Source organism: Acidovorax sp. GW101-3H11 (genome assembly GCF_001633105.1).
GTDB lineage: Bacteria > Pseudomonadota > Gammaproteobacteria > Burkholderiales > Burkholderiaceae_C > Acidovorax.
Map to the genome: position 1 here is coordinate 56574 of NZ_LUKZ01000001.1, position 111715 is coordinate 168288.

The following is a 111715-nucleotide window of genomic DNA, read 5'->3' on the forward strand; positions in this document are numbered from 1 at the left end:
AGGCCGTGAAGCGGGGCAGCTTTCCGGACAACGCCCAGCACGCCTGGTAAGCGCCGCTCCGATCCTTCACCGAATTTCTTTCCTCGACCCTTCTCACCCCATGCTGATTGCCCGCTCCGTTGCCGACCTGCGCCAGGCCCTGGCCCCCTACCGCCGCCCCGCCTTTGTGCCCACCATGGGCAACCTGCATGAGGGGCACATTGCCCTGGTGCGCCAGGCCAAACCCCTGGGCGATGTGACCGTGGCCAGCATCTTTGTGAACCGCCTGCAGTTCTTGCCGCACGAGGACTTCGACAGCTACCCCCGCACCTGGGAGGCCGACTGTGCGCAGCTGCAGGCCGCCGGTTGTGATGTGCTGTTTGCACCGCGCGAGGCCGACCTGTACCCCGAGCCCCAGACCTTCAAGGTGCACCCCGACCCGCAGCTGGCCAACATGCTCGAAGGCCATTTCCGCCCCGGCTTTTTTGTGGGCGTGAGCACGGTGGTGATGAAGCTGTTTGCCTGCGTGCTGGGCGCCACGGGCGGCACGGCCGTGTTTGGCAAGAAGGACTACCAGCAGCTCATGGTGATCCGCCACATGGTGCGGCAGTTTGCGCTGCCCATTGAGGTCGTCGCGGGCGAGACCTGCCGCGCGGCCGACGGGCTGGCGCTGAGTTCGCGCAACGGCTACCTGGGCCTGGAAGAACGGCAGGAGGCCGTGGCCCTGTCGCAAGCATTGCAGCGGCTGGCGCAGCAGTGGCTGGGCACCGCCCCCAGCGACCGCAGCCTGCTGGAGGCACTGGCCCTGGACGCCCTGCGCGCACGCGGCTGGGCGCCCGACTACCTCACCGTGCGCCGCCGCGCCGACCTGTTGCCCGCCACGGCCAGCGATGCGGCGGGCACGCTGGTGGCACTGGGCGCCGCGCGGCTGGGCAGCACGCGGCTGATTGACAACCTGGAGTTTTGATTAGCTATTAATTTCATAGCAATCAGCGCATACCCATCGCGCGGTAGCGGCCAAAAAAGCTTCAAACCTAGGATCAAATCCACCCGTTGCGGCCCAGCCACTGCACCAGCAAGCCGGTCACCACCTCGGGCTGCTCCATGGTCAGCATGTGGCCGCTGCCCGGCAGCAGGTGGTGTTCGGCGCCGGGCACCAGCGCCGCGATCTCTGCCGAGCATTCCGGCGGCGTGAGCTTGTCGGCCGCGCCACACACCACCACCACGGGGCAGGCCACCTGCGGCAGATGCACCCGCGCATCGGGCCGCTGGATCACGGCGCGGTTCTGGCGCACCAGGTGGTCAGCGCCCGCATCCAGCACAAAGTCCAGATAGGCATGCACGAGGTCCGCCTTGGCGGCGTTGACGGGGTGAAAGGCCAGGGCCACGTTGGGCTCGATGACCTCGCGCACCCGGCCCTGTTCAAACAGCTCAATCGCGCCCTCGCGCAGGGCGCGCATGTCAGGCGTTTCGGGCCGCGCGGTGGTGCCCAGCAGCGCGAGCCCTGCAACCCGCTGCGGCGCCTGGCGCGCGGCCTCCATGGCGACCATGCCGCCCATCGACGCGCCCGCCAGCACCAGCGGCCCCGCGTGTTGTGCCAGCAGCCGTGCGGCAAAGTCTTCGATGCGGTGCAGGTTCACATCCTGGTGGGCGGTGGCGACCTCGGGGCGCAGCGCGGCGGGCAGCAGCGGCAGCACGCCGCGCCACATGCGTTCATCGGCGGCCAGGCCGGGCAGGAGCAGTAGTTGGGGAGAGATCGACATAGGCAAACAATGGGTTGTCACCAAGTTGGTGCTTGCTGTGAAAAGGCGCCGGGGCACCGCGCCACGGATTGTGAACAAGCCGTGAACCACAGGGCTGCGCGTCGGGAATTGTGCCCACGATGGCTCGGGACTTGCTAGCATGGCCTGCATATGCCCATCCACGCCGCGCTCCACCACGTCACGCATTACCAATACGACCGGCTGGTCGGCCTCGGGCCGCAGACGATCCGATTGCGGCCTGCGCCCCATTGCCGCAGCAATGTGATTTCGTACTCGCTCAAGGTCGAGCCCGCGCAGCACTTCATCAACTGGCAGCAGGACCCGTTTGCCAACTACCAGGCGCGGCTGGTCTTCCCCGAGAAGACGCGCGAGTTCAAGGTCACGGTGGACCTGGTGGTCGAGATGGCGGTCTACAACCCCTTCGACTTCTTCCTGGAGCCCGAGGCCGAAAACATCCCGTTCAACTACAGCAGCGATGTGCAGCAGGAGCTGGCCCCTTACCTGGCCACCGACCCGATGACGCCGCTGGTGCAAAAGTACCTGGACAAGATCGACCGCAGCAAGCAGCGCACCATCGATTTCCTGGTCCAGCTCAACCAGCAGGTGTCGCAGGACATCCGCTACCTGATCCGCCTGGAGCCCGGCGTGCAGACGGCCGAGGAGACGCTGCAAAAAGCCAGCGGCTCGTGCCGCGACTCGGGTTGGCTGCTGGTGCAGCTACTGCGCCACCTGGGGCTGGCGGCGCGGTTTGTGTCGGGCTACCTGATCCAGCTCACCCCCGACGTGAAGGCGCTCGATGGCCCCAGCGGCACCGACCACGACTTCACCGACCTGCACGCCTGGTGCGAGGTGTACCTGCCCGGCGCGGGCTGGATTGGCCTGGATGCCACCAGCGGCCTGATGGCGGGCGAAGGCCACATCCCCTTGGCCTGCACACCCCAACCCTCGGGGGCTGCGCCCATTGAAGGCGGCGTGGACAAAGCCGAGGTGGAGTTCAACCACGAGATGCGCGTGACGCGCATCTACGAATCGCCCCGCGTGACCAAGCCCTACACCGAAGACCAGTGGCAGGCCGTGCTGGCCCTGGGCGAGCAGGTGGACGCCGACCTGGTAGCGGGCGACGTGCGCCTGACCATGGGCGGCGAGCCCACCTTTGTGGCCGTGGGCGACCGCGACGCGCCCGAGTGGAACACCGACGCATTGGGCCCCACCAAACGCGGCTTTGCCACCGAACTCACACACAAGCTGCGCGCCGAATATGGACAGGGCGGCTTTCTGCATTTTGGCCAGGGCAAGTGGTACCCGGGCGAACAGCTGCCGCGCTGGGCGCTATCCATCTGCTGGCGCGCCGACGGCCAGCCCGCGTGGCAGAACCCCGCGCTGTTCGCCGACGAACGCAACCCCTCGCACTACACCAGCGCCGACGCCGAGCGTTTTGTGCGACACCTCACGCGCAAGCTGGGCGTGACGGACCGCTACATCCAGCCCGGTTATGAGGACACCTTCTACTACCTGTGGCGCGAACGGCGCCTGCCCGTCAACGTGGACCCGTTTGACGCGCGCCTGGACGACGAGCTGGAGCGCGCACGCCTGCGCCGCGTGTTCGAGCAAAAGCTCGACAGCGTGGTGGGCTATGTGCTGCCGCTGCAGGCAGGCGAAGGCGCGGGCACGCTGGCGGGCAGCGTGTGGAGTACCGGGCCGTGGTTCTTCCGCGATGACCGCATGCTGCTCATCCCCGGCGATTCGCCCATGGGCTACCGCCTGCCGCTGGACGCCCTGCCCTGGGTGAAGGCATCGGACACCGAGCACCTGATCCCGCAAGACCCGACCGCGCCGCAGGGCCCGCTGCCCGCTGCAACCACGCTGCGCGCGCGGTATTCCGTTCCATCCGGCCCAGTCACCGGCGACCGTGACCTGCCCTACCTGGCGGGTGCCACCGCGCCGGGCGAGGCACGGCGCGTAACGCAGGGCACCGCGGGTGGTGACCACGCGCGCCTGGCTGGGCAACCCGACCCGCATGCAACTGCGCTGCCCCCAGGCAAGTTCCAGTCGGCCGCAGGCCTGTCGCGCACCGCCCTGTGCGTGGAGGTGCGCGACCCGCGCCGCGCCAGCGGCCCCAAGGCCGAGAAGGTGGGCGAGAAATACGGCGTGCTGTATGTCTTCATGCCCCCTCTGTCGCGCCTGGACGACTATTTGGACCTGCTGGCCGCCATCGAGGCCACGGCCGAAGAGCTGGGCCTGAAGATCGTGCTGGAAGGCTACCCGCCCCCGCGCGACGCACGCCTGAAGGTGCTGGCGGTCACGCCCGACCCCGGTGTGATCGAGGTGAACATCCACCCCGCCAGCCACTGGAAAGAGCTGGTGCAGCACACCGAGTTTCTGTACCAGGCCGCGTGGGAGACGCGCCTGTCGGCCGAGAAGTTCATGACCGATGGCCGCCACACCGGCACCGGCGGCGGCAACCACTTTGTGATGGGCGGCGCCACCCCGGCCGACTCGCCGTTTTTGCGCAAGCCCGAGCTGCTGGCCAGCCTGCTGCTGTACTGGCACAACCACCCGAGCCTGAGCTACTTGTTCAGCGGCCTGTTCATCGGCCCCACCAGCCAGTCGCCGCGCGTGGACGAGGCGCGCAACGACCAGCTGTATGAGCTGGAGATCGCGCTGCGCGAGATCGAAACCAACCGCAACACCTACGGGCAGGACATGCCGCCCTGGGTGGTAGACCGCACGCTGCGCAACATCCTGGTGGATGTGACGGGCAACACGCACCGCAGCGAATTCAGCATCGACAAGATGTTCTCGCCCGACAGCAGCACCGGCCGCCTGGGCCTGCTGGAGCTGCGCGCATTCGAGATGCCGCCCCATGCCCACATGAGCGTGGTGCAGCAGCTGCTGCTGCGCGCCCTGATCGCCCGCTTCTGGAAGGCGCCCTACCGCGCCCCCGCCGCCCGCTGGGGCACCGAGCTGCACGACCGTTGGATGCTGCCCACCTTCATCCAGCAGGACATGCACGACGTGGTGGCCGAGATGAACGCCGCAGGCTACGCGTTCGACCCCGCCTGGTTTGCGCCACAGTTCGAGTTCCGCTTCCCCATGGTCGGCACGGTGAAATCGATGGGCGTGGAGCTGACCCTGCGCAACGCACTGGAGCCCTGGCATGTGATGGGCGAGGAAGGCTCCGCCGGTGGCACGGTGCGCTACGTGGATTCGTCGCTGGAGCGCATCGAGGTGCGCGTGACGGGCATGAACGAAAGCCGCCATGTGGTCACCGTCAACGGCCAGCCGCTGCCGCTGCAAAGCACGGGCACGACCGGTGAATTTGTGGCGGGCGTGCGCTACAAGGCCTGGAACCCACCCTCGGCCCTGCACCCGACCATTGGCGCCCACGCGCCGCTCACGTTCGACATCGTGGACACCTGGATGAACCGCTCGCTGGGCGGCTGCCAGTACCACGTGGCGCACCCGGGTGGGCGCAACTACGACACCTTCCCGGTCAACGCGTATGAGGCCGAAAGCCGCCGCCTGGCGCGCTTCTCGCGCATGGGGCACACGCCGGGGCGGCTGGCGGTGCCGCCCGCAACCATCGAACTGCCGGGCAGCCGGGAGTTTCCGTTCACGCTGGATCTGCGTCGCAAGATGCGGCCGTAGCCCCCGGCTTGCCCATCGCCACTAACAGACACCAAACCGTTCACGCTGAGCCTGTCGAAGCGCCGCGCAAGGCGCAGGCAGGCTCAGCCCGAACGGGCTTGAATGAAGGAGCATCCATGCGTGGAGACCACCTATGGCACCCGCAGGGGCAGCATACCGTTGCGGTGGGTGGCTCTTGTTCCGCATCTCTGGCCTGGGCCGCGCCGGTTTCGACGGGGGTGGGTAACCCGCAGAGTGCCGGAGACCAAATGCCCGAAAATCGAGTGCAGTGACAAACCCCAACGACCGCCTCTTGCCCACCGACCTCCCCGAAAGCGCCGCCCAGCTGGCTGCTGCGCTGGCGCCCACCGCTGCGGCCGGGCATTTTGACGAGCTGCGGGGCGTTGCGGCCCCCGCGCGCACGGCCCCCACCGACCGCATGGCGGGCGCCGCCTCCGCTCCTGTTTCAATAGCTAACAACCAAGACCTGTCGCGCCCATGGGCCGATTTTTTTGAACAACTGGGGCCCGAAGGCTTCCCCGACCTGGACCGGCGCATGGCGAGCCTGCAGCGCCAGGTGCGCGACAACGGCGTCACCTACAACGTCTATGCCGATGCCGACGGCCCGCAGCGGCCCTGGTCGGTGGACCTGTTCCCGCTGATCCTGTCGCAGGGCGACTGGGCGCACATCGAGCGCGGCGTGTTGCAGCGCGCGCGCCTGCTTGACCGCGTGATGGCCGATGTGTATGGCCCACAGGAGCTGCTGCGCACGGGGCTGCTGCCCAGCGCGCTGGTGCAGGGCCACCCCGGCTACCTGCGCCCCATGCACGGCGTGCAGCCGGTGGGCGGCACGCACCTGCCGATTGCCGCGTTCGACATGGCGCGCGACGCGCAAGGCGGCTGGTGGGTGGTCACGCAGCGCACGCAGGCGCCATCGGGGCTAGGGTATTTGCTGGAGAACCGGCTGCTCATCTCGCGCCTGTTCCCCGAGGCCTTCAGCCAGATGCATGTGCAGCGCCTGGCCGCCACCTACCGCGCGCTGCTCGACGGGCTGCGGCAGATGAGCCCGGCGGGGCAGGATGCGCGCATCGTGCTGCTCACGCCCGGCCCGTACAACGAGACCTACTTCGAGCACGCCTACCTGGCGCGCTACCTGGGCCTCACGCTGGTGGAGGGCAACGACCTCACCGTGCGCGATGCGCGCCTGTACCTCAAGACGCTGCACGGCCTGCAGCCAGTGCACGGCATCCTCAAGCGCCTGGACGACGAGTTCCTGGACCCGCTGGAGCTGCGCAGCGACTCGCGCCTGGGCGTGCCCGGCCTGCTGCAGGCCATCCGCGCGGGCAACGTGCTGGTGGCCAATGCACCGGGCTCGGCCTTCCTGGAGTCTTCGGCCATGCTGGGCTTCATGCCCGCGCTGTCGCGCCACCTGCTGGGCGAGGAGCTGGCCCTGCCCTCGCTGCCCACCTGGTGGTGCGGCGAGCAGGCGGCCCAGCAGGCCGTGCTGCCCCAGCTGCCGCACAGCGTGATCCGGCCCACCTGGCCCAGCCTGCAGCGCCCGCCCGTGCTGGGCGGCAGCTTGTCGCCGCAAGACCTGGCCCGGTGGACGGAACGCATCCAGGGCCAGGGCGACGAGTACACCGTGCAGGCCTATCTGCCGCTGTCGCAGATGCCCACCTGGCGCACGGAAGCTGGCAATGACAGCAATGGCGACAGCGGTAGCCATATCGCCCCGCGTTCAGTGATGCTGCGCGTGTTTGCTGTGTGCGACGGCCCCGGCTCGTGGCGCGTGCTGCCTGGCGGGCTGGCGCGCATCGCCACGGACGAGCGCGAGATCGCCTCGATGCAGCGCGGCGGCAGCAGCGCCGATGTGTGGGTGCAGACCGATGGCCCGGTGGACACCACCACGCTGCTCGCGCACAACCAGAGCGCCCCCGCCGTGGTGCACCGCAGCCGCCAGGTGACCAGCCGTGCGGCCGAAAACCTGTTCTGGCTGGGCCGCTACACCGAGCGCACCGAAAACGTCACGCGCCTGGCGCGCATTGCGCTGCAGTGCCTCAATGGCGAAGACCAGTCGTCCCAGCCGCTGCTGGCCTGGCTCAGCGCCCTGGCCGTGGGCCAGGGCCTGGTGCTGCCGTCGGTGCCGCCCGCCACGCAGGCCCGGCGGGTGTTCGAGCGCTCGCTCATCGCCGGGCTCACCCAGCCCGCGCTGGTGACCAGCGTGGGCTACAACCTGCGCGGCATCCTGGGCGCAGCATCGGCCGTGCGCGACCGCCTGTCGCAGGAGCACTGGCACCTGAGCGTGAGCACCGAAGCCGAGTTTTTTGCGCAGCGGGCGAATGGAGCTGGCGGCACCGACGACGGCGACTATTCACCGCTGGAGGCCCTGCGCCAGCTCGAAACCCTGAGCGGCCGCACCGCCGCCATGACGGGCCAGCAGACCGACCGCATGACACGCGACGACGGCTGGCGGCTGCTGTCCATCGGCCGCCACCTGGAGCGCCTGGGTTTTCTGGCGGCTGCGCTGGAGGGCGGACTGCAGACCGGCGCAGTGTTCGATGAAAGTGGCTTCGAGGCGATGACGGGGCTGTTTGACAGCACCATCACCTTCCACGCGCAGTACCAGCAGCGGCGCGACATGCCCGCGCTGCTGGACTTGCTGGTGATCGACCGGGACAACCCCCGGTCGCTGGCCTGGGTGGCGCAAACGCTGCGCGGGCGCATCGCCAAGATCGAGGCGGCCGCAGGCACGCCGGGCGAGTCGGCCGCCACAGGCATTCCCGAAGCGTCCGAGCTGTCACTGGCGGCCTTGTGCGCCCAGGACGCCGAGGGCCGGTACGCTGCGCTGGAACAGTACCTGGGGGCTTGTGTGCGGGGCGTGATGGGCCTGTCGGATCTGCTGGCCACGCGCTATTTCACCCATTCGGTGGATGCACTCCGTCACAGCGTAGGAGCCTGACCATGAAATTGCGCGTCATCCACGAAACGGTGTACCAGTACACGCCCGCAGTGCAGAACGCCCAGCACATGGCCCATTTGCGGCCACGCACCGGTGTGGTGCAGCGCGTGCTCACCCACGCGCTGCAGATCGACCCCGCCCCGGCCCAGTGCGAAGCCACGCAGGACGTGTTTGGCAACACCCGCGCGTTTTTCAGCCTGCCTTTCACCCACGAGCGGCTGCTTGTGCGTGCCGAGACCTTGCTGGAGACCACCCCGCCGCCCCCCGCCCCACCCGGCGAGCCCTGGGAGGCGGTGCGCGAGCGGCTGGCCTACCGGCGGGGCATGCCTTACCACCCGGCCACCGAATTCAGCTTTGCCTCGCCCTACATCCCCCGGCACGCCGACTTTGTGGCCTATGCCCAGGCGAGTTTTGCGCCGGGGCGCCCGCTGATGGAGGCAGCACGCGATCTGATGGCGCGCATCCACGCCGACTTTGCCTACACCGCCAATGCCACCGACGCGGGCACGCCCGCGCTGGAGTCGCTGCGGCTGCGCCGGGGCGTGTGCCAGGACTTTGCCCACGTGATGGTCGGCTGCCTGCGCAGCCTGGGCCTGGCAGCCCGGTATGTGAGCGGCTACCTGCTGACCGCACCCCCGCCGGGCCAGCCCCGGCTGGTGGGCGCCGACGCCTCGCACGCCTGGGTGTCGGTGTGGTCGCCAGCGGCCGGGCAGGACGGGAACACGCCAGACAGCGCGGCGTGGTGGGACCTGGACCCGACCAACGACCGCGCCGCAGGCGAGGACTATGTGACGCTGGCCATCGGGCGCGACTACGCCGATGTGTCGCCGCTGCGCGGCGTGATCCATGGCGGCGACCACCATGTGCTGCAGGTGGGGGTGACGGTGGAGCCCGTGGCCGCCACGGCCCCGGTGGCGCAGTCGCTAGCCCCCGCCCTCACGCCGCCGACGGCACCAGAAAATCCCGGCTGATCCGCGCGCCTAGGTCGTTCACCCGCTCCAGGAACTGCGTGAGGTAGGCATGCAGGCCGTTGGTGAAGATTTCGTCGATGCGCGCAAACTTGAGGTGCGCCAGCAACCGCCCCGCATGCCGCTGTGTCTCGCCCGACTGGCTGCTGCCCAGCATGTCGAGATTGCCCAGCACCTCCTTCATGCAGGCATGCAATGAGCGGGGCATGTCGGCCCGCAGGATCAGCAGCTCGGCCACGCGCTCGGGTGTGATCACGTCGCGGTAGACCTTGCGGTAGGTCTCGAAGCCCGAGACGCTCAGCAGGACGGCGCTCCAGTGGTAGAAGTCATGGTCCTGGTCTTGCGCGCTGGCCGCGCCCATGAAGTCGCTCTGCACCGCGTGGAACTTCACATCCAGCAGGCGCGCCGTGTTGTCGGCCCGCTCCAGAAACGTGCCCAGGCGCATGAAGTGCAGGGCTTCGTCCTGCAGCATCGTGCCCACCGTGACCCCCCGCGACAGGTGCGAGCGGAACTTCACCCATTCAAAAAAATGCGCCGGGTCGCTCTCCAGCGCGCCACTGGCGATCAGCCGGTTCACCTCCAGCCAGGTCTGGTTCTGGATCTCCCAGGCCTCGGTGTTGAGCGCTCCGCGCACGGCCCGCGCGTTCTCGCGCGCAGCCTGCAGGCAGGCCACGATGGACGAGGGATTGGCCGGGTCCTTGACCATGAAGTCGAGCACCTTGGCGGGTGTCACCTCGCCATGCTGGGCGGTGTAGGCAGGCAAAAGTTCGCTGATGGACAGCAGGCCCTGCCAGCCCTGCAGGGCCACCTCGGCGGACTGGGGCAGCAGCGCGCTCTGGTGGTTCACATCCAGCATGCGGGCGGTGTTCTCTGCCCTCTCGGTGTAGCGCGCCATCCAGAACAGGTGGTCGGCAGTGCGACTCAACATACAGCCTCCTTGTTCAACGGGGGCAGAGAACCCCGGGCGTGCTGGGCACGCTGGCGGTGTTGTATCGAAAGCCCTGCTGCGCAGGACTTTTCTGCCCTCTCGGTGTAGCGCGCCATCCAGAACAGGTGGTCGGCAGTGCGACTCAACATACAGCCTCCTTGTTCAACGGGGGCAGAGAACCCCGGGCGTGCTGCGCACGCTCGCGGTGTTGTGTCGAAAGCCCTGCTACGCAGGTCTTTTCTGCCCTCTCGGTGTAGCGCGCCATTCGGAACAGGCGGTCGGCAGTGCGGCTCAACATGGGGATGTCCTTCCTGGGGTCTGTGTCTCTGCTCGCACCAAGCAAATTCCAGGCCCCAACCACCCATACTGAGCAAAAACAGGCGCTACCGCCTGTCCCTATTCACTTTTTTGCTATCTTTTTAATAACAGATGAAGCCACAGGTGCAGGTGCCTGCAGCGGGGTGGCTGCCGCTGCTGCGGGAGCCGCCGGGCGCTGGCCTGCGGCGCGCACCACGTCGTGCACAAAACGGAGCTTGGCGAGTGCCTGCTCGGCCAGGGCAAAAGGGTAGGCATCCAGTTGCCCGAGGCTGCGCGTGAGGCTGTTGAGCAGCAGCGTGAGGGGCACGAGGTGGCGCAGCATGGTGTCGAAGTCGGGCGCCGGGGTGCCAAAGGGATCGACGGCGCGGCTGTGCTGCGCGCCGTAGATGCCGGGCACGGTGACCTCGGTGGCGTAGCTGGCCGATGTCTCCAGCAGGTCGATCATGTGCAGGTAATGGGCCCAGGTCTCGGCCCAGTCCTCCCAGGGGTGGGCGGCGGCATAGGCGCTGACGTGGTTCTTGGCCCAGTCGCCGCCGTCGTAGCCTTGGGCGTAGTGGGCCTCCAGCGCTGCGGCATAGTCCTGGCGCTCATCGCCAAACCGCTGGCGAAAGTTGTCCAGCCACCCGCCGTCCCGCACCAACTGGTCCCAGTAGAAGTGGCCGGACTCGTGGCGCAGGTGCCCGATGAGCGTGCGGTAGGGTTCGCCCAGCGCGATACGGCGGCGCGCACGCTCGTCATCGTCTGCCTCGGCCACGTTGAGCGTGATGGTGCCGTTGTGGTGGCCCGTGAGCACCGGCGGCCCACCTGGCACCTCGGCCAGCAGGTCGAACACGGGGCCACTGCGCCCGGGCGCGGGGCCTGCACGCCCCGGTGCGGGCGCGAGGCCCAGGCGCGCCAGGCTGTAGTACAGCCGCCGCTTGGCGCTCTCGATCTGCATCCAGCGGCCCATGTGGGCGGGTTCTGCCACATCGGGCATCAACCGGGTCTGGCGGCAGGAGGGGCACAGCGCCTGCGCATCGCCAGTGGGCACGGCAAAGTTGCAGGCCTGGTGCGCGGTGTGGTTCTGGCACATGCGGTAGAGCGCGCCGCCCCCGCCTGGCCCCACCCGCTGCCACAGCCCGGGGCCTTGCTGCGGCGCAGGCGCCAGGGCTGCCATGACCAGGGCATCGGACAAGAACGCCAGCGCATTGCCGCAGTGCAGGCACTGCACGCTGTCGAAAAACACCAGATGACCACAGTGGTCGCAATTAAATACCCGCATGGATTGAGCTTAACCTCAGACGCCATGTGACAGTGGGCTCAACAGAGGGTCTTCCATGCCAATGGAACTCCAGGCCATGCCGCAATGGCAAAGCCGGGCCCGCTGATTCGTCTTGTCCTTTGCAATGGGCACGGCCAATGCCAGTGCCCCCGCGCAAGGGCCGCCCCGCCGCGCTGGGGGCGTCCCCCTCCCAGATTGCGAAGCAATATGAGAGAGGGGTGAAGGCGCGCTGCGCCTCAGGGGGTGTCCTCGCTTACGGCCGCACAACAATGCTGTTGCGCACTTCGCGCACATGCTTGGTGTTGCGGGCGATGTTTTCGGCCTGGTTCTTCTCGGCCTGCGACTTGGCAAAGCCCGACAGCTGCACCGTGCCGTTGAGTGTCTCCACACTGATGGAGCTGGCCGATACGCTCTTGTCTTCGACCATCTTGGCCTTGACGGCGGTGGTGATGCCCGCGTCATCCACATAGGAGCCCACGGTCTGCTGTTCGCGGGCCACCGAGCAGCCCGTGGCCGTGACGATGGTGATGCCGGCAACAGCGGCGAAAGCGAGGGCACGTGCGTATTTCATGGTGTTTTCCTTGTTCAAGAAGGGTTGGGAACGCGGGTGCAGGAACATGTGCAGTCTACCGGTCTGTGGCACCCTCCGTCACCGGTGGACTGTGGAGAAAAGCCGGGCCTTCGCCCGATGGCGCCGTGCTCAGTAGGCGCGGCGGCGGCGGGACAACCACAGCGCCAGGGTGGCCACGGCGGCGCCCGATGCTGCGGCAATCACCAGTGACTTGCCGGGCTGTTCTGCCACATAGCGCCCGGTGGCATCGGCGGCGTGCTGGATCTGGCGGCGCGCACGGGCGCTGGTGTCGGCGCAATAGTCAATGCTGCGGGCCGCCAAGTCCTGGGCACGGGCGGCCAGGTCGTCGATGGCGGGGTCGGCCCGACGGCGCAGGGCGCGCACTGTGTCTTCGGCCTGGTCTAGCGATTGGTCTGCTGCGGCTTGGGTGGCCAGCACGGCTTCTTGCGCGCTTTGCAAAACGTCATCGGCCAGGTTGCGGGCGTTGTCGGTCAGGTTGTAGGTTGCGTTAGAAAGGCTCATCAAAAGCTCCTTGGAATCATGTGTTGGGGGTGATGGGGGTGATGGCCGCCGCTGCGGCCGGCAGGGATGGATGCAGGGACCTACCCCTTCTTGAGCAGCCCCAGGACAAAGGTCACCACGGCCATGATCACAAACACGAAGAACAGGATCTTGGCGATGCCCACGGCACCGGCGGCAATGCCGCCAAAGCCAAAGAGCGCGGCAACCAGGGCGATCACCAGAAAGACGACTGCGTAGTGCAACATTTTTTCCATCTCCTTGTGGGTGGCCGGAACACCGGCGTTGGGATGGCGCGAGAACCTCAGCGCCTGCACTCCACTGTAGGCAACAGGCCGTACCGCAGCTGCCGGTGCCCGGCGCACACCACTGTCGGCGCCGCTGCGGCGGCGATGTAGGACGGAACGCCACAGCCAGCGAGTACAGGCGCGCGATGGCGCAGCGGGCCTGGCAGGCTGCGCTGGGGCCCCTGTGGGCCCCATGGCCGTGGCGGGTTGGTGGAGCCTGAGAGGCGGAGGGTCTTCAGTCGCCCAGGGCAGCGATGGCCTGCACGGCCGCAGGCGCGCGCTGCAGCGGCAGCACTGCCGACAGCAAGGTGCCATTGCCGGGGCGCGAGGTGAGTGCCAGCCGCCCCCCTGCCGCTTCGACGCGGTGGCGCATGCCCGCCAGCCCATGCGAGGTGGGGCGCACGGTGGCGGGGTCGAAGCCCACCCCGTCGTCCCGCACCTGCACCGCCACATGGGTGGGGTGGGCATGCACCGACACCAGCACTTTCTTGGCCTTGGCGTACTTGCCGATGTTGGTCAGCGCCTCCTGCACCATGCGGTACACCGTGAGCTGGGTGGCATCGGGCAGCTGCACGGCCTCCAGGCTGGTTTCGACCTCGATGCCCGCACGTTCGGCATATTCGCGCGTCAGTATCTCCAACGCAGCGGTGAGCCCCAGGTTGGACAGGGACGAAGGGCGCAGGTCTTCGATGATGCGGCGCTTGAGCGCGATGCCGCTGTTGAGGGTGTCCGTGAGGTGTTTGAGGCGCTCTGCAACATCCGGCGCCGTGGCGTTGATCTTGGACTTGAGGCGTGCCACATCGAGCTTGGCAGCGGTCAGCAAGGCGCCCAGTTCGTCGTGCAGCTCGCGCGCCAGGTGCCCCCGCTCTTCTTCACGCACCTGCTGCAGGTGGTTGGCCAGCTCCGACAACGTGGCGGTGCGCTCGCGCACCAGGCCCTCCAGGCGGTCCCGCTCGCGCTCCAGCAGCGCCTGCTCGCGCAGGTTCACGGCCTGCACGGCCTGCGTCTGGCGCAGGTACATGTAGAAGGCCAGCAGGCCGATCACCGTGACGGTGGCAATGCCGATGCGCGACAGCGTGAGCGACTGCTCGATCTGCTGCTGGCCTTGCGACAGGCGCAGGTCGCTGCGCGCGATCAGCTCCTGCGCATGGGTGCGGATCGCCTCCATGTGCTCCTTGCCCACGTCGGTGTTCAGGATGAACTTCCAGGCGTCTTCATTGCCCTTGCGCCGCAGGCGCAGGCTCAGTTCCATCTCGGCGAGCTTGCGCGAGATCTGCCGTGACAGCAGCGCGAACTCCTGCATGTCGTCCGGCGAATTCATGAACTGGTTGCGCAGCCGGTCCAGATTGGTCTGCACGGTGGCCACGGCCTTGTCGTAGGGCTCCAGGTAGGTCTCGTTGCCGGTCAGCAGGTAGCCCCGCTGGCCAGTCTCCGCATCCAGCATGCTCTGCAGCAGCTTGTTCACATCGCCCCGGGTGGCCATGCTCTGGTCCATCTGCTCCAGCGCATCCTGCGACCGCATGTGTCCTGTTTCATTGATGCCCACCAGCACCATGGCGGCCAGCAAGGCCATGGGCAGGCTCAGCGCCATCTTGCGAACCTTGGGCAGCCAGCGCTGGGTGTTTTCCTGGAGATTCATAGGCTTATTCTGGATAATGGACCATCACCTGACCATGGTTCCGTCTGTGCTTGCACATGCCGGACCGCCGCACACCCACACGCACTGGCAGCACAGCAGCTGCCCCACGAAAGAAACACCAATGATCAAGATCGGCATTGTGGATGACCATGCAATTGTTCGCTCCGGCCTGCGCCAGTTTCTGTCGGAGCATGTAGACCTGCGGGTCGAAGGCGAAGCCGCCAACGGCCGCGAAGCCATCGACCTGGTGCGCAACAAGGAAATCGACGTGCTGCTGATGGACTTGTCGATGCCCGGCCAGAGCGGGCTCGATGCACTGGCCATGCTGCGTGCCAAGGCCCCCGACATGGGCATCCTGATCCTGAGCGGCTACCCCGAAGAACACTATGCGATCAACCTGATCCGCCAGGGCGCGAGCGGCTATCTGAACAAGGAGTGCGAGCCTGCGGAGATCGTGGAAGCCATCCGCACCATCGCGCTGGGCCGCCGCTACCTGACCCCCACGGTGGCCGAGTTGCTGGCGCAGCAGCTCAACCGCAAGGATGATGCACCGCCCCACGAACAACTGTCGGAGCGCGAGTTCCAGGTGTTCCTCAAGCTCGCCAAGGGGGAGACGGCAGGCGACATCGCCAAGGCCCTGTCGCTGAGCGTGAAGACCGTGAGCACCTACCGCACCCGGCTGATGGAAAAAATGAGCCTGTCGTCCAACAGCGACCTGACCTACTACGCGCTCAAGAACCGCCTGATTGATTGACATGGGAAGGGCTTCGCCTGGGGCCTGGGCAGCTACCGGCCCAGGCGAGGTTTGCTGAGGCTGGCAAGGTGAAGGGGCACGGGCTCCAGCAGGTGTGCTGCGTCTCACCCATGCGCCCGCAGCACGGGCGTCACGCGCCCGAAGACGGGCTCAAAGAACCGCTCGCGTCTGCGCCGGGCGGGTGGCTGCTGTGCAGCACACAGTAGTCCACCAGCGCATCGATTTCGTTGGACTTGTCGAACACGGCATCCACCCCCAGCTGCGCACAGCGCATGCGCACATCGGGGGTCGCATAGTTGCTCAGCACCACCATCTTCTGCCCCGGGCGGCGGGTGCGGCATGCGGCCAGCACCCCCAGCCCGCTGCCTTGGCGCAAGAACAGATCGACGATGGCCAGGTCCCACTGCTCGCTGTGGGTAGAGAGCCACTGCGTGCCCTCGTCCTCGGTTTCTGCCACACCCACGGCTTCCACAGACGCCAACTCTTCCAGAGTCCCGATCAGGTTCTCACGGATGGTTGCGTTGTCTTCAACAATGTAGGTGCGCAGCTTCACAGACGGGTCCATGTTGGCGATCAGCGCAGGGGCACGCTGCTCTCACCCCGAATTTAAGCGTTGGGGTGTCCGGATTCTGCCAGCGGCCACAGGCTGGGGTTGTAGGAGCAGTCCTACCGCGCCACACACACCGGGCAATGCGGAGCACGCTGCACACGCATGGTGTTCCACTCCATCGAGCGCCCGTCCAGCATCAGCAGCCGCCCCGCCAGCGAGGGCCCGATGCCTGCCAGCAGCTTGAGCGCCTCAGCCGCCTGCATCGCCCCCACCACGCCCACCAGGGGGGCGAACACGCCCATGGTGGAGCAGCGCGCCTCTTCAAATTCCGCGTCGGGCGCAAAGATGCAGGCATAACAAGGCGACTGTGCATCGCGGGGGTCCACCACGGTGATCTGGCCATCAAACTGGATCACCGCGCCCGCCACCAAAGGCTTGCCGTGGCGCACACAGGCGGCGTTGACCGCGTGGCGCGTGGTGTAGTTGTCGCAGCAGTCGAGCACCACCGTGGCGTCCTGCACCAGGCGCTCCAGGGCCGCCGCGTCCACGCGGGTCTGCAGCCGGGTCACCCGCACCTCGGGGTTGATGGCCGCAATGGCCTCGGCGGCCGAATCCACTTTAGGAAGCCCAACCCGCGCTGTGGTGTGTGCAATCTGGCGCTGCAGGTTGGTCAGGTCCACCACATCGTCATCCACCAACGTGATGTGCCCCACGCCGGCCGATGCCAGGTAGAGCGCGGCAGGCGACCCCAGCCCGCCCGCACCGATGATGAGGGCGTGCGCCGCCAGCACCCGCTCCTGCCCCTCGATGCCCATTTCATCGAGCAGGATGTGGCGGGAATAGCGCAGGAGCTGGTCGTCGGTCATGGGGAGTTGGGCGCCAAAAGGTGGCAGTGCGAAAACACGGAGAGGAAAGGAAAAAGGCTGAATTTCTCGCGAAATCCAGCCCGCAGAGCAGAGCGCGAAAGGCTCAATTCTCTTTCTTTTCTTCCTTGCGTTCCGTCAGGGTCTTGCTGACCAGCACCGGGCGGCCCTTGAGCTGGTTGAGAGCCTGCACCAGCTGGAAGTCCTTGTCGGTGCCGAACTCTGGGATCTTGCGGTCAGCGGCAGGCTTCTTGGCTTCCTCTTCCAGGCGCTTGCGGGCGTCCTCGCGGGCCTTTTCACGCGCCTCGTCCTTCTTCTCTTCGCCCTGGCCGCTGCCCAGGTGCTTTTCGAGATCGGCCTCGCGCATGCGCAGGGCGGCAAAGGGACTGCCCTCTTCCGACTCATCGATCATCACGTCGGGCACGATGCCCTTGGCCTGGATCGACTTGCCGCTCGGGGTGTAGTAACGCGCCGTGGTCAGCTTGATGCCGGTGTCCGGCCCCAGGGGGCGCACGGTCTGTACCGAGCCCTTGCCAAAGGTCTGGCTGCCCATGACGGTGGCGCGCTTGTGGTCTTGCAGTGCGCCCGCCACGATTTCGCTGGCCGAGGCCGAGCCTTCATTCACCAGCACCACCAGCGGCACGGACTTGAGCGCGGTAGGCAAGCGCTTGAGCGGGTCACCACCGCCCCGGCGCTGGTAGTAGTCGGGCGAGGCCTTGTAGGTGGCCTTGCTGTCGGCCAGCTGGCCGTTGGTGGAGACCACCGTCACGTTTTCGGGCAGGAAGGCTGCCGAGATCGCCACGGCGGCATCCAGCAGGCCGCCCGGGTCATTGCGCAGGTCCAGCACCAGGCCCTTGAGGTTGGGCTCCTGCTTGTAGACCTCTTCCACCTTGCGCACGAAGTCGTCCACCGTGCGTTCCTGGAACTGCGACAGGCGGATCCAACCGTAGCCGGGCTCCACCACTTTGCCCTTGACAGATTGGGTCTTGATTTCTTCGCGGGTGATGGTGACAGGGAAGGTGCGGCTTTCTTCCTTGCGGAAGATGGTGAGCGTGACCTTGGTGTTGGGCTCGCCGCGCATGCGCTTGACGGCGTCATTGAGCGCCAGGCCCTTGACGGCGGTGTCGTCAATCTTGGTGATGAGGTCGTTAGTCTTGAGGCCTGCACGGAAGGCGGGCGAGCCCTCAATGGGGGAAACCACCTTGATCAGGCCGTCTTCCTGCGTGATCTCGATGCCCACGCCCACAAAACGGCCGGAGGTGCCTTCGCGGAATTCCTTGAAGGACTTCTTGTCGAAATACTGGGAGTGCGGATCCAGACTGGACACCATGCCAGAGATGGCATCGGTGATGAGCTTTTTGTCGTCCACCGGCTCCACATAGTCGGTCTTGACCAAGCCGAAGACGGCGGACAGCTGCTGGATTTCTTCCAGCGGAAGCGGCGTCATGGCGCCACGCGCCACGGTTTGCAGTGACACCGTGGTGAGCGCACCGGCCACCACGCCTACCGACACCCATCCTGCAATCTTGAGTTTTTGGCCCATACAACACCTTTACCGCTTCAAAACCAATATACACCTTGGAAGGGCCAAACCCGCCGCAGTTCCGCATGGATGCTCACTTTGGCGGCGATCAGCGGGGTTTTTCCCCGCCTTTACCAACGATTTACGCCTTGCCCTGCGAAGCCACGGCGGCGGCGGCCTTGGCAGCTGCCTCGGCGTCACCCAGATAGTAGTGACGGATGGGCTTGAGGTCGGCGTCCAGTTCGTATACCAGTGGAATCCCGTTGGGAATGTTCAGGCCCACGATGTCGGACTCGGAAATGTTGTCCAGGTACTTCACCAGCGCACGGATGGAGTTGCCGTGCGCAGCCACCACGACGCGTTTGCCCGAGCGGATGGCGGGCGCCATGGCCTCGTTCCAGAACGGCAGCACGCGGGCCACGGTGTCTTTCAGGCATTCGGTCAGGGGCACGTTCTCGGCCGCCACATTCGCGTAACGGCGGTCCCCGCGCTCGCTGCGGGGGTCGGTGGCTTCCAGCGCGGGCGGCGGGGTGTCATAGCTGCGGCGCCACACCAGCACCTGTTCGTCGCCGTACTGCTTGGCCATGTCGGCCTTGTTCAGGCCCTGCAGGGCGCCGTAGTGGCGCTCGTTCAGGCGCCAGTCCTTCACCACGGGCAGCCAGGTGCTGTCCATCTCGTCGAGCGTGTACCACAGGGTGTGGATGGCGCGCTTGAGCACGCTGGTGAAGGCCAGGTCGAACTCGTAGCCCTCGGCCTTGAGCAGCTTGCCGGCCGACATGGCCTGGGACACGCCGGTGGGCGTCAGATCCACATCGGTCCAGCCGGTGAAGCGGTTTTCAAGGTTCCAGGTGGATTCGCCGTGGCGGATCAAAACGAGCTTGTACATGGTTTCCCCAGGAAAGGCGGGTCAAAGAAAAGCGGGCCAAAACCCAGCATTCTAGAATTACGCCGTTCGCCAACCCAAGGAAACTTCGTGAAATTCATTATCGACAACTGGTATCTGATCTTTGTTGCACTGGCTTCGGGCAGCATGCTGCTGTGGCCGGTCCTCAAGAACGCCAGTGGCGGCTCGCTGACACCCGCACGCGCCGTGCAGCTCATCAACCGCGAAAAAGCCGTGGTCATCGACGTCTGCGAGACCGAGGAATTCGCCGCTGGCCACGTGGGCAGCGCCAAGAACGTGCCTCTGGGCCAGCTCGAAGAGCGCCTGCCCACCGTGGTCAAGAACAAGGCCCTGCCCGTGGTGCTGGTCTGCGCCAGCGGCGCCCGCGCCAACCGCGCGGTGGCCATTGCCAAGAAGCTGGGCTACGACAACGCCCAGGCCATGGCCGGTGGCCTCAAGGCTTGGCGCGAAGCCAGCCTGCCTGTGGAAAAAGCCTGATCAATCCCCAGTTATTCGGTCAGCGCTACGCTTGCCGCTGGTTTTTCAGCCCCACAGGAAGAAAGAGGAAGGTTTGCCATGCAACCCGTGAAGATGTACACCACCGCCGTCTGCCCCTACTGCATTCGGGCCAAGCAGATCCTCAAGTCCAAGGGCGTGGAGCAGATCGAGGAGATCCGCATCGACACCGACCCCGCCGCGCGCAGCCACATGATGGAGATCACCGGCCGCCGCACGGTGCCGCAGATCTACATCGGCGACACCCACGTGGGCGGCCACGATGACCTGGTGGCGCTGGACAGCCGTGGCGAGCTGATGCCCCTGCTGGGCGCCGCCTGACCCCACCCCTGGGCGCTGCATAATGCAGCCCCATGTGCCCGCTGCGGGAGCTGCTCCCCGGCGGGTTTTGTTTTGCCAAAACCCCCTCGCAGAGAGACTTGTCAACCATGGCCGACCAAGAAAACCCCGTGTTCCAGATCCAGCGCGTCTACCTCAAGGACATGTCGCTGGAGCAACCCAACTCCCCCGCCATCCTGATCGAGCAAGAGCAGCCCAGCGTGGACATCCAGCTCGGCGTGGAAGCCACCCCCGTGGCCGAAGGCATCTTTGAAGTGTCCGTGACGGCCACGGTGCAGACCAAGATCAAGGACAAGACCGTGTTCCTGGTCGAAGCCAAGCAGGCCGGCATCTTCGAAATCCGCAATGTGCCCGAAGACCAGATGGGCCCCATCATGGGCATCGCCTGCCCCCAGATCGTGTACCCCTACCTGCGCGGCAACGTGGCCGACGTGATCAACCGCGCTGGCTTCCCGCCCGTGCACCTGGCCGAAATCAACTTCCAGGCCATGTACGAACAGCAGCAAGCTCAGGCCGCCGGCCAAGCCTCGCCCATCATCACGCAGTGATGTAAACACCCCCTGAGTCGCTTCGCGCCTTCCCCCTCTCTCTGCGCGCTGCGCGCTACGGGAGGGGGACGCAGCCAGCGGCCTGGCAAAGCCAGTTCCGCGGCTACCGCGCCTGGGCCGCGCCGGTTCCACGGACGGCCGACGAAGCACAGCGCAGTGGGTCCTTGAAATCAATGCCATTTTTGGCCTCTACCGCCTGATACATAAGCGCAAGCAGCTATGAAAATCATAGTACTAGGCGCTGGCGCCTGGGGCACGGCCGTCGCGATGAGCGCGGCCCAGCACCCCGCCGGGCATGCGGTCACCCTCTGGGCCCGCGATGCGGCCCAGGCGCAGAGCATGCGCACAGAGGCGCAGAACACCCGCTACCTGCCGGGCATCGCCTTTCCCCCTTCTCTTTCCGTGGCCGATGGCGACCTCGGCCCGCTGCTGCCCGGCGCCGATCTGGTCATCGTGGCCACGCCCATGGCGGCGCTGCGCGGCATGCTGCAGGCGCTGCGCGGCTGCACCGCGCCCGTGGCCTGGCTGTGCAAGGGTTTTGAAGCCGTGCCTGCGGGCGCCGATTCGGCCTCTTTTGGGCTGCTGGCGCACGAGGTACAAGCGCTGATGGCTCCTGATTTGATAGCAGGCGTGTTCAGCGGACCCAGCTTTGCGCAAGAGGTTGCACTGGGCCAGCCCACCGCCCTGGTGGCCGCCAGCCCCCATGCGCAGGTGCGCGATGCGCTGGTCAACGCCTTCCACAGCCCCAGCGTGCGCGTGTATGCCAACGAGGACATCGTGGGCGTGGAAGTGGGCGGCGCCGTGAAAAACGTGCTGGCCATTGCCACCGGCCTGTGCGACGGGCTGGCGCTGGGCCTCAACGCCCGCGCCGCGCTCATCACGCGCGGCCTGGCCGAGATGACCCGCCTCGGGCTGGCGCTGGGCGCGCGGCCCGACACCTTCATGGGCCTGTCGGGCCTGGGCGACCTGGTGCTAACCGCCACCGGCGACCTCTCGCGCAACCGGCGCGTGGGCATGCTGCTGGCACAGGGCCAGACCCTGGCGCAGGCGGTCGAGTCCCTGGGCCATGTGGCCGAAGGCGTCTACAGCGCCCGCACCGTGGTGCAGCGTGCGCAGACCCTGAGTGTGGACATGCCCATCGCCGAGGCCGCCGTGGCCCTGCTCGACGGCCACCTGCGCCCTGCCGAGGCCGTGGCCCAGCTCATGGGGCGCGGCCCCCGGGGCGAACTCTGACCCCAGGCGCTGGGAGCCTTGGGGTTCACCCCACCGACAGGCGCCGCAGCAGCCCCTCTTCATCGTCGGGGTGGAAAAAATACGGGTAAAAGCTGCGCTCCTCGGTCGATAGCTGCGGCTGGCCGCCAAACTGGTTGATCAGGCTGCGCCCCTTTTCCGCGCTGATGTGCAGCAGCACGGCCGGTGCGCCCACCCGCTCGCACAGGCGCTCCGGCCCCAGCAGGTCAAAACGCAGCATGCGCCGGTAGAACGGGGCGTGGCGCGGGTTCACCTCGATGACCAGGTCGGTGGCGCGCCGGGCGCGGAAGGCCGTGATCCACGCGATGTGAAAAATCGCGCCCAGCACATGCTTGGAGCGCACGCCCGGGTCCATAGCGAGCTTGCCCATTTCGCAGATGCGCGCACCCCGCTGCCGCAGCGCGGCGATGTATTCGGGGTAATGCTCTTCTGCCGCCAGGTAGCCATCGTCCATGCGGACCGAGATCGTGCCCTGGGCCTGCCCGTCGATTTGCACCACCAGGCTGCTCAAGTCGCAGTCGTGCGACAAGGTCGCCTGCATGTTGTAGCCCCGGCTGGCATACATGCGCGCCAGCAGGCCCTGGCCCTTGCGCGAGAGGCGGATCTTGCAGGTCTTGGTTTCCGCCTGGCCCAGGCGGCTCAGGTATTCGCCGGGGTAGGCCAGCTCGACAATGGTCTGCTCTTCTGCGGGCATGACAGGCTCCGTGGACGGGGACTGGCGCCCCGGCAGACGACCAGCCGGGAGCGCAGCAAGCGGCCAGCGTAGCCGCATCCCGCACCACCGGCACCAGCACCCGGGGCAGCTCCTGACCAACGGTGGCGCCGCATTCGCCAATGGCAAGGCGGAGCCGCCCCGGCGGCCGTCAGCCGCGCATCACAGACCGATTTCGAGCGCCAGCAGCTCGTCCACCGTCTGGCGGCGGCGGATCAGGCGGGCCTGGCCGCCGTCCACCAGCACTTCGGCGATCAGCGGGCGCGTGTTGTAGTTGGAGGACATGCTGGCGCCATAGGCCCCGGTGTCATGGATCACCAGCAGGTCCCCCACCTGCGCGGCGGGCAGATCGCGCGGCAGCACCACGCCGCCGTCGCCCTGGGTGAACACGTCGCCCGATTCGCACAGCGGGCCCGCCACCACGCTGGGTTGCTCGGCCGCCTGGGTGCCATCGCGGCGCAGCACGCTCATGGCGTGGTAGCTGCCGTACATGGACGGGCGCATGAGTTCGTTGAAGCCGGTATCGACCAGCACAAAGTGGTTGTTGCCCGCATCCTTGGTGGCGCGCACCTGGCCCAGCAGCACGCCCGATTCAGCCACCAGGAAGCGGCCGGGCTCGATCTCCAGCCCCAGCTTGTGGCCCACGATGGCCTCGGCCTGCTGGCGTGCAGCGTCCCACAGGCCGTGGTAGTGCTGCGTATCGACCACGGGGTCGCCACTGCGGTAGGGGATGGACAGGCCACCACCGGCCGAGATGGCATGCAGGTCATGCCCGGCCGCGTGCGCCGTGCGCACCAGGTTGACCATGGCGCCACACACTTCCTGCAGGTGGCTGTAATCGACGCCCGAGCCGATGTGCATGTGCAGGCCCACCAGCTTCAGACCATGTTGCTTGATCGCGGCCAGCGCCGCAGGCAGGTCGGTGTGCCAGATGCCGTGCTTGCTGTGCTCGCCGCCGGTGTTGGTCTTGTTGCTGTGGCCGTGGCCAAAGCCGGGGTTGATGCGCAGCCACACCGCGTGGCCCGGCGAACGCGCGCCCAGCTGGTGCAGCATGTCGATGGAGCCTGCGTTGACGGGCACGCCGTGCTCCACCACGCAATCGAGCGTGGCGGCGTCGAACAGGTCAGCGGTGAAGACAATCTCCGACGGCTCGCCCCCCGCCACGTAGCCTGCAGCCAGCGCGCGCAGGATTTCGCCGCGCGACACGGCATCCACCTTCACGCCCTGCTCGCGCATGAGCTTCAGGATGTGGATGTTGGAGCAGGCCTTCTGCGCAAAGCGGATGGTCTCGAAATTGGACACCTGGGCAATGCGCTGGCGGATGGTGGCCGCGTCGTACACCCACAGCGGGGTGCCAAACTGGTCGGCCAGGGCCCAGAGCTGGGCGGGGGAGAAGGGGTTGGACATGGAAAGGCTCCAAAGGCACAAAGCGTGAACGATGCGCGGATGATGTCCTCATTCATGTATTCAGTCGAATGCTTTGATTTACGCCATCCATTCAATATGGATATGCTCCACCCATGACTGGCATGTCCGACCCCACCCTCACCCACCGCATCACCCACCGCCACATCGAAGTCTTCCGCGCCGTGATGACCGCAGGCAGCGCCACGGGTGCGGCCGACCTGCTGCACAGCTCACAGCCCACCGTGAGCCGCGAACTGGCGCGGCTCGAATCGCTGCTGGGCTATGCGCTGTTCGAGCGCGTGCAGGGCCGCCTGCGTGCCAACGCCCGGGCGCTGGCGCTGTGGGACGAGGTGCAGCGCTCCTGGCAGGGGCTGGAGCGCGTGGTGGACCGGGCCGTGGCGCTGGGCCGGCCCGACGCCGTGCAGCTCTCGGTGCTGTGCCTGCCTGCACTCGCGCACGCCTTGCTGCCCGGCGCAGCGGCGCGGCTGATGCAGCACCACCCGCAGGCGCGCCTGTCGGTCACGCCGCAAGAATCACCGCTGCTCGAAGAATGGATGAGCGCCCAGCGTTTTGACCTGGGCCTGTGCGAGCAGGCCAGCGCCCCGCCGGGCACGCGTGCCGAGGTGCTGCTCACGCTAGACGAGGTGGCCGTGCTGCCCGCCCGCCACCCGCTGGCCCGGCAGCGCAGGCTGCGGCTGGACGACTTTGCGGGCGAGTATTTTGTGAGCCTCTCGGCCGACGACCCCTACCGCCGCCTGATCGACGCGCGTTTTGCCGAGGCCGGGGTGGCCCGCACCCTGCGCATGGAAACCCACAGCGCCGCCGCCGTGTGCGCCATGGTGCAGCAGGGCCTGGGCGTGGCCATCGTCAACCCGGTGACGGCACTGGCCGCCACCAACGACCAGCTGGTGCTGCGGCCCCTGGCGTTTTCGATCCCGTTCAGCGTGACGGCGCTGCTGCCGCTGTACCGCCCGCCCCTGCCCGAGGTGGCGCCCATGCTGGAGGCCCTGCGGGCCGAAGCCGCCGCGATTGCGCAGCGCCTGGCACAACAGGATGAATAGCTATTATTTATATAGCTACAAACCCTTTGCCGTCGCACGGAAACGGCCATTTTCTTGCATAGAACGGGCCACCGCCCACAGAGCCGGTCAGCCCGGCACCGTCAGGCTGCGCACCTTGACCGCCAGCCGCTCCTCGACCGAGGGCGACACGAACTTGGTCACCTCGCCGCCCAGCACCGCGATCTCGCGCACAAAGGTGCTGCTGATGAACTGGTACTTGTCGCTGGGGGTGAGGAACACGGTTTCCACCTGCGGCATCAGGCTGCGGTTCATGCCCGCGAGCTGAAACTCGTAGTCAAAGTCGGTCACGGCACGCAGGCCGCGCACCATGGCCTTGCCGCCGCGCTCCACCACAAAGTCGCGCAGCAGGCCCGAAAAGGGCTCGACCTGCACCTGGGGATACATCTTCACTGCCTCGCGGACCATCTCGATGCGCTCTTCCAGCGAGAACATGGCCTTCTTGTGGTGGCCCGCAGCCACGGCCACGATCACGCGTTCGAACAACTGGGTGGCCCTGCGCACCACATCTTCATGCCCCAGGGTGATGGGGTCAAAGGTTCCGGGGTACACGGCGAGCACGTTCTGGGCCATGGCTGGTTGTCTCCTGTCTGGCGAATGACGTTGGCCCCCGGCCCCCGGGGCATTCCCCCGCAGGGCCCGCCGGGCCGCGTGGGCGCATTATGCAGTGCAGTGCAACATAAGCCCGGATGCCGCCCCGCCCGGCCGCCGCATCCTCCACCTGAACGATGCCAGGCGCGGGCTCGCGGCCTACCATCCGCAGCCCGTTTTGCTGCACGGTATGCCCCGCCTGTGACCTCTGCACCCACCACCCCCGCCCCGATCTACGACGCCCTGTTCGACACCTCGGCCTGCCTCAACTGCGGCGCAACCCTGACCGGGCCGTTTTGCGCGCACTGCGGGCAGAAGAAGGCGGCGCGCATGGGCACCCGCATGGTGCGCAAGGAGGCCTGGGAGCGGTTCCGGTGGTTTGAGTGGAGCACCATCCGCAACGCGCTGCGGGTGCTGCCGCAGCCGGGCACCATGGCGCGCGAGTATGTGCTGGGGCAGCGCAAGGACCACCCGCACCCGCTCACGCTGCTGTTCCTGTCCATCGGCTTTTTGCTCATCGTGCTGGGCCACACCGACTACCTGCGGCCCGAGCTGCCCAGCGAGGCGGCGCAGCGCATGTATGCACTGGTCACCGGGTATTCGAAGTGGTCGTTTTCGCTGGGGGCGGTGGCGGCGTTGGCCAGCACCTGGCTGGTGTTCCGGCGGCGCGGCTACAACCTGGCCGAGTTGCTGACGCTGGCGCTGTACTGCCAGGCGGTGTTCATTGCGCTGCAGATGGTGAACCAGCTGCCGCTGGTGCTGGCGCCTTCGCCGGAGCTGCTCAAGTGGCACAAGCAGTGGTCGCCCTGGTACATGACGGCGCTGCAGACGCTGATGTTCATGCTGGCGCTGCGGCAGTTCTTTGTGCTCAGCCTGCGCCAGGGCGCGGGCTGGCTGCTGCTGGCCGGTGCGCTGTTTGCCGGGCTCAAGTGGCAGGCCACGCAGCTGTATGCCCGGGGCGTGGTGGAGCTGGTGCTCTGGCAGATGGGCGGCTGAGCCACCCGGCGCCCCCGGAAAAATGTGAACCAATTCACGTTTGTGTGTCGGAGTGCCACCACATCCTTCACCTGAATGATGTTGCCCCGATGGCAACGCACCTACGATCCGCCGCAGTTCAACCCATTCAGCGAAAAGGAGGCCGCCTTGGCCGGTCAGGAGCGGGATATGCAGCATCTGGGGCAGCACCTTGGAATCCCTGGTTTTGAGGCCTTGATGGCCGAAAGCCTGGAGGCCCTGGGCGAGCCCGGCATGGTGGAGCGCCTGCTGCGCCGCCTGGGCGAGACGCTGGGCAGCCACAAGGTGGTGCTGTTCTGCCCCCTGCCCGGCTCGGACGACCCGCTGGCCGCCTACCAGTGGGGCATGCCCGACGACTTTCTGGCGCGCTACGCCAACCTCATCCAGGGCTGCGACGCCTGGAGCGAGGCGCTGGAGCGCCAGCAGGGCGCGGCGCTGGCGCGTGGCGGCTCGCTGAGCCAGCAGCTGGTCAGTACCCCGGCGCTGCGCCGGGGCGCGTTTTATGCCGACTACCTGCGGCCCCTGGGCATCGACGCCATGGTCAACAGCGTCGTCGAGGCCTCGTCCGAGGTGGGCATGCATGTGCTGGCGATGTACAACGACCTGGGCCAGAGCGAGTTCACGCCCGAACAATTCGCCCGCCTGCGCGCCGCCACGCCCTGGGTGCGCAGCCTCATGCGCGCCCAGCGCCGCTTGCAGCAGGCCCAGCGCCACACCAGCGCGCTGGAGCGCACGCTGGACCAGCTGCCCCTGGGCGTGATGCATGTGAACCGCCGGGGCGAGCTGCGCTACCTGAACGAACACGCCCGCGCCTGGCTGGGCATTGAAGACGCCTGCCGCATCCTGCTGCACAGCGCCACGGGCTGGCAGGCACGCCAGCCGCTGCAGCTGGCGCAGATCCACCCCGCGCTGGTGCCGCTGCTGGGCACCAGCCTGAGCACGCAGACACCCGTCTCCGCCCGCCTGCAGCCCCAGCACCCCGGCGCCCCCGCCACGCTGGTGGCCCTGGCGGCGCCCCTGCGCGGCGGTACGGCCCCTGCCACCGGCGAGGCGCTGGCCCAGTTCATCCTGGTGCCCGAGACACCGCCGCATGCGGGCGCCACCGTGTCGGTGTGCAGCGCGCTCTACGGCCTCACCCCCGCCGAAGCGGCCCTGCTGCCCCTGCTGCTGCAGGGCATGACACCGCGCGAAATGGCCGACAACCGCCAAGTGAAGATGCCCACGGTGCGATCGCAGCTGGCCAGCCTGTATGCCAAGACCGGCACCCGGGGCCAGGCGGAACTGGCCCAGCGCGTGTTGCGCGTTGCCGCGCTGGTGGCTTGACGTTCGTTTCCCTATTTTTTTGTCTCTGTTCATTTTTTGCGCGGCGCTGAACGCTGCATGAAAGGCCCCTGCCCATGACCTTGTCCCGCCACTCCCTGCCCCAGCTTCGCCAACTGCGCCCGGTCGCCCTGGCCTGCTGCGCCCTCGTCGGCCTGGCCGTAGGCGGCCTTGCCATGGCCCAAAAGAACGCCGCCGTGGCCAAGCCCAGCAAGGCGCAGCTGGTGGCTGACCTGGCTGCCACACTGCAGGCCTGCTCGTACGACGGCAGCCCGCTGGCGTTTTCGCCACCCGACCTGTCCAAGGGCGGCGGCACCGGCAAGCAGGTGGTGGCCGAGATCATGAAATACACCGGTCTGCCCGCCAACTTTGTGGTGGTGGAGGGCAAGGTGCCCAACGCGGCCGCCGTGATCATGCAAGGCCCCGACCAGGTGCCGCGCCGCGTGATTGCCTACAACCCGGCCTTCATGGGCCAGGTGATTGAGGCCACCAAGTCCAACAACTGGGCGCCCGTGAGCATCATGGCGCACGAGATCGGGCACCACCTCTCGGGCCACACCATCGTGCCCGGCGGCAGCCAGCCGCCCATCGAGCTGGAGTCCGACAAGTTCAGCGGCTTTGTGCTCTACAAGATGGGCGCGCCGCTGGCCGACGCCCAGCGCGCCATCGCCACGCTGATCCCCGAGAAGGACGGCGAAACCCACCCCGGCCGCAGAAAGCGCCTGGCCGCCATCGAGGCGGGCTGGAAGGAAGCCTGCGAGCTGCAGGGCGGCGGGCCACAATGCTCCGGCGGGCTGCCGGTGCGCACGGCAGCGGCGGCGCCTGCCGCGCCATCACCAGTGCAGGCGCCCGCTACCCCAGTGGCCAAGGCCCCAGCACCCACTGCTGCGCCCACCCCCACGCCAGCCACCCCTGCGGCCAAGGCGCCGGCCTCGGCCCTGGCAGCTGCCGCCGCCGAAACCCTGCCCAAGGTCGACGTGGCCGCAATCCCGTCCAAGGGCACGCAGTTCATCTACGACGAGTTCGGCATCCTGGACCCGGCCATCCGCGCCCAGTTTGAAAAGCAGATGTACGAGCATGCGCAGAAGACGGGCGTGGAGATCGTCACCCTGCTGGTGAAGGACCTGGGCGGCAAGAGCGCCGAGGACTACGCGCACGCCATGATGCGCCAGCTGCGCGTGGGCAAGCTCGACGTGGGCAACGGTGCCGTGCTGGTGGTGGCGCCTGAGCAGAACCAGGCCGCCGCCGTGATGGGCGCGGGCGTGGCGCTGGAGATGGGCAGCCACGACAAGGCCGAGCAGCTCAAGCGCTGGATGAACACAGCATGGGCGCTGTGCAAGAAGAAGAACGCCTGCGGCGGCTGGACGGAGAACCTGATGCTCGCGGCCGACCACATCCGCCGCGACACCCGCCATGCCGACTGGACCATTGCCTACAACACGCTGGGCGACCTGCACAAGGCCGACGCGGCAGAAAGCGGCAAGTCCGTCAAGCCACAGGACAGCAAGACCTGGCAGAAGATCACCCGCCTGTCGGGCACTGTGGAAAATCTGAACCCGCCCACGGGCGTCAAGAGCGCGTATGTGGTCGAGTCCAAGTTGAAGGACGGCAAGAAGGCCGTGCTGATGCGCAGCGCCGAGGGCCTGACCACCATGCTCTACATCGACCCGCGCACTGAGGCCATGATGCCCGGCGGCAAGCTGGTGCAGGGCAAGACCTACACCGTCATCGCACGCTCGGACTTCCTGTCGTGGAACCCCAAGGACACGCAGTCGCTGGACGTGCTGAGCTACAGCGTGACGGAGTAAGGCGCAGGTCCACCGCATGTCAACCACCACCCTCACCATGCTCCTGGCGGGCGGCGCCAACCTGCTGCCCGCGCTGTTCTTCATGTTCACCGCACTGGTGGGCAGCAACGGCATGAACTCCGCCCAGGGCGGACAGCTGCTGGGCACCCTGGCCGTGCTGCTGGTGCTGGGCTGGCTCGGCGCGCTGTGGCTGGCCCGCCACCTGGCGCACTGGTGCGAGGCGCGCGGCTGGTCCATCGTGGCCAGCGTGGCGGCGGCCACCGGCGGTGCGGTGGCCGCCTTCACCGTGCTCGCACTGCTGTCCACCTTGGTGGCGCTGCTGTGGGTGGGTGCATGAGCGGGCTGCGCCGCATCTGAGAGACCACCTATTGATCCGGCCTCTTTGAAACTGAAATATCCGTTCGGGTTGAACCCTTCGACAGGCTCAGGACAGGCTTATCGAAACCTTGCGCGGCGCTTCGACGAGCTCAGCGTGAACGGTTCAAGCAGGTTGGTGCCGGATCAATAAATCACGCCAGCAAAAAAGACACAGAAGGACACACCACCATGCACCACCGCCTCCTCCCACCCCGGCACCGCGCGGCCCTCGCGCTGCTGACCGCGTTCACGCTGCTGGCCGCTGGCGCGCAGGCCGTACATGCCGCCGAACACTTCTGCGGCCAGCGCACCGCCCACCCCATCGACAAGGCCCTGGGCGCCGCCTCCGAGCGCAGCGGCGGCGTGACGGTGGACCTGATCGACGCCCAGAACGCCGCCTATGCCGCGTGGGACAAAGAGCTGAATCGCATCTACGCCCAGGTGCTGAAAGCTGCTGGCCCCGGCAGGCGTGACACCCTGCGCGCAGCCCAGCGCGCCTGGCTGGCGTTTGACACCGCCCAGGGCCAGTGGGACAGCGCCGTGTTCGCCGACCAAGGCAGTTCGGCCGCGCTCAACATCGGAGGCGCGGCGCTGGAGCGCCGACGCGCCCGCGTGTGCAAGCTGAGTGAAGACCTGGACAGCCTGAAGGATTCGCCATGATGCGCCGCACCTGCCTGCAGCGCCTGCCCCTGTGGGCAGCCGCGTTGGCGCCACTGCTGTGCCCCACTGGGTCTCATGCGCAGGGCAGCGCCCAAGTGTGGCTGCGCGTGCGCAACAGCAGCCAGGAGGCCTTCACCCATGTCTGGCAAGGCCTGCCGCAGCAGGGCACGGATGTGGACCTGGGCCCGCTGCTGCCCGGCGACACCAGCCGCTGGCACGCGCTGCCCGCCACGCTGGCGCATTACCGCAAGACCCGCATCCAGATCGGCCAGCGCCAGTTCACCCATGTGACTGACCAGTCCTTCCCCGGTGGCCGCGCCACGCTGGCGCCGGGCCACTACACCTTCACCTACACGCTCGAAGGCGGCGCGCTGCGCCTGACCGTGGTGGCGGAGCCCAACACCTCCGGCCCCGGCGGGTCACATCAGAAACAATAGCAACAAGCGCTTACCAGACGCGCGCAAAGGCCGAATTTCATTCAAGAAAGCCGCCCATGAACCCTCTCAGCACCCTGCACCCGGCCCGCATGGCGCGGCTCTCGGCCCTGGCGGCCACCCTGCTGGCGTCGGCCTGCGGCGGCAGCGACACGAACACGGCCGAGGCGCCTGCGCCTGCGCCGGCGCCCATCCCGGGCAACGCCACCACGCCGGCACCCGCGCCGCAGCCAGGCAACCCGCCGGTGGCGCCTTCGCCCACATCGCCTTCGGCACCGGCGCCCTTTCCAACACCGGCGCCGTCACCGTCGCCAACGCCCGCACCCAGCCCTGCGCCTGCGCCCGCCAGCCCGGGCTGGACCGTGGTGTCGGTCAACACCACACTCGCGCCCCTGCCCATTGCCAGCGACCTCACGCCCAACCCCGGCCGGGGCTACCACCGCTGGCGCGCCAATCCGGCCGCCGTGCCGCTGGGCGATTCGGCGCCGCCGCTGGCCGCCTTCCAGCGCTACCGCTGGAACGAGCTGGAAGGCGCCACGCCGGGCCAGTACACCCTCAGCAGCCTGGTGGCCGCACGCGATGCCGCGCGGGTGGCGGGGCAGCAGTTTGCGTTCCGCCTGCAGGCCATGCGCGGCTATGGCACCGACACGCTGGATGTGCCCAGCTACCTCCACGGCGCAGGCACGGCGCGCCCCGAATGCTCCGCCCCCAACCCGGCCTGCGTGTGGTCTGCCCCCATGCCCGCCACCGTGCCCCCCACCCCGCCGACCCCGCCCACGCAGGTCCCCAACTGGAACCACCCCTACGTGCTGGCCCGCATGCAGGCCCTGCTGCAGGCCGTGGCAGCCGCGCTGGGCGACACCTCGGACCTGGCGTGGATCGACGTGGGCCTGTATGGCCAGTACGGCGAATGGGCGCAGAGCAGCACCAACGTGGTCTACACCCCGGCCGTGCAGGCGCAGGGCATCGAGGCGGCCACCAACGCCACCAAACGCAGCATTGCGCAGATGCACTTCGACGTGTTCCCGCATGCGCAGCACGCGATGTTCATCCCCTACTCCAACCTCGATGCGCTGCAGTACGGGCTCTTCCAGCAGACCACCACCACGCTGCCCGTGGGCCTGCGCTGGGACTGCCTGGCCCAGGCGGGCTACATGAACCAGTGGACCAATCGCCCGGCCGACTGGGCGCTGATTGCCGACCGCTGGAAAACCGCGCCCTGGGTGGCCGAGTTCTGCCCCTTTGGCCCCGGCGGCGCGCAGACCAACGCCGCCACGGCGCTACAGCAGGTGCGCGACTTCCATGTGTCCACCGTGGGCAATGGCAACCTGAATACGCCCTGGGCCAGCTTCTCGGCCAGCGAACAGGCCGACTTGGCCGCCGTGGGGCGCGAGGCGGGTTACCGCTTTGCGCTGGGGCCCGTCAGCGTCACCCCTGTGTCGGCCACCACGGTGCAGCTGCAGCTGCGCGTGGACAACACCGGCAATGCGCCGCTGTATGCGCCCTGGCAGCTGCAGGCCCAGCTGCGCAACGCCACGGGCCAGGTGGTGGACCAGCAGGTGCTGCTGAGCGCAGCCCAGGCGCGCGGCGTGCTGCCAGGCCAGCCCGCGCAGATCAGCACCGCCTGGACCCCGCCCAGCCTGCCCGCAGGCGACTACACGGTGCACCTGGCCTGGGTGCGCCAGCCCGCGCTGGCGGCGCTGCCGCAGACGCTGCGCTGGAACATGCAGGGCATTGAAGCCGATGGCAGCGCGCGGCTGGTGACGCTGAGAAGGTAGCGGGCGGACGGCAGTCGAGCCGCCGTCGGTCAGCCGCGCTTGAGCAGGTGTGCGTGCACCGCACCCGCCTTGAGGTGCCGGTACAGCACCAGGCCACTCGGGGCCAGCTCTTCGTCGGTCCAGGCGCGGGGCGCTTCGAGGTAGATGAAACCCTCGGCGGCCACGGCCTTGGCGGCGGCCTGCAGGGCGGGGGCAAACAGGTCGCCGTCAAACGGCGGGTCGAGCAGCACCAGGTCCACACTGGCGGGCGCGGCCTGCTTCAGCGCGGCCACGCCGTCGCCGCGCTGCACGCGCACGGCGCTGGCCTGCAGCTTGGCCTGCAGCACCTGCAGCTGGGCCACCAGCGCGGCGTCACTCTCCACCAGCTGCACCGATGCGGCACCGCGCGATGCGGCTTCGAGCCCCAGCGCACCCGTGCCCGCAAACGCGTCCAGGCAGCGCCAGCCGTTCAGGTCCTGGCCCAGCCAGTTGAACAGGGTTTCGCGCACGCGGTCGGGCGTGGGGCGCAGGCCGGGGCGCTGGGCCACGGGCAGGCGGGTGCGCTTCCACTGCCCGCCGATGATGCGGATTTCGCCCGCACCCTTGGGGGCGGCAGCGGCGGCGGGTTTGTCCTTGGCGCCTTTTTTGGGGGCCACGGGGGGCGCCGCAGCGGCGGCCTGGGCCTTGCGGATTTCGGCGGTGATGGCGCTGCCGCGCAGGGTCGATCGGCTCATGGCTGTTTACCTCCTACCACCACGGTGACCATGCGCTCGGGCTGCAGCTTTTTGGCCATGGCGGTGCGCACGTCGGCCACCGTCAGGGCTTCGACCTTCTTTGCCCACTGATCGAGGTAGTCGAGCGGCAGGTCGTTCCAGGCGATGTTGGCCACGTTGCCCAGCAGCTTCTTGTTGCTGTCGATGCGCAGCGCAAAGCCGCCGATGAGGTTGTCCTTGGCGGCGCGCAGCTCCGCCTCGGTGGGGCCTTCGGCCACAAAACGGGCGATCACGTCGCGCGAGACCTGCACGGCCTGCGCCGCCTGGTCGGGCCGCGTCTGCAGGCCCACGGTGAAGGCGCCCGCATGCAGGCCGGAGGCGAAGTAGCTGTAGACGCTGTACGAGAGCCCGCGTTTTTCGCGCACCTCGTTGGTCAGGCGCGAGACAAAACCGCCCCCGCCCAGGATGTGGTTGCCCACCAGCAGCGGCACAAAGTCCGGGTCCCGGCGCTGAAAACCGGGCTGGCCGATGAGCACATGGGCCTGGGCCGAGGTGAAGGGAATGTTCTGCTCGGCCGGGGCCGCGAGCGCGGCGATCTCAGCCACAGGCGGCAGCGGCGCACAGCCGGTGCTGGCGGGCAAGCGCGACAGCAGCGTGGCCACCAGCGTTTGCGCCTGGGCACGCGTCACGGCGCCCACGATGCTGACCTTGGCGCGGCAGGCGGCGATGTGCTGGCTGTGGAAGGCCTGCATGTCGGCCACGCTGATGCGCGCCAGGGTCTGCTCGGTGGTGCGCACGCCATAGGGGTGGCTGCCGTAGACCGCCGTGCCGAACGCGTGGGCCGCCACGGTGGAGGGGCGGGTGAGCGATTCCTTGATGCTGGCGCTCCAGCGCGCGCGGTCGCGCGGCCACAGATCGGCGGGCCAGCTGGGCTCGCCGATCTGGCGCGCAGCCAGGCGGGCGGCCTGGTCGAGCAGGGGTGGATCGGTGAGCGAGCGCAGCGTGTAGTGCAGCGCGTCGTTGTCAGCCGCCGCCTCGAAGTTGGCGCCCAGGTCGGCCCAGGCTTCGCCCAGGCCGTTTTCGTCCAGCGCGGGGGCGTTGCCCTGCGCCTTCACGCCCTTGCTGGCCATCATGGCCACGGCGCTGGCCAGGCCCGACTGGCCCGCCGGGTCGCGGCGCGTGCCGGCGTCAAAGTCGATCTGCACGTCCACCATGGGGATGACGGGGCTTTCGACCAGGTACACCTTGGCGCCGTTCCCCTCCGTCCAGTGCTGGATGGGCAGCAGCGCCCAGGCAGAATGTGAATAAAAAACGGCCCCTGCGCCCGCTAGTAAAGCGCGAGCAGCTATCTTTTTAATAGTAATCATGGATGAATGCGCAAATCGGTTTCAGTGGCGGGCCGCACCSGGCGCGGGCAACGCGCGGGGGCGGGGGGCGTCCAGCGGCTGGGGCAGCAGCGTGGCCACGGTGAGCTGGTCGTCACCAAAATATTTGGCGGCCACGGCCTGCACCTGGGCGGGTGTCACGGTGCGCAGCAGCGCCAGCAGGCGCTCGTTGGCGTCGAGCGGGAAGCCCTGCACCCAGTTGCCGCCCAGCTCCTGCGCCTGGCTCATCACCGAGTCGCGTTCGTACACGGTGGAGGCGATCCACTGCGTTTTCACGCGGGTCAGCTCGGCCTCGCTCACACCCCCCTGCGCCACGCGGGCCACCTCGGCGCGCAGCGCGTCTTCGACTTGCTGGGCGGTCTTGCCTGCGGCGGGCACGCCGCTGAGCATGAACAGGCTGGGGCCGCGCCCCGTCACCATCGCGCTGCTGCTGGCGCTGTCGGCCACGCGGTTGTCGCCCTGGGTCAGGGCGCGGTCCAGCCGCGCGCCGTCGTAGCCGTTGAACACGGCCGACAGCACCATGAGCGCGAGCGCATCGCGGTCGGCATCGGTGAGGTTGTCCACCCGGCGCAGGCTGGGCGCACGAAAGGCCAGCGCCACATAGGCCTGCTCGGCGGGGGCCTTGACGGCAATGCGGCGCAGGCCCTTTTGCTCGGGCTCGGCGCGCGGCTTGCGCGCGGGCAGCGCATGGGTGGGCAGGCTGCCGTAGTACTTCTCGGCCAGCGCACGCACCTGGGCCACGTCCACATCGCCCGCCACCACCACGGCAGCGTTGGTGGGCGTGTACCACTGCCGGTAGAAGGCGCGTACGTCGTCGGGCGTCATCGCGTCCAGGTCGCTCATCCAGCCCACGATGGGGCGGCGGTAGGGCGCGGCGATGAAGGTGGTGGCAAACAGCTGCTCGGCCAGCATGGCGCGGGGCTGGTCTTCGGTGCGCAGGCGGCGCTCCTCCTTCACCACTTCGATCTCTTTCTTGAACTCCTCGTCGGGCCACTGGTTGTTGGCAAACCGGTCCGATTCAAGCTTCATCACGTCTTCGAGCCGGTTGGACGGGATCTGCTGGTAATAGCCCGTGTAGTCGCGGCTGGTGAAGGCGTTTTCACGCCCGCCCAGGGCCGCCACGCGGCGCGAGAACTCGCCCGGCTGCAGCGTCTTGGTGCCCTTGAAGAGCATGTGCTCCAGCACATGGGCCACGCCAGTCACGCCGTCCACCTCGTCCATGGAGCCGACACGCAGCCAGACCATGTGCACCGCCGTGGGCGCGCGCCGGTCGGGCTGCACGATGAGCTGCATGCCGTTTTTCAGCGTGAACTGCTGCGCGCCAGATGCCGTGGCGGGTGCCGTCGCAGGCGCGGCTGAAGGTGCCGCAGCAGGCGCTGCAGCGGGGGTGGTAGGCACCGGTGGCGTTGCCGCAAAGGCAGCCCCGCACGAGAGGCAGGCCATGAGGCCCAGGAGGTTGAAAGCGCGTTTCATAGAATGGAGTGATTCTAAGAACCCTCCAATGTTCAGTTTCTTCAAGAAAAAACCCGCCCCCACCCCGGCCGATGCACCCGCCCCCGCCGAGGTGCCCGCCCCGGCCTCGCCGGTAGACGCCCAGGCACCCGCTGGCCCCGCACCGGCCCCCACGCCAGCCCCCGCAGCGCCCCCGCTGACCGCCGCGCCCCCTGCCGCACAGCCCACACCGCCGGTGGCCGCACCCGCCCCCTCGGGCTTTGGCTGGCTGCGCAACCCCTTTGCGGCCAAAACGCCCGAGGCCGAGGCCCCACCGCCCGTGGTGGCACCTGCCGCTGCGCCGGTGGTGGCACCGGTTCCGGCGCCTGTTCAGGCCCCCGTTGCCACGCCCGTTGTAGTGCCCGTGGCGGCCCCCACTGTCGCCGTGCCAGTAGCAACCCCCGTGGCGGCGCCCACCGCCGCACCCGCCATCGCCCCGGTAGCCCCGGCTGCGCCAGCCCCTGCGCCCATCGCGCCCCCGGCCCCCCTGCCCCCTGTGGCACCGCCGCCCGCCCCTCTCGTGCCCGCACCAGCAGCCCCGGTGCCCGCACCGGCCCCCGTGGCGGCCGAGCGCAAGGGCTGGCTCGACCGCCTCAAGGCCGGGCTGCGCAAAACCGGCAGCAGCATTGCCACCGTGTTCACCGGCACGCAGATCGACGATGCGCTGTATGAAGAGCTGGAAGAGGCCCTGCTCATGGCCGACACCGGTGTCAAGGCCACGGCCCACCTGCTGGCCGACCTCAAGCGCCGCGTGAAGGAGGCCAAGGCCACCGACCCCGCCGCCGTCAAGGGCCTGCTGGCCGACGCGCTGGCCGACCTGCTGCGCCCGCTCGAAAAAGCGCTGGTGATTGGCGAGCACACCCCCACCGTGATCATGGTGGCGGGCGTGAACGGCGCGGGCAAGACCACGTCGATTGGCAAACTCACCAAACACCTGGCAGACGAAGGCGCCGCCGTGCTGCTGGCCGCTGCCGACACCTTCCGCGCTGCGGCGCGCGAGCAGCTCGGGGTGTGGGCCGACCGCAACACCGTCGAGATCGTGAGCCAGGAAGGTGGCGACCCGGCTGCCGTGAGCTTTGATGCCGTCACCGCTGGCAAGGCGCGCGGCAAGGACGTGGTGCTGGTGGACACCGCCGGCCGCCTGCCCACGCAACTGCACCTGATGGAAGAGCTGAAAAAGATCCGCCGCGTGGTGACCAAGGCCGACGCCACCGCCCCGCACGAGGTGCTGCTGGTGATCGACGGCAACACCGGCCAGAACGCGCTGGCCCAGGTGCGCGCGTTCGACGATGCGCTGCAGCTCACCGGCCTCGTCGTGACCAAGCTCGACGGCACGGCCAAGGGCGGCGTGCTGGCCGCGATTGCGCAGGAGCGCCCCATCCCGGTGTATTTCATCGGCGTGGGCGAAAAACTCGAAGACCTGGAAACCTTCAGCGCCCGCGAGTTTGCCCAGGCTTTGCTGGCCTGAACCCGCCTTCAACCGCACCCGGACCGCAGCCCTGCAGGGCCTGGTTTGACATCAAATGGCCCCATCTGGGGCCATTTTCACGTTTACGGATCGCAACAATTCCCCCATGATGGGCCTTCCCCAGAAAAAGCACGGAGGCCCATGTTCATTGAGCTGGTCAAAGGCGTTGCCTTGCTGTTGGCGCTGTGTTTTCTGCACGGCTTCAACATCCGCCTGTGGCGCCATCGCCCGCTGGTGGGCCAGTTTTTTTCGGGGCTGATCTTTGGCGGCATCTGCGTGGTGGGCATGCTCACCCCGGTGGTGCTGATGCCCGGCGTGATCTTTGACGCGCGCTCGGTCGTGCTCAGCATGGCGGGGCTTTTTGGCGGGCCCCTGGTGGCCTGCATCGCAGCGGCCATGGCCGCCACGGGGCGCCTGTGGCTGGGTGGCGCAGGCGCCGAGGTGGGCCTGATGGTGATTGCGCTGTGCACCGTGATGGGCCTGCTCTACCGCGAAGCACGCGCACGCGCCAAGGTGGGTGTACGGCCGGTGCCGCTGGCCGTGTTCGGGCTGCTGCTGCACCTGGCGGTCATCACAGTGTTCCAGCTGCTGCCGCACGAGGTGGTGCAGCGCGTGAACCAGACCCTGGCCCTGCCCTTTTTGCTCACCTTCACACCAGCCACCGTGGTGCTGGGCCTGCTGCTGCGCGATGTGGAAGACCGCATGGCCACCGAACACACGCTGGCGGGCACGGCCGCCCGCCTGAACGCCATCGCCCAGGCCATCCCCGATGTGCTGCTGGTGCTGGACGCGCAGGGGCGCTACGTGGAGGTGCTTTCGCCCGACGACACGGCGCTGGCTGCCAGCGCGCCTGCGCTCATCGGCAAACGCCTGCACGAGGTGCTGCCCGCAGAGCAGGCCGATCGCTTCATGGCGCTGGTCCGCGACACCCTGCAATCGGGCCAGACCCACACCATCGAGTACGAGATGCAGACGCAGGCGGAGCGGCGCGAGTTCGAGGGGCGCGCACAGCCCCTGGGCGTGAAGGTGGGCGACCAGGCCGCCGTGGTGTTCCTGGCCCGCGACATCACCAAGCGCAAGCAGGCCGAAAGCGCGCTGCGCGAGTCGGAGCTGCGCTTTCGTTCGCTGCTGCGCAACATCCCGTCGATATCGGTGCAGGGCTACCTGGAAGACGGCACCACCAGCTACTGGAACCAGGCCTCCGAGCACCTCTACGGCTACACCGCCGATGAAGCACTGGGCGCCAACCTGCTCGACCTCATCATCCCGCCCCCCATGCGCGAGGCCGTGCGCAGCCATGTGGCGCACATGTTCAAGACAGGCGAGGTCATCCCGGCGGGCGAGCTGCAACTCAAGCGCAAGGACGGCTCGCCGGTGGATGTGTTCTCCAGCCACGCCTACATCCAGGTGCCCGGCCACCCGCCCGAGATGTTCTGCATCGACATCGACATCTCCGGCCGCAAGGCCGCCGAAGATGAAGCGCGCTACCTGGCGTTTTACGACGCGCTCACCCAACTGCCCAACCGCCGCCTGCTGGTGGACCGGCTGCAGCAGGTGCTGGTCAACGGCGCGCGTTCGGGCATGACCACGGCCGTGCTGTTTGTGGACCTGGACAACTTCAAGACCCTGAACGACACCCGGGGCCACGAGGTGGGCGACCTGCTGCTCAAGGAAGTGGCCCAGCGCCTGCGCGGCTGCGTGCGCGAGCAGGACACCGTGGCCCGCCTGGGCGGCGACGAGTTTGTGGTGGTGCTGCAGAACCTGAGCAGCGACGCCACCGAGGCCGCTGCCCAGACCCGCACCCTGGGCGAGCTGATCCTGGCCCAGCTGCGCCAGCCGTATGACCTGGCCGGGCACGAGCACCATTTTTCGGCCAGCATCGGCGCCACCTTGCTGCGCCACCACCGCGACTCGGTGGACGAAGTGCTCAAGCAGGCCGACATGGCCATGTACCGCGCCAAGGACGCGGGGCGCAACACGCTGCGCTTTTTTGACCCCGACATGCAGCAGGCCGTGAACCGCCGCGCGCTGCTGGAGACCGAGCTGCACAACGGCCTGCGCCAGGCGCAGTTTCTGCTGCTGTACCAGCCGCAGGTGGACAGCCAGGGCCACATCACCGGCGCCGAGGCCCTGGTGCGCTGGCGCCACCCGGTGCACGGCATGGTGTCGCCCGCCGAATTCATCCCGCTGGCTGAAGAATCGGGCCTGATCCTGCCGCTGGGCCACTGGGTCATGGAAACCGCCCTGCGCCAGCAGGCCCGCTGGCGGCACGAGCCACACTTCGCCCGCCTCAGCCTGGCCATCAACGTGAGTGCGCGCCAGTTTCTGCAGGAAGACTTTGTGGCCCAGGTGCTGGCACTGCTGCAGAGCACAGGGGCCGACCCCGCGCAGATCAAGCTGGAGCTGACCGAAAGCCTGCTGCTGGACAACGTGGACAACGTCATCGCCACCATGCGCGCGCTCAAGGCCCATGGGCTTGGCTTTTCGCTGGACGACTTTGGCACCGGCTACTCGTCGCTCAGCTACCTCAAGCGCCTGCCGCTGGACCAGATCAAGATCGACCAGGGTTTTGTGCGCGATGTGCTGCTGGACCCGAGCGACGCGGCCATTGCGCGATCCATCATCGGGCTGGCGGGCAGCCTGGGCCTGGACGTGATCGCCGAGGGCGTGGAAACCACCGAGCACCATCAGTTTCTGCTGTCGCACGGCTGCCGGGCGTTCCAGGGCTACCTGTTCGGCCGCCCGCTGGCGCTGGAAGACTTCGAGCGCCAGGTGCGGCAAGCCGCTTAGCCCCCGAGTCTTCGCGCGCCCCACAGCCCTGCCCGCACCAGGGTCAATCAAGTTCTTGCGCCCGCTGGCCGATATCTCCTTGTGGCAACCGCGGAGGTGTCCCATGAAGATCGAATCATCCGCCCTGCAGATGCAGGCCCAGCACGTCGCGACGCGCGTGCACACCCAAAGCAGCCGCTTTGAAGCCTGGGTGGGCGACCGCCGCCCCGCCAACGCACCCAGCCCCGCCCGAGCGGCCCCGGCGGTCCAGATCTCCAGCGCCGCCCGCCTGGCCCAGGCCGCGCAGGCCCGCCAGGCCACCACCACGGCCACCGAGGCCACGGAGGCAGCCCGTGACACTGACGCCGACGAAGGCCTGACACCCCAGCTCGCCCTGATGCGCGACCTCATCGCACTCATGACCGGCGTGCGGGTGCGCGTGTACACCGGCCCAGAAGCCTCGGCCGAAGCTCCCACCCCGCCGCAACGCCCCGCGCAAGCCCAGGCAGACTCCGCCCCCGGACGCCAACGCGCCGGTTTTGGCCTGGTCTATGAACAACGCGAGGTCATCGAAGAAACCGAGCGCACCCAGTTCAGCGCCCAGGGCGTGGTGCGCACCGCCGACGGACGCGAGATACGCTTCACCCTGCAGCTGGACATGCAGCGCAGCTACCGCCAGGAATCCTCGTTCAGCCTGCGCCTGGGCGACGCCACCGCCATCGACCCGCTGGTGATCAACTTCGACGGCACCGCCGCCCAGCTGCAAGACCAGCGTTTTGCCTTCGACCTGAACGGCGACGGTGAAACCGAAAACGTGCCCCTGCTCGCAGGCAACCGGGGCTATCTGGCGCTGGACACCAACCAGAACGCGCTCATCGACAACGGCCTGGAACTCTTCGGCCCCGGCACCGGCAACGGCTTTGCCGAACTGGCCCGGCACGACAGCGACGGCAACGGCTGGATCGACGAAGCCGACCCCGTCTACCAGCAACTGAGGGTGTGGACCCCGAGCGCCGACGGCACCGGCCGCCTGCAAACCCTGGCCGAACTCGGCGTGGGCGCTGTGCAGACCGCTGCATCAGCCACCACCCCGTTTGCCCTGCGCACCGCCGACAACACCCCCCTGGGCGCCGTGCGCTCCACGAGCGTGTACCTGCGCGAGGACGGAGGGGTGGGGACGGTGCAGCAGATTGATTTGAGTGTGTAAATCAACCGAAGGGGTGGCGGGCTCACACCGGCAACCCGGGACCCGGACAACCGGGTGGTGCCCAACCCGCCGTCAGGCCGACACCACGGCGTGGGCCACTTGCGCGTCCACCCAGTCGGCATACTCCGCCGAGCCCTGCAGCGTCTGCACCACCAGCTGCGGAAGCACATAAGGATGGTGCGCCCGCACAAGGGCCAACAGCGGATGAAGGGCCCGGGGTGCGGTTTTGTACACCAGCCGAAATTCGCGCTCCTCCTGCAGCGCGCCCTGCCAGGGGAAATAGGCGGTGATCGGCTCCACCTGCACACAGGCAGCTAGCCGCGCCTGCAAAACCCGCTGCGCCAGCTGCCGTGCTTCCGCTTCGGTGGCCACGGTGGTGGTGACAACTGTGATGTCGCAAAGGGCGGTCGGCTCGGTCATGCGCGTCTCCCGAAGGCGTTGGGCGCTGCAGTCTGCCATGGCGGAAGGGGCAATGCCAGCGCCGCAACCAGCCACACCCAAAGCGCGAAAAGACCGTTCCGTTTGTCGCAACAATCGACAAAACATGGCGCGCCAGTGCACGGAACCATGGGCTTTCTGCTTGCTCTGATACCAGGCGAACATCTGAAGTTGGATGGCATCATTGATAAAAACCCTTTTCAATCAATGGCTTACACAGCAACCCGGCGTTTTCATGCCCGTCACCCGAGACGAACACTCCGGCCATGGCGGACAGGCAACCTTGCGCACCCGCAGGGGAACTATGGATTTAGCACTCAATCACATGGAGTGCTAATATCTTGGCTTAGAGGAAAGGATTCCTGGAATGAACATTCAGTCTGGAACCGCGACGATGACCCTGGCTCCCGCCAACCCCTGGGCGTTGGTGCCTGCGCTGGGCAACCTCGACGCCTACATTTCGGCCGTCAACCGCCTGCCCCTGCTCACACACGAAGAAGAGCAGACCTATGCGCGCCAGCTCAAGGACAACAACGATGTGGACGCCGCTGGTCGGCTGGTGATGTCGCACCTGCGCCTGGTGGTCTCGATTTCGCGCCAGTACCTGGGCTACGGCCTGCCCCACGGCGACCTGATTCAGGAAGGCAATGTGGGCCTGATGAAGGCCGTCAAGCGCTTTGACCCGGACCAGGGCGTGCGCCTCGTGAGCTACGCCATGCACTGGATCAAGGCCGAGATCCACGAATACATCCTGAAGAACTGGCGCATGGTGAAGGTGGCCACCACCAAGGCCCAGCGCAAGCTGTTCTTCAACCTGCGCTCGATGAAGCAGGGCTTCAAGGCCGATGCTGCTGCAGCAGACGCTGCCACGCACCGCGACACGCTCTCTGACAGCGAGATCAGCGCCGTGGCTGCGCAGCTCAACGTCAAGCGCGAGGAAGTCATCGAGATGGAAACCCGCATGTCGGGGGGTGATGTGCTGCTGGACCCAGCCCCGTCGGACGATGGCGAGCAGGCCTTTGGCCCCATTGCCTACCTGGCCGATGGCTCGCACGAGCCCACGGCGATGATCGAGTCGCGCCAGCGTGACGCGCTGGCCACCGATGGCATTGCCACGGCCCTGGCCAGCCTGGACGACCGCAGCCGCCGCATCGTGGAAGAGCGCTGGCTCAAGGTCAACGACGACGGCACGGGCGGCATGACGCTGCACGAGCTGGCGGCGGTGTACGGCGTGAGCGCCGAGCGCATCCGCCAGATCGAGGTGGCCGCGATGAAGAAGATGAAAAAGGCGCTGGCCGAGTACGCCTGAGCCTGCGGGCGGCGGGGTTAATATCCCCGGCTGCAGAAGTTGCCTCACGGGGCCCCAGTTCTGGGGCCCCGTGTCGTTTTGGCCCCTGAATATTCTGGTTGAGGAGACCCCTTCCCATGTTGTCGTCACGCCCTGTTGTGTCCCGCCGTGCTTCTACGCTGCTGATTGCGCTGGCAGCAGCCTCCCCCTGGGCCCTGGCCCAGAACACGGCCAAGCCCGGCGCCGCCGCAGCCGCCGCCCCCCTGGCCTGGCCCACCAAGCCGCTCAAGATCATCGTGGGCTTCCCCGCCGGGTCTTCGCCCGACCTCACGGCGCGCACGTTCACCGAGCCGCTGTCCAAGGCCCTGGGCCAGCCCGTGATTGTGGAAAACAAGGTGGGCGCAGGCGGCAACATTGCTGCCGATGCCGTGGCCAAGGCACGCGACGACCACACCATCGGCCTGATGATCAATGGCAACATGACCATTGCCAAGCTGCTGAACCCGGCCGTGCCGTACGACCCGATCAAGGACCTGGCACCGCTGAGCCTGATCGGCACCTCCCCCCTGATCCTGACGGCGCCCGTGAGCCAGCCCGGCGTGCCTGCCAACAGCAGCGCCCGCGACTTCTTTGTGGCGGCCCGCAATGGAGGCGACAAGTGGAGCTATGGAACGCCTGGCGTGGGCACGGTGGGCCACATCGGCACCGAGCTGCTCAAGTCGCGGAGCAACATCAACCCGGTGCATGTGCCCTACCCGGGCTACCCGCAGGTGGCCACCGCCATGCTGGGCGGGCAGTTGCAGATGGCGCTGCTGCCCCCAGCCCTGGCGCAGGCCCAGGTGCGTGCGGGCAAGCTGCGCGCGATTGGTGTGACGTCTTCCGGACGCAGCCCGCTGGCGCCCGATGTGCCCAGCCTGGCCGAAGCAGGCATCGGCAACTTCAACCTGGAAATCTGGAATGCCTTTGCAGCGCCTTCCACCCTGCCCAAGCCCATCCAGGCCAAGCTGGCGGCGCTGATCAGCGAGATTGCCCGCAGCGAAGACGTGCGCGGCAAGCTGTTCCAGCAAGGCTGGCAGACGGTGGGCTCGTCGCCCGAGGGGCTGGCCAACCGCGTGAAGGCCGACACTAACCTGCTGGGTGGCGTGATCGCGATGCGCGGCATCAAGGCGGAGTAAACCCGAGCGGCGGAAACGCCGCACGCCCTTGCTACCAACAAACATCAACCCGGGTCTGGCCGATGCGCCTGCCCGGGTTTTTTGTTGCGGGTGCTGTCACACCAGCAGGGGGACTGGCGGGCACGGGCCCGCAGAAATCTCAGCCCGCTTCGGCGAGCAGGGTCTTGACGTCGGCGGCCAGGGCCTGGGCGCCGCTGCCGTAGCGGTTGTACACGCGCAAGCGCCCGGCGGGGTCATACACATAGCTGCCCGCAGAGTGGTCCATGGTGTAGCTGGTGGGCGTCTTGCCATCGACCTTCTTGTAGTAGATCTTGAAGTCCTTGGCGACGGCCGCGAGCTGCTCGGGCGAGCCACGCAGGGCCAGAAAGCTCGGGTCGAAGTTGGCCATGTAGGCCTTGAGCACCTCGGGCGTGTCGCGGTCCGGGTCCACCGTCACGAAGATGCCTTGCAGGCGGTCGCCGTCCTTGCCCAGGATCTGCTTGACCTCGGCCAGCTCCTGCATCGATGTCGGGCACACGTCGGGGCACTGCGTGAAGCCGAAGAACACCACCACCACCTTGCCCGCAAAGTCCTGGATGTGGCGTGCCTGGCCATTGTGGTCGGTCAGCGGGAGGTCACGGGCGTAGTCGGCACCGGTGATGTCCACGCCGCGAAACTCGGCCTTCTTTTTCTCAGAACACGCACCAAAAAGGCCTGCTGCGCCCATGGATAAAGCGCTAATAGCTATCGTTTTGAGAGCATTTCGTTTGAGCATGGAATTCACAGCACGTAGTGGTCCACCAGCAGGGCGGCAAACAGCACGCTCAGGTGGATGAGGGAAAAACGGAAGGTCTTGCGCGCCAGCGCGTCGGAGTAGTTGCGCCACAGGGCAAAACCGTAGCCACAGAAGCCCACCGACAGCAGCACGGCCACCACCAGGTAGATCCACGAACTCATGCCATACACAAACGGCATGAGGCAGCCCGCAAACAGGATCAGGGTGTAGAGGAACACCTGCAGCCGGGTGAACTCATTGCCATGGGTCACGGGTAACATGGGCAGGCCGGACTTGCGGTAGTCCTCCACGCGGTACAGCGCCAGCGCCCAGAAGTGCGGGGGCGTCCACAGGAAGATGATGAGAAACAGGATCAGCGCCTCGGGACCCACATCGCCCGTCATGGCGGCCCAGCCCAGCACCGGGGGCATGGCACCAGATGCGCCGCCGATCACGATGTTCTGCGGTGTAAGGGGCTTCAGGATCACGGTGTAGACCACCGCATAGCCGACGAAGGTGGCGAAGGTGAGCCACATGGTCAGCGGGTTGACCCAGAAGTACAGCAGCGCCGAGCCCGCAGCACACAGCACGGCCGAGAACAGCAGGGTCTGCGCGTTGGACAGCTCGCCCTTGGCCGTGGGGCGCCAGGCGGTGCGCTTCATCTTGGCGTCGATGCCCTGCTCGACGATGCAGTTGAAGGCAGCAGCAGCGCCCGCCACCAGCCACACCCCGGCGCTGGCCAGCGCCATGTGGCCCAGCTGCGCGGCGGTGGGCAGGCCGGGAACGGCCAGCACCATGCCGATCAGGGCGCAGAAAACGATGAGCTGCACCACGCGGGGCTTGGTCAGCGCATAGAACTGCTGAATGCGCGAGGGCAAGGCAACAACGTGGGGGGGGGCGACACTCATGCGGACACTCTCGATGCGCCAGGCGGCGCGGAAAACTCTCGGGAAACAGGCACGGTTGCACGGCTGGACACCAGGGCCCAGGTCAGCACCACCACCAGGGCCGCCGCGCCGCCGGTGTGCAGCACGGCGGCCACCAGCGGCCAGTCCAGGATCACGTTGGACAGGCCCGTGGCCAGCTGCAGCACCGACAGGCCCGCCAGCCACCGCGTTTGTGCGCGCAGCACGCCACGGCGGTGCAGGCGCCAGGCCAGCCATGCAAGTGCCGCCAGCACCACATAGGCCATGAGGCGGTGCACGTAGTGAATGGCGGTAAGGCCCGCAAAGCTGATGTGGCTGCCGTCCTGCAGCATGCCCAGCTTGCGCCAGACCTGAAAACCCTGGGCAAAGTCCATGGCGGGCCACCAGCTGCCCTGGCAGGTGGGGAAGGTGGTGCAGGCAAGAACGGCGTAGTTGGTGCTGACCCAGCCGCCCAGCACCACCTGCAGCGCCAGCAGCAACCCGGCCCAGGCCAGGCCCCGGCGCAGCGCGGGCGAGATCACAGCGGGCAGGCGGCCTTGTGCCGCGTGGGTATGGCGCACGGCCTGCACACACAGCAGCGCCAGCAGCACCAGCCCACCGATGAGGTGCAGCGTGACGATGGCGGGAAAGAGCTTCATCGTCACGGTGAGTGCGCCAAAGGCCCCTTGCAGGCACACCCACACCAAGGTGACCGTGGGCCACCAGGGGCTGAGCGGCGGCGCCTCGGCCGCGCCCCGCAGGGCACGGCGCTGCTGCACCCAGGACGACACCGTGAGCACGATGATGAGCACGCCCACGCCGGTGGCCAGGTAGCGGTGGATCATCTCCACCCAGGCCTTGCCATGCGTGACGGGGCCGGTGGGCATGGCTTCTTGTGCGGCCGCAATTTCTGCGCGCGCGCCCACCGGGCTGGCACTGCCGTAGCAGCCGGGCCAGTCAGGGCAGCCCAGGCCCGAATCGGTGAGCCGCGTGAAGGCGCCAAACAGCACCAGATCAAAGGTCAAAAACAAGGTCAGCACCGTGAGCGCCTGCAGGCGCCGCATGGGCGAGCTGCGGCGGTTGCGCACCCACACCCAGGCCAGCGGCCCCAACGCAATCAGCAGGCCCAGGAGCATCAGCTCCAGCACGGGCGCCAGGTCGTAGAGCGGCTGGGTGTCGCTCATGGCTGGCCCGGCCGCCCGGCGTCGTCCCACGACGAGGAGGCGCGCAGCAGGCGCTCCAGGTCACGCTTGGCCTTGGCGGCGCCGCTGGCATCCATGGCAGCAGGGAAGCGCATCATCCAATTGCCCATGGGGTCCACCACATACAGGTGGTCGGCCTGCTGCTGGCCCGCCGCCGGTGCGAGCCAGGCATTGAGTGCTGCGCCGTCCACCCGCAGCACCGTGGCCTTTTGCAGGGCCGGTGCCAGCGCGTCGGGGATGGCAGCGTTGTCGTTGACGAGCCAGACCCAGTCCAGGCGGTCTTTTTCCTTGCCCAGGCTTTCGCGCAGTTGCCGCTGCAGATACAGGTGGTTCTGGCACGGCGCATCACAGGCGCCACCAGCCACGCTGACCAGCAGCCACTGCCCCTTGAGCGAGGCCAGGGGCACCGGAGTGCCATCTGGTGTGGCAACGGTGAGCGCGGGCAGCGTGCGCTGGGGATCGATCAGCTCCCCATAGTTGCGGCGGCCTTCGGGGCGGATCACGTAGTAGGTGAAATACGAGGCGATCACCGGTGCCGCACAGATCGCCAGCACGCCCAGCATCTTCCAGCGGCCATGGCGGGTGCGCTGCGCGCTGACCACGGCATCTCCGGCCTCTGGCAGGGTGTGCACGGTCAGCCCCAGCGGGTGCTCGGCGTGGACTTCAGGGGGCAGGCTGGCTGCGCGGGCGAATGAACCGTCGGACGATTTGGAACCAGACATAAAGAAGTGCCATCAGGCCGCTGAGCCCGAACCATTGAAATGCGTAACCGTAGTGTTTATCGACGCCTGCGCCCACCACGGGCCAGTCGCGTTGCAGGCCGTCGCCCGCACCCACCGCCTCGCCCGTCTGCACCACGGTGAGCGGGGCGAGCGCCAGACCGGTTTCGGTGCGAAACGCGGCCAGGTCGAGATTTTGCCGGATGCGGGAAGACCCCTCGGCGCCATGGCCGCCAGCACTGCTTTCACCGCCGCCAAACTCATACAGCCGCGAGGGCGCGGCAGCCACGCGCCCCGCCACGCGCACCACCACATCCTGCGGGGTTGGCACCTGGGGCAGCTGGGTGCGATCCTGAAAATTGCGCGGCACCCAGCCCCGCTGCACCAACACCACCCCCGAAGGCGTGCCCACCAACTGCAGGGGCGTGAGCACAAAAAAGCCAGGGCGGCCATTCATCTGGCGGTTGTCGAGGTACACGGTGTGCTCGGGCACCCAGCGCCCCTCCAGCACCACCGCGCGGTGCACCAGGGTTTCGGCCTCTGTGGTTGCCATGGCGGGTTGCGACAGCAGCACACGGCCATCCATCGCGGGCATGCGGCCACGCGCGTCCAGCATGGCCTGCAGGGCCTCTTTCTGCGCCGCGCGTGACAGTTGCCAGCGCCCCAGCGACGCGGTGACCAGCATGCCCGCCACCGTGGCCAGCGTGATGAGCCAGAAACGCAGACCCAGGGGGCGGCGAATAGTGGTCACGGGATAATGTGCTCCATGAAATACCTTGTAGTGCTGGCGTTCATCGCCATATTGACCAGCCTCGCTTCGGCCTTGTTCTTCATGATGCGCAACGGCCAGGGCAGCCAGGACGACAAGCGCAGAGGCAACCACATGGCCAAGGCGCTGGCAGTGCGGGTGGGGTTGTCCATTGTGCTGTTTGTGTGCATTCTGATTGCCTGGCAGCTGGGCTACATCCAGCCTACCGGCCTGCCAGCAACCCGCTGACCGGGCCTGTTCCAGCGGGCGACCTCGCCCGCCACAGGCGGCGAACATCCAGCCTTCTGGCGGCTCGCACCTCCAACAAAAAAAGCGCCGCGAGGCGCTTTTTTTTGGGTGCCGTGGGGTGCTTACATCCAGTACACCAACACGTACAGGCCGAGCCACACCACGTCCACAAAGTGCCAGTACCAGGCGGCACCTTCAAAGCCGAAGTGCTTATCAGCGGTGAAGTGGCCCTTTTGCAGGCGCAGCGTGATCACCAGCAGCATCAGCATGCCCAGGAACACGTGAAAGCCGTGGAAGCCGGTCAGCATGAAGAAGGTGGAGCCGAACACGCCCGAGTTGAGCTTGAGGTTCAGGTCGGTGTACAGGTGGTAGTACTCGTAGCCTTGCACCAGCAGGAAGACAAAACCCAGCAGAACCGTGGCCCACATGAAACCAATCGTCTTGCCACGATGGTTTTCGCGCAGTGCGTGATGGGCAATGGTCAGCGTCACGCCCGAGGTCAGCAGCAGCGCAGTGTTGATGGTGGGCAGCCAGAAGGGGCCGACCGTCTGGAAGGGCTCGACGATGCCAGCAGGCGACGCCGTCACACCTGCTGCCACGCTGGGCCACACCGCCTTGAAATCAGGCCAGAGCAGCGCGTTGTCGAGGCTACCCAGTGCAGGCACCGAGTGCGAACGCGCCCACCACAGTGCCGTGAAGAACGCGCCGAAGAACATCACTTCCGAGAAGATGAACCAGCTCATGCTCCAGCGGTACGACAGGTCGATCTTGTGGCCGTACAGGCCACCTTCGCTTTCGCGCACGGCATCACCGAACCACTGGTACAGCGTGAACAGCCACCACACCAGGCCCAGGGCCAGGGAATACTTGCCCCAGTCATGGCCGTTGATCCACTGGCCTGCGCCGAGGATGACAAAGAACAGGCCTGCAGCCGCCATCACCGGGTGGCGTGACTCGGCAGGCACATAGTAGTACGGGGTTCCGCCGTGGGTTGATGCACTCATTTCAGCTCCTGAATCTCAAATCTTTGTTTTCAGTCTTGTCGTCGATACGGGTCCAACAACCCGTTCACACTACCCAATTCACCAAGGCCATCAGCCCCATCACCAGCAAAAAAACCGCGACCAGCCCCACCGCAATGATGTGCAGCGGGTTGAGTTTTTCGACATCCTGCTGGTACTCGCTGCCCTTGCGCAGGCCAATGAGCGACCAGGCCACCGCGCGCACCGTGCGCAGCAGCGAGCCCTTGCGCTCCAGCGGCTTCACCGCAGACGGATCGAGGGGCGCATTCATGAGCCAACCCCCGTCGCCAACACGCTGGGGGCGGACACTGCGTCGCCCACCGCAGCAGTGGACTCTGGTGCGGCTGGCGTCTTGCCACCCACTTCGAAAAACGTGTAGGACAGCGTGATGGTGGTCACATCCTTGGACAGGCGCGGATCAATCACGAAGGCCACGGGCCATTCCTTCTTTTCACCAGGCTCCAGCACATACTGGTTGAAGCAGAAGCACTCCAGCTTGTTGAAATGGGCTGCCGCCTGGCGCGGGGCATAACTCGGAATGGCCTGTGCGGCCATGCGGCGGTTCTGCACATTCTGGAATTCGTACATCACCGTGGTCAGCTCGCCGGGGTGCACCTGCACCGAGCGCTGGGCGGGCTTGAAGTCCCAGGGGCCACGCGCATTGGCATCGAACTCGACGGTGATGGTGCGGCTCTTGTCTACCTGCGTGTTCGCTGGCAGCTTCACGTCCTTGCCTGCCACGCCGTTGCCCGGCACCTGGCGCTCGGACAGCGACAGGATGTTGATGCCCGTCATCTCGCAGATGTGCTTGTAGATCGGGATCAGCACGTAGCCGAAGGCGAACATGCCAGCCGCAATCACGACCAGCTTGCCGACCATCTTGGCGTTTTCGCGGCGCAGGCTCATGGCAGGTGGGGCCTCAGCTCAACGGGAGAGGAAGAACACCTTGGCCATGAACCCGACGAAGAACACCACTGCAATCGACGCCAGGATCAGCGCCATCCGCAGGTTGCTCTTTTTCTGCTCGGGTGTCATGGGCGCGGTCCTCAGCCGATCACACGGGTGGCCGTGGCGTCCAGCTTGGGTGGGTTCTCAAAGGTGTGGAAAGGCGCAGGGGATGGGACTTCCCACTCCAGGCCCTCGGCACCGTCCCAAGGCTTGGCGGCGGCCTTTTCACCCTTGCCACGCATGGCGGGCACGATGACGGCCAGGAAGAAGTACACCTGCATCAGACCGAAGCCGAATGCGCCCACCGAAGCAATCGCATTGAAATCAGCGAACTGCATGGGGTAGTCGGCATAGCGGCGGGGCATGCCAGCCAGCCCCAGGAAGTGCATCGGGAAGAACGTGATGTTGAAGGTGATCAGCGAACCCCAGAAGTGGATCTGGCCACGGGTTTCGGAATACATCACGCCCGTCCACTTGGGCAGCCAGTAGTACACGCCAGCGAACATGGAGAACAGCGAACCGGCCACCAGCACGTAGTGGAAGTGGGCCACCACGTAGTACGTGTCTTGCAGCTGGATGTCAATGGGGGCCATGGCCAGAATCAGGCCGGTGAAACCACCCATGGTGAACACGAAGATGAAGCCCACAGCAAACAGCATGGGGGTTTCAAACGTCATGGAGCCGCGCCACATGGTGGCGATCCAGTTGAAGATCTTCACGGCCGTGGGCACGGAGATCAGCATGGTGGCGTACATGAAGAACAGCTGGCCGGTCACGGGCATGCCGGTCGTGAACATGTGGTGGGCCCACACGATGAACGACAGGATGGCGATGGACGACGTGGCGTACACCATGGAGGCGTAGCCGAACAGCTTCTTGCGGGCAAAAGCGGGCACGATCTGGCTGATGATGCCGAAGGCCGGCAAGATCATGATGTACACCTCGGGGTGGCCGAAGAACCAGAAGATGTGCTGGTACATCACCGGGTCACCGCCACCGGCGGGGTTGAAGAAGCTGGTGCCGAAGTGGCGGTCCGTCAGCGTCATGGTGATGGCGCCAGCCAGCACGGGCATCACGGCGATCAGCAGGTAGGCAGTGATAAGCCAGGTCCAGGCGAACATGGGCATCTTCATCAGCGTCATGCCGGGGGCGCGCATGTTGAGGATGGTCACGATGATGTTGATCGAGCCCATGATGGACGAGGCACCCAGGATGTGCATTGCGAAGATGCCAGCGTCCATGGAAGGGCCCATTTGCAGCGTCAGCGGTGCATACAGCGTCCAGCCCGCAGCAGGAGCGCCACCGGGCATGAAGAACGACGCCACGAGCATGATGGCCGCAGGGATCATCAGCCAGAAGCTGAAGTTGTTCATGCGGGCAAAGGCCATGTCGGATGCGCCGATCTGCAGCGGGATCATCCAGTTCGCAAAGCCCACGAAGGCCGGCATGATGGCGCCGAACACCATGATCAGTCCGTGCATGGTGGTGAGCTGGTTGAACAGCTCGGGGTTCACCAGTTGCAGCCCCGGCTGGAACAGCTCGGCGCGGATCAGCAGCGCCAGAACGCCACCTACCATGAGCATGGTGAAGGCGAACAGCAGGTACAGCGTGCCAATGTCTTTGTGGTTGGTGGCATACACCCAGCGGCGCCAGCCGGTGGGGCCATGGTGGCCATGGTCGTCGTGTGCGTGGTCGCCCGCGTGACCGTGGTTGTCGAGAACTGCGCTCATGTTGGATTCCTCAATACGTTGGGCGATGATTACTTGCCGCGCTGGGCCACGATTTCAGCAGGCTGCACCAGCTGTCCGGTCTTGTTGGACCAGGAGTTTTTCGTGTAGGTCACCACAGAGGCAATATCGGTATCGCTGAGCTGTGCCCAGGCAGGCATGGCCCCATTGGCAGCACCCTTGAGCAGGATCTGGATCTGCTTGGCGTGGTCGGCGTCCAACACCACAGCCGAGGCGTCCAGCGGCTTGATGGGGCCAGCGCCCTTGCCGTTGGCCTGGTGGCAGGCGGCGCAGTTCGAGGCATACACCTTCTCGCCACGTTTCATGATGTCGTCCAGCGTCCAGACCTTGGTCGGGTCGTCCAACTTGGCGGCAGCCTTCTTCTTCTGGTCGGCCACCCAGGCGGTGTAGTCTTCGGCAGACACGACCTTCACGTGGATGGGCATGTAGGCGTGTTCCTTGCCGCACAACTCGGCGCACTGGCCGTAGTAGTCGCCAATCTTTTCAGCACGGAACCAGGTGTCGCGCACAAAACCGGGGATCGCATCCTGCTTGATACCGAAAGCAGGCACCATGAAGGCGTGGATCACGTCATTGGCGGTGGTGATGATGCGGATCTTCTTGCCCACGGGCACCACCATCGGGTTGTCCACCTTGAGCAGGTAATCGGCGGGCGCGTCGGCCACTTTGCCGGTGTCGGACATCACGCGGTGGCTGCTGTCCAGCGTGGAGATGAAGGCCAGGCCTTCGCCTTCGCCGGTGATGTAGTCATAACCCCACTTCCACTGGTAACCCGTGGTCTTGATGGTGAGGTCGGCGTTGGTGGTGTCCTTCTGCGCCACCAGCACCTTGGTGGCGGGCAGGGCCATCAGGATCACGATGATGAAGGGGATAATAGTCCAGATCACTTCGACGGTGACGGACTCATGGAAGTTGGCAGACTTGGCGCCCTTGGAGCGGCGGTGCTTCCAGATCGAGTAGAACATCACGGAGAACACTGCAACAAAGATCACCGTGCAGATGATCAGCATCATCCAGTGCAGAAAATGCTGCTCTTCAGCAATTTTGGTGACTGGGGGATGCAGGTTCAGCTGGTTGACTGCAGGGCCGCCAGGCAGGTCCTGGACGGCATGGGCTGCGGAGCCCACCCATGCACCGGCAATCAGCAGCAGAGAAGCCAGCTTGTTGGAAATGCTCTTCATAGTTCTCACTTACTTCTAAGCCTCAATTTAACCAATCCCTTGTGCATGCCTGCGTGGGGTCAGGCGGCGCGCAAGGCCATGCGGATCTCCGATGCCAGGGCCGGTCGAAGTTCGGGGCGCACAAAGCGCCCCACTTCAACAGACCGACCCTGCGCAGACAGCATGATGAGCGAGTGATCTCCGGTCTTGGGTTCTACACGAACCCGGCTCCGGTCAAACTCTGCGCGCTCCAGCCGGCCTGCTGTCTCCCGTTCCACCACAAGGCGCGAGCCTTGCAGTGAAATCCTCTCGCCATCCGCCGCATGGCGACCGTACATGGCGAATGCAATTCCTACAGCCAAGATTTCGAGCCACGCAAAGGGCATCACCAGGTAGGCGCCGAGCATCCAGAAGCACGTTGCGATCCCCAGGGACACCAGGCACAAGGACAGATACATCCATCCCAACTGTGCCGGCGTGACCGAGCAATTCCGGGCCAAGCGCCAGTCAATGCGCTGCCCCGACACCGTGGCAAAACGTAAAACCAAGCCCGTCACAGGTCGTGCCCACAAGGCTGCTGGCGCACCGTTTGTGGGGCCTCAGGCACCACAGGCGCAGCCCGCAAATTTGCGCGGGAAGATGCCCGAAATCTCAATAACCCTGAATTGTAGCGTGCCTTGTTCCAAGTCATTGACACGGAGTTACAGGTTAGTTTTCTTTGCCGCCCTTGCGCAACATCAAACGCATGTCCTGCAGCGAAACCGTGCTGCTGGAGTCCATGCGCACCCTTGGCGCGGGCTTGAAAGCGTGGCCATAAATGATTTCAAAAGTCAGCGCCAACTGACCTCCCTGCTGCGGATCAGCAAGCCGCTCAGTCAGCACGGTATAGAGCTTGTCGCGCCAGCGCCGTCCGCGCAATGAGGGAAAGCGATCAGGGTGCAGATTGCAGCCCAGCTCGCGCAGCTCCTGCACCAGCCGCTCGGGCGTGGCAAAGGTGAGCGTGATGCGCTCCATGTCCATCACCGGCTCGGCAAAACCGGCGTGCACCAGCATGTCGCCCCAGTCGTGCATGTCGGTAAACGCATGGCCCGCCGGAGGCCAGCCCAGGGCCGCATACACCCCGTGCAACTCCCGCAGCGTGTCGGGCCCCAGGCACGAGAACATGAGGTAGCCGTCCACCGCCAGCGCGCGGTGCCACTGGGCGATCAGGGCCTGCGGGTCTGCGGCCGTATGCAACGCCATGTTGGCCCAGAGCATCTGCACGCTGGCATCGGCGGGCAGGCCCCACCGGGGACTCGCGGCGCTCCAGCGCGAAAGGCTCCACCAGGGCTTGGCCAACGCCTGCCGCACCACCGGCTCGCAGTGCGCGGCCGATTCAAACACCTGGCAACGGGCTTCGGGATAGCGGGCACTCACCAGCGCATGGGCCCGCAGCCCGCCACGCAAGGCATCCCAATGGCACCAGGACGCCGGGGCCTGGCGAATCCACTGCAGGCGGTCCTCCATGCGGCGGGCCACCTCTTCATGGAGCCAGGGGGACAAGGCAGGTGCAGCGGCCTGCCAGCGGGCAGCGGCAATGGGATCGATGGTGGGGGGACGCTCGGAGGACATGGCAGCTCACAGGGACGCGCGAGTATATTGATTCATGCTTTTTCACGGATTGCCAGGGCTTTCGCGCCACCTGCGGGGCTTGCGGGGCCTGACCGACCGCGTGCCCAGCCAATGCGCTGCCTGCCATGCCTGGCCGTCGCAGCGCATCTGCAACGCCTGTGTGGCCCGGTTCGCCCAGCCCGCCAGCCGCTGCCAGCGCTGCGCATTGCGCGTGCCCACGGGGGTGACCGTGTGTGGCGCCTGTCTGCAGCACCCGCCAGCCTTTGATGCATGCCTGGCCGCCGTGGACTACGCCTACCCCTGGTCTGCCGCGCTGGCGGACTTCAAGTTCCGGGCCGACCCCGGCTGGGCCCGCACGCTGGCCACCCTGCTGCGCAGCACGCCCTGGGTGGAGCCCGCAGTCGAGGCGGCAGACCGGGTGCTGCCCGTGCCGCTGTCTGCCGAACGCCTGCGCGAACGCGGCTTCAACCAGTCGGCCCTGCTGGCGCAGCACCTGGCGGGCGCCAAGGCCGATGTGCACAGCCTGCTGCGCCTGCATGCCACCGAGGCCCAAAGCGGCCTGCCACGCGCCCAGCGGCTGCGCAACCTGCAAGGTGCATTTGCCGTGGAACCCGCCCGCGCCGCCGCCCTGCAGGGGCAGCGCGTGGTGCTGCTGGACGACGTGATGACCACGGGCGCCACCGTGCATGCCGCCACGCTGGCCCTGCGCGAGGCCGGGGTGGCGCATGTGGCGGTGGTGGTGCTGGCACGCACGGCGCTGGACTAGGGCGTGTCATCAATCAATACCCCCACGCGAAAGCCAGCCAGGCCGTGCAGTGCTAGGCGCCCTGAGTGCCGTGTAGCGCAGCTACACAAGCGAAGGACAACGACGCAATGCGCGGCCTGGATGGCTTTCCCTCCGGGCTGTCCCCGCAATGCGGCGTCTGCTTTGTCGCGTGGCTTGACCATAGATGACTATGGGCTGCGCCCCGCTTCGCGCATCCATCCGCATTGCGGGGTCAGCGCGTGGGGGTATTGATTGATGACACGCCCTAAGCCCGCTGCGGCAGGCACTGCGCCCCACCCACGCCCGCCAGGCGGGATACTTTTGATTACGAGCGGTTGCTCAACTCACATCCGGGGCGAAGACAATAGCGGGCATGTTCCACATCGTCCTCGTCGAGCCCGAAATCCCGCCCAACACCGGCAACATCATTCGCCTGGCGGCCAACACGGGTTGCACGCTGCACCTGATCGAGCCCCTGGGGTTCTCGATGGAGGACCGGCTGATGCGCCGCGCGGGGCTGGATTACCACGAATACACCAGGGTGCTGCGCCACAGCGGCTGGACGGCCTTTTTGCGCGACGCGCAACCCGACCCCACACGCATGTTCGCCATGACCACACACGCCTCGCAGCCGGTGTTTTCCACCTGCTTCCTGCCGGGCGACTGGCTGGTGTTTGGTGCCGAAACCCGGGGGCTGCCCGCCGAGCTGCGCGAGAGCTTCCCGCCCGCCCAGCGCCTGCGCCTGCCCATGGTGGAGGGCCAGCGCAGCCTGAACCTGTCGAACGCTGTGGCGGTGACGGTGTTCGAGGCCTGGCGCCAGAACAGCTTTGCCATGCCCGACGGCCAGATCACCATCGAGCCCGAAGGCACCATCATCAGCGGCTTCGCGCAGCTCAGCTGAGCGAGCCGCGTACCCGAGCTACCCGCGCTTTTCCGCCATCGCCAGCGGCACCTGTTCCGTCAAGAAGTCCAAAAACACCCGCGTGCGCGCAGGCAGCATGCGGCCCGAGGGCAGCGCCGCATAGATCGTGTAGCGCGAAAAAATCCAGTCCGGCAGGATGTGCACCAGCTCACCCCGGGCCAGGTGCTCCTCGGCCAGCAGGCGCGAGGTGACGGTCACGCCCGCCCCGTCCACTGCGGCGCGCATCAGCAGCTCGGTGCTCACCGACTGCAGCACGGCAGGCGCTTCCACCTCTTCGTCGGGCACATCGGCCCGCAGCGACTGCAGACGCAGCTTGCGGCCCGGGCCCATCTGCGCACGCACGGGCGCGCTGGAGTCCCGCAGGTAGTCGTGGTTCACCAGGTCCTGCGGCTCGCGCGGTATGCCCCGGCGCTTCAGGTAGTCGGGTGATGCCACCACGATGGCCTCGCCCTGCACCAGCGAGCGCGCGACGATGTTGGCGTCAAAGTCCTCCCCCATCACCATGATGGTCACATCGAACTCGTCCACGCGGCTGGAGGCATACGCGTCCATGCTGATGTCCAGCATGAGCTTGGGGTGGTTGGCATGCCACAGCGCCACCATGGGCGCGAGGAAGTTGGTGGCCAGCACCGGCGCCGCCACAATGCGGATGGTGCCGCGCAGGTCGCGCGTGCTGGCGGCAGCCGCCGCCTCGGCATCGTCGATCTCGTGCAGGATGGCGCGCACCCGCTGCAGATAGGCCTCGCCCGCATCGGTCAGGGCCAGCTTGCGGGTGGTGCGCTGCAGCAGGCGCGTGCCCAGGTGCTGCTCCAGCTCGGCCACCATGCGGGTGACCACGGGGGGCGACATGTCCATGGCGCGGGCGGCAGCGGCAAAGCCGCCCTCTTCCACCACGCGCTCGAAAATTTTCATGGCTTGCAGGCGGTCCATCGTCAGCCCTCCCGTCCGGCCGCAACCACCGAAGGCCGCACGCAGCTCCCCTCGCCCCTTGCGGGAGAGGGGCCGGGGGAGAGGGGGTTGCAGCCCGGGCGCTGTGCCTGTGCAACCCCTCTCCCCCACCCTCTCCCACAAGGGGAGAGGGAGTCTGCGGGGCCCGTTACGCCGGGGCGCCGAAATTGCGTGCCAGCGATTCGGCCACGCACACCGGCTTGTCGCTGCCCTCGCGCTCCACCGTGACCAGCCAGGTCATCTGCATGCCATCGGGCGCCACCGGCTCGGCAGCCTGCAAGGTGAGGCGCGCGCGCAAACGGCTGCCCACCGGCACGGGCGCCGTGAAGCGCACCTTGTTCAGCCCGTAGTTCACGCCCATGCGTGCACCCTCGATGGTCAGGCCCGTTTCGAAAAACTGCGGGATCAGCGACAGCGTGAGAAACCCGTGCGCAATTGGCGCGCCAAACGGCCCGGCTTTGGCCCGCTCGGGGTCCACATGGATCCACTGGTGGTCGCCCGTGGCCTGGGCAAACAGGTTGACCTGTTCCTGCGTGATGGTGATCCAGTCGGTCACGGCGACCTCCTGGCCCACGCAGGCGCTGACTTCGGAATAAGAGCGGAAGATTTTCATCGTTGCAATGTAGCCCTGCGCTCCGGCGCGCCTTGTCTGCCGGGTGACAGGTGTTTTCCCGGGGGAATGGTGGTACGTCGTGCTTCACGCTGTCCTTCAAGAATTGAGCCATGCGCAGATACCCGGCCACTGCTCCAGGTCGCGCGCCACGCGGCCGGGCGACACGTCAAACAGCGTGAGGCCGTGGGCCGCCAGGTGCACATAGTTCTGCGTGTCGCGCAGGTAGCCCAGCACCGGGAAGCCCAGGCTGTCCACAAAGTGGTGCAACTGCTCAGCCGCCTTGGTGCGGGCATCCACGCGCATGCCGACGATGCCGATCTGCACGCCATCGGCCCGGCGGTGCTCGGCCAGCTGGTCCAGAAAGCTGCGCGTGGCAAAGATATCGAACACGCTGGGCTGCAGCGGCACGATGATCTTGTCGGCCAGCTTGAGCACATCGTTCAGGCGCCAGCCGTGCAGCCCGGCGGGCGTGTCGAGCACCGCATGCGTCGTGCCCTTGGGCGGGCGGCTGATCACGTCCGAGCTGGTGTCCCAGCCGCCAATCGCGCGCGCGGCCGGGGGGCGCAGGCCCAGCCACAGCCGGGCGGATTCCTGCCGGTCGGTGTCGCCCAGGATCACGGGATGCCCCTGGCTGGCAAAGTAGCCCGCGATGTTGGTGGACAGCGTGGACTTGCCCACGCCGCCCTTCGGGTTGGCGACAACAACTACTGGCATGACAAGCTCCTTGGAATCTGCAGGTCCATGAAAAATACAAGCCAAATCAGCCCTCTGCGCCTGATGGATAAGCGCTTCAAGCTATCAAATCAAGAGCATAAAGACACCGCCACACGCAAGCAACACGCCCTCAGGCGTGCTGGCCACCGCGCTTGACGAAGAACAACCCCGCCCCCACCGCCATCAGCAAGCCGCCAAACACGCGGTTCTGCGCGCGCACGGCGCGGGCGCTGCGCATCAGGCGGCGCAGCGCGCTGGCCCCAAAAGCGTAGCCGTGCATCACCACCACGTCCACCGTGACGGTGGTGGCGGCCATCACCAGCAGTTGCGTCCACAGCGGGCGTGTGTCGGTCATGAACTGGGGCAGCACGGCCACCATGAAGATGATGCCCTTGGGGTTGGTGGCGTTGGTCAAGAAGCCGGTAAGGCAGCGCTTTTGCCAGGTGCCCGCAGCCTCGTGATCATCGCCCTGCGCCATGGGCGCATCGCCCGCACGCCACTGGTTGAAACCCACATAGATCAGGTAGCACGCGCCCAGCACCTTGACCACACTGAACGCCACCTCGGACGCCAGCAGCAGCGAACCCACGCCCGCCCCGGCAATCAGCAGGATCAGCAGCAGGCCCAGTTGCAGGCCCAGGATGGTGGCGCCCGTCTTGCGCACGCCGAACGACAGGCCATGGCTCATCGACAACACTGCGCCCGAACCCGGCGACACCGCAATCAGGCACGATGCCGCAAAAAAAGCCAGCCAAGTCTGAAAGTCCATGAATCACCAAGCCCGTGTGCGAAGAAGGGCGAGCATCTTAACAACGCCCCCGTGTCGCTGCCATGATCTGGATAAAAATGCCTGCTAGCGCTTGACCATAAAGCGCTACCAGCTATCAAAATAGAAGCATTTCAATGGCATGCCACGCGCACCCCCGCATCGCTACGGCAATGCCAGAATCCTGACACGCCCACGCCCGCCCGTCCGCACCCCTGCGACGCCCCTCCCAACGCCACCACTATTGCCGCGCCTCCATGGAACACGCCCCCACCTGGCTCACCTACGGTTTCCTGTACCTCACCGCCGCCGTGCTGGCCGTGCCCATCGCCAAGGCGCTGGGCCTGGGCGCCATCATTGGCTACCTGGCGGCCGGCATCGCCATCGGGCCCTGGGGCCTGGGGCTGGTGAGCAATGTGCAGGACATCCTGCACTTTGCCGAGTTTGGCGTGGTGCTCATGCTGTTCCTGGTGGGGCTGGAGCTGCAGCCCAGCCGCCTGTGGGCGCTGCGCCGCCCCATCTTTGGCACCGGCACCGCCCAGGTGCTGGGCTGCGCGGCCGTGCTGTTTGCGCTGGGCGCGCTGGCGGGCCTGCCCTGGCGCGTGAGCCTGGTGGGCGCTTTAGGCCTGGCGCTGTCGTCCACGGCGATTGCGCTGCAGGTGCTGGCCGAGCGCAACCTGATGCGCACCAGCAGCGGCCAGGCAGGTTTTTCGATCCTGCTGTTCCAGGACGTGGCGGCCATCCCCATCCTGGCGCTGCTGCCAGTGCTGGGCGCTGCCGCAGGCGACGGCGCGGGCCACACGCCGGGCGACATGCTGCTGGAGGTGCTCAAGATCGTTGGCGTGATCGCCGCCATCATCCTTGGCGGACGCCTGCTGCTGCGCCCCGTGCTGCGCTGGATCGCCAAGAGCAACACCCCCGAAATCTTCACCGCCGCCGCGCTGCTGCTGGTGGTGGGTATTGCGTACCTGATGGTGCTGGTGGGCCTGTCGATGGCGCTGGGCGCCTTCCTCGCCGGCGTGCTGCTGGCCGACAGCGAATACCGGCGCGAGCTGGAGGCTGACATCGAACCCTTCAAGGGCCTGCTGCTCGGGCTGTTCTTCATCGCTGTGGGCATGAGCATCGACTTTGGCGTGATCCTGCGCTCGCCCGGGCTCATGGCCGCCATCCTGGTCGGCTTCCTCGCGGCCAAGGCCGTGGTGATCTACACGCTGGCCAAGATCGTCGGCATCCCCTACCAGGAGCGGCCGGTGTTCACCCTGCTGCTGGCCCAGGGCGGTGAGTTTGCGTTTGTAGTGTTCCAGGCCGCTGCGGGCGCCAGCGTGTTCCCGGCCGAGACCGCCTCGCTGCTGATCGGCGCTGTGGCGCTGTCGATGCTGATCAGCCCGCTGCTGCTGGTGCTGCTGGACCGTGTGCTGCTGCGCCGCTACGCCAAACTCAAAACCGCCACGCCCCAGGCCGAAGAAATCTCCGAGCCGCAAGAGGCGCCCATCATCATCGCGGGCTTCGGCCGCTATGGGCAGATCGTCTCGCGCGTGCTGCTGGCCCAGGGCATCCCCACCACCGTGCTGGACCACAGCGTGGACATGCTCGAAGTGGCGCGCACCTTCGGCTACCGCGTGTTCTACGGCGACGCCACGCGGCTCGACCTGCTGCGCATCGCCGGGGCCGAACACGCGCGCATCCTCGTGGTGGCCGTGGACGATGCCGAGCAGTCCCTGCAAATCGCCAAGCTCGCGCGCGAACACTTCCCGCACCTGCAGATCGTGGCCCGCGCGCGCGACGTGACGCACTGGAACAAACTGCGCGACCTGGGCGTGACGCTGGTGCAGCGCGAGTTGTTCGAGTCCAGCCTGCAAAGCGCCCACACGGTGCTGGAGCTGATGGGCCTGCCCCCCGCGCAAGCAACCGCCATCACCCAGCGCTTTCGCACCCACAACATCGCGCTGGCCGACCGCATGTATCCCCACCACAAGGACCGCGCCAAGTTCATCGCCGTGGCCCGCGAGGGCCGCAACCAGTTTGCGGAGCAGATGGCGCGGGAGCGGCAGGAGGGTGCGGCGATGAGTGCGGCGGGAGGGGCGTACCCAGGGTATGGCGGGGCGGAGGGTGCGGAGGATGGGGAAGAGGCTGCTTTCATCCAGAAATTGGATAAAAAATAGGCTATCCCGCGCGACCACCATGCCTTTTTAGCTATTTATTTGATAGCAATAGTCCTCAAACCGTGGGGGAACGGCTTCAGAAAATGGCGCGCAAACCTTTTTCGCGCCATTTTATTTGGCGCGTAAAATATTTTCGCGCCACTTTATTTGGCGCGATTCCGATTCGCGCCACCTGGAGCCTCGTTCATGCCACGCCTCACGCCGTCTCAAGAGCTGGACAAGCTCGCCGAATGGATCAACGCCTCACCGACCGAGGTGAGCATTGACACCCTCCTTGAGCAGCCAGGCGACAACGCCCCCCGCCGCACGCTGCAGCGCCGTCTGGCCTTGCTGGTGGAGCAACAACGCATAGGAGTGCGCGGTGTGGGCCGGGCCACCCGCTACCACCGCATCCCGCAGCCCAGCGCATCTGCGCAGACATCCACCGCTGCGGCATCAGCGGCGGTGGCCATCAGCACCGCAGACTACGTCCCCACCTCGGCAGAAGGCGCAGACATCCGCGCCGCCGTCTCCCTGCCCCGCCACCTGCGCAAGCCGGTGGGCTACCAACTGGACTTTTTGTCGAGCTACGAGCCCAACCACACGGCCTACCTGCCACACGACCTGCGCGAGCAACTGCATGGGCTGGGGCGATCCCCCGCCGACCAAACCCCCGCAGGCACCTTCGCCAAAGACATCCTCAACCGCCTGCTCATCGACCTGTCCTGGGCCTCGTCCCACCTCGAAGGCAACACCTACAGCCGCCTCGACACCGAACGCCTGATCGAGTTCGGCCAAGCCGCCGAAGGCAAAAATGCGCTGGAAACCCAGATGATCCTGAACCACAAACAGGCCATCGAATACCTAGTGCTCCAGCCTGAAAACGCACAGGTTCGTACTGACACGTTGATAGCGCTGCATGCATTCCTGTCTGACGGCCTGATGGCCGACCCCGCCGCCGTGGGCCGCATCCGCCGCCGCGCGGTGGAGATTGGCGGCAGCGTCTACCTGCCCATCGCCCTGCCCCAGCGGCTCGAAGAACTGTTCGGCATCGTCACGCAGATGGCCGCCGAGATCACCGACCCGTTCGAGCAAGCCTTCTTTTTGATGGTGCACCTGCCCTACCTGCAGCCATTCGAGGACGTGAACAAGCGCGTCTCGCGCCTGGCCGCCAACATCCCCTTCATCCGCCACAACCTGTGCCCGCTGTCGTTCATCGACGTGCCGCAGCAAGCGTACGTGGACGGCATGCTGGGCGTGTACGAACTCAACCGCGTGGACCTGCTGCGCGATGTGTTTGTGTGGGCATATGAGCGGTCTTGCCAGCAGTACGTGGCAGTGAAGCAGAACCTGGTGCCGCCGGATATTTTTCGGCTGCGGCATCGGCAGGCGCTGGCGGAGGTGATTGGGGCCATCGTTCGGCAGGGAGAGGCCGCTACGGAGGAGGCGGTGAAAGACAGGATGCCTGCGTCTGTACTCCCTGCTGACCAGGAGCATTTTGTGCAATTGGCGCTGTCCGAGTTTGGCGCGCTGCATGCCGGGAACGCAGTGCGGTTTGGGATTCGGCCGTTGGAGTTTGGGGAATGGGAGCGACGTTATCGGGATGGCGCGACGGATAAGAATGCCTGAGCCGAATTTCRAAAACGCCACCCGCCACTGAGCACGATGCATTGCTGCTGCGAAATCGAAATCTTGCCTTCCATTGGGCTACTTTAGGAGAAGCACTTGAAAACACAAAAATTCAGCGCCAAAGTAGGCCTCTACTTCGCAATTTCACTCTTAGGTTTTTTGGCCTTTTTTATCTTTGAGCGCCTCGGAGCAGACGCTCCGGCTTGGGCTCAACTGCCCATCGTCGGCGGCTTGGTCGGGGCGCTATTCCAGCTAGTCCGCGATGACGCAGCAGCAGATAGAGCAAAGCAACTGGAGCAGTACAAACAGAAATTTGTGTTCGGCGCACAGTCCCACATGGCTCAAACCATTTGGAACAAGCAAGTTGAGTTCTGCGAGGCTTACGCTTCTGAGCTTGATAAGTGCGTTGCGGTTCTGTACGCAGACGGGCCAGCAAAGAGCGCCGGAAACTGTGCAACTGCGCTATTTGCTATCCGCCGACGATACGCCGTGTGGGTTCCCGCAGACCTGGAAACCAAGCTCGATCCATTCGAAAAAGCATTACGAGATATCGGGAACAGCGCCCATGTTGCAGACAGAGCCCCAGGCGGCGGCAATCCTGAGTTGCGTCAGCAGCACATTGATCGTATGTATCGGGAGTTCGCCAAAGCTATGGGAGAAAGTGAGTGGCTAGGAGAACAACTGGCGGGGGAGGCAGGGCATGCAGTTGTCCTGAATTCATTGAAATCCATGCTCGGCATCGACGACATGAGTGCACTTTTGGCTACGCTGAAAAAGGATGCCGTTTCCGGCTTAGCGGGTGACAAACCTGCAGTGAACGCAGCCAGAAACCCATAGGGTCAAACGAGATCAGGCCCAATTTCCCAATAAACAAACAAGAATTATTCGCATTACAATTCACAACATCCCGCCAGCCAACGTCCCCCTGCAACGTGAGCCAGCGCCCCCAGCGTTTGTTGTCCGCTCACCTTCATCGGGACCCCCATGCCTTCTCAGCCCCTGCGCTCCGCGCACGCCGCGCGCTTGCCATCCATCCGCGCGGCCCGCTTCTTCACCCTGACCCCGCTGGCCCTGTGCCTCGCCCAGGCCGCCCTGGCGCAGCAGGCCAGCGCACCTACTGCGGACCCGGCAGTGACAGCCCCCCAGCTGCAGGAAGTCCGCATCAACGCCAGCACCGAAAAAGACATGGGCTTTGCGCCCGTGGAGGCGCAGACGGCCAGCAAGGCGCCCATGCGGCGGCTGGAAACCCCGCAGTCCGTCAGCGTGGTCACGCGCGAGCAGATGGAGTCGCGGCAGATCACCAATGTGCAGCAGGCGCTGCAGACCGTGGCGGGCGTGAGCCCGGTCAACTTTGGCCGCCGGGGGTTTGACGACCTGAACATCCGGGGCTTTCGCTCCACCGAATCGATCCTGGTCGATGGCCTGGTGCAGAGCCCGGGAATGTGGGCCAAGCTGCAGCCCTACGGCTACGAGCGCTTTGAGGTGCTCAAGGGCTCGGCGTCGGTGCTGTATGGCCAGGTGCAGCCGGGCGGCATCGTCAACGCGGTGAGCAAGCGGCCCAAGAAGGAAGCGATCAACGAAGTGGGCGTGGAGGTGGGCAGCTTTGGCCAGCGCACGCTGCAGGCCGATGTGAACCGGCCGCTGTCCGAGTCAGGCAAGACGGCGCTGCGCATCAATGCGCAGGTGTCGGATGCGGACGACCCAACGCAGTTCGTCTACCGCAAGGACCGGTGGTTTGCGCCGTCGCTGTCCATCGACCTGGGCGCGCAGACCGACCTGGTGCTGTTTGCCACCTACAGCAAGAGCGAGTGGATGCGCCAGCAGGGCATCACCCCGTACGGCACGCTGCTGCCCAACCGCAACGGCACCCTGTCACGCACCATGTTCACGGGCGACCCGAGCTTCGGCGTGTACGACGTGGAGAGCACCACGGTGGGCTATGCGCTGGAGCACAAGGTGTCCGACGCCATGACTTTCCGCCAGAACGTGCGCTACGAGACCGAGAAGGGCACGGGCAACTTTGTCTCCAACCAGGCGCTGCAGGCCAACCAGCGGCTGCAGAACCGCCAGGCCTCGCGCCAGTACATGGACTACGACCTGCTGGCCACCGACACCTCGCTGCTGTCGCGCTTTGAAGCGCTGGGCGTGCGCCACCAGCTCGTCACCGGCCTTGACGTGCGCAGCGGCCACAGCCTGCTGGCCAGCCGCACCTGCCGCATTGGCGCGCTGGATTTGTTTGCGCCCGTATACGGCATGCAGGCCACCTGCCCCGAGGCGCTGACCAGCGATGCACCCGCCAAGCTCACTGTGGCCGGGCTGTATGCGCAAGACCAGATCAAGTTTGGCCAAGGCTGGACAGCCCTGGTGGGCCTGCGCCGCGACTGGTCCACCAACGACACCAACAACCGCGTGGCCAACACACAAACGCGCCAGAAGGACAGCGCCACCACGCTGTCGGCAGGCCTGGTCTATGAATTCAAACCCGGCTGGGCGGCGTACGGCAGCTACGGCGAGTCCTTCCTGCCCACCTCGGGCCTGGCCTTCAACGGTACGCCCTTCGTACCCGAAACCGGCAAGCAGTGGGAAGCGGGCGTGAAATACGAGTCGCCCAATGGCCAGATCACCGGCGCCCTCGCCGTTTTTGACCTGGTGCGCGAAAACGTGACCACCGCCGACCCGGTGAACACCGGCTTCAGCGTGCAGACCGGCCAGCAGCGCGCACGCGGGCTGGAGCTGGAACTGGGCGCGGACCTGAAGAACGGCTGGAAGCTGACCAGCGCCTACACCTACACACAGACCAAGGTCACACGCGACAACAACGCCGCCATCGTGGGCCTGCCGCTCAACCTCACGCCGCGCCACACGCTCACGGCCTGGGCTACGTACAAGCTGCCGCAGTACCAGCGCGTGACGCTGGGCGTGGGCGGGCGGTATGTGAGCGAGCAGATCGGTTCCTACCCGTTCACCCTGCCTTCATACTTTGTGGCCGATGCGTCCATCAGCTACGTGGGCGAGAACTACCGCGTGACGGCGGGCGTGAAAAACATGTTCAACAAGGCGTACTACGACGGCGCGATCAATGCCAACGTGGTGTCGCCCTCGCTGCCACGCAACTTCAGCCTGGGCGTGACGTACTTCTTCTGACGCAGCGCGCCAACTCTGCCGCCCGCACGCCATGACCAGCCAGCGCACGCTCAACCGTCTCTTTACCCTGCACTCCTGGGCGGGCATCGTCACGGGGCTGCTGATGTTCATCGTGTGCTTCTCGGGCGCGGTGGTGGTGTTCAAGAACGAGATCGACCTGTGGGCCAATCCGTCGCTGGCCCAGCTGCCCCGGTCGGAGCACCCGGCGTCGCTGGATGCGGTGATGGTGCAGCTGCAAACGCGCTACCCAGGCGCCACGGTGGAAACCATCGCGCTGCCCGACGCGGTGAACCCGAGCTACTTCGCCTTCATCCGCGAGCGTGGGGCCCCGGCCAGCACGCGCACCAAGGTCGCCCTGCGCTCCGACACGGGCACCGTGGTGGGCCCGGTGGACAGCCAGCTCGGCCAGTACCTGCGCATGCTGCATGTGTTTTTGTTCTTCGGGCCACGCTGGATCGTGGGGTTCCTCGGCGCGGCCATGCTGGTGCTGATTGCCACGGGCATCGTCATCCACCGCAAGATCCTGGCCGAGCTGTTCACCCAGCGCTGGGGCCGCAGCTTTCGCGTGGTGATGTCGGACCTGCACAAGTCCGCAGGCATCTGGGGGCTTGGCTTTCACATCCTGATCGCGGCCACAGGCGCATGGATGGGGCTGGCGCCGCTGTTTGAGCAGGGCTACAAGTACCTCACCACCCCCGCCACGTTGACAGCCACCAAGCCCGCACGCAAAGCAGAGGCCAGCGAGCCCGTGCCCATGCAGTCGCTGGACGCTCTGTACGCCACCGCGCAGCAGGCCGTGCCGGGGCTGGAAGCGCGTTATGTGTCGCTGCGCCGCTGGGGCAGCAGCACGGCCGAGGTCGGCTTTACCGGCAACCTGCGCGATCACCTGGCCAGCACCGCGCGGGTGGACACCAACGCCGCCACCGGCGTGGCGAAAAAGGTGCACGACCCGCGCACGGCGGGCTTCTGGTCGCTGGTCAACAGCCTGATGGAGCCGCTGCACTTTGGCGACTTTGGCGGGCTGGCGCTGAAATGGCTGTATTTCTTTCTGGGCATGACGCCCGCGCTCCTGTCCATCTCGGGCACGCTGATCTGGCTGGACGCGCGCCAGCAGCGCAGGCGTGAGGCCGAGGCGGCGCTGGGCGCTGCGGGCAGCGTCGCGGCAGCAGGCTGACACCCACACCCAGCATCTCTCTCACAGCGTCATCGCGTCACAGCTTCGCCCTCCATGCAACGTTTCTTTCTGGCCCTGCACGCCACCACGCCCGCCGCGCTGATCGTGGCGGTGTTTGTGCACCTGTGGGGGCCTGCGGGCCTGCCCTCGCTGGCGCAGCGGCCCGTGTGGGCGGTGTGGGCCCTCATCGGCGTGTGGCTGCTGCTGTCGGCCCTGGCCGCAGGGGCGCTGCGCACGCTGGCACTGTGGCGCGTGGCACTGGGCGGCGCGGGCGGCCTGCTGGCCCTGGCGGGCATCACGGGCCTGGTGCTGGGCAGCGTGCTGGCGCCCGCCATGTTCGCCAGCCTGGTTGCCTTGGGCCTGGCCTGCGCAGGCATCGCTGCCTTTATCGGCCCCCAGCGGGTGCAAGCGCCCCGGCGCAAGGCAGCGCGCCATGCAGCGGCCACTGCAGGCACCAGAACACATCCCGCCACGGCCCGCCGCCGTTGGCACCCGCGCGGCTGGGGCCGTGGTGTGGTGCTGGCCCACGGGCCGTTCTGGCTGAGTGGTGTGCTGGCGGTGGAGTCGTTCCGCCTGGCGCACATCGTCGCGACCGAGCCCGCGCGCTCGTCGGGCATGCTGGGCCTGCTGCTCGCGATGTTGGTAGCCCTGCCCGCCGCCACCCTGCGCCACTGGGCACCCCGCACCACAGCCGCGCTGTGGCTGCTGGCCGCGCTGGCCTATGGCGGCCTGGCGGCCAAGGCGGGCCTGTGGCAGTGGGCGGCCGCAGCGGCCCTGTGCACGGCAGCCGCTGGTGCGCCCCTGCTGCAGCGGCAACACCTGCTGCGGGCGCTGCGGCGGCAGGCAGCACCGCCTGCCAAGCACCACACCTCGGGGGCAGCATGACTGCTGAACTCATTGGCACCACCGCCGCGCTGGCCTCGCTGATCGGCCTGACCCGCTGGGCACAGGCCGTGCCCACACGCGCCTGGGGCGACGGCAGCACAGGCCGCGCCCAGGCCTGGGCCGTTGCGCTGGGCGCACTGGCGCTGCAGACCGTGGCCGCCATCGCAGCGGCCGGGCCCACAGCAGGCGTGGCCCTGGTCATCGCCGCCTGGATGGCCCTGGGCTGGCTGCTCGTGCTGGCCATGAACCTGTGGCCGCAGGCCGCGCTGCGCTGGGCGCGGCGCCTGGGGGCGTTGGGGGGCACGGGTTGTGTGGTGGCGCTGGGGTGGCTGCTGGTGCGGGGGTGAGGTGGTGGGCGCATCTTTGCGGGTGCACCCAACCTGAGATATGAGCAAAAACAGGCTTTTGCGCCTGACCATCATGCCTTTATAGCTATATTTTTTATAGCAAATGCACGCACAACGACTCGCCTGGCTGCGCCGCCGCTGCACGGCACAATCGCCCCCATGGACCAGTTGCTCGACGCCCCCTGGGTGCACACCTTGCGCTTTCTTCTGGAGGTGGCTGCCACCATGGCCTTTGCGCTGTCGGGCGTGATCGCCGCCGCGCGCAAGCGGCTCGACGTGGTGGGCGTGTGTGTGGTGGCTTTTGTGGCGGCGTTCGGCGGCGGCACGCTGCGCGACCTGCTGCTGGACCAGCGGCCCTTCTTCTGGGTGCGCCACACGGGTTTTGTCTGGGGCATCCTGGCCCTGTGCGTGGGCGCCATGCTGTTCATGCGCCAGCGCCACTTCAAGCCCACCGAACGCGCCATGCTGCTGCCCGACGCCATCGGCCTGGGCCTGTTTGCCGCCGTGGGCGTGGACATTGCCACCGCCATCGGCATGCCCCCCATCATCAGCGTGATGATGGGCGTGACCACCGGCGTGTTCGGCGGCGTGCTGCGCGACGTGCTGTGCAACGAGGTGCCCCAGGCCTTCAGCGACCACCGGCCGTATGCCCTGTGTGCCTTTGCCGGTGGCTGGGCCGACGTGGCCCTGCGCCACCTGCAAGCGCCCGACTGGGCACCGCTGGTGGTCTGCGTGCTGCTCACGGCCGGGCTGCGCGGGCTGGCGCTGTGGCGCAACTGGGAGCTGCCTGCGTGGCGGGTGTGACAGGGGCATCGGGCCCCTGCCGCGCAGGGCTGGCGCGCCTGTGACAGCATCGGGTGCCCCGGGGCCCGCACACTGGCCTCCGTCCGACTTCAGGAGACACACCACAATGACCACCGCCCCCACGCCCGCCCACCTGCGTGCCACGGCCCTCATCGACAGCGACGCACCTTCCATCCAGGCCTTTGCCACCCAACACGCGCGCGGCGCCACCGACCGCGAACGCGCCGTGGCCCTGTACCTGGCCGTGCGCGACGGCTTTCGCTACGACCCCTACCGCATCGACCTCTCGCCCCAGGGCATGACCGCCAGCACGGTACTCGCCAACGGCTACGGCTGGTGTGTGCCCAAGGCGGCGCTGCTGACGGCCGCGTGCCGTGCGGCGGGCATCCCGGCGCGCATGGGCTTTGCCGATGTGCGCAACCACCTCAGCACCGAGCGCATGCGCGAGACGATGAAAACCGACCTCTTCATCTGGCACGGCTACACCGACATCTGGCTCGATGGCGCCTGGCGCAAGGCCACGCCTGCGTTCAACATCGAGCTGTGCGAGCGCTTTGGGCTGCTGCCGCTGGAGTTCGATGGCGAAAACGATTCGATCTACCACCCGTTCGACAAATCCGGCGCGCGCCACATGGAATATGTGCACCAGCGCGGCGCGTTTGACGACATGCCGCTGGCGCAGATCGTGGCGGACTTCCGCACGGTGTACTGCGGCTGGCTGCCCGAGGACGGTGCCACCCACAGCAGCCTGGAGGGCGCCAGCTTTGCGCAGGATGTGGAGAACGAGGCCCGCGCATGAGTGGTCACGTCGAAATCCCTCCAGGCTTTGCGCCGCTGCAGTCCGGCGGCCCCTTCATCCAGCACAACGGCCCGCTCTACCTGCGCCACGAAGGCAGCGTGGTGCAGTTCGGCTTTCGCGTGGAGCGGCGCCATGTGAACCCCATGAACAACCTGCACGGCGGCATGATGGCCAGCTTTTGCGACATGCTGCTGCCGCTGTCGGTGCACCGCAAAAGCAACCAGGTGGCCGACCGTTTTCTGCCCACCATCAGCCTGCAGATCGACTACCTGGCCCCCGCCCCGCTGGGCGCCTGGGTGCAGGGCGAAGCCGAGCCGCTGCGTGTCACGCGCTCGCTGGTGTTTGCGCAAGGGCTGGTCACGGCCGATGGCGTGCCCTGTGCACGGGTGAGCGGGGTGTTCAAGATCGGGCCTGCGGTGCCCAGCAACGCGGTGGAGTGAGCCCCGCAGGCTCTGCATTGCAGCGCGCGTCAATGTGTCCTTGTGCTGATGCCCCTGGTTGCATCGCCACACCGGCTGCTCTTCTAAATTCATAGATATGTATTTTTGACGAATTGTCATATATCTATGAATAATTCATACCATTCAGCTCCCCTTCTTCTGAGAACCGAAACTAATTCATAGATGTTCAAAAATAATCAATTGAACTAACATCTATGAATGCCATCCCAAAACACCAAGCCCACTGACTACCCCCAGGCAGTTCTTCAGCAAATTGCCTTGCTCGCGCAGAACATCGTGATTGCACGCAAGCGCCGCAAGGAAACGCAGGCCCAGTGGGCCCAGCGGCTTGGCGTGTCGCAGCCCACCATGGCGCGCATCGAGCGCGGCGACCCGTCTGTGTCCATGGCGTCGTATGTGATGTGCATGTGGCTCATCAACCAGGCCCAGGGGCTGGCCGATCTGATTGCGCCGCAGAACGACCTCGCATCGCTGGAGCAGGAGGTGGCGAGAGCCCGGCCCCGGCCCACTGCACGGGCTACGGCGCAGAAAGGCGCAAACACGGCAGCCAGCAACACCAGGCCTGCTGCCTTGTCACCCTTTGCAAACGCCCATGTGCCTACGCTCTCTGGGGCCGCACACCTTGCGAGAGAGGTAGAGGGCTCCTTTATCGGAACAGATTCTTCGGACGCAACAAAAAAGACAACTCAGAAGGCGATTGAGAAGGCAGCTGGGGTGGACCACGAGAAACAGATCAAGCAATCCCTGCAAGTCGCAGGGCTCGGCGCCCCCGAGCGCCAGCCCAACAGCACGGCAGCAGGCCTGGCCGCACTGATCGCGGGTCAAAAGAAAGCGCGGCCATGAGTCAACAACCCGACGCGCAGCAGGTCACGCTACGCTCCTACGTGCCGCAAGACACGCTCTATGTCTGGACCCTGGTCAACCCCGCCCAGCCCGTTCTGACCGGGGTAGTGGGCCTATCGCAGTTGGTGCCCAACTGCGCCACCTTCAGCTACGCAGCAGACTGGTGGCAGTTTGCGCTGAGCGAAGACCTGCCCCTGATCGCAAGCCAGATGTTCAGCGCAGGCCACAAAGACAGCGCGCCCGGCGCCATCGATGATGCGCGGCCAGACCGTTGGGGCGAGCGCATCATTCGCCACATCGACCGCCCTGCACGCCTGTCGATTCTGGAGATGCTGCTGTTCGCTGGCGACGACCGCTTTGGCGCGCTGGGCATCTCCACATCGGCCGAGCACTACATCCCGCGCCGCATCGGGCCCTATCCGCAGCTGCGCGATCTGGAGGCCATGGTGCGGGCGGTGGAAGACGTGCAGGAGCAAGCCCCTGTCACGCCCGAAATCCAGCGGCTGGTGCAGCCGGGCGTGACGTTGGGCGGGGCCCGGCCCAAGGCGCTGCTGCAAACCGACAGCGGGCCCTGCGTCATCAAGTTCAGCGAGCTGGATGACACCGTGGATACGCCTCTCATCGAACACGCCACCATGACGCTGGCGGCCCGGGCAGGCATCCGCGTTGCCACGACGGGCGTATTGCCAATTCCATCGCGGCTAAGCCGCGGACCACAGCGCCATGCGCTGACGATTGAGCGGTTTGACCGCGTTCAGACCGACCACCTCAGCCTGCGCGTGCACTGCATCTCTGCCAAGACGGCGCTGGCTGCCGCAGGCCTCGCAGAAAGCTACGGCGCACTGGCCACCGTGCTGCTGCGCCAGGCGCACCCCGACCGGCAAAAAGCACTGCGCGAGGAGCTGTTTCGGCGCATGGTGTTCAACATCCTGATGGACAACACCGACGACCACGAGCGCAACCACTGCCTGCGCCTGGGTTTTGACGGCTACTACGACCTGGCCCCAGCATTCGACGTGGTGCCCACGCTGCAAAACATGGGCTACCAGGCCATGGTGGTGGGCCGGCACGGCGCGCAATCCACGCTGGACAACGCGCTGACCGAGCTGAGCGAATTCGGCATCACGCGGGCTCGGGCTATCGCGCTGATTCAGGAGGTTGCTCAGGCGGTCGAGCAATGGCCTCGGCATTTCCTGCAGCACGGCGTCTGCGTGGCTGACATGGAGCAGTTGGCGGCCAGCATCGACCGCGATGCACTCCGGCGGCAGCGCCAGGCGTTCTGCTGAGCCCACCGCTGCCGCCAGCTTCAACACTTTTCAGCGCCCTTCCACCCCCAGCCTTTCCACCACAAACTCCACAAACCGCGCCAGCTTGGGCAGCTGCCGCCGGTCGGGCGCATAGACCAGCTGCACAGGGCGCGGCACGGGCAGACAGGACTGCATCACCGGCACCAGCGCGCCGCTGGCCAGGTCGTCGGCCAAGAGCACCTCGGGCTGCATGATGAGCCCCAGGCCGCGCAGCGCCGCCTGGCGCAGGCCATCACCCTGGTTGCAAACAAAGCGCGCGTTTTCGGGCCAGAAGAATTCCTCGTTGCCGTCGCGCAGCGTCCATTCCACGCGGCGCTGCCACACCGAGTGGCTCAGGCACTGGTGGCGGGCCAGGTCGGCCGCGCGCTCGGGCGTACCGTGGCGCTGCAGGTAGGCGGATGCTGCGGCAATCACCATGCGGTAGGGGCGCAGCGGGCGCGCCACCAGGCCCTCGTTCACCACCTGGCCAATCCGCACGGCCAGGTCAAATCCTTCGCCCGCCAGGTCCACCACGCTGTCGGTCAGTTGCAGGTCCACACGCACCTGGTCGTGGCGCTGCAGAAAGTCGGCCACCAGTGGCGCGATGACGTGGTTGCCCAGCGTGAAGGGTGCGCTCACGCGCAGCAGGCCCTGCGGCACGGCGCGGCTGCGTTCCACGGCGGACTCGGCCCAGCGCACCTGCTCCAGCACGCGTTTGCTGTCTTCGTAGAACGCGGCGCCCACCTCGGTCAAGCTGTTCTGCCGCGTGCTGCGCTGAAACAGGCGCGCGCCCAGGTGGACCTCCAGCTGCTGGATGTGCTTGCCCACCATCACGGCGGATATCTGCAACTGGCGCGCGGCGGCGGCAAAGCTGCCGGCCTCCACCACGGCCACCATGACTTCCATGTTGCGCAGCTTGTCCATGGCTCCTGGATATTCCTAATCAATAGTTAGCACAAGCATAACTTGCACGTACTTTATGCACTGATTGATTCGCAAAAGAATCGGATTGTCAGTTCCTCATCAACCCTTTTTGACACCCAAGGAAAACACCATGTCCAAGATTCTTCTCATCGGCGCCAGCGGCACCATCGGCCAGGCCGTGCAGGCCAACCTGGGCGCACGCCACGACGTGATCACCGTGGGCCGCAGCAGCGGCATGCACCAGGCCGACCTGGCCCAGCCCGCCTCGCTGGCAGCACTGTTCGCCGCCGTGGGCAAGGTCGATGCCATCGTGAGCACGGCGGGCAATGTGCACTTTGGCCCGTTGGCCGAAATGACCGCAGAGCAGTTTCACATCGGCCTGCAGGACAAGCTGCTGGGCCAGGTGCAGCTGGCACTGCTCGGCCAGCGCTACTTGAACGACGGCGGCTCCATCACGCTGATCAGCGGCATCCTGGGCACCGAGCCCATCCGCAACGGTGCCAGCGCCACGGCGGTGAACGCGGCCATCGAAGGTTTTGTGGCCGCCGCCGCCATCGAACTGCCGCGCGGCCTGCGCATCAACGCCATCAGCCCCACGGTACTGACCGAATCCATGGGCACCTATGGTCCGTTCTTCCCCGGCTTTGAACCGGTGCCCGCAGAGCGCGCGGCCCTGGCCTACCAGCGCAGTGTGGAAGGGGCGCAGACGGGGCGCGTGTACCGCGTGCATCCCTAAATGCTTCTATTTTTATAGCAATAAACCCATAACAGTAGCGCTGTAGGCTGCATTTTTAATCAAATTTCTGGAGCAACCGGGCCAAGGATCTGCCCGCCGGGCCTATGGCACACCGGCCGCCAGTTGCCCCAGCTGGCGCACGGCCTGCTCCAGTTCGCGCGTCCAGGGGCGGGCAATGTTCAGGCGCAGGTAGCTGGCGTACTTGGCGCTGGTGGAAAACAGTGCCCCGGGGGTGAAGGCCATGCCCTGCGCCACCGCGCGTTGCAGCAAGGCCAGTGAATCCACGGGCTCGGGCAGCTGCAGCCACAGCCACCATCCCCCGGCGGGGCTGTGCACCCGCGTGCCTGCCGGAAAGTGCTTGCGCACGGCCTCGGCCGCGCGCGGCGTGGTCTGTGCCAGTCGCTCGCGCAAGCGGCGCAGGTGGGGCTGCAAACCGCCAGAGCGCATGAACTCGGCCATCACCGCCTGCTCCAGCCACGGCGCCGCGAGCGAGGTGCTGAGCTTGAGCGACTCCATGCGCGCATGCCAGCGCCCGCCCGATGTCCAGCCCAGGCGGAACGCGGGCGCCAGGCTCTTGCTGCTGCTGCCGCAGTAAATCACGCGGCCATGGCGGTCCCAGGCTTTCACGGGCTGGGGGCGGTGCGGCGTGTGCGAGAGGTCGCCAAACACGTCGTCCTCGATCAACGCCAGGTCGTGCTGCTCTACCAGGCGCAGCAAACGGCGCTTGTTGCGGTCGGGCATCACATGGCCGAGCGGGTTCTGAAAGTTGGGCATGGCAACCACGGCGCGCACGCCGCTCTGGTGCTCCAGCGCGTACTCCAGCGCCTCCAGGCTCATGCCTTCGCCCGGCGTGCAGGGCAGCTCGATGGCGCGCAGGCCCAGGTTGCCCAGCATCTGCAGCAGGCCAAAGTACACGGGCGACTCCACCACCACCGCATCGCCCGGCCGGGTGACGGCGCGCAGCGCCACGTTCAGGGCCTCGGTGCTGCCGTTGGTCACCAGCAGTTCGTCAGGCTGCAGATCCAGCCCGTAGGTCGCCATCCAGCCCGCCAGCTCGGTGCGCAGCGCGGGCAGGCCGCTGCCGGTGGGGTAGGTGCCCAGCATCTCGGGCTGGCTGCGCAGCAGGCGCTGGGCGATGCGGGCCAGGGCTTCGGTGGGGTACCAGGCGGGCGCTGCGTTGGCCAGGTGCAGCCCCCACTGCAGAGGCTGTTGTGTGGTCAGCGCATACAGCTGGGTCATGCGGTGCTCCAGCGACACCAGTCGGTCGAACTCCACGGGCGGCGGCACCGCAGGCCGCGCGCGGGCCTGCAGGCCTGGCCCGCCGGAGGGGTCTGCGCCGTCCTTCGCACCTGGCGCAGCGCGAACCGGAGCGGGCTCTGCGACATACATGCCGGATTTGTGCCTCGCCTGCACCACGCCCAGCGCCTCCAGGTGGCGGTAGCAGCGCACCACGGTGGCCACGCTCACGCCCTGCGCGGCGGCCAGCGCGCGCACCGAAGGCAGGCGCTCGCCCGGTGCGTAGCGTTTCAGGGTGATGTCGCGGCGCACTTGCTGCGCAAGCTGCAGGTAACTGTGCTGCAGTACAGATGTCGATGGGGCCATCTGTACAGCATAAACCCCGGGCAGACTGTGCCCGCCCAGCGGGTGGCCTGCGGGCACCATGGCGGCATGACAACGCCCCAGCCCTACCCCACCCGCACAGCGTCGGCCACTGCGCCCGCTGCCCCGCGTGCTGCCAGCACCGCACCCGCCATCGCGCCGCCAGCGCGGCACGATGAAACGACTCGCACCCGCTGGATGGCCACGGCCCACGACCTGTTTCCCGCCGTGGTGGCGGGCCTGGTGGCTGTGCTGATCTCGTACGCGGGCCCCTTGCTGCTGGTGCTGCAGGCCGCACAGGCCGGGCACCTGACAGCGGCGCAGGTCACATCCTGGGTCTGGGCCATCTCCATGGGCGCCGGGGTGTGTGGTGTGTGGATGAGCTGGCGCCAGCGCGTGCCCGTGGTCTGCGCCTGGAACACGCCCGGCGCGGCGCTGCTGGCCAGCGCCCTGGTGGCCCTACCCTACAGCCAGGTGGTGGGCGCCTACCTGCTGGCGGCAGCGGCCTTGCTGCTGGTCGGGTGGACGGGGGTTTTTGACCGGCTGATGGCGCACATCCCCCGCAGCCTGTGCGCTGCCATGCTGGCGGGCATTCTGCTGCGGTTTGGCGTGGACGCGTTTGGTGCCGCCCGCAGCACGGTGGAGGGCGCGCCCTGGCTGGTGGGGGCCATGTTTGCGGGCTACCTGCTGTTCAAACAGCGCTCGGCGCGTTATGCGATTGCCCTCACCTTGCTGCTGGGTGTGGCGCTGTGGCAGGGGCTGGGCTGGGGGCAGGCAGCGGTACCGGCCGCCAACACCTCCACCTCCGCCTGGGGGCTGGCGTTGCCGGTGTGGACCGCGCCAGAATTTTCGTGGACCGCCCTCCTGAGCACCGCCGTGCCGCTGGCGCTGCTGTGCCTCACCGGCCAGCAGGTGCCTGGCGTGGCCGTGCTGCGCGCTTCGGGCTACACCGCCCACAACAACCAGCTCATCGCAGGCACGGGGCTGGCCAGCCTGCTGCTGGCACCGTTCGGGGCCCACGGCATCAACCTGGCGGCCATCACGGCCGCCATCTGCACCGGCGAAGAAGCCCACCCGCTGCCCGAAAAGCGCTGGGTGGCCGGCGTGGCCTGCGGGGCGTTCTATCTGCTGCTGGGTAGCTTTGCAGGCGCCATCACCTACGCGTTTGCGCAGTTGCCCGCAGCTCTGGTGAGCACCGTGGCTGGCCTGGCGCTGCTGGGCGCGATCCAGAACGGCTTGATCGGCGCCTTGGCAGAACCCAGCGAACGCGAGGCCGCGCTGGTCACCTTTGTGGTCACTGCCTCCAATGTGAGCCTGCTGGGGCTGGGCTCGGCCTGCTGGGGGCTGGCGTTGGGGCTGCTGACCTGGTGGACCCTGGGGCGGCGCTGAACGGCCACGCTGATAGCGCCACGTTGTAACTGGCGCGGCCAAAGCCAGGGCCCCCCGCGCTGGGGGCGTCCCCCTTTCAGGGGGAAGGCGCGCAGCGACTCAGGGGGTCAGTCCAAACTTGCACCCGACTCCTTGACGACCTTGCCCCACTTGACGGACTCGGCCTGGATGAAGGCAGCAAACTGCTCGGGCGTTTCGCTGGTCGTCTCGGCGCCCTGCTCGTTGATCTTCTTCTTCACCTCGGCCTGGTTCAGCACCTTCACCAAGGCCGTGTTGAGCTTGGCCAGCACCGGCGCGGGCGTGCCGGTGGGCGCAAACATGCCGAACCACGAGGTGGCTTCATAACCTGCCACGCCAGCTTCGGCGATGGTGGGCACGTTGGGCAGCTCGGGCGAACGCTTGGCGGTGGTCACGGCAATGGGCACCAGCTTGCCGCTGCGCACATGCTGGATGGCCGAGGGCATGTTGTCGAACATGATGCCGATCTGGTTGCCCAGCAGGTCGGTCACGGCCGGGGCGCTGCCCTTGTAGGGCACGTGCACCATGTCCACCTTGGCGAGGCTCTTGAACAGCTCGCCCGACAGGTGGATGGAGCTGCCGTTGCCCGACGAGCCGAAGTTGAGCTTGCCGGGGTTGGCCTTGGCATAGGCGATCAGCTCTTTCACCGTCTTGTAGGGCTGGGCGGGGTTGGCCACCAGCAGGTTGGGCACATTGGCCACGCGGGTCAGCGGCGCGAAGTCCTTGATGGGGTCGAAGGGCATCTTCTTGTACAGGCTGGCGTTGATGGCGTGGGTGCCCACCGTGCCCATGAACAGGGTGTAGCCATCTGCCGGGGCCTTGGCCGCCATGGCGCCGCCGATGTTGCCGCCCGCACCCGCGCGGTTGTCCACGATGACCGACTGGCCCAGCTCGGTGGTCAGCGCCTGTCCGATGATGCGGGCCAGGATGTCGGTGGTGCCGCCCGCGGCAAAGGGCACGACGATGGTGACGGGCTTGCTGGGATAGGCCTGGGCGAACGCAGCGCTGCTGGACATCAGCCCCGCGCCCAGCACGGCGGCAGAGGCGATGGCGCCGAGGGTAAAGCGGCGGCGTGCAGAGGTCTTGATCGGGTTCATGAGGCTTGTCTCCTTCAGGATGGTGGTGAAAAAATTGCGGTGGCGCGCCGAAAACTGGCCGTGCCATGGCCTCAACCGGGCGCGGGCGCCTGGGCGAGAACATCGGTGGATGCCCCGGTCAAGGGGCGGCGAAAGAAGTCGTCAGATCAGGTGCTAGACCGGCGCCACTCCCAGCGTGGTGCCTCCGCACACGTACAGAACCTGCCCGGTCACGAAACCGTTGTCGGGCGAGAGGAAGAACAGCGCCGCGCGCGCCACGTCGTCGGGCGTGCCCATGCGGCCCACGGCGATGCTGTTCAGGATGCGCTGCGTCTGCGGCGCGCCGTCGGGGTTGCTCTGGCGGAACAGTTCGGTGGCGATGGGCCCGGGGCCAATCGCGTTGACGGTGATGCCGTCGCGCCCCAGCTCCATGGCCAGCGTGCGCGTCATGCCGATCATTCCGGCCTTGGTGGCCGAATACACGATGCGGTCGGCCTTGCCCAGCGCGGCGCGCGACGACATGTTCACGATGCGGCCCTGGCCGCTGGCGCGCAGGCTGGGCAGGAACGCTTGCACCAGCAGCATGGGCGCGCGCAGGTGCAGGCCCACCACGTCATCCAGCTGCGCCGTGGTGGCGGTGTCGATGGTGCCGGGGCGCGTGGCGCCCGCGTTGTTCACCAGTGCGGTGACGTTGTGCTTGGCCGCGATCTCGGCCGCGCGTTCGCGGGTCGATGCCTCGTCGGTCAGGTCGCCCTGGTACGAGGTGAGTTGGGGGTGGCTCCAGCTGGGCCGCACGTAGTCCAGGTTGACCACGGCGTGGCCCTGGGTCAGCACGGCTTCGGCAATCGCGCGGCCGATGCCGTTGCTGGCACCCGTGATGACAGTGACCGGTGTGGGGTTGCGCTCAATCACGGTCACACGCGCTCCAGGATCACGGCAATGCCCTGCCCCACGCCGATGCACATGGTGCACAGCGCGTACTGGCCCGCATGTTCGTGCAGGCGGTTCACGGCGGTGGTGACCAGGCGCGCGCCGCTGGCGCCCAGCGGGTGGCCCAGCGCGATGGCGCCGCCCCAGGCGTTCACGCGGCCATCGTCGTCCTTGAGGCCCAGAGCGCGCAGCACGGCCAGGCCTTGCGCGGCAAAGGCTTCGTTGAGCTCGATCACATCCATGTGGTCGATGGTCAGGCCCGTCTGGGCCAGCACCTTTTGCGTGGCGGGCGTGGGGCCAAAACCCATGATGCGCGGCGCCACACCGGCCACGGCCATGCCCACCACGCGGGCGCGGGGCTTGAGGCCGTACTTGGCAGCGTTGGCTTCATCGGCCAGCAGCAGCGCGCAGGCGCCGTCGTTCACACCGCTGGCGTTACCCGCCGTCACCGTGCCATCGGGCCGCACCACACCCTTGAGCTTGGCCAGCGCTTCCAGGCTGGTCTCGCGCGGGTGTTCGTCCTGGCTCACGATGATGGCGTCGCCCTTTTTCTGCGGGATGTGCACCGGCACGATCTCGCGCGCCAGGTGGCCGGCCTTGATGGCGGCCACGGCGTTAAGCTGGCTGCGCAGGGCCATCTGGTCCTGGGCTTCGCGCTCGATCTTGAAGTCGGTCGCCACGTTTTCGGCGGTCTCGGGCATCGAATCAACGCCGTACTTTTCCTTCATCAGCTTGTTGACAAAGCGCCAGCCGATCGTCGTGTCGTACACCGCGCTGTTGCGGCTGAAGGCCGACTCTGCCTTGGGCATGACAAAGGGCGCACGGCTCATGCTCTCCACGCCGCCCGCGATCATCAGGCCGGCCTCGCCGGCCTTGATGGCGCGCGCTGCGGTGCCCACGGCATCCAGGCCCGAACCGCACAGGCGGTTGATGGTGGCGCCCGCCACCTCGATGGGCAGGCCCGCGAGCAGGCTGCTCATGTGGGCGACGTTGCGGTTGTCTTCACCGGCCTGGTTGGCGCAGCCGTAGAACACGTCGGTCACGGCCGCCCAGTCCACGCCGGGGTTGCGGTCCATCAGCGCCTTGATGGGGATGGCACCCAGGTCGTCGGTGCGCACGCTGGAGAGCGCACCGCCGTAGCGGCCGAAAGGGGTGCGGATGGCGTCGCAGATGAAGGCTTGGCGTTGTGTGCTCATGGTTTTGTCTCCTCGTTGCTTGGGGGGTGGATTCGTTCAGGCGGCAGGGCGGATGGGCAGGCCCACCAGTTGCTCCAGCTCAGTCTGCGACAGGCCGGGCACGGTGTCGATGAGCTGCAGCCCTGTGGGCGTGCAGGCCAGTGTGCACAGATCGGTGTAGATGCGCTTCACGCAGGCGACACCGGTGAGCGGGTAGGTGCATTGCGTCACGATCTTGCTCGCGCCCTGCTTGGTCAGCAGGTCCATCATCACCCAGGTCTGCTTGGCGCCGATGGCCAGGTCCATGGCCCCGCCCACGGCGGGGATGGCGCCGGGCTCGCCCGTGCTCCAGTTGGCCAGATCACCCGTGGCGCTGACCTGGTAGGCGCCCAGCACGCAGATGTCGAGGTGGCCGCCGCGCATCATCGCGAAGCTGTCGGCGTGGTGGAAGTACGCGCCGCCCGGCAGCAGCGTCACGGGCTGCTTGCCGGCGTTGATGAGGTCGTAGTCCTCCAGCCCCGCAGCGGGCGCGGGGCCCATGCCCAGGATGCCGTTTTCGCTTTGCAGGATGACCTCGCGGCCCTCGGGGATGTGGTTGGCCACCAGGGTGGGCTGGCCGATGCCCAGGTTGACGTAGGCACCGTCGTGGATGTCTTGCGCCACGCGTTTCGCCAACTCGTCTTTACTACGCTTTTGATAGCTACTCACGCTTACTCCTCAGGCGGTAGGTGCCAATTTCATGCGGATTTCTTGAATCCGCCCGCCTGCGTGGCCGTGCGGTCGATCTTCACGACATGCGTGACGTAGATGCCGGGGGTGACGATGGCCTCCGGGTCCAGCGCGCCCAGCTCCACCACCTCGTGCACGGTGGCAATCGTGGTCTTGGCAGCCGTGGCCATCACGGGGCCGAAGTTGCGCGCCGACATGCGGTAGGTGAGGTTGCCCCAGCGGTCGCCCTTCTCGGCCTTGATCAGGGCCACATCGCCGTGGATGGGGTATTCGAGCACGTAGTGTTTGCCATTGATCTCGCGCGTTTCCTTGCCCGCAGCCAGCTCCGTGCCATGCGCCGTGGGGCAGAAAAAGGCGCCGATGCCCGCGCCCGCAGCGCGCAGGCGCTCGGCCAGATTGCCCTGGGGCACCAGTTCCAGCTCCAGCTTGCCACTGCGATACAGGTCATCGAACACATAGCTATCGACCTGGCGCGGAAAACTGCAGATGATCTTGCGCACCTGCCCGGCCTTGAGCAGCGCAGCCAGGCCCTGGTCGGCATTGCCTGCGTTGTTGTTGACCACCGTGAGGTCACGCGCCCCCTGGGCGATGAGGCCATCGATCAGCTCGCCCGGAATGCCGGCCGTGCCGAACCCGCCTATCAACACCGTGGCACCATCCTTCACCCCCGCAAGGGCCTGGGCCACCGAGTCCGCCAGTTTGTTGATCATTGCAACGCTTTCTTGGTTTCTCTGTTGTCCCTTTGAAATTTGTTCGTATATAGAACAAATGTTCGCTTAAAGAATTATAGTTGGCATACGTATGAATTCCCAAACCCATGAAGCCAAAGACCCCAAACCGAGCGACAGCTATGTGCAGTCGTTCGCGCGCGGGCTGGAGGTGATCCGCTCGTTCAGTGCGGCTACACCGCAGCAAACCCTGAGTGAAGTTGCCGCGCAAACCGGCCTGACCCGCGCCGGTGCTCGCCGCATCCTGCTCACGCTGCAGACGCTGGGCTATGTGGAGACGGACGGCAAGCTGTTTCGCCTGAGCCCGCGCATCCTGGACCTGGGGTTTGCGTACCTGTCCTCGCTGCCCATCTGGAACCTGGCCGAGCCGGTGATGGAGGACCTGGTGGAAGAGGTGCGCGAGTCGTCATCGGCCGCCGTGCTCGACGGCCTGGATATCGTCTATGTGCTGCGCGTGCCCACCCACAAGATCATGCGCACCACGCTGGGCGTGGGCTCACGCCTGCCCGCGTGCTGGACGTCCATGGGCCGCATGCTGCTGGCCGGGTTGCCGGACGACGAACTGCAGGCCCGGCTGCAGGGCCACCCCATGCAGCGTTTTACCGAACACACCACCACCGATGTGGATGCACTGCTGGCCCACATCCGCCAGGCGCGGCAGCAGGGCTGGTGCCTAGTGAACCAGGAGTTGGAAGAAGGTTTGATCTCGATCGCCGCACCACTGACCAACCGCACCGGGCAGACGGTGGCGGCGCTCAACATCAGCGGCCAAGCCAACCGCACAAGTGCGGCGGTGATGCAGGAGACGCTGCTGCCTGCGCTGCTGAGCGCGGCACGGACCATCTCGCGGATGATGGGTGCGCCACGCGGCTGAGATCCGGCGACGGGTGTATCGCGCACTCAGCGCAACGAGCAGCCGGGGCTGAAACCCCGGTGGCCCTTGCCGTGCGTGGGTGCAAGGCGCGGGGCATCAACACCAACCGCTCGCTGCGCTGAATGGGCTGAGGCACAACGGGCCCGCGCCCCAAGACACAGGCCCAACGAAACGCCTCAGCGCTTGCGAAAGCCCAGCACCAGCACCACGCCGCCGATCACCATGGCGCCCAGGCTCATCCACTGCGGAATGTTGACGGACTCCTTCTCCTTGACGGTCAGCTCCAGCGGGCCCAGCTTGGCCTGGGTGCTCTCCTTGGTGAAACTGAAGCCCCCGGTCAGAAAACCGGCCAGGCCCAGCACCAACAACAGCACACCAACGATTCGCATTGCATTCATGGCATTTCTCCCCATGCCGGGTTTGAAGGACTGCGACAAAGCGGACCCGGCTCCGTGTCTTTGCGCCCAGCCAATGTAGAAGCCGCCCCGCCCAGGGCGCGTAGGACGCGGCCGCAGCACGGCGTAGCGCACAGGCGCGACCCTGCAGCCCCCAAGGCAAAAAGGCGCGTGCTACCCTCACGCCCCATGTTCAGCCCCTCCCAAGCCGATGTGCGCCGCTTTCTGTGCGGTGTGCACGCCAAGACCCAGAGCGGCGCCCCCATGGAAGCCATCGAGACGCTGGCCAGCCTGTGGATCGCCGAGCACCCCGAATACCACGCCGACCTGTCGGATGCCGATGCCGCTGTGGCGCGCAACTACGATGAGACGCCCGGCCAGACCAATCCGTTTTTGCACCTGTCAATGCACCTGTCGATCAGCGAGCAGTGCAGCATCGACCAGCCGCGCGGCATCCGACAGGCGGTGGAGCTGCTGACGGCGCGGCTCGATTCGCTGCACGATGCCCACCATGCGGCCATGGACTGCCTGGGCGAAATGCTGTGGGAGAGCCAGCGCGCAGGCCGCCCGCCCGATGGCGAGGCCTACATCGCCTGCGTGCAACGGCGCGCCACGCGGGACTGAGCCCCGCAAGGGGCCCGGCGGTCACAGCAACTTGAACGCCAGCACCGCCACCAGCGTGGGTGGCAACGCGCCCAGCAGCAGGCCGAGCGGGTTGATGACGCCCTGCGAGAACTTCTCCTTCAGGATCGATGCCCCGGCAGGATTAGGCGCGTTGGCAATCACAGTCAAGCCGCCGCCCGTCACAGCGCCCGCCACCAGGGCCACCTTGAACTCGTCGCTGAGGCCCTCGACCAGCGAGCCCAGATAGGTCAGCGCTGCGTTGTCGGTAAAGGCGGTGAGTGCGGCGGCACCAAAAAACACCGCATTGGCGTCCATCTTCATGAGCACGGGCTGCAACCACCATTGCTGCAAGCCACCCAGCACCACCAGCCCGGCCAGGAAGAACGCCACCAGCAATGCCTCGCGCAGGATCAGCGGACTTTGGTGGCGCCGGTAGGCCGTGGTGAACCCCATAAAGAACAGGAACAAGCCCAGGAACACGGCGGGATGGTGGGCAAACACCACCACCAGCACCAGGAACGCGAGGTGAACACCCGCTACGGTCCACGGCACGGGGGACTCGGAAGCAGGCATCTTGCGGCCCATATGGCCCAGCTGGTTGCGGAAGATCAGCATTGCAATGGCCGCATTGATGAGCACGGCCACCGCCGCCTTCCAGCCGAAGTTCGACATCATGAACCAGATGTCCCAGTTCCACTTGGCAGCCACCATCAGCACGGGCGGCGCCGCAAAGGAAGTGAGCGTTCCCCCAATCGAGATGTTCACGAACAGCACGCCAATGGTCGAATACTTGAGTCGGCTGGAGATAGGGTGGGAGAAGAGCGTGTCCCGCAACATCAGCGCAGCCAGCGTCATTGCCGCCGGTTCGGTGATGAAAGACCCGAGCAGGGGTACGAACGCCAGCACCACAAAGTACATGGCCATGCCACGCTGCGCGGGCAGCAGGGCTGCCAGCGCGCGCACCACAGCCCCGGCCAGCTCCAGGATGGGGCGGGTGGCAGCAATCACCATGATCGCAAACACGAACAAAGGCTCTGTGAAATTGCGCGAGTCCAGGTAGGCCGTGGCCTCCTGTTTTCCGCTGATGGAAAACATGAACAGCATGAGCACCATGGCCCAGAAGCCAAAGACAACCTCCACCTCACCCAGCAGATGCCAGATGCCCGCATGCCGTGGCTGCGTGTGCGCCAGATGCTCGAAAAACTTGGTGGAGAAGGTGTGGAGGATGGCCAGTCCGAACAGGACGGCGCCGATCACTTGGATCAGGGTCGGAGAAGAGTTCATGGGTCGCAGCGAAGCCGCGCGGCGGCCCGACCAGCGCATGAACCTGCCGAATCACCATGATTGCGACACCCGCGCCCATTTTACAAAGGCCCACCAAAGCCCCTTGTAGGCGCAGGGCGCGTTCAGGCTCGGGTTCGCCCAGGGACTTTGGTGAGGGAGCGCCTCCGCCAGCAACCGCAGCCCCATGAAAAAAGCCCGCCAAGGCGGGCTTCCGGGTGCATGGGCCAGGCAGCCGTATCAGCGAAAACGCGACTGGGGCACCACGTGCAGGTCGCCATCGACGCTGCTGATGTAGTTGGCCAGGGCCTTCAGCTCGGCATTGGTGAACTGCTTGGCCACGCCACCCATGATGGCGTTGTTGCGGCCCACATTGGCATTCTTCTCGACCTTGTAGGACTTGAGGGCCACAAAGAGGTAGTCAGCGTGCTGGCCTGCGATCTTGGGGTAGGAAGGATCGATGGGCTTGGCGAAGTTGTCGCCGTGGCAGGAGACACAAGCACCCTTCTTGAGCAGCTCGGCCACTTGCACGCTGGGCTCGCGGCCAGGCTTGGCGGGCAGTTCGGCGCCGGTCTTGCCGTGTTGTTCGTAGTAGGCCGACACATCGGCGATGTCCTTTTCGGACAGCGACTCGGCGATGCCGCGCATCGTGGGGTGCTTGCGCTCGCCCTTCTGGTAGGCCACCAGAGCTGCGGTGATGAACTTGGCGCTTTGGCCCGAGATCATGGGCACCTTGTGGATCTCAGGGAAGCTGGCCTGGTAGCCAACGATGCCGTGGCAGCCAATGCACATGGCAATCTTTTGCTTGCCGGCTTCCACGTCGCCCTTGGCTTCCTGGGCATGGGAGAAAGCGGTCACGGAAGCGACAGCCAGGGCAAATAGCGTGGTCAGCGTTTTGTTCATTTTGCGCGCACAATCTCGTGGAAGTTCAGCTCTGGGCTCTGATCAGCCGTTGATTATAGCCAGCGCCCTGTCAAGCCCATTCATCAACGATCCGGTGTTTTCCCCCATGAAATTCCAAGGCTCCCAGAACTACGTCGCCACCCAAGACCTGATGCTCGCTGTGAACGCCGCCATCACGCTGCAACGGCCGCTCTTGATCAAGGGCGAGCCCGGCACGGGCAAGACGATGCTGGCCGAGGAAGTGGCGCAGGCGCTCGATATGCCGCTGTTGCAATGGCACATCAAATCCACCACCAAGGCCCAGCAGGGCCTGTATGAATACGACGCCGTGAGCCGCCTGCGCGACAGCCAGCTCAATGATGGCGACAGCGCCGAGCGCGTGAAGAACATCCGCAACTACATCGTGCAGGGAGTGCTGTGGCAGGCCTTCACCGCCGACCGCCCCGTGGCGCTGCTGATCGACGAGATCGACAAGGCCGACATCGAGTTCCCGAACGACCTGCTGCGCGAGATCGACCGCATGGAGTTCTACTGCTACGAGACGCGTGAACTCATCAAGGCCAAGCACCGCCCGCTGGTGTTCATCACCTCCAACAACGAAAAGGAACTGCCCGACGCCTTCCTGCGCCGCTGCTTCTTCCACTTCATCAAGTTCCCCGAGGCCGACACCATGCGGCAGATCATCAACGTGCACTTCCCCACGCTCAAGAGCGAACTGCTCAGCGTGGCGATGAAGACGTTCTATGACGTGCGCAACCTGCCCGGCCTGAAAAAGAAGCCCTCGACCAGCGAGCTGATCGACTGGCTCAAGCTGCTGGTGGCCGAAGACATTCCGCTCACGGCCCTGCAAAGCGCGGACAACAAGGTGGCCGTGCCCCCGCTGGTGGGCGCACTGCTCAAGAACGAGCAGGACGTGAGCCTGTTTGAAAAGCTGGTGTTCATGAACCAGCGAAACCGCTGATTTTTCGCACAGGCCGCACCATGAGCGCCCCCAACACCCCGTCTCTCGCAGACGGCATCTCTGACGCCGTCGGTTTTGTCGGCGGCGCCCTCATCGGTTTCTGGCTGGGCCAGTGGCTCGGCCTGGACATCTTTGCCCCGGGCTATGGCACCCCGGCCCTGCTGGGCATTGCCCTGGTGGGCCTGGGCGGCGGTCTGGGCCTGCATGCGGCCAAACGCTGGCAGGCCAGCCGCCGCAGCAAGCCCGCCAAGGACTGAGGCAGCGCCCGGAGCAACACCCATGGCCTTTGTAGAACCCATCACCCTGCGCGACCGGGGTGTGCGCCTGGAGCCCCTGGCCCTGTCGCACGAGGAAGGCCTGCGCCTGGCCGCCGCCGACGGCGAGCTGTGGAAGCTGCGCGTGACTTCGGTGCCCGAACCCCAGGACACCCGCGCCTACATCGAAACCGCCCTGGCCACACGTGACCGCTTTGCATTCGCCGTGGTCGATGAGGCCACCAACGCCGTACTGGGCAGCACCAGCTACCACGACATCCTGCCCGCCGCGCGCCGGGTGGAGATTGGCTACACCTGGTACCGCCAGAGCGTGCAGCGCAGCCATGTCAACACCACCTGCAAGCTGCTGATGATGGGCCACGCCTTCGACACCCTGGGCTGCCACGTGGTGGGCTGGCGCACCGACAACTACAACTTCGCATCCCAAAAGGCCATCGAGCGCCTGGGCGCCAAAAAAGACGGTGTGATCCGTGGCCACGCGCTGCGCCGCGACGGCACCATCCGTGACACGGTGATGTACAGCATGCGCACGGGCGAGTGGCCCGAGGCGCGCGCCCAGTTGCTATACCTTTTGGAGCGCAACAAGCCCGCCTGACGCGCGCAAGGAGCCAAAAACATGCTGATCGACTTCTTCTACACCTTGCGCTCGGCCAAACTGCCGGTATCGGTCAAGGAATACCTCACCCTGCTCGAAGCCCTGCAGGCGGGTGTGGTGGGCCCCAAGTCGGACGACGCGTGGAGCCTGGACGACTTCTACAACCTCTCGCGCCTCACGCTGGTCAAGGACGAGAAGCACTACGACAAGTTCGACCGGGCCTTCGGCGCCTACTTCAAGGGCGTGGAGATGGTGGCCGACTTCACCAAGGAGATCCCGGCCGACTGGCTGCGCAAGATCCTGGAGAACGAGCTCACGCCCGAGCAGAAGGCCGCCATCGAGAAGATGGGCTGGGACGAGCTGATGGAGACGCTGAAGAAGCGGCTTGAAGAACAGAAGGAGCGCCACGAAGGCGGCAGCAAGTGGATCGGCACCGGCGGCACCAGCCCCTTTGGCCACGGCGGCTACAACCCGCAGGGCGTGCGCATCGGCGGCGCGGGCAAGAACAAGAGCGCCGTGAAGGTGTGGGAGCAGCGCGCCTACAAGGACTACGACGACCAGCAGGAGCTGGGCACGCGCAACATCAAGGTCGCCCTGCGCCGCCTGCGCAAATTTGCGCGCGAGGGGCATGAGCTGGAGCTGGACCTGCCCGACACCATCCGCAGCACGGCCGCCAACGCGGGCTACCTGGACATCAAGATGGTGCCCGAGCGCCACAACAACGTGAAGGTGCTGCTGCTCATGGACGTGGGCGGCACCATGGACGAGCACATCCAGCGGGTGGAAGAACTCTTCAGCGCGGTGAAGTCGGAGTTCAAGCACCTGGAGTTCTATTACTTCCACAACTGCGTGTACGACTTCATGTGGAAGAACAACCGCCGCCGCTTTGCGGAGAAGTTCCCCACCTGGGACATCATCCGCAAGTACAACCGCGACTACAAGCTGATCTTTGTGGGCGACGCGACCATGAGCCCGTACGAGATCCTGCAGCCCGGTGGCAGCGTGGAATACAACAACGAGGAAGCGGGTGCCGAGTGGATCCAGCGCCTAACGCACGCGTTTCCCAAGCACGCGTGGATCAACCCCGAGCCCCAGGGCGTGTGGCAATACCGCCAGAGCATCAGCATCATCCAGCAACTCATCGGCAACCGCATGTACCCGCTGTCGCTCAAGGGGCTGGAAGAAACCATGCGGCTGCTGTCGAAGTAAGCACAGCGGTTGGCGGCGCAAAGAGCCCATTGCGCGCCGCTGTCTGACACGGGCGGGATGCTTTTCAGTGCATAGTGGCGGCGGGCTGGCTTTTTAAACAGCGAGCCCCCACCGTCCAACCCCACCCTTTGTAGCCGTGCCCTTTCGCGTCCTGCGCTTCTTTGCCAATCCCCCAACGCCGGCCCCATGGTCGGCGTTGCTGCTTATCGGCGCGCTGTGCCTGCCGGGGTGCAGCCTGCTGCCGCGCAGTGAGAAAGGCGACAACAGTCAGGAAGCCTCCACTGCAGCCATTGCCGAATCCGCCACACCCGCATTCGACCTGCGGGTGCGCGCACCGGCCAGCGTGCAAGACACCCTGGAGCGCCACCTGGAGCTGCAGCGCTTTCGCCACCTGCCCGACCTGCATGCCAACGAGCTGCAGCGCCTGCTGGGCGCCGCCGACGCCAATGCCCGCGAGCTGCTGGGCACGATGGGCTACTTTGCGCCCACCATCACCGTGGAGCTGACCGAAACGCCTGACAGCCCCACCGCACCACGCGCCGTGGTCGTCACCGTGGAACCCGGGCCGCAGACCCAGGTGGCCCGCGCAGAAGTACTTTTCAGCCCTGGCAACACGGCAGCCGCCGAAGCCGCCAGTGCCCCTTCCCCGGACGCCAGCACCCGCCAGCAGCAGCGCGTGCAGCGCAACTGGTCGCTGACGCCCGGCCAGCCCTTCACCCAGTCTGCCTGGGACGCGGCCAAGAACGATGGCCTGCGACAGCTGCAGGCGCGCCGCCACCCCACCGCCCGCATTGAAAAAAGCCGGGCCGAGATCGACGCCGACAAACACGAGGCCCAGCTCAGCGTGACCTACGAGCCCGGCCCCGCCTACCGCTTCGGGCCGCTGCGCGTGGAGGGCAGCCAGCGCTACGACCCCGATGGCGCGCGGCGCCTGGCCCGCCTGCCCACCGGCGCCGTGTACGACGAGGCCGAAATGCTGGACGCCCAGCTGCGGCTGGCCAGCAGCGGTTATTACGACGCCGTGTTCCTCACGCTCGACACCGAGGGCACCGACCCCCAGGCTGCGCCCGTGGTGGCCCAGGTGCGCGAGGCCAAGGTGCAAAAGCTGGTGTTCGGGCCAGGGTTCTCGACGGACAGCGGCGCGCGCCTGTCGCTGGAACATATCCACAACCAGATGCCCGGCCTGGGCTGGCGCGCCGTGAGCAAGCTGGCAGTGGACCGCGAGACCCAGCAGGCCAGCAGCGAATGGACCGACTTGCCTGACGACCGGGGCTGGCGCTGGTTTGCTGGCGGCGAGCTGCAGCGCGAATCCACCGGCGACTACGACGTGAACAGCAGCCGCCTGCGCGCGGGCCGCAGCAAAAGCACCCGGCACATCGACCGCAACTACTTTGTGCAGTACGACTACGCCAACAGCCAGGGGCTGGCCGCCAACGCGCAGCTGCCCTCCGACACCAGCACGGCGCTGAGCCTGAACTACGGCTGGACGGGCCGCTACTTCAACAGCCTCACCGCCCCCACGCGCGGCCACGGCATTGCCGTGGAGCTGGGCCTGGGCACCACGCTGCGGCCCGAGCGCGACCCGTTTGTGCGCACCCTGCTGCGCTGGCAATCCTTCGTGCCCGCCGGGCGGGTGACCGACGATGCAGGCACCGGCCGCAATGCCCGGCTGGCCCTGCGGGCCGAGGCCGGGGCCGTGCTCGCCCGCGAGGGCGCACAGATCCCTGTGACGCAGCTGTACATCACCGGCGGTGACACCACGGTGCGCGGCTACGGCTACCGCAGCATTGGTGCGCGCACCGACAACGGCCAGCTCTATGGTGGCCGCTACCTGGCCGTGGGCAGTGTGGAATGGCAACGCCCCATCGTCTACAAGGGCCAGATGACCGACTGGGAGAGCACGCTGTTTGTTGATGCCGGGGCCGTGGCCGACAAGGTGGGCGACCTGAGCCCCCGCGTGGGCGTGGGGGCTGGGGTGCGTTGGCGCAGCCCCGTGGGGCCCCTGCAGGCCGACCTGGCCTATGGTGTCAAAACAAAGGAACTGCGGCTGCATCTGCGGCTGGGGTTCAGCTTCTGATGGCGATGAGCAGCACCCCGCCCCATCCCGCACCGCGCGCCCGCGCGTCCGACTTCAGCGCCGGATCGTCATCGGCCCAGCACCCCCGCCCACCGCGCCGACCAGGTGCCTACCGCATGCTGCGGGCCCTGGGCTGGCTGCTGGTGGCGCTGGTGGCCCTGCTGCTCACGGCCAGCGCGCTGCTGTGGTGGTGGGCGGGCAGCGGCACGTCGCTGGCCACCTCGCTGACCCGCGCAGCGCAGTACCTGCCCGCCGAGCAGCAACTGGAAAGCCGCGAGGTCACCGGCTCGCTGCGCAGCGGTGGGCGCATCGGCTGGCTGCGCTGGAGCAGCCCCAGCCTGTCCGTCGAAGTGACCGACCTGCGCCTGGGCTGGCAGCTGGCGCCCTTGCTGCAGCGCAGGCTGGAGCTGGGCGACGTACTGGCCACACGCGTGCAGATCACGCCACTGGGCGGCCCGCACAGTTCCGAGCCCCCCACGCCCCCCACCGAGCTGGTGCTGCCCTTGCACATCGGCGTGGCCTTTCGCGTGGACCAGTTGCAGTGGGCAGGCGCCCCGGCGGTGGAAGCCCGGGGCTTGGCGGGCGACTACCACTTTGATGGGCGCGAGCACCGCCTGAACATCGGCGGCGTCGAGCTGGCCCAGGGCCAGTACAACGCGCGGCTGACACTGCAGGCCCAGGCCCCACTGACGCTGAGCGCCACGGTGGACGGCACGGTGCGCACCGCCGTGCCCGGTGGCACATCCGCCATCCAGCTGGGCGCGCACGCCACGCTGCAGGGCACGCTGGCCACGGCGGCGGCGCAGCTGCAATTGCAGGCGCGCATCCAGCCCACAACTGCGCAGGAAACCCAGGCTACACAGGCACCGCCCGCCACCGCCGCCCCCATGCAGGCCGAGGTGCAGGCCACGCTGGCCCCGTGGGCCACACAGCCCCTGCAGTCGGCCCAGGCCACGCTGCACGCCGTCAACCTCGCAGCCCTGTGGCCCCAGGCCCCGGCCACGCAGCTGCATGGCACCGTCCAGGCGGGCCCCACCCCAGGCGCGGCCGCCAGCGGCACAGGCTGGGCCCTGCAGGCGCAGCTGCGCAACGACCTGGCAGGCCCGTGGGACCACACCCGCCTGCCCATCACCACCCTGCAGGCCGACGCGAAGTACGACGGCACCCGCTGGACGGTGCCCGGCGCCACGGTGAATGCAGGCACCGGCGCAGTCACGCTGCACGGCAGCTACACCCCCACCACCGGCGCGCTGGAAGGCCAGGCCGAACTGCGCAACCTGCGCCCCGACGCCCTGCACACCGCCTGGGCGCCCGCCCCGCTGGCAGGCCGCGTGGCGGCGCAGATGCAGGGCGATGTAGTGCGTTTTACGGCAGACATCCGGGCCACCGGCTCTGGCGTTGTGGCATCGGCCAAATCAACCACCCAGCGCGCCCCGCTGCTGCGCATCAACACGCTCGCCGCCCAAGGCAGCTGGCACCCGCCGTCGCCCACCCAGCCCGGTGGCAGCTTGCAGCTGGAGCGCCTGCTGCTGGACGCGTTGCAGGCGCGCGTCGAAGCCACACAGCTGCGTGTGGCCCCCGGCGATCTGTCGGGCCAGGGCCTGGTCACGCTGGCCGTGCCAGGCACCACAGCACGCGCGCAGGGCAGCATCGCCCCACAGACCGGTGCGGGCGACCTGCTCATGCAATGGACCGATGTGGGCCAGACCCAGCGCTGGCTGGCCAGCCTGCCGCTGGTGGGCACGCCGCTGCAACAGGCCCTGCAAGGCGCCACCGCCCAGGGCGCCGCACAACTGACCGCCCGCTGGAAAGGCGGCTGGCAAACGCTGGCCCGGCAGTTAGAATCCGCCACCGCCACCGGCACCGGCACCGGCACCGGTGTGAGCACCAGCACCCACAACACGGGCAGCACACCGCCATCTGACAAGGCCCCTTTCGAGCTGCAAGCCGCGCTCTCTACCCCGCAGCTGGACCTGTCCCTGCCCCCAGGCCAGGGCGCAGGTGGCGCCACCGCCGTGCAGCTGCGCGCCGTCAAGGCCGACCTCTCTGGCACCCTGGCGCAGGCTACGCTGGTGCTGGACGGCGAAGCGCGCCTCAACGCGTCCCAGCCCCGGCAGATGCAGCAGCTGGCCCTGCACACCCGCGCCACCGGTGGGCTGGGCACACCCGCACAAGGCACACAAGGCGCACAAAGCGCGCAGGTCCAGATCAGCACACTGCGGCTGGTGGCGCAAGATGCCGCACGCCCCGGCCCCTGGACGCTGCAGCTGGCCGAACCCCTGTCCCTCACCACGCGCGCCACCCCCAGCGCTGGTGCGTCGTCGCCAGCGGCGGGCTACACCGTGCAGGCCTCGGCAGGCCAGGCCCGCCTGACCGGCCCCCTGCCCGGCACCGCCACGCTGCGTTGGCAACCCCTGCGCGTGGCCACCGGTGCCAACCCGCTGCAACTGCAAACCCAGGGCACGCTGCAAGGTCTGCCCATGGCCTGGGTCGATGCCCTGGGCCTCGCCGACACACCCGCCGCCGCAGGCCGCCCCACCCAGCCGCTGCTGGCCCGCATGGGGCTGGCCACCAGCATCGTGCTGGACGGGCAATGGAACGTGGACACCACCCAGGGCCCCTTGCGCGCCAGCGCCAGCCTGCGCCGGGCCAGTGGCGACCTGCGCATCCTGGCGGGCGATGCCACCGCCATCACCGCTGTGCAAAGCAGCGGCCAGGGCACGGGCGCAGGCGCCACCACCGTGATCGCCACCGAGGCGTCGGCCAGCCCTGCGGGATCAGCCAATGCACCAGGCACCGCCGCCGGGGTGCGCCAGGCCGAGGTCACCATGGAAATCGACGGCGAAGCCCTGCGCGCCCAGCTGGCCTGGGCCAGCGAGCGGGCTGGCGAGGTGCAGGCCAGCGCCAGCACCCGCCTCACACCCGGGGCTCCGCCGGGGGCAGCCCTCGCCTGGGCGCCCGATGCGCCACTGGCTGGCACGCTGCGCGCGCGCCTGCCCGACGTGGGGGTGTGGTCGGCCCTGGCCCCGCCCGGCTGGCGCGTGCGCGGCACGCTGGACGCAAGCGCCACCCTGTCAGGCACGCGCAATGCGCCGCGCTGGGCCGGCACGCTGGGCGCCGACGACATGGCCGTGCGCTCGGTGGTCGATGGCGTGGACCTGCAAGCGGGCCGCCTGCGCGCCACGCTGCAAGGCAACCAGCTGCAGATCACCGAGTTCCGCCTGCAGGGCGGGCGCGGCAGCGGCGCGCGCATTGCAGGCTTCAGCGGCAACCGCACCGCCGCGCCACAAGACGGCGGCACGCTCACCGCCACCGGCAGCGTGGGCTGGGGCGACAGCGCTGCGGCAACCACCGGCCTGTCGGGCATCACCATGGCCCTGCAGGCCGAGGCCAAGGCCTTGCAGGTGCTGGTGCGCGCCGACCGGCAGGTCAGCGTGTCGGGCCAGCTGCAGGCGCAGTTGCAGCAGGGCCAGATCAGCCTGCGCGGCAAGCTCACCACTGACCGCGCCACCATCATCCTGCCCGACGAAACCGCGCCCAGCCTGGGCTCGGACGTGGTCGTGCGCTCTGCCGCCAAAGACCGCGAAGACCAGGCCCGGGCCCAGGCCGCCGCCAAGGCCAGCCAGGCGGCGGCGCAGGCGGAAACCGCCAAACCACCCGACATCGCCATCACGCTCAACCTGGGGCGCGACTTTGCGCTCAGCGGCCATGGCATCACCACCCGGCTCACAGGCGAGGTGGACATCCGCAGCAGCGCCGTGCCCGGCGCCCCGCCGCGCGTGACCGGCGAGGTGCGCACCGACGAAGGCCGCTACCGCGCCTGGGGCCAGATGCTGGACGTGGAGACGGGCCTGATCCGCTTCAACGGCCCCTACAACAACCCCTCGCTCGACATCCTGGCGCTGCGCCCCAACATCAGCGTGCGCGCGGGCGTGCAGGTCACGGGCAGTGCGCAGGCGCCCCGCGTCAAGCTCTATTCCGACCCCGACCTGCCCGACGCCGAAAAACTCTCGTGGGTGGTGCTGGGCCGCAACGCCACCGCAGGCGGCGCTGAAGCCGCTGTGCTGCAGCAAGCCGCTCTGGCCCTGCTCGGCCGCAAGGGCGGCAACACCGGCACCGCCAACATCGCCAGCCGCGTGGGCCTGGACGAGATCGGTTTTCGCGGCGCCACCCCGGGCGACGACGCCAGCACTGCGGCCCTCACCTTCGGCAAGCGCCTGTCCAAGGATTTGTACGTGACGTACGAGCGCAGCCTGTCCGGCACGCTGGGCACGCTCTACATCTTCTACGACCTCTCCCGCCGCCTCACGCTGCGCGGGCAGACGGGCGAGAAAAGCGCGGTGGACATCATCTACACGGTGAAGTACGACTGAGGCTTCGGCGGCCAAAGAGGCCCGCGCGCGCCACTACAATGCGCGGCGGCTTATCTCCTCGTAGTTCAATGGATAGAACGAGTGCCTCCTAAGCGCTAGATACAGGTTCGATTCCTGTCGAGGGGACCAAAGTTTTGATACAAAACGGCCCCTACCGCGCGACCATCAAGCGCTTATAGCTATTAAATTTATAGCAAACAACGTACCCACCTCCTGCGGTACGTGCCGATGGCCATCCCTGGCGCCCCGTTTCGCCGCACTTGCATTTGGTCACAAATGATGATGTTGACATGATATGTCTGCATCCCTATTCTCCTGATCCATGCAGGCACACGGAGCTTCCTCCGGCCGCCTGCCCCACCCGCAGGATGAAGGAGACGCCGTGGCCACTTTGCTGGAACAACTCAACAACCTGGACGTGCTGACCTCGGCGCTCATGGGCGGTGTGGCGGTGCAGTTGCAGCCCATTGCGGGTGATGTGCCCGTGGTGCAGGTCAGCATCGAGGGGCGCGACGAGCTGCCCATTTTCGTGACCTGCTCGGACATGCAGATGATCTGCCTGTGCTATCTGTGGACCGACGCCGACGTGCGGCCCGAGCGGCGGGCCGAGCTGATGGAAGCGCTGCTCGATTTGAATCCCTCCGTACCCCTGTCGGCCTTTGGCCGCGTGGATGGCCGCTTCGTGCTGGTCGGCGCCCTGAGCCGCGCGGCCCGCGCCGAAGATGTGGCGCACGAGGTGGCGGTGCTCAGCGACAACGCGCTCGATGCGCTCGATGCGCTGGCGGAATTCCTGCGCTGAGCTACCCGCGCATTCCGCCGCCCCACCTTTCTTTCCCCAAGCTCTTTCGACATTGACAGGAGAACACCATGTCGGTCATCAAGAAACTCGTCACCCTGCTGCGCGGCAGCGCCCGTGAACTGGGCCAGAGCGTGGTCGATGGCAACGCCACGCGCATCTATGAGCAAGAAATCATCGACGCCAAAAGCAGCATCACCGAGGCCAAGACCGAGCTGACCGGCGTGATGGCCAAGCAGATGCAGACGGCGCGCGACATCGAGCGCATCAAGGCCGATCTGCTGCGCCATGAAGACCTGGCCGTGCAGGCGCTGAACAAGGCCGAGGAAGGCCTTGCGCTGGAAGTGGCCGAGCGCGTTGCGGGGCTGGAAACCGAGCTGAACGCGCAGACCCAGGCCCATGCCAGCTACGCCATGCAGGTGTCGCGCCTCAAGGACCTGATCCGCGCGGCCGAAACCCGTGTGCGCGAGCACGAACGCGAGATCGGTATCGCCAAGACCACCGAGAGCGTCTACCGCGCCACGCAGAGCATCTCTGAAAGCATCGGCGCCACCGGCTCGCAGCTGACCAGCGCACGCGACTCGCTGGAGCGCATCAAGAAGCGCCACGAAGACCTGGCCGACCGCATGGCCGCCGCCGAGCAGCTGGACCAGGAGTTTGGCCACCGCGCGCTGGAGCGCAAGCTGGCCGACGCAGGCATTGGCGACAGCGACAAGGTGCGCGCCGCGCAGGTGATGGAGCGGCTGAAGGCGCGGCAGGCTGCAGCGGCAGCCGCCCCCGGCACAACCACCACCACGCCCCCCTCCGCACCATGAGCCCCGCAGCACCGCGCAAGCCGGTGCGTTGGCAGGGCTCCGAGCCCGCCCTGCGCGCCGTGCAGGTCGCCTTCGATGTGGAAGAAGCGGTGATGGAAGCCATCCGGGTCGCGGCCTTCCACGCCAATGTGTCCACCTCCACCCAGATCCGCAGCGTGCTGAACCTGCCCGTGGCCGCGCGCCCCAAGCGTCCGCGCCTGACCGTGACGCTGGACACGGGCGACTACACGCTGCTGGCCGGGCGCTATGGCCTGGCACCCGACGACCGCCTGGGCATCAAGGAGGCTGCCACGCGTGAACTGATCGCGTTTGTGGAGCAGGTGCCCGCTGCCCCCTCGCAGGCCGCGCTGCCCGGCAAGCCCGCCAAGGGGGGCAACATCAAAACCACGGAGCAGCCTCCCCCACCACGCAAGGGCAAAGGAAAAAGCGGGCCCTGAACCCGGCGCAGCTTTCATCAAACAGTCCTCGACACAGACACAACATACGAGGAACAGGAGGGAATTTCATGTTTGCCAATCTCATCGCGGCGGCCACCAGCTTTCCGACCGCCATCTACACCGTGCTGCTGGGCGTGGTGCTGGTGTATTGGCTGCTGGCCATCGTGGGCATGGTGGATTTCGAATCCAGCGGCATTGACCTGGACATCGAGGCCCACGCCGACGCCAGCGCCGACGACCTGGGCGCCATCGCCAGCTACGTGGTGGCATTCGGCCTGAGCGGCGTTCCGTTCTCCATCGTGGTGAGCCTGCTGGTGCTGGTGGGCTGGACGCTGTCGTGCCTGGCCGCCGTCACGCTGCAGGCGTGGATCCCTACCGACATCCTGCGCTGGCTGGCGGGCCTGGCCATCCTGGCCGTGTCGGCCGCGCTGTCGCTGGTGATCACGGCGCGCATCGTGCGGCCGCTGCGGGGCCTGTTTGTGCACCACACGGCGCAAAGCAATGCATCGCTGGTGGGCCAGACCTGCAAGGTGCTGACCGGCGTGGTGGACGAGCGCCAGGGCCGGGCCGAAGTGGCCCAGCGCGGCGCCAGCATCAATGTCCGCGTGTGGTCACCCAGCCCCAACACGCTCAAGCGCGGCGACACCGCCCTGATCACCGAATACGACGCAGGCACCCACCGGTACCTGGTGATGCCGATGCCCCCCGCGTGACCCTGCCCAGGCCCGAGGTCTGGGCAGCGCAACACACCGGTTGCCCTGTTTTCCGTTTTTCACTGTTTTCTTCAGTTCCACCCTTTCAGCAGAAAGTGTTCTCATGCAGCAATCCTTCATGGTCATCCTGATTGCCGTTGGCGTTCTTGTCTTCCTGATCCTGGCGATGTTCGCCATGTTCGCGAAGTTCTACCGCAAGGTGGAACAAGGCCACGCGCTCATCATCAACACCCTGCGCTCCGAGCCCGAAGTCACCTTCACCGGTCGCATGGTCTACCCCATCATCCACAAGGCCGAGCTGATGGACATCTCGGTCAAGACCATCGAGATCGACCGCTCGGGCGACCAGGGCCTGATCTGCGCGGACAACATCCGCGCTGACATCAAGGTGAAGTTCTTCGTGCGCGTGAACAAGACGGCCGAGGACGTGCTGCGCGTGGCCCAGGGCATTGGCTGCGCGCGCGCCTCCAACCACGAGATTCTGGAAGACCTGTTCTCGGCCAAGTTCTCCGAGGCGCTCAAGACGGTGGGCAAGTCGCTCGATTTTGTGGACCTGTACCAGGCGCGCGACCGCTTCCGCGACAAGATCATCGAGCAGATTGGCGATGACCTGTCGGGCTATGTGCTGGAAGACGCGGCCATCGACTACCTGGAGCAGACGCCGCTGTCCAAGCTCGATGCCAACAACATCCTCGATGCGCAAGGTATCAAGAAGATCACCCAGCTCACGGCCGTGGAACACGTGGTGACCAACGAGCTGCGCCGCAACGAGGAAATGCAGATCAAGAAGAAGAACGTGGAAACGCAGGAAGCCCTGCTGGAGCTGGAACGCCAGCAGGCCGACGCCACCGCGCGCCAGGCCCGCGAAGTGGCCACCGTGAAGGCACGCGAAGAAGCCGAAACCTCCAAGATCCAGGCCGAGGAGCGCACCCGCTCCGAAATGGCGCGCCTGCAGTCAGAGCAGCAACTGGCTGTGCAGCAGGAAAACGTGCTGCGCGAGAAGGAAGTGGCCGAGAACAACCGCAAGCGCGCCGTGGTGATCGAGCAGGAACGCGTGACCCGTGCGCAAGAGCTGGAAGTGGTGGCGCGCGAGAAGGAAGTGACGCTGCAGCGCATTGAAAAAGACAAGGCCGTGGAAGTGCAGAAGAAGGCCATTGCCGACGTGGTGCGCGAACGCATCGTGGTCGAACGCACCGTGGCCGAGCAGGAAGAAGCCATCAAGGAAGTGCGCGAAGTGGCCGAAGCCGACCGCACGCGCAAGTCCATAGTGATTGGCGCCGAGGCTGCGGCCGAAGAGAAGGTCATCATGGAAGTGAAGACCGCCGAGGCGCAAGAGCGCAAGGCCCGCCACAAGGCAGCCGAAGACCTGGTGCTAGCCGATGCGCGCCTGAAGGTGGCTGAACGCGATGCCGAAGCCAAAAAGCGCGATGCCGAAGGCATTGAAGCCCTGACCGCAGCGCCCGGCCTGGCCGAAGCCAAGGTGCAGATGGCCAGTGCCAGCGCCAAGCTGGCCACCATGGAGGCCGAAGCCAGCGGCAAGGAAAAAGTGGGCCGTGCCGAAGCCCAGGTCATCGAAGCCCAGGCCCAGGCCGAGGCCGTGGGCCTGCGTGCCCGCATGGAAGCCGAAGCCGCTGGCAAAGAGAAGGTCGGCCAGGCCGAAGCCCTGGTGCGCACCGTGGACGCCGAAGCCCTGGCCAAGATGGGCGATGCCGAGGCGCACAACATCGATGTGAAGTTCAACGCCGAAGCGCGCGGCCTGAAGGAAAAGTTCGAGGCCATGAAGGCCATGAGCCCCGAGACCCGCGAGCACGAGGAATACCGCATGCGCCTGGAGCGCGCACACACCGAAACCCTCAAGGGCATCGAGGCACAAACCGCCATCGCCAAGGAGCAGGCCGAGGTGCTGGGCGTGGCCCTGCAGAACGCCAAGATCGACATCGTGGGCGGCCAGGGCGACTACTTCGACAGCTTTGTGCGCGCGCTGTCGGTGGGCAAGGGCATCGACGCCACGGTGGGCAAGAGCCAGACGCTGCAGGTGGCCTTCAAGGACCAGCTGAGCGGCGAGCGTGATGTGGTGGAAGACGTCAAGCAGATCCTGAGCGCCGCCGGTGGGTCGGCCGGTGAGCTGCAGAACCTGAGCGTCTCGGCCCTGCTCACGCGCATTGCCACCCAGGGCACGGATAGCCAGAAGCAGGCGCTGCAGCAGCTGCTGCAAGGGCTTCGCAAGTAAAAACATAGCAGCCAGCGTTTAACGCACCAGAATTTCAAGCCTTTTGTCTTGAGACCACTGGGCACAAGCGCTGGCAGCTACCCATTGAGCAGCAGATGTTCGCCCAACCCTGGTTCTTGCCGGTCATCAGTTGCCTGCTCATGACCATCCCTGCCTTCCTGCTGCGACGCTGGATCACACGAAAAACCGGCCGAACGTCACTCCCCCTTAGTCACCCCTGGCAACTGCTGTTTGTGGCTGTGTGCGCCTACTTTGCGCCACACAACCTCTCCGATGCCTCTGCCTGGTGGCTGCTCTTTGGAGTCCTGCAAGCAGCGTCCGTGGCTGATCTGGCGCTGCAGTGCCTTGTTGGCAAAAGGGATCTGCCCGAAACGCCCCCACCCGCCCCAATGAACGATGCGCCATGACTACTGCACCTAGCAGCACTGATACCCCCGTCGAAGACGCCGCCATCGACACCAGCGTGGCCGAAAGCAGCAGCTACGAGTTGCTGAAAAAGCGCCTGGAAGCCCAGGGCGACCAGCTGCTGTCCAAGGCCCAGGCGCTCAATGCGGCACGCATTGAACAGTTCGGCCAGCGCGACCAGCAGCTCCTGATGCGCCTGCGCGCGCGCACCGAGCACAACTGCGTGGCGCGAGACCTGGCCTACATCGGTGGCAACCGGTTGCTGTTTGGCTACAACGTGTTCATGGGCCTCCGGCGCGAGACGCGGGTGGAGGACGTGTTTGCGCTGTACGAGCTGGCGCACCACGACACGAACAGTGAAGGGGTGGGCGCGCCCGAGAGCGATGAACTGGTGCAGGTGCCCATGGCGGGCAGCTTTCTGGACGACCCGCGTTTTGTGGCCGACTTCAACGAGCTGTACACCTATTACAAGCAGGCCACGCTGCAGCTGCTGCGGCCCACACCGGAGTTTCTGCTGGCAGCGTTCCAGATCGGACAGCAGGCGCAGGACATCCGCGTGTTCCGCTGGCGGCGCGAAAGCGATGGCTCGCTGAAGTACGTGGACAACCGGGGCGAGCGCGACCTGACGCCGCCGCCCAGCCACGACTTCAGCTGGACACCCCTGACGCGTGAGCACCATGTGGGCGGTGCCCACCCGCACATCAATGTGCTGGACACGGTGTTTGTCGAAACCGTGGGCGGCACGCTTACCGTGAAGGTCGAGAACAACACCGAGACCGGCCTGGGCATCTACGAAGAGCCCGTGGACGACGCCAACCAGGCGCTGGGCGACGCCGAGTTTGCCTATGCCAAGCTGGGCCTGTTGATCCTGCTGCAGGTGCGCCCCTACCGCGAGAGCACCACGCGCTACCTGGTGTTCAACCAGCGCACGCAGCAGGTGGTTCGCATCGACGCAATCGGCGCATCATGCATGCAGCTGCCGGAGGACCACGGCATCATCTTCCCCGGTGGCTACTACCTGCAGTCGGGCGAAACCAAGCGTTTTGACCTGCCCCCCGAGCTGACCGAGCAGCTGCGCTTCACGCGCATGAAGCGCTCGCCCAACGGCGAGGACGTGGCCTACATCTTCTATGGCACCGTGCCGCCGCCGCAGGGCAGCCCAGCCACGCTGGATGCGGGCTGCTACGCCCTCTTCACCTACAACCTCATCGAAAAATCGCTCGCACCGCCCATCCTGGCCGACGGGTACAGCACCTTCCCCGATGGGCGCATGCTGGTGTTCCAGGCCGCGCGCGGCGAGGCCACGCGCGTGCACCCCATGCAGCTGTGGCGCACGCCGTTTGCGACCGAAGAACACGCCAGCCGCCAGCCCGCAGGCACGGGCTTTTTCGGGCGCGTGGGCAATGCCGACCTGGTGCGCGGCATTTCGGACCTGCTGGGCATTGCGCGCATGGTGCGCGAACAGGTCCCCACGCGCACTGCGTACGAAGACCTGATCCGCCAGTGCCAGCGCGCACGCGACGCCTACTTCTGGCTCGACGCGGGCGAGGTGCAGAACGCAGCGGCCGACCTGGGTGGCATCGAGCAGGCCGCGCAGGCCACGCTGGGCGAGTTTGAAAAGGTCGAAAGCATCCGCCAGGACACCACCCGCGCGCTGCACAAGGCCGAAGGCCAGCAGCGCGAGCTAATGACCGCCATTGCCAGCCAGCTGTGGCGCAGCCCCAGCGACTTTGTGCAGGCGCTGGACCGCCTGCGCCAGCGCCAGGGCGAGCTGCACCTGCTGCGTGAACTGCGCTATGCCGACCTGGCCACCATCGATGCGATGGCCGCGCAACTGACGGCCGAGCAGCAGCGTGTGGGCGAGCGCGCGCTGCAGTTCCTGTCCGACGAAAAAGCCTTTGACGGCCAGCGCCAGGCCCTGGCCAAGGTGGCTACCGCCCTGCCCCAGGCGACGACGGCGGGGCAGTTGGCCGAACACCTGACCACGCTGGACACCGAAGCCGCGAGCCTCGACCTGCTCAGCGAACAACTGGGCAGCCTGCCCGGCGGCGATGCGGTACAGCGCACCACCATCCTCGACCGCATTGCGCTGCTGTACGCCGACATCAACCGCCTGCGCGCCGATGCCCGCGCGCGCCGCCGCAACCTGGGTGCGGCCGAGCAGCGGGCCGAGTTTGGCGCGCAGTTCAAGCTGTTCGGCCAGGCGGTGGAAAACGCGCTGGAGCTGTCGGACACGCCCGAAAAGTGCGACGAAGCGCTGACCCGCCTGCTCGCGCAACTGGAAGACATTGAAGGCCGCTTTGCCGAGCAGGAAGAGTTTCTGGCCGACATCGCCACCCAGCGCGAAAGCGTGTACGAGGCGCTGTCGGCCCGCCGCCAAAGCCTGGTGGATGCACAACAGCGCCGCGCCAAGGCCCTGGCCGACGCGGCCACGCGCGTGCTGGACGGCGTGCCGCGCCGCATCGCGGGGTTTGGCGAGCTGGCCCAGGTGCACAGCTACTTTGCATCCGACCCCATGCTGGCCAAGCTGCGCGAGCAGGTGGCCGAGCTGCGCCGCCTGGGCGCGGCCGTGGCGGCGGACGACATCGACACGCGCCTGAAAACCGCCCGCGACCAGGCCGTGCGCGCGGTGCGCGACCAGCGCGACCTGTCGGCCGGTACCGGAGGCGGCCTGAAGCTCGGCAGCCACACCTTCACCATCAACAAGCAGCCGCTGGATCTGACCCTGGTCGCCCACGGTGATGGCCTGGCCTGGCAGATCACCGGCACCGACTACCTGGCCCCGGCGCACCATGACCGGCTGGAGGCGCTGCGCCCCTTCTGGCAGCAGGCGCTGGTGTCTGAAGCACCGCAGCTGGCGCGCGCCGAATACCTGGCTGCTGAATGGCTGGAGGCCCAGCAGCGCGGCGAGGCCGAGCCTGGCTGGAGCGAGCTGCTGGTGCAGCTGGCCGAGCACGCGCGCACCGATGGCACCGATGGCACCGACGGCACCGAGCCCAGCACCGCGCCCGCCGTGCTGCTGGATTCGCTGCGCCGCTTTGCTGCCAGCCGCTACCAGGAGGGCTACCAGCGCGGCATCCATGACGACGACGCCCTGGCCATCGTGCGGGTGCTAGCGCCCATCCAGGACGCGGCTGGGCTGCTGGTCTATGGCCCGGCCGAACGCGCGCTGGCCAAGCTCTATTGGCACCTGGGCCTGCGCGAGGAAAGCCGCCATTCCCTGGCGCGCCGCGCCCGCAGCGCACAGCACATTGCCCAGCTGTTTTCAAAGACCCACCTGCGCGACACGCTGGAGGCCGAATCCGCGCAAGGCCTGCGCCAGTTTGTGGAGCAGCACCCCGTGCTGGCCGCTGAATGGCTGCCCGAACTGGCCCAGGCACTGAGCATCGGCGATGCGGAAGGAGCAAGCGACGAGGCCCTGCTGCGCACGCTGGTGGAAGAGTCCGGTGCCTACCTGGTGCGTGAGCTGGCGCAGACCGAGATCGGCACCGCCGAGCTGTCGCCCATTACACCCCAGTGGGTCATCAGCAACACCGGCGCGGACCTGGTGCAGGCCCTGCAGCGCGCGCTGGACCACGGCGGCCTGGCCAGCGCCTGGCTGCGCGATCTGAACGCGGCCGAGCCGCTGGAGCGCTGGCGCCTGGCGCGCGGCTGGCTGCGCGCGTTTGCGGCCACACAAGCCACGGCCGATGGCACCACACCGGGCCTGGCATGGATTGATGACGCGGCCACGGCGCTGACCTTCCAAGGCACGCGCCGCCGCATCAACACCACGCTGGATGCGCAGGTGGCCGGGCTGCGCAGCGAACACACGCGCATCCAGCACGGCGCGCTGGCGTTCAACCTCAACGACTTTCGCCGCCGCGTGCGCCACCACCGCAGCCACGCAGTGCAGGGCTTCACGGAGCTGCAGGCCCTGCGGCACGAGCTGCTCGTGCAAGAAAAAGCGCGCCTGCACCTGGCGCAGTTCCAGGCCAAGCCGCTGGCCACCTTTGTGCGCAACCGGCTCATTGACGAGGTGTACCTGCCGCTGGTGGGCAACAACCTGAGCAAACAACTGGGCGCCGCTGGCGACAGCGCACGCACCGACCGCATGGGCATGCTGCTGCTGATCTCGCCGCCCGGCTACGGCAAGACGACGCTGATGGAGTACGTGGCCAACCGCCTCGGCCTGGTGTTTGTGCGCATCAACTGCCCCGCCCTGGGCCACGGCGTGACCAGCATCGACCCCAGCACCGCGCCCAACAGCGCGGCGCGGCAAGAGCTGGAAAAGCTCAACCTGGGCCTGGCCATGGGCAGCAACGTGATGCTGTACCTGGACGACATCCAGCACACGCACCCCGAGTTCTTGCAGAAGTTCATTGCGCTGGCCGATGGCACCCGCCGCATCGAGGGCGTGTGGCAGGGCCAGCCTCGCACCTGGGACATGCGCGGCAAGCGTTTTGCCATCGTGATGGCGGGCAACCCGTACACCGAGTCGGGCGACGTGTTCCGCATCCCCGACATGCTGGCCAACCGGGCCGACATCTACAACCTGGGCGATGTGCTCTCGGGCCGCGAGGCGGTGTTTGCGCTGTCGTACATCGAAAACAGCCTGACCGCCCACCCCGTGACCCAGCCCCTGGCTGCGCGCGAGCCGCAGGATGTGCACCTGCTGGTGCGCATGGCCCAGGGCGAGGCCATCGACACCAACAGCTTCGCCCACCCCTACAGTGCGGTGGAGCTGCAAGAGCTCAAGGGCCTGCTGCAGCGCCTGTTCAAGGTGCGCGACGTGCTGCTGAAGGTAAACCTGGCCTACATCGCCTCGGCCGCGCAGGACGACCGCTACCGCGAAGCGCCGCCCTTCCGCCTGCAAGGCAGCTACCGCAACATGTCGCGCCTGGCGCCGCAGGTCACGCCGCTGATGCAGGACGATGAACTGGACGCGCTGCTGCGCGACCACTACCGGGGTGAGGCGCAAACGCTGACCACCGGCGCCGAAGAAAACCTGCTGCAGCTGGCGCAGCTGATAGGCCGCCCCACGCCCCAAGAGCAGGAGCGCTGGGACCAGATCCGGGGCGACTACCAGCGCCAGCGCAAGATGGGCGGCGCCGAGGATGACCCGAGCGTGCGCGTGACGCGTGGCCTGCTGGACATTGCCCGCAGCGTGGAAGCACTGCAGCCCCGCAAAGCCACCGAGCAGCTCACGCAGCACATCACCCAACATGTCGCCCAGCCCCTGGCCGCGATTGCGCAGCACCTGGCGCAGCCCACGCCCGCACAGCAGGCGCAAGGTGCGGCACTGACCCGCATCGAGCCCGCTCTGGCCGCCTTGGCAGAACTGGCCCAGCACCTGCAGCAAGGCACCACCCAGACCCAGGCCCAGATGCGCGCCAGCCTGGACGCCACGGCCCAGGCGCTGCAGGCCTTGCAGGCCAGCACACACACGCTGCACGCCCATAGCGACCAGGCCCAGGCCCAGCGCATGGTGGACGCGCTGCTGTCGCTGTCCGTCACCTACCGCCAGCTCATCATGCCGCTGGTGCGTGCTGTGGAAAGCCGCGTGGGTGCCGACGCCAAGATGCACCAGGAGGTGGAGCGGCTGGAGGGCATGATCGACAACCTGCGCGGCGCGCCGCCCGCCAAGTAGGCCGGAACAGCGCGCAAGGCGCTGCGTCTGCGCCGGTGCTCAGGCCGGTTGCGGCGCCGCCCCCGGCGCTGCGGGCGCACGCGCCGTGAGCGCGCTGCCCATCGAGGCGGCCATGATGCAGCCAATGGCCAGCCACTGCACCACGCTCAGGTGCTCGCTCAGCAAGGCCATGGCGACCAGCGCGGCCACGGCGGGTTCCATGCTGATCATGATGCCGAAGGCCTCCTTGGGCAGGCGCTTCAGGGCCATCATCTCCAGCGATATGGGCACTGCGCTCGACACCGCTGCCACCGCCACGCCGATCAGCAACAGGCTGGGCGAGAGCAGCGCCGCGCCCGCATGCGCCACGCCCACTGGCACCACCACCAGCGCTGCCACCAACAGGCCCAGCGACACCGAATGCCCCGCGTGCAAATGCCCCGCGCGTTTGCCAAACACGATGTACAGCGCCCAGAACACCGCCGCGCCCAGCGCGTAGGCCACGCCCACCGGGTCCAGCATGCTGCCGTTGAGCCCCAATGGCAGCAGCAGCCCCAGCCCCGCGATGGCCAGCAGCACCCAGACAAAATCCACTGCGCGGCGCGACGACCAGATGGCCACGGCCAGCGGCCCCGCAAACTCGATGGCCACGGCCAGGCCGAACGGCAGCGTGCGCAGCGACATGTAGAACATCAGGTTCATGCCGCCCAGGGCTGCGCCGTACAACACCACCGACTTCGCATCGGCCCGGCTCAGGTGCCAGCGCCAGGGCCGCCACAGCAACAGCACCACCAGCGCCGAGAACCCCACCCGCAGCGCCGTGGTGCCCTGCGCCCCTACGGCCGGAAACAGCCAGTGTTTGGCCCAGGATGTGCCAATGCCCAGCGCCGTCACAGAGCCAAGCACGGCAAGAAAGGGGAGAAAACGGTGGAACACCGCAGAGGTAGAGAAAGAAACTGGCATGCGCAAAAATATAGTTCGCTCACGCCGTGTTTTTGACTCTGATTTGAGGGGTCAAACGCAACTTTCACTCGCCCGTTCTCGCCCCGCACGAGGTTTCGCATGACCGCACCCGCCGTACTCGACCGCTTCGACCTCGCCATCCTGGACATCCTGCAGTCCGACAACACCACGCCCCAGCGCGTGATCGCCCAGGCCGTGAACCTCTCGGCCCCGGCCGTGCAGCGGCGCATCCAGCGGCTGCAGAACACCGGCGTGATCCGCGCCAACGTGGCCGTGCTCGACCCGGAAAAGGTCGGCAAGCCCCTGACCATCATCGTGGAGGTGCACCTGGAGAACGAACGCCCTGACCGCACCGCCCCGCTGCGCGCGCGCATCGCCGCCGAAGCGGCCGTGCAGCAGTGCTACAGCGTGACAGGCGAGGCGGACTACCTGCTGGTGGTGACGGTGGCCTCGATGACCGACTACCAGGCGCTGACGCGGCGCCTGTTTGAAGGCGACGACAACGTGCGCTGGTTTCGGACCTCGGTGGCGCTGGAATGCATGAAGACGGGGCTGCGGGTGCCGCTGGACACCGGCCCCGGCATCTGACTACACCCCCAGCATCCGCCGCATCTCTGCCCCGCCAAGCCGCAGCCTCGGCCCACCCAGCAGCTCGCACATGCGCGCATTCAGCGGCGCCGCCATGCCCTGCTGCGCCGCCAGCCGCACCACCGCACCGCACAGCGCATCAATCTCCGTCACCCGCCCGGCTTCCAGGTCGTCCCACATGGATGAGCGGGCGGTGGCGTCGATCTGCAGCATGCGTTTGGCCAGGCGGGTGAACAGCCAGTTGGGCAGGCGCAGTACAGAGGGCAGCATGGTGGGCGACACGGCCGTGACCTTTGCGGGCGTGATGCCTGCACGTGCCATCACGCCCAGCGCTTCGGATTGCAGGGCGGCGAACACGCGGCGGCAGTCGCGGTCGAGCAGCTCCTGGCGCAGGGGCAGGTTGGACAGTGCGTTGACCGGGTTGTTGAGGTTGAGCAGCAGCTTGCCCCATTGCACGGCACGGATGTCGGGCGGCAGCACGATGGCCAGGCCTGCGGCGGCAAAGACCGGTGCGACGCGCTCGGTGGCCGCATCGCGCTGCAGTTGCAGATAGCCAGCGGTGGCACGGTGCACCTGCGCGCCGCGCAGCACCACGTTGTAGGGCACCATGCCCGCCAGCACATTCAGGCCCGACGCCAGCGCCTGGGCGCGGGCCACGTTGTCCACGCCGTTCTGCAATGAGATGACGGGGGTGCCGGGCGCACAGGCCGCAGCCAGTTCGCGCGCGGCGGATTCGGTGGCGCCGCTTTTGACGCACAGCAGGACGATGCTGTCCGCACCCGGCGTCACCTCGGCCAGGGTGGCCGCCAGCCGCAGCGCCGAGGCACCAGCGGGCACCGTGTGGTCAAAGCCGTCCAGGTCGGTCACGCGCAGGCCCTGCGCCGCGATGGGCTGCAGTGCGTGGGCGCGGCCTACCAACGTGACGGCCTGGCCTTGCGCCGCCAGGCGGCCACCCACATAACAACCGATGGCGCCTGCGCCGAGAACGATGAAGTGCATGGTTAAGAGCCTATTCAAAGTCTTTTTGGAGTCACACAAGTCCCTTGCCCGAAGGGTTGGAGTGAAATCGGGCGATTGAACGCCCCGGCTGCTTGCATGGGCACGAGCCCATGCGGCGCATCCGAAGCATCCACTTCATCACGATGGCCCTCCAATGCGATCTCCAAAAAGACCTTGAACAGGCTCTAAGAATCCTTGGAAAGTGGGCCGGGTGCCGGTGGCATTGTGCAGACCGGGCGGCCCGCAGTCTGGCGCGCAGGCGACGCTGGGCCCATCCATGCCCTTCTTTCGCTGAAATTTATGGCTTTTTTGGCCTTCTCCGCGCGACCATCAAGCGCTAATAGCTATCAAATATATAGCAAATAACCCCATACCATCAGCTAAACCGCAGTGTCACCCGCAGCCCGCCAAGGTGCGGAGAGCTGTCCAGCGCCACCACCGCACCATGCCGCTGCGCAATGGCTTGCACGATGGCCAGGCCCAGGCCGCTACCGGGGGCGCCTTCGGCGGTTTCGCGCACAAAACGCTGCATCACGCGCTCGCGGTGCTCGGGGGCGATGCCGGGGCCGCTGTCTTCCACCGTGAGGAGGGCGCGGCCGTGGTCGGTGCTCACTTGCACATCCACCTGGCCGCCGGGCGGGGTGTATTTGATGGCGTTGTCGAGCAGGTTGCGCACCAGCATGCGCAACGCCTCGGCGTTGCCCGGTACGGTGATCGCGTCGGAGTCGAGCAGGCCCACGTCCATGCCCCGTGCCTGGGCGGCGGGCGCCACATCTGCCAGGGCCAGCTGGGCGACGGTGCGCAGGTCCACGGGCTCGGATGCCGTGGAGCTGGCTTCCTGCCGTGCCAGCGTCAGCAACTGCT

106 protein-coding genes and 1 tRNA gene (2 of these 107 only partly in view) are annotated in these 111715 nt (G+C 66.9%); 57 read left to right on the forward strand and 50 right to left on the reverse strand.

Going from position 1 to position 111715, the window contains the following annotated elements:
- Both panB and panC read left to right on the forward strand, forming a co-directional pair.
- Window positions 1-50 carry the final stretch of a 3-methyl-2-oxobutanoate hydroxymethyltransferase gene (gene panB / locus A1D30_RS00245; RefSeq protein WP_063458823.1) on the forward strand. Its footprint begins 832 nt before the window's first position, so only the last 50 of its 882 coding nucleotides appear in the window; the start codon falls outside the window, past its left edge; it ends in the stop codon at window positions 48-50.
- A gap of 50 nt (window positions 51-100) precedes the next feature.
- The gene (gene panC, locus A1D30_RS00250) at window positions 101-946 is read left to right on the forward strand and encodes a pantoate--beta-alanine ligase (protein ID WP_063458824.1); all 846 of its coding nucleotides are present in this window, start codon (window positions 101-103) and stop codon (window positions 944-946) included.
- A 73-nt stretch (window positions 947-1019) separates the two neighbouring features.
- On the opposite strand, the gene A1D30_RS00255 is transcribed toward panC, so the two are convergent.
- Window positions 1020-1742: an alpha/beta fold hydrolase gene (locus A1D30_RS00255; RefSeq protein ID WP_063458825.1), complete on the reverse strand. Its 723-nt coding sequence runs from the start codon at window positions 1740-1742 to the stop codon at window positions 1020-1022.
- 150 nt (window positions 1743-1892) lie between these two features.
- Between A1D30_RS00255 and A1D30_RS00260 the strand changes: the two genes are divergently transcribed.
- The 3 genes from A1D30_RS00260 to A1D30_RS00270 all read left to right on the forward strand — a co-directional run bounded on the left by A1D30_RS00260 (window position 1893) and on the right by A1D30_RS00270 (window position 9299).
- The gene (locus tag A1D30_RS00260) at window positions 1893-5390 is read left to right on the forward strand and encodes a transglutaminase family protein (protein WP_063458826.1); all 3498 of its coding nucleotides are present in this window, start codon (window positions 1893-1895) and stop codon (window positions 5388-5390) included.
- A 292-nt stretch (window positions 5391-5682) separates the two neighbouring features.
- Window positions 5683-8328, forward strand: a complete 2646-nt coding sequence (locus A1D30_RS00265; RefSeq protein WP_242421744.1) for a circularly permuted type 2 ATP-grasp protein — start codon at window positions 5683-5685, stop codon at window positions 8326-8328.
- 2 nt (window positions 8329-8330) lie between these two features.
- Window positions 8331-9299 (forward strand): transglutaminase family protein, encoded by a 969-nt coding sequence (locus tag A1D30_RS00270; protein WP_063458828.1) that lies wholly within the window; start codon window positions 8331-8333, stop codon window positions 9297-9299.
- Here the strand turns inward: A1D30_RS00270 and A1D30_RS00275 are convergent.
- The 8 genes from A1D30_RS00275 to A1D30_RS00300 form a co-directional block, all read right to left on the reverse strand.
- Complete coding sequence (locus A1D30_RS00275) at window positions 9265-10224, reverse strand: alpha-E domain-containing protein (protein ID WP_063458829.1); 960 nt, start codon at window positions 10222-10224, stop codon at window positions 9265-9267. The genes A1D30_RS00270 and A1D30_RS00275 overlap by 35 nt on opposite strands.
- Complete coding sequence (locus A1D30_RS26275; protein ID WP_082836239.1) at window positions 10218-10373, reverse strand: alpha-E domain-containing protein; 156 nt, start codon at window positions 10371-10373, stop codon at window positions 10218-10220. The genes A1D30_RS00275 and A1D30_RS26275 overlap by 7 nt, the downstream gene beginning before the upstream one ends.
- Complete coding sequence (locus tag A1D30_RS24490) at window positions 10367-10522, reverse strand: alpha-E domain-containing protein (protein WP_109790871.1); 156 nt, start codon at window positions 10520-10522, stop codon at window positions 10367-10369. The genes A1D30_RS26275 and A1D30_RS24490 overlap by 7 nt, the downstream gene beginning before the upstream one ends.
- Before the next feature lie 102 nt (window positions 10523-10624).
- The gene (locus A1D30_RS00280; RefSeq protein WP_063458830.1) at window positions 10625-11803 is read right to left on the reverse strand and encodes a putative zinc-binding peptidase; all 1179 of its coding nucleotides are present in this window, start codon (window positions 11801-11803) and stop codon (window positions 10625-10627) included.
- Between the two features lie 253 nt (window positions 11804-12056).
- Window positions 12057-12374, reverse strand: coding sequence for a BON domain-containing protein (locus tag A1D30_RS00285; protein WP_063459148.1), 318 nt, complete (start codon window positions 12372-12374; stop codon window positions 12057-12059).
- Window positions 12375-12503: 129 nt separating this feature from the next.
- Entirely contained in the window at window positions 12504-12896 is a 393-nt protein-coding gene (locus tag A1D30_RS00290) for a hypothetical protein (RefSeq protein WP_063458831.1), read from the reverse strand.
- Window positions 12897-12976: 80 nt separating this feature from the next.
- Window positions 12977-13141 carry a DUF1328 domain-containing protein gene (locus tag A1D30_RS00295; RefSeq protein WP_082836264.1) on the reverse strand — a complete coding sequence of 55 codons (165 nt, stop codon included), beginning with the start codon at window positions 13139-13141 and terminating at the stop codon, window positions 12977-12979.
- A 274-nt stretch (window positions 13142-13415) separates the two neighbouring features.
- Window positions 13416-14819, reverse strand: coding sequence for a CHASE3 domain-containing protein (locus tag A1D30_RS00300; protein ID WP_063458833.1), 1404 nt, complete (start codon window positions 14817-14819; stop codon window positions 13416-13418).
- A 121-nt stretch (window positions 14820-14940) separates the two neighbouring features.
- On the opposite strand from A1D30_RS00300, the gene A1D30_RS00305 reads away from it, so the two are divergent.
- Window positions 14941-15573 carry a response regulator transcription factor gene (locus A1D30_RS00305; RefSeq protein WP_063458834.1) on the forward strand — a complete coding sequence of 211 codons (633 nt, stop codon included), beginning with the start codon at window positions 14941-14943 and terminating at the stop codon, window positions 15571-15573.
- Window positions 15574-15703: 130 nt separating this feature from the next.
- Here A1D30_RS00305 and A1D30_RS00310 read toward each other — a convergent pair whose 3' ends face one another.
- From A1D30_RS00310 to gpmA, 4 genes are all read right to left on the reverse strand, one after another.
- Window positions 15704-16126: a response regulator gene (locus A1D30_RS00310; RefSeq protein WP_063459149.1), complete on the reverse strand. Its 423-nt coding sequence runs from the start codon at window positions 16124-16126 to the stop codon at window positions 15704-15706.
- Window positions 16127-16239: 113 nt separating this feature from the next.
- Entirely contained in the window at window positions 16240-16989 is a 750-nt protein-coding gene (locus tag A1D30_RS00315; protein ID WP_063458835.1) for a HesA/MoeB/ThiF family protein, read from the reverse strand.
- A gap of 103 nt (window positions 16990-17092) precedes the next feature.
- Entirely contained in the window at window positions 17093-18529 is a 1437-nt protein-coding gene (locus A1D30_RS00320) for a S41 family peptidase (RefSeq protein WP_063458836.1), read from the reverse strand.
- 121 nt (window positions 18530-18650) lie between these two features.
- On the reverse strand, window positions 18651-19394 hold the full coding sequence (gene gpmA / locus A1D30_RS00325; RefSeq protein ID WP_063458837.1) for a 2,3-diphosphoglycerate-dependent phosphoglycerate mutase: 744 nt from the start codon (window positions 19392-19394) through the stop codon (window positions 18651-18653).
- A gap of 87 nt (window positions 19395-19481) precedes the next feature.
- On the opposite strand from gpmA, the gene A1D30_RS00330 reads away from it, so the two are divergent.
- The 4 genes from A1D30_RS00330 (at window position 19482) to A1D30_RS00345 (ending at window position 22027) form a co-directional block, all read left to right on the forward strand.
- Entirely contained in the window at window positions 19482-19889 is a 408-nt protein-coding gene (locus tag A1D30_RS00330; RefSeq protein WP_063458838.1) for a rhodanese-like domain-containing protein, read from the forward strand.
- A 78-nt stretch (window positions 19890-19967) separates the two neighbouring features.
- The gene (grxC, locus tag A1D30_RS00335; protein WP_063458839.1) at window positions 19968-20228 is read left to right on the forward strand and encodes a glutaredoxin 3; all 261 of its coding nucleotides are present in this window, start codon (window positions 19968-19970) and stop codon (window positions 20226-20228) included.
- A gap of 107 nt (window positions 20229-20335) precedes the next feature.
- Window positions 20336-20794 carry a protein-export chaperone SecB gene (gene secB / locus A1D30_RS00340; protein WP_063458840.1) on the forward strand — a complete coding sequence of 153 codons (459 nt, stop codon included), beginning with the start codon at window positions 20336-20338 and terminating at the stop codon, window positions 20792-20794.
- A gap of 219 nt (window positions 20795-21013) precedes the next feature.
- Window positions 21014-22027: an NAD(P)H-dependent glycerol-3-phosphate dehydrogenase gene (locus A1D30_RS00345; protein ID WP_063458841.1), complete on the forward strand. Its 1014-nt coding sequence runs from the start codon at window positions 21014-21016 to the stop codon at window positions 22025-22027.
- A 25-nt stretch (window positions 22028-22052) separates the two neighbouring features.
- Here A1D30_RS00345 and A1D30_RS00350 read toward each other — a convergent pair whose 3' ends face one another.
- Together A1D30_RS00350 and lysA are read right to left on the reverse strand one after the other, a co-directional pair.
- Entirely contained in the window at window positions 22053-22739 is a 687-nt protein-coding gene (locus tag A1D30_RS00350; RefSeq protein WP_063458842.1) for a hypothetical protein, read from the reverse strand.
- Window positions 22740-22919: 180 nt separating this feature from the next.
- Window positions 22920-24164, reverse strand: coding sequence for a diaminopimelate decarboxylase (gene lysA / locus A1D30_RS00355; protein ID WP_063458843.1), 1245 nt, complete (start codon window positions 24162-24164; stop codon window positions 22920-22922).
- 122 nt (window positions 24165-24286) lie between these two features.
- Between lysA and A1D30_RS00360 the strand changes: the two genes are divergently transcribed.
- Complete coding sequence (locus A1D30_RS00360; protein ID WP_063459150.1) at window positions 24287-25225, forward strand: LysR family transcriptional regulator; 939 nt, start codon at window positions 24287-24289, stop codon at window positions 25223-25225.
- Window positions 25226-25312: 87 nt separating this feature from the next.
- Here A1D30_RS00360 and coaD read toward each other — a convergent pair whose 3' ends face one another.
- The gene (coaD, locus tag A1D30_RS00365; protein WP_063458844.1) at window positions 25313-25816 is read right to left on the reverse strand and encodes a pantetheine-phosphate adenylyltransferase; all 504 of its coding nucleotides are present in this window, start codon (window positions 25814-25816) and stop codon (window positions 25313-25315) included.
- 219 nt (window positions 25817-26035) lie between these two features.
- Between coaD and A1D30_RS00370 the strand changes: the two genes are divergently transcribed.
- The 7 genes from A1D30_RS00370 (at window position 26036) to A1D30_RS00400 (ending at window position 33205) form a co-directional block, all read left to right on the forward strand.
- A complete protein-coding gene (locus tag A1D30_RS00370; RefSeq protein ID WP_063458845.1) occupies window positions 26036-26830 on the forward strand; it encodes a DUF3667 domain-containing protein in 795 nt (264 codons plus the stop codon).
- A gap of 75 nt (window positions 26831-26905) precedes the next feature.
- The gene (locus A1D30_RS00375) at window positions 26906-28171 is read left to right on the forward strand and encodes a helix-turn-helix transcriptional regulator (RefSeq protein WP_063458846.1); all 1266 of its coding nucleotides are present in this window, start codon (window positions 26906-26908) and stop codon (window positions 28169-28171) included.
- A gap of 74 nt (window positions 28172-28245) precedes the next feature.
- The gene (locus A1D30_RS00380; RefSeq protein WP_063458847.1) at window positions 28246-29976 is read left to right on the forward strand and encodes a TPM domain-containing protein; all 1731 of its coding nucleotides are present in this window, start codon (window positions 28246-28248) and stop codon (window positions 29974-29976) included.
- A 16-nt stretch (window positions 29977-29992) separates the two neighbouring features.
- Window positions 29993-30313, forward strand: a complete 321-nt coding sequence (locus A1D30_RS00385) for a hypothetical protein (RefSeq protein ID WP_063458848.1) — start codon at window positions 29993-29995, stop codon at window positions 30311-30313.
- 209 nt (window positions 30314-30522) lie between these two features.
- Complete coding sequence (locus A1D30_RS00390) at window positions 30523-30993, forward strand: lysozyme inhibitor LprI family protein (protein WP_063458849.1); 471 nt, start codon at window positions 30523-30525, stop codon at window positions 30991-30993.
- On the forward strand, window positions 30990-31430 hold the full coding sequence (locus tag A1D30_RS00395) for a hypothetical protein (protein WP_063458850.1): 441 nt from the start codon (window positions 30990-30992) through the stop codon (window positions 31428-31430). Before A1D30_RS00390 ends, A1D30_RS00395 begins: the two co-directional genes overlap by 4 nt.
- Window positions 31431-31486: 56 nt before the next feature.
- Entirely contained in the window at window positions 31487-33205 is a 1719-nt protein-coding gene (locus tag A1D30_RS00400) for a DUF4832 domain-containing protein (protein WP_063458851.1), read from the forward strand.
- Window positions 33206-33234: 29 nt separating this feature from the next.
- Here A1D30_RS00400 and rsmD read toward each other — a convergent pair whose 3' ends face one another.
- The 3 genes from rsmD to A1D30_RS00415 are packed head-to-tail and all read right to left on the reverse strand — an operon-like array spanning window position 33235 to window position 36755.
- The gene (gene rsmD / locus A1D30_RS00405) at window positions 33235-33918 is read right to left on the reverse strand and encodes a 16S rRNA (guanine(966)-N(2))-methyltransferase RsmD (RefSeq protein ID WP_063458852.1); all 684 of its coding nucleotides are present in this window, start codon (window positions 33916-33918) and stop codon (window positions 33235-33237) included.
- Complete coding sequence (locus tag A1D30_RS00410; RefSeq protein WP_063458853.1) at window positions 33915-35264, reverse strand: pitrilysin family protein; 1350 nt, start codon at window positions 35262-35264, stop codon at window positions 33915-33917. Before A1D30_RS00410 ends, rsmD begins: the two co-directional genes overlap by 4 nt.
- 21 nt (window positions 35265-35285) lie before the next feature.
- Window positions 35286-36755, reverse strand: coding sequence for a pitrilysin family protein (locus tag A1D30_RS00415; RefSeq protein WP_063458854.1), 1470 nt, complete (start codon window positions 36753-36755; stop codon window positions 35286-35288).
- A gap of 28 nt (window positions 36756-36783) precedes the next feature.
- Between A1D30_RS00415 and ftsY the strand changes: the two genes are divergently transcribed.
- The 3 genes from ftsY (at window position 36784) to A1D30_RS00430 (ending at window position 42217) form a co-directional block, all read left to right on the forward strand.
- Complete coding sequence (gene ftsY, locus A1D30_RS00420; protein ID WP_063458855.1) at window positions 36784-38241, forward strand: signal recognition particle-docking protein FtsY; 1458 nt, start codon at window positions 36784-36786, stop codon at window positions 38239-38241.
- A 141-nt stretch (window positions 38242-38382) separates the two neighbouring features.
- Window positions 38383-41031, forward strand: coding sequence for an EAL domain-containing protein (locus tag A1D30_RS00425; RefSeq protein ID WP_063458856.1), 2649 nt, complete (start codon window positions 38383-38385; stop codon window positions 41029-41031).
- A 103-nt stretch (window positions 41032-41134) separates the two neighbouring features.
- A complete protein-coding gene (locus A1D30_RS00430; protein WP_063458857.1) occupies window positions 41135-42217 on the forward strand; it encodes a hypothetical protein in 1083 nt (360 codons plus the stop codon).
- A gap of 72 nt (window positions 42218-42289) precedes the next feature.
- Here the strand turns inward: A1D30_RS00430 and cutA are convergent, their stop codons facing one another.
- Window positions 42290-42637 carry a divalent cation tolerance protein CutA gene (gene cutA, locus A1D30_RS00435; protein WP_063458858.1) on the reverse strand — a complete coding sequence of 116 codons (348 nt, stop codon included), beginning with the start codon at window positions 42635-42637 and terminating at the stop codon, window positions 42290-42292.
- Window positions 42638-43022: 385 nt separating this feature from the next.
- Here cutA and rpoH point away from each other — a divergent pair, with 385 nt between their 5' ends.
- Both rpoH and A1D30_RS00445 read left to right on the forward strand, forming a co-directional pair.
- Window positions 43023-43964, forward strand: a complete 942-nt coding sequence (gene rpoH, locus A1D30_RS00440; RefSeq protein WP_063458859.1) for an RNA polymerase sigma factor RpoH — start codon at window positions 43023-43025, stop codon at window positions 43962-43964.
- 116 nt (window positions 43965-44080) lie between these two features.
- On the forward strand, window positions 44081-45118 hold the full coding sequence (locus A1D30_RS00445) for a tripartite tricarboxylate transporter substrate binding protein (RefSeq protein WP_063458860.1): 1038 nt from the start codon (window positions 44081-44083) through the stop codon (window positions 45116-45118).
- A 139-nt stretch (window positions 45119-45257) separates the two neighbouring features.
- Here A1D30_RS00445 and A1D30_RS00450 read toward each other — a convergent pair whose 3' ends face one another.
- Genes A1D30_RS00450 through A1D30_RS00470 form a run of 5 tightly spaced genes read right to left on the reverse strand, consistent with a single transcriptional unit; the run spans window position 45258 to window position 49449 of the window.
- Window positions 45258-45824 (reverse strand): SCO family protein, encoded by a 567-nt coding sequence (locus tag A1D30_RS00450; RefSeq protein WP_063458861.1) that lies wholly within the window; start codon window positions 45822-45824, stop codon window positions 45258-45260.
- Window positions 45825-45877: 53 nt separating this feature from the next.
- The gene (cyoE, locus tag A1D30_RS00455; protein ID WP_063458862.1) at window positions 45878-46780 is read right to left on the reverse strand and encodes a heme o synthase; all 903 of its coding nucleotides are present in this window, start codon (window positions 46778-46780) and stop codon (window positions 45878-45880) included.
- Entirely contained in the window at window positions 46777-47961 is a 1185-nt protein-coding gene (locus A1D30_RS00460) for a COX15/CtaA family protein (RefSeq protein ID WP_063458863.1), read from the reverse strand. Before A1D30_RS00460 ends, cyoE begins: the two co-directional genes overlap by 4 nt.
- A complete protein-coding gene (locus tag A1D30_RS00465) occupies window positions 47958-48701 on the reverse strand; it encodes a hypothetical protein (protein WP_063458864.1) in 744 nt (247 codons plus the stop codon). The genes A1D30_RS00460 and A1D30_RS00465 overlap by 4 nt, the downstream gene beginning before the upstream one ends.
- Window positions 48643-49449: an SURF1 family protein gene (locus tag A1D30_RS00470; RefSeq protein WP_063458865.1), complete on the reverse strand. Its 807-nt coding sequence runs from the start codon at window positions 49447-49449 to the stop codon at window positions 48643-48645. Before A1D30_RS00470 ends, A1D30_RS00465 begins: the two co-directional genes overlap by 59 nt.
- A 15-nt stretch (window positions 49450-49464) precedes the next feature.
- Here A1D30_RS00470 and A1D30_RS00475 point away from each other — a divergent pair, with 15 nt between their 5' ends.
- Entirely contained in the window at window positions 49465-49695 is a 231-nt protein-coding gene (locus tag A1D30_RS00475; RefSeq protein ID WP_063458866.1) for a twin transmembrane helix small protein, read from the forward strand.
- Window positions 49696-49817: 122 nt separating this feature from the next.
- Here A1D30_RS00475 and A1D30_RS00480 read toward each other — a convergent pair whose 3' ends face one another.
- The 8 genes from A1D30_RS00480 to A1D30_RS00510 all read right to left on the reverse strand — a co-directional run bounded on the left by A1D30_RS00480 (window position 49818) and on the right by A1D30_RS00510 (window position 56184).
- Complete coding sequence (locus A1D30_RS00480; protein WP_063458867.1) at window positions 49818-50699, reverse strand: cytochrome c oxidase subunit 3; 882 nt, start codon at window positions 50697-50699, stop codon at window positions 49818-49820.
- Window positions 50700-50763: 64 nt separating this feature from the next.
- Window positions 50764-50988 (reverse strand): DUF2970 domain-containing protein, encoded by a 225-nt coding sequence (locus A1D30_RS00485; RefSeq protein WP_063458868.1) that lies wholly within the window; start codon window positions 50986-50988, stop codon window positions 50764-50766.
- A complete protein-coding gene (locus tag A1D30_RS00490; protein WP_063458869.1) occupies window positions 50985-51623 on the reverse strand; it encodes a cytochrome c oxidase assembly protein in 639 nt (212 codons plus the stop codon). Before A1D30_RS00490 ends, A1D30_RS00485 begins: the two co-directional genes overlap by 4 nt.
- Window positions 51624-51641: 18 nt before the next feature.
- On the reverse strand, window positions 51642-51752 hold the full coding sequence (locus tag A1D30_RS26280) for a cytochrome oxidase small assembly protein (RefSeq protein ID WP_212742253.1): 111 nt from the start codon (window positions 51750-51752) through the stop codon (window positions 51642-51644).
- An 11-nt stretch (window positions 51753-51763) separates the two neighbouring features.
- The gene (ctaD, locus tag A1D30_RS00495) at window positions 51764-53395 is read right to left on the reverse strand and encodes a cytochrome c oxidase subunit I (RefSeq protein WP_063458870.1); all 1632 of its coding nucleotides are present in this window, start codon (window positions 53393-53395) and stop codon (window positions 51764-51766) included.
- Window positions 53396-53424: 29 nt separating this feature from the next.
- A complete protein-coding gene (coxB, locus tag A1D30_RS00500) occupies window positions 53425-54594 on the reverse strand; it encodes a cytochrome c oxidase subunit II (protein WP_063458871.1) in 1170 nt (389 codons plus the stop codon).
- Window positions 54595-54653: 59 nt separating this feature from the next.
- Entirely contained in the window at window positions 54654-55130 is a 477-nt protein-coding gene (locus A1D30_RS00505) for a DUF2244 domain-containing protein (RefSeq protein ID WP_063458872.1), read from the reverse strand.
- 151 nt (window positions 55131-55281) lie between these two features.
- Complete coding sequence (locus tag A1D30_RS00510) at window positions 55282-56184, reverse strand: hypothetical protein (protein WP_063458873.1); 903 nt, start codon at window positions 56182-56184, stop codon at window positions 55282-55284.
- Between the two features lie 34 nt (window positions 56185-56218).
- On the opposite strand from A1D30_RS00510, the gene A1D30_RS00515 reads away from it, so the two are divergent.
- On the forward strand, window positions 56219-56950 hold the full coding sequence (locus tag A1D30_RS00515) for a ComF family protein (protein WP_063458874.1): 732 nt from the start codon (window positions 56219-56221) through the stop codon (window positions 56948-56950).
- A gap of 373 nt (window positions 56951-57323) precedes the next feature.
- Entirely contained in the window at window positions 57324-57851 is a 528-nt protein-coding gene (locus A1D30_RS00520) for a tRNA (cytidine(34)-2'-O)-methyltransferase (protein WP_063458875.1), read from the forward strand.
- An 18-nt stretch (window positions 57852-57869) separates the two neighbouring features.
- On the opposite strand, the gene A1D30_RS00525 is transcribed toward A1D30_RS00520, so the two are convergent.
- The 4 genes from A1D30_RS00525 to A1D30_RS00540 form a co-directional block, all read right to left on the reverse strand.
- Window positions 57870-58802, reverse strand: coding sequence for a LysR family transcriptional regulator (locus A1D30_RS00525; RefSeq protein ID WP_063458876.1), 933 nt, complete (start codon window positions 58800-58802; stop codon window positions 57870-57872).
- A gap of 166 nt (window positions 58803-58968) precedes the next feature.
- Window positions 58969-59433, reverse strand: coding sequence for a MaoC family dehydratase (locus A1D30_RS00530; protein WP_056066019.1), 465 nt, complete (start codon window positions 59431-59433; stop codon window positions 58969-58971).
- Between the two features lie 96 nt (window positions 59434-59529).
- On the reverse strand, window positions 59530-60147 hold the full coding sequence (locus A1D30_RS00535; RefSeq protein ID WP_063458877.1) for a ParA family protein: 618 nt from the start codon (window positions 60145-60147) through the stop codon (window positions 59530-59532).
- A gap of 130 nt (window positions 60148-60277) precedes the next feature.
- Complete coding sequence (locus A1D30_RS00540) at window positions 60278-60916, reverse strand: LysE family transporter (RefSeq protein WP_063458878.1); 639 nt, start codon at window positions 60914-60916, stop codon at window positions 60278-60280.
- Window positions 60917-61170: 254 nt separating this feature from the next.
- Between A1D30_RS00540 and kefC the strand changes: the two genes are divergently transcribed.
- The 12 genes from kefC to A1D30_RS00600 all read left to right on the forward strand — a co-directional run bounded on the left by kefC (window position 61171) and on the right by A1D30_RS00600 (window position 74426).
- Window positions 61171-63075, forward strand: a complete 1905-nt coding sequence (gene kefC / locus A1D30_RS00545) for a glutathione-regulated potassium-efflux system protein KefC (protein WP_063458879.1) — start codon at window positions 61171-61173, stop codon at window positions 63073-63075.
- 186 nt (window positions 63076-63261) lie between these two features.
- On the forward strand, window positions 63262-64683 hold the full coding sequence (locus A1D30_RS00550) for a Fic family protein (protein WP_063458880.1): 1422 nt from the start codon (window positions 63262-63264) through the stop codon (window positions 64681-64683).
- Between the two features lie 96 nt (window positions 64684-64779).
- Window positions 64780-65520: a hypothetical protein gene (locus tag A1D30_RS00555; RefSeq protein WP_131798395.1), complete on the forward strand. Its 741-nt coding sequence runs from the start codon at window positions 64780-64782 to the stop codon at window positions 65518-65520.
- 147 nt (window positions 65521-65667) lie between these two features.
- The gene (locus A1D30_RS00560) at window positions 65668-67827 is read left to right on the forward strand and encodes a TonB-dependent siderophore receptor (protein ID WP_063458882.1); all 2160 of its coding nucleotides are present in this window, start codon (window positions 65668-65670) and stop codon (window positions 67825-67827) included.
- A 31-nt stretch (window positions 67828-67858) separates the two neighbouring features.
- Window positions 67859-69001, forward strand: coding sequence for a PepSY-associated TM helix domain-containing protein (locus A1D30_RS00565; protein ID WP_063458883.1), 1143 nt, complete (start codon window positions 67859-67861; stop codon window positions 68999-69001).
- Between the two features lie 54 nt (window positions 69002-69055).
- Complete coding sequence (locus A1D30_RS00570) at window positions 69056-69886, forward strand: hypothetical protein (RefSeq protein ID WP_063458884.1); 831 nt, start codon at window positions 69056-69058, stop codon at window positions 69884-69886.
- Window positions 69883-70233, forward strand: coding sequence for a hypothetical protein (locus A1D30_RS00575; RefSeq protein ID WP_063458885.1), 351 nt, complete (start codon window positions 69883-69885; stop codon window positions 70231-70233). The genes A1D30_RS00570 and A1D30_RS00575 overlap by 4 nt, the downstream gene beginning before the upstream one ends.
- A 159-nt stretch (window positions 70234-70392) precedes the next feature.
- The gene (locus A1D30_RS00580; protein ID WP_063458886.1) at window positions 70393-71037 is read left to right on the forward strand and encodes a trimeric intracellular cation channel family protein; all 645 of its coding nucleotides are present in this window, start codon (window positions 70393-70395) and stop codon (window positions 71035-71037) included.
- 106 nt (window positions 71038-71143) lie between these two features.
- Entirely contained in the window at window positions 71144-71836 is a 693-nt protein-coding gene (locus A1D30_RS00585; RefSeq protein ID WP_063458887.1) for a transglutaminase family protein, read from the forward strand.
- Window positions 71833-72276 carry a PaaI family thioesterase gene (locus A1D30_RS00590; protein WP_063458888.1) on the forward strand — a complete coding sequence of 148 codons (444 nt, stop codon included), beginning with the start codon at window positions 71833-71835 and terminating at the stop codon, window positions 72274-72276. Before A1D30_RS00585 ends, A1D30_RS00590 begins: the two co-directional genes overlap by 4 nt.
- Before the next feature lie 219 nt (window positions 72277-72495).
- Window positions 72496-73140 (forward strand): helix-turn-helix transcriptional regulator, encoded by a 645-nt coding sequence (locus tag A1D30_RS26285; protein WP_242421745.1) that lies wholly within the window; start codon window positions 72496-72498, stop codon window positions 73138-73140.
- Entirely contained in the window at window positions 73137-74426 is a 1290-nt protein-coding gene (locus A1D30_RS00600; protein WP_063458889.1) for a HipA domain-containing protein, read from the forward strand. Before A1D30_RS26285 ends, A1D30_RS00600 begins: the two co-directional genes overlap by 4 nt.
- A gap of 30 nt (window positions 74427-74456) precedes the next feature.
- Here the strand turns inward: A1D30_RS00600 and A1D30_RS00605 are convergent, their stop codons facing one another.
- The gene (locus A1D30_RS00605; RefSeq protein WP_063458890.1) at window positions 74457-75350 is read right to left on the reverse strand and encodes a LysR family transcriptional regulator; all 894 of its coding nucleotides are present in this window, start codon (window positions 75348-75350) and stop codon (window positions 74457-74459) included.
- A gap of 130 nt (window positions 75351-75480) precedes the next feature.
- On the opposite strand from A1D30_RS00605, the gene A1D30_RS00610 reads away from it, so the two are divergent.
- Window positions 75481-76086 carry a short chain dehydrogenase gene (locus tag A1D30_RS00610; RefSeq protein ID WP_063459151.1) on the forward strand — a complete coding sequence of 202 codons (606 nt, stop codon included), beginning with the start codon at window positions 75481-75483 and terminating at the stop codon, window positions 76084-76086.
- Window positions 76087-76188: 102 nt separating this feature from the next.
- On the opposite strand, the gene A1D30_RS00615 is transcribed toward A1D30_RS00610, so the two are convergent.
- The gene (locus A1D30_RS00615) at window positions 76189-77688 is read right to left on the reverse strand and encodes a PLP-dependent aminotransferase family protein (RefSeq protein ID WP_063458891.1); all 1500 of its coding nucleotides are present in this window, start codon (window positions 77686-77688) and stop codon (window positions 76189-76191) included.
- A gap of 66 nt (window positions 77689-77754) precedes the next feature.
- On the opposite strand from A1D30_RS00615, the gene A1D30_RS00620 reads away from it, so the two are divergent.
- Window positions 77755-79074, forward strand: a complete 1320-nt coding sequence (locus A1D30_RS00620; RefSeq protein WP_082836266.1) for a benzoate/H(+) symporter BenE family transporter — start codon at window positions 77755-77757, stop codon at window positions 79072-79074.
- A gap of 107 nt (window positions 79075-79181) precedes the next feature.
- On the opposite strand, the gene A1D30_RS00625 is transcribed toward A1D30_RS00620, so the two are convergent.
- From A1D30_RS00625 to A1D30_RS00645, 5 genes are all read right to left on the reverse strand, one after another.
- Window positions 79182-80189, reverse strand: a complete 1008-nt coding sequence (locus tag A1D30_RS00625) for a tripartite tricarboxylate transporter substrate binding protein (protein ID WP_063459153.1) — start codon at window positions 80187-80189, stop codon at window positions 79182-79184.
- Between the two features lie 153 nt (window positions 80190-80342).
- Window positions 80343-81086 (reverse strand): SDR family oxidoreductase, encoded by a 744-nt coding sequence (locus A1D30_RS00630; RefSeq protein WP_063458892.1) that lies wholly within the window; start codon window positions 81084-81086, stop codon window positions 80343-80345.
- Window positions 81083-82294 (reverse strand): 3-oxoadipyl-CoA thiolase, encoded by a 1212-nt coding sequence (pcaF, locus tag A1D30_RS00635; RefSeq protein WP_063458893.1) that lies wholly within the window; start codon window positions 82292-82294, stop codon window positions 81083-81085. The genes A1D30_RS00630 and pcaF overlap by 4 nt, the downstream gene beginning before the upstream one ends.
- Before the next feature lie 36 nt (window positions 82295-82330).
- Window positions 82331-82981, reverse strand: a complete 651-nt coding sequence (locus A1D30_RS00640) for a 3-oxoacid CoA-transferase subunit B (protein ID WP_063458894.1) — start codon at window positions 82979-82981, stop codon at window positions 82331-82333.
- A 29-nt stretch (window positions 82982-83010) separates the two neighbouring features.
- Window positions 83011-83712, reverse strand: coding sequence for a 3-oxoacid CoA-transferase subunit A (locus A1D30_RS00645; RefSeq protein ID WP_063458895.1), 702 nt, complete (start codon window positions 83710-83712; stop codon window positions 83011-83013).
- Window positions 83713-83803: 91 nt separating this feature from the next.
- On the opposite strand from A1D30_RS00645, the gene A1D30_RS00650 reads away from it, so the two are divergent.
- Window positions 83804-84604, forward strand: a complete 801-nt coding sequence (locus A1D30_RS00650) for an IclR family transcriptional regulator C-terminal domain-containing protein (RefSeq protein WP_063458896.1) — start codon at window positions 83804-83806, stop codon at window positions 84602-84604.
- 176 nt (window positions 84605-84780) lie between these two features.
- Here the strand turns inward: A1D30_RS00650 and A1D30_RS00655 are convergent, their stop codons facing one another.
- Window positions 84781-85002: a hypothetical protein gene (locus tag A1D30_RS00655; protein ID WP_199865904.1), complete on the reverse strand. Its 222-nt coding sequence runs from the start codon at window positions 85000-85002 to the stop codon at window positions 84781-84783.
- A 186-nt stretch (window positions 85003-85188) separates the two neighbouring features.
- Here A1D30_RS00655 and A1D30_RS00660 point away from each other — a divergent pair, with 186 nt between their 5' ends.
- Entirely contained in the window at window positions 85189-85623 is a 435-nt protein-coding gene (locus A1D30_RS00660) for a DUF1841 family protein (RefSeq protein WP_063458898.1), read from the forward strand.
- 21 nt (window positions 85624-85644) lie between these two features.
- On the opposite strand, the gene A1D30_RS00665 is transcribed toward A1D30_RS00660, so the two are convergent.
- Window positions 85645-86907, reverse strand: coding sequence for a putative Na+/H+ antiporter (locus A1D30_RS00665; RefSeq protein ID WP_063459154.1), 1263 nt, complete (start codon window positions 86905-86907; stop codon window positions 85645-85647).
- 237 nt (window positions 86908-87144) lie between these two features.
- Window positions 87145-87807 (reverse strand): c-type cytochrome, encoded by a 663-nt coding sequence (locus A1D30_RS00670; protein ID WP_063458899.1) that lies wholly within the window; start codon window positions 87805-87807, stop codon window positions 87145-87147.
- Window positions 87808-87913: 106 nt separating this feature from the next.
- Between A1D30_RS00670 and A1D30_RS00675 the strand changes: the two genes are divergently transcribed.
- The 14 genes from A1D30_RS00675 to A1D30_RS00735 all read left to right on the forward strand — a co-directional run bounded on the left by A1D30_RS00675 (window position 87914) and on the right by A1D30_RS00735 (window position 108322).
- Entirely contained in the window at window positions 87914-88768 is an 855-nt protein-coding gene (locus tag A1D30_RS00675) for a MoxR family ATPase (protein WP_063458900.1), read from the forward strand.
- 20 nt (window positions 88769-88788) lie between these two features.
- Window positions 88789-89025, forward strand: a complete 237-nt coding sequence (locus A1D30_RS00680) for a hypothetical protein (RefSeq protein ID WP_063458901.1) — start codon at window positions 88789-88791, stop codon at window positions 89023-89025.
- A 22-nt stretch (window positions 89026-89047) separates the two neighbouring features.
- Window positions 89048-89638, forward strand: coding sequence for a GNAT family protein (locus A1D30_RS00685; RefSeq protein ID WP_063458902.1), 591 nt, complete (start codon window positions 89048-89050; stop codon window positions 89636-89638).
- A gap of 21 nt (window positions 89639-89659) precedes the next feature.
- Window positions 89660-90847, forward strand: coding sequence for a VWA domain-containing protein (locus A1D30_RS00690; RefSeq protein WP_063458903.1), 1188 nt, complete (start codon window positions 89660-89662; stop codon window positions 90845-90847).
- Window positions 90848-90983: 136 nt separating this feature from the next.
- Window positions 90984-92924, forward strand: a complete 1941-nt coding sequence (locus A1D30_RS00695) for a BamA/TamA family outer membrane protein (RefSeq protein WP_082836245.1) — start codon at window positions 90984-90986, stop codon at window positions 92922-92924.
- Complete coding sequence (locus tag A1D30_RS00700) at window positions 92924-97297, forward strand: translocation/assembly module TamB domain-containing protein (protein WP_082836246.1); 4374 nt, start codon at window positions 92924-92926, stop codon at window positions 97295-97297. Before A1D30_RS00695 ends, A1D30_RS00700 begins: the two co-directional genes overlap by 1 nt.
- Before the next feature lie 54 nt (window positions 97298-97351).
- Window positions 97352-97426: transfer RNA gene (locus tag A1D30_RS00705), tRNA-Arg, on the forward strand.
- A 193-nt stretch (window positions 97427-97619) separates the two neighbouring features.
- On the forward strand, window positions 97620-98096 hold the full coding sequence (locus A1D30_RS00710) for a DUF2170 family protein (protein WP_242421746.1): 477 nt from the start codon (window positions 97620-97622) through the stop codon (window positions 98094-98096).
- A gap of 68 nt (window positions 98097-98164) precedes the next feature.
- Window positions 98165-98908 (forward strand): PspA/IM30 family protein, encoded by a 744-nt coding sequence (locus tag A1D30_RS00715; protein ID WP_063458904.1) that lies wholly within the window; start codon window positions 98165-98167, stop codon window positions 98906-98908.
- Window positions 98905-99345: a hypothetical protein gene (locus tag A1D30_RS00720; RefSeq protein ID WP_199865905.1), complete on the forward strand. Its 441-nt coding sequence runs from the start codon at window positions 98905-98907 to the stop codon at window positions 99343-99345. Before A1D30_RS00715 ends, A1D30_RS00720 begins: the two co-directional genes overlap by 4 nt.
- Before the next feature lie 68 nt (window positions 99346-99413).
- Window positions 99414-100058 (forward strand): OB-fold-containig protein, encoded by a 645-nt coding sequence (locus A1D30_RS00725; RefSeq protein ID WP_063458905.1) that lies wholly within the window; start codon window positions 99414-99416, stop codon window positions 100056-100058.
- Window positions 100059-100161: 103 nt separating this feature from the next.
- A complete protein-coding gene (locus A1D30_RS00730; protein WP_242421747.1) occupies window positions 100162-102288 on the forward strand; it encodes a hypothetical protein in 2127 nt (708 codons plus the stop codon).
- Window positions 102289-102428: 140 nt separating this feature from the next.
- Entirely contained in the window at window positions 102429-102695 is a 267-nt protein-coding gene (locus A1D30_RS25410) for a hypothetical protein (protein WP_131798396.1), read from the forward strand.
- Entirely contained in the window at window positions 102692-108322 is a 5631-nt protein-coding gene (locus A1D30_RS00735; RefSeq protein WP_063458906.1) for a DNA repair ATPase, read from the forward strand. The genes A1D30_RS25410 and A1D30_RS00735 overlap by 4 nt, the downstream gene beginning before the upstream one ends.
- A 39-nt stretch (window positions 108323-108361) precedes the next feature.
- Here the strand turns inward: A1D30_RS00735 and A1D30_RS00740 are convergent, their stop codons facing one another.
- Window positions 108362-109264: an EamA family transporter gene (locus tag A1D30_RS00740; RefSeq protein WP_063458907.1), complete on the reverse strand. Its 903-nt coding sequence runs from the start codon at window positions 109262-109264 to the stop codon at window positions 108362-108364.
- Between the two features lie 99 nt (window positions 109265-109363).
- Here A1D30_RS00740 and A1D30_RS00745 point away from each other — a divergent pair, with 99 nt between their 5' ends.
- The gene (locus A1D30_RS00745) at window positions 109364-109852 is read left to right on the forward strand and encodes an Lrp/AsnC family transcriptional regulator (protein WP_063458908.1); all 489 of its coding nucleotides are present in this window, start codon (window positions 109364-109366) and stop codon (window positions 109850-109852) included.
- Here A1D30_RS00745 and A1D30_RS00750 read toward each other — a convergent pair whose 3' ends face one another.
- Both A1D30_RS00750 and A1D30_RS00755 read right to left on the reverse strand, forming a co-directional pair.
- Complete coding sequence (locus tag A1D30_RS00750; protein WP_063458909.1) at window positions 109853-110851, reverse strand: 2-dehydropantoate 2-reductase; 999 nt, start codon at window positions 110849-110851, stop codon at window positions 109853-109855. It abuts the gene before it with no gap.
- Window positions 110852-111227: 376 nt separating this feature from the next.
- Window positions 111228-111715 carry the end of an ATP-binding protein gene (locus A1D30_RS00755; RefSeq protein ID WP_063458910.1) on the reverse strand. 850 nt of this gene lie beyond the right edge of the window, so only the last 488 of its 1338 coding nucleotides appear in the window; its start codon lies off the right edge, out of view; the stop codon is at window positions 111228-111230.

What these genes read in the sequence shown, in the direction of transcription:
- A1D30_RS00730 (WP_242421747.1), top strand. Translation starts at nt 100,162, where the DNA reads ATGCAGCAATCCTTCATGGTCATCCTGATTGCCGTTGGCGTTCTTGTC.
- A1D30_RS00645 (WP_063458895.1), bottom strand. Translation starts at nt 83,712, where the DNA reads ATGATCAACAAACTGGCGGACTCGGTGGCCCAGGCCCTTGCGGGGGTG.
- A1D30_RS00680 (WP_063458901.1), top strand. Translation starts at nt 88,789, where the DNA reads ATGAGCGCCCCCAACACCCCGTCTCTCGCAGACGGCATCTCTGACGCC.
- A1D30_RS00600 (WP_063458889.1), top strand. Translation starts at nt 73,137, where the DNA reads ATGAGTCAACAACCCGACGCGCAGCAGGTCACGCTACGCTCCTACGTG.
- A1D30_RS00375 (WP_063458846.1), top strand. Translation starts at nt 26,906, where the DNA reads ATGATGTTGCCCCGATGGCAACGCACCTACGATCCGCCGCAGTTCAAC.
- A1D30_RS00490 (WP_063458869.1), bottom strand. Translation starts at nt 51,623, where the DNA reads ATGAGCCTGCGCCGCGAAAACGCCAAGATGGTCGGCAAGCTGGTCGTG.
- A1D30_RS00290 (WP_063458831.1), bottom strand. Translation starts at nt 12,896, where the DNA reads ATGAGCCTTTCTAACGCAACCTACAACCTGACCGACAACGCCCGCAAC.
- A1D30_RS00280 (WP_063458830.1), bottom strand. Translation starts at nt 11,803, where the DNA reads ATGCGGGTATTTAATTGCGACCACTGTGGTCATCTGGTGTTTTTCGAC.
- A1D30_RS00270 (WP_063458828.1), top strand. Translation starts at nt 8,331, where the DNA reads ATGAAATTGCGCGTCATCCACGAAACGGTGTACCAGTACACGCCCGCA.
- A1D30_RS00750 (WP_063458909.1), bottom strand. Translation starts at nt 110,851, where the DNA reads ATGCACTTCATCGTTCTCGGCGCAGGCGCCATCGGTTGTTATGTGGGT.
- A1D30_RS00575 (WP_063458885.1), top strand. Translation starts at nt 69,883, where the DNA reads ATGACTGCTGAACTCATTGGCACCACCGCCGCGCTGGCCTCGCTGATC.
- A1D30_RS00660 (WP_063458898.1), top strand. Translation starts at nt 85,189, where the DNA reads ATGTTCAGCCCCTCCCAAGCCGATGTGCGCCGCTTTCTGTGCGGTGTG.
- A1D30_RS00345 (WP_063458841.1), top strand. Translation starts at nt 21,014, where the DNA reads ATGAAAATCATAGTACTAGGCGCTGGCGCCTGGGGCACGGCCGTCGCG.
- A1D30_RS00315 (WP_063458835.1), bottom strand. Translation starts at nt 16,989, where the DNA reads ATGACCGACGACCAGCTCCTGCGCTATTCCCGCCACATCCTGCTCGAT.
- A1D30_RS00430 (WP_063458857.1), top strand. Translation starts at nt 41,135, where the DNA reads ATGAAGATCGAATCATCCGCCCTGCAGATGCAGGCCCAGCACGTCGCG.
- A1D30_RS00715 (WP_063458904.1), top strand. Translation starts at nt 98,165, where the DNA reads ATGTCGGTCATCAAGAAACTCGTCACCCTGCTGCGCGGCAGCGCCCGT.
- A1D30_RS00320 (WP_063458836.1), bottom strand. Translation starts at nt 18,529, where the DNA reads ATGGGCCAAAAACTCAAGATTGCAGGATGGGTGTCGGTAGGCGTGGTG.
- A1D30_RS00550 (WP_063458880.1), top strand. Translation starts at nt 63,262, where the DNA reads ATGCCACGCCTCACGCCGTCTCAAGAGCTGGACAAGCTCGCCGAATGG.
- A1D30_RS00610 (WP_063459151.1), top strand. Translation starts at nt 75,481, where the DNA reads ATGTCCAAGATTCTTCTCATCGGCGCCAGCGGCACCATCGGCCAGGCC.
- A1D30_RS26285 (WP_242421745.1), top strand. Translation starts at nt 72,496, where the DNA reads ATGCCATCCCAAAACACCAAGCCCACTGACTACCCCCAGGCAGTTCTT.
- rpoH (WP_063458859.1), top strand. Translation starts at nt 43,023, where the DNA reads ATGAACATTCAGTCTGGAACCGCGACGATGACCCTGGCTCCCGCCAAC.
- A1D30_RS00525 (WP_063458876.1), bottom strand. Translation starts at nt 58,802, where the DNA reads ATGGACCGCCTGCAAGCCATGAAAATTTTCGAGCGCGTGGTGGAAGAG.
- A1D30_RS00685 (WP_063458902.1), top strand. Translation starts at nt 89,048, where the DNA reads ATGGCCTTTGTAGAACCCATCACCCTGCGCGACCGGGGTGTGCGCCTG.
- A1D30_RS24490 (WP_109790871.1), bottom strand. Translation starts at nt 10,522, where the DNA reads ATGTTGAGCCGCACTGCCGACCGCCTGTTCCGAATGGCGCGCTACACC.
- A1D30_RS00580 (WP_063458886.1), top strand. Translation starts at nt 70,393, where the DNA reads ATGGACCAGTTGCTCGACGCCCCCTGGGTGCACACCTTGCGCTTTCTT.
- A1D30_RS00745 (WP_063458908.1), top strand. Translation starts at nt 109,364, where the DNA reads ATGACCGCACCCGCCGTACTCGACCGCTTCGACCTCGCCATCCTGGAC.
- A1D30_RS00485 (WP_063458868.1), bottom strand. Translation starts at nt 50,988, where the DNA reads ATGAATGCGCCCCTCGATCCGTCTGCGGTGAAGCCGCTGGAGCGCAAG.
- coaD (WP_063458844.1), bottom strand. Translation starts at nt 25,816, where the DNA reads ATGGCCCAGAACGTGCTCGCCGTGTACCCCGGAACCTTTGACCCCATC.
- A1D30_RS00300 (WP_063458833.1), bottom strand. Translation starts at nt 14,819, where the DNA reads ATGAATCTCCAGGAAAACACCCAGCGCTGGCTGCCCAAGGTTCGCAAG.
- kefC (WP_063458879.1), top strand. Translation starts at nt 61,171, where the DNA reads ATGGAACACGCCCCCACCTGGCTCACCTACGGTTTCCTGTACCTCACC.
- A1D30_RS00295 (WP_082836264.1), bottom strand. Translation starts at nt 13,141, where the DNA reads ATGTTGCACTACGCAGTCGTCTTTCTGGTGATCGCCCTGGTTGCCGCG.
- A1D30_RS00560 (WP_063458882.1), top strand. Translation starts at nt 65,668, where the DNA reads ATGCCTTCTCAGCCCCTGCGCTCCGCGCACGCCGCGCGCTTGCCATCC.
- A1D30_RS00515 (WP_063458874.1), top strand. Translation starts at nt 56,219, where the DNA reads ATGCTTTTTCACGGATTGCCAGGGCTTTCGCGCCACCTGCGGGGCTTG.
- A1D30_RS00445 (WP_063458860.1), top strand. Translation starts at nt 44,081, where the DNA reads ATGTTGTCGTCACGCCCTGTTGTGTCCCGCCGTGCTTCTACGCTGCTG.
- A1D30_RS26280 (WP_212742253.1), bottom strand. Translation starts at nt 51,752, where the DNA reads ATGACACCCGAGCAGAAAAAGAGCAACCTGCGGATGGCGCTGATCCTG.
- A1D30_RS00450 (WP_063458861.1), bottom strand. Translation starts at nt 45,824, where the DNA reads ATGGGCGCAGCAGGCCTTTTTGGTGCGTGTTCTGAGAAAAAGAAGGCC.
- A1D30_RS00650 (WP_063458896.1), top strand. Translation starts at nt 83,804, where the DNA reads ATGAATTCCCAAACCCATGAAGCCAAAGACCCCAAACCGAGCGACAGC.
- A1D30_RS00565 (WP_063458883.1), top strand. Translation starts at nt 67,859, where the DNA reads ATGACCAGCCAGCGCACGCTCAACCGTCTCTTTACCCTGCACTCCTGG.
- A1D30_RS00255 (WP_063458825.1), bottom strand. Translation starts at nt 1,742, where the DNA reads ATGTCGATCTCTCCCCAACTACTGCTCCTGCCCGGCCTGGCCGCCGAT.
- A1D30_RS00740 (WP_063458907.1), bottom strand. Translation starts at nt 109,264, where the DNA reads ATGCCAGTTTCTTTCTCTACCTCTGCGGTGTTCCACCGTTTTCTCCCC.
- A1D30_RS00390 (WP_063458849.1), top strand. Translation starts at nt 30,523, where the DNA reads ATGCACCACCGCCTCCTCCCACCCCGGCACCGCGCGGCCCTCGCGCTG.
- A1D30_RS00725 (WP_063458905.1), top strand. Translation starts at nt 99,414, where the DNA reads ATGTTTGCCAATCTCATCGCGGCGGCCACCAGCTTTCCGACCGCCATC.
- A1D30_RS00465 (WP_063458864.1), bottom strand. Translation starts at nt 48,701, where the DNA reads ATGTCTGGTTCCAAATCGTCCGACGGTTCATTCGCCCGCGCAGCCAGC.
- A1D30_RS00665 (WP_063459154.1), bottom strand. Translation starts at nt 86,907, where the DNA reads ATGAACTCTTCTCCGACCCTGATCCAAGTGATCGGCGCCGTCCTGTTC.
- A1D30_RS00670 (WP_063458899.1), bottom strand. Translation starts at nt 87,807, where the DNA reads ATGAACAAAACGCTGACCACGCTATTTGCCCTGGCTGTCGCTTCCGTG.
- A1D30_RS00655 (WP_199865904.1), bottom strand. Translation starts at nt 85,002, where the DNA reads ATGAATGCAATGCGAATCGTTGGTGTGCTGTTGTTGGTGCTGGGCCTG.
- lysA (WP_063458843.1), bottom strand. Translation starts at nt 24,164, where the DNA reads ATGTCCAACCCCTTCTCCCCCGCCCAGCTCTGGGCCCTGGCCGACCAG.
- cutA (WP_063458858.1), bottom strand. Translation starts at nt 42,637, where the DNA reads ATGACCGAGCCGACCGCCCTTTGCGACATCACAGTTGTCACCACCACC.
- A1D30_RS00735 (WP_063458906.1), top strand. Translation starts at nt 102,692, where the DNA reads ATGACTACTGCACCTAGCAGCACTGATACCCCCGTCGAAGACGCCGCC.
- panC (WP_063458824.1), top strand. Translation starts at nt 101, where the DNA reads ATGCTGATTGCCCGCTCCGTTGCCGACCTGCGCCAGGCCCTGGCCCCC.
- A1D30_RS00700 (WP_082836246.1), top strand. Translation starts at nt 92,924, where the DNA reads ATGGCGATGAGCAGCACCCCGCCCCATCCCGCACCGCGCGCCCGCGCG.
- A1D30_RS00520 (WP_063458875.1), top strand. Translation starts at nt 57,324, where the DNA reads ATGTTCCACATCGTCCTCGTCGAGCCCGAAATCCCGCCCAACACCGGC.
- A1D30_RS00570 (WP_063458884.1), top strand. Translation starts at nt 69,056, where the DNA reads ATGCAACGTTTCTTTCTGGCCCTGCACGCCACCACGCCCGCCGCGCTG.
- A1D30_RS00720 (WP_199865905.1), top strand. Translation starts at nt 98,905, where the DNA reads ATGAGCCCCGCAGCACCGCGCAAGCCGGTGCGTTGGCAGGGCTCCGAG.
- A1D30_RS00535 (WP_063458877.1), bottom strand. Translation starts at nt 60,147, where the DNA reads ATGCCAGTAGTTGTTGTCGCCAACCCGAAGGGCGGCGTGGGCAAGTCC.
- coxB (WP_063458871.1), bottom strand. Translation starts at nt 54,594, where the DNA reads ATGAAGAGCATTTCCAACAAGCTGGCTTCTCTGCTGCTGATTGCCGGT.
- A1D30_RS00360 (WP_063459150.1), top strand. Translation starts at nt 24,287, where the DNA reads ATGTCCGACCCCACCCTCACCCACCGCATCACCCACCGCCACATCGAA.
- A1D30_RS00690 (WP_063458903.1), top strand. Translation starts at nt 89,660, where the DNA reads ATGCTGATCGACTTCTTCTACACCTTGCGCTCGGCCAAACTGCCGGTA.
- grxC (WP_063458839.1), top strand. Translation starts at nt 19,968, where the DNA reads ATGCAACCCGTGAAGATGTACACCACCGCCGTCTGCCCCTACTGCATT.
- A1D30_RS26275 (WP_082836239.1), bottom strand. Translation starts at nt 10,373, where the DNA reads ATGTTGAGTCGCACTGCCGACCACCTGTTCTGGATGGCGCGCTACACC.
- cyoE (WP_063458862.1), bottom strand. Translation starts at nt 46,780, where the DNA reads ATGAGTGTCGCCCCCCCCCACGTTGTTGCCTTGCCCTCGCGCATTCAG.
- A1D30_RS00625 (WP_063459153.1), bottom strand. Translation starts at nt 80,189, where the DNA reads ATGAACCCGATCAAGACCTCTGCACGCCGCCGCTTTACCCTCGGCGCC.
- A1D30_RS00590 (WP_063458888.1), top strand. Translation starts at nt 71,833, where the DNA reads ATGAGTGGTCACGTCGAAATCCCTCCAGGCTTTGCGCCGCTGCAGTCC.
- A1D30_RS00620 (WP_082836266.1), top strand. Translation starts at nt 77,755, where the DNA reads ATGACAACGCCCCAGCCCTACCCCACCCGCACAGCGTCGGCCACTGCG.
- A1D30_RS00350 (WP_063458842.1), bottom strand. Translation starts at nt 22,739, where the DNA reads ATGCCCGCAGAAGAGCAGACCATTGTCGAGCTGGCCTACCCCGGCGAA.
- A1D30_RS25410 (WP_131798396.1), top strand. Translation starts at nt 102,429, where the DNA reads ATGACCATCCCTGCCTTCCTGCTGCGACGCTGGATCACACGAAAAACC.
- A1D30_RS00425 (WP_063458856.1), top strand. Translation starts at nt 38,383, where the DNA reads ATGTTCATTGAGCTGGTCAAAGGCGTTGCCTTGCTGTTGGCGCTGTGT.
- A1D30_RS00460 (WP_063458863.1), bottom strand. Translation starts at nt 47,961, where the DNA reads ATGAGCGACACCCAGCCGCTCTACGACCTGGCGCCCGTGCTGGAGCTG.
- A1D30_RS00710 (WP_242421746.1), top strand. Translation starts at nt 97,620, where the DNA reads ATGCAGGCACACGGAGCTTCCTCCGGCCGCCTGCCCCACCCGCAGGAT.
- A1D30_RS00395 (WP_063458850.1), top strand. Translation starts at nt 30,990, where the DNA reads ATGATGCGCCGCACCTGCCTGCAGCGCCTGCCCCTGTGGGCAGCCGCG.
- A1D30_RS00385 (WP_063458848.1), top strand. Translation starts at nt 29,993, where the DNA reads ATGTCAACCACCACCCTCACCATGCTCCTGGCGGGCGGCGCCAACCTG.
- gpmA (WP_063458837.1), bottom strand. Translation starts at nt 19,394, where the DNA reads ATGTACAAGCTCGTTTTGATCCGCCACGGCGAATCCACCTGGAACCTT.
- A1D30_RS00285 (WP_063459148.1), bottom strand. Translation starts at nt 12,374, where the DNA reads ATGAAATACGCACGTGCCCTCGCTTTCGCCGCTGTTGCCGGCATCACC.
- A1D30_RS00675 (WP_063458900.1), top strand. Translation starts at nt 87,914, where the DNA reads ATGAAATTCCAAGGCTCCCAGAACTACGTCGCCACCCAAGACCTGATG.
- A1D30_RS00260 (WP_063458826.1), top strand. Translation starts at nt 1,893, where the DNA reads ATGCCCATCCACGCCGCGCTCCACCACGTCACGCATTACCAATACGAC.
- A1D30_RS00605 (WP_063458890.1), bottom strand. Translation starts at nt 75,350, where the DNA reads ATGGACAAGCTGCGCAACATGGAAGTCATGGTGGCCGTGGTGGAGGCC.
- A1D30_RS00380 (WP_063458847.1), top strand. Translation starts at nt 28,246, where the DNA reads ATGACCTTGTCCCGCCACTCCCTGCCCCAGCTTCGCCAACTGCGCCCG.
- ftsY (WP_063458855.1), top strand. Translation starts at nt 36,784, where the DNA reads ATGTTCAGTTTCTTCAAGAAAAAACCCGCCCCCACCCCGGCCGATGCA.
- A1D30_RS00305 (WP_063458834.1), top strand. Translation starts at nt 14,941, where the DNA reads ATGATCAAGATCGGCATTGTGGATGACCATGCAATTGTTCGCTCCGGC.
- A1D30_RS00275 (WP_063458829.1), bottom strand. Translation starts at nt 10,224, where the DNA reads ATGTTGAGTCGCACTGCCGACCACCTGTTCTGGATGGCGCGCTACACC.
- A1D30_RS00615 (WP_063458891.1), bottom strand. Translation starts at nt 77,688, where the DNA reads ATGGCCCCATCGACATCTGTACTGCAGCACAGTTACCTGCAGCTTGCG.
- secB (WP_063458840.1), top strand. Translation starts at nt 20,336, where the DNA reads ATGGCCGACCAAGAAAACCCCGTGTTCCAGATCCAGCGCGTCTACCTC.
- pcaF (WP_063458893.1), bottom strand. Translation starts at nt 82,294, where the DNA reads ATGAGCACACAACGCCAAGCCTTCATCTGCGACGCCATCCGCACCCCT.
- A1D30_RS00475 (WP_063458866.1), top strand. Translation starts at nt 49,465, where the DNA reads ATGAAATACCTTGTAGTGCTGGCGTTCATCGCCATATTGACCAGCCTC.
- ctaD (WP_063458870.1), bottom strand. Translation starts at nt 53,395, where the DNA reads ATGAGCGCAGTTCTCGACAACCACGGTCACGCGGGCGACCACGCACAC.
- A1D30_RS00480 (WP_063458867.1), bottom strand. Translation starts at nt 50,699, where the DNA reads ATGAGTGCATCAACCCACGGCGGAACCCCGTACTACTATGTGCCTGCC.
- A1D30_RS00510 (WP_063458873.1), bottom strand. Translation starts at nt 56,184, where the DNA reads ATGTCCTCCGAGCGTCCCCCCACCATCGATCCCATTGCCGCTGCCCGC.
- rsmD (WP_063458852.1), bottom strand. Translation starts at nt 33,918, where the DNA reads ATGAGCCGATCGACCCTGCGCGGCAGCGCCATCACCGCCGAAATCCGC.
- A1D30_RS00530 (WP_056066019.1), bottom strand. Translation starts at nt 59,433, where the DNA reads ATGAAAATCTTCCGCTCTTATTCCGAAGTCAGCGCCTGCGTGGGCCAG.
- A1D30_RS00410 (WP_063458853.1), bottom strand. Translation starts at nt 35,264, where the DNA reads ATGATTACTATTAAAAAGATAGCTGCTCGCGCTTTACTAGCGGGCGCA.
- A1D30_RS00400 (WP_063458851.1), top strand. Translation starts at nt 31,487, where the DNA reads ATGAACCCTCTCAGCACCCTGCACCCGGCCCGCATGGCGCGGCTCTCG.
- A1D30_RS00540 (WP_063458878.1), bottom strand. Translation starts at nt 60,916, where the DNA reads ATGGACTTTCAGACTTGGCTGGCTTTTTTTGCGGCATCGTGCCTGATT.
- A1D30_RS00585 (WP_063458887.1), top strand. Translation starts at nt 71,144, where the DNA reads ATGACCACCGCCCCCACGCCCGCCCACCTGCGTGCCACGGCCCTCATC.